The sequence below is a fragment of the Micromonospora sp. NPDC048894 genome (assembly GCF_040649765.1).
Lineage (GTDB): Bacteria > Actinomycetota > Actinomycetes > Mycobacteriales > Micromonosporaceae > Micromonospora > Micromonospora antibiotica.
This window is the reverse complement of record NZ_JBEZFY010000014.1, coordinates 57672-171678: the sequence shown is the minus strand read 5'-3', so window position 1 is coordinate 171678 and position 114007 is coordinate 57672. Positions and strand designations below refer to the sequence as shown.

General features: G+C 70.8%; 103 protein-coding genes and 1 pseudogene (1 of these 104 running past the window's edge). 53 read left to right on the top strand and 51 right to left on the bottom strand.

The genetic code is table 11. The features are described 5' to 3' along the window. The 3 genes and pseudogenes from AB0C22_RS25920 to AB0C22_RS25910 all read left to right on the top strand — a co-directional run. Positions 1-588, top strand: partial view of an HNH endonuclease gene (locus AB0C22_RS25920; RefSeq protein ID WP_357537524.1) — the 3' end only. 765 nt of this gene lie to the left of the window's left edge; only the last 588 of its 1353 coding nucleotides appear in the window; the start codon falls outside the window, past its left edge; the stop codon is at positions 586-588. A 286-nt stretch (positions 589-874) separates the two neighbouring features. Next, positions 875-1198: pseudogene (locus tag AB0C22_RS25915) on the top strand (RICIN domain-containing protein); the annotation flags it as partial. A gap of 307 nt (positions 1199-1505) precedes the next feature. Next, positions 1506-1664 (top strand): hypothetical protein, encoded by a 159-nt coding sequence (locus AB0C22_RS25910; protein ID WP_219463497.1) that lies wholly within the window; start codon positions 1506-1508, stop codon positions 1662-1664. 10 nt (positions 1665-1674) lie between these two features. Here AB0C22_RS25910 and AB0C22_RS25905 read toward each other — a convergent pair whose 3' ends face one another. Continuing rightward, positions 1675-2814, bottom strand: a complete 1140-nt coding sequence (locus tag AB0C22_RS25905) for a substrate-binding domain-containing protein (RefSeq protein ID WP_219463496.1) — start codon at positions 2812-2814, stop codon at positions 1675-1677. 654 nt (positions 2815-3468) lie between these two features. On the opposite strand from AB0C22_RS25905, the gene AB0C22_RS25900 reads away from it, so the two are divergent. The 8 genes from AB0C22_RS25900 (at position 3469) to AB0C22_RS25865 (ending at position 12059) form a co-directional block, all read left to right on the top strand. Then, positions 3469-5469: a DUF2264 domain-containing protein gene (locus AB0C22_RS25900; protein ID WP_357537521.1), complete on the top strand. Its 2001-nt coding sequence runs from the start codon at positions 3469-3471 to the stop codon at positions 5467-5469. Positions 5470-5511: 42 nt separating this feature from the next. Continuing rightward, entirely contained in the window at positions 5512-6816 is a 1305-nt protein-coding gene (locus tag AB0C22_RS25895; RefSeq protein ID WP_357537519.1) for an extracellular solute-binding protein, read from the top strand. 116 nt (positions 6817-6932) lie between these two features. Beyond that, positions 6933-7796: a sugar ABC transporter permease gene (locus AB0C22_RS25890; RefSeq protein WP_308290840.1), complete on the top strand. Its 864-nt coding sequence runs from the start codon at positions 6933-6935 to the stop codon at positions 7794-7796. After that, on the top strand, positions 7796-8692 hold the full coding sequence (locus AB0C22_RS25885; RefSeq protein ID WP_357537517.1) for a carbohydrate ABC transporter permease: 897 nt from the start codon (positions 7796-7798) through the stop codon (positions 8690-8692). Before AB0C22_RS25890 ends, AB0C22_RS25885 begins: the two co-directional genes overlap by 1 nt. Before the next feature lie 5 nt (positions 8693-8697). After that, positions 8698-9375 (top strand): hypothetical protein, encoded by a 678-nt coding sequence (locus AB0C22_RS25880; protein ID WP_357537515.1) that lies wholly within the window; start codon positions 8698-8700, stop codon positions 9373-9375. A gap of 85 nt (positions 9376-9460) precedes the next feature. After that, positions 9461-10645 carry a glycoside hydrolase family 88 protein gene (locus AB0C22_RS25875; RefSeq protein ID WP_357537513.1) on the top strand — a complete coding sequence of 395 codons (1185 nt, stop codon included), beginning with the start codon at positions 9461-9463 and terminating at the stop codon, positions 10643-10645. Between the two features lie 46 nt (positions 10646-10691). After that, positions 10692-11516, top strand: coding sequence for a 5-deoxy-glucuronate isomerase (gene iolB, locus AB0C22_RS25870; protein WP_255598374.1), 825 nt, complete (start codon positions 10692-10694; stop codon positions 11514-11516). Positions 11517-11870: 354 nt separating this feature from the next. Beyond that, positions 11871-12059, top strand: a complete 189-nt coding sequence (locus tag AB0C22_RS25865) for a hypothetical protein (RefSeq protein WP_305072039.1) — start codon at positions 11871-11873, stop codon at positions 12057-12059. A 34-nt stretch (positions 12060-12093) separates the two neighbouring features. On the opposite strand, the gene AB0C22_RS25860 is transcribed toward AB0C22_RS25865, so the two are convergent. Next, positions 12094-12273: a cellulose binding domain-containing protein gene (locus AB0C22_RS25860; protein WP_219463483.1), complete on the bottom strand. Its 180-nt coding sequence runs from the start codon at positions 12271-12273 to the stop codon at positions 12094-12096. Between the two features lie 377 nt (positions 12274-12650). On the opposite strand from AB0C22_RS25860, the gene AB0C22_RS25855 reads away from it, so the two are divergent. Next, positions 12651-13988, top strand: a complete 1338-nt coding sequence (locus AB0C22_RS25855) for a ricin-type beta-trefoil lectin domain protein (protein WP_357537510.1) — start codon at positions 12651-12653, stop codon at positions 13986-13988. A 613-nt stretch (positions 13989-14601) separates the two neighbouring features. Here the strand turns inward: AB0C22_RS25855 and AB0C22_RS25850 are convergent. Next, positions 14602-15732 (bottom strand): LacI family DNA-binding transcriptional regulator, encoded by a 1131-nt coding sequence (locus AB0C22_RS25850; RefSeq protein WP_357537508.1) that lies wholly within the window; start codon positions 15730-15732, stop codon positions 14602-14604. A gap of 564 nt (positions 15733-16296) precedes the next feature. Here AB0C22_RS25850 and AB0C22_RS25845 point away from each other — a divergent pair. From AB0C22_RS25845 to AB0C22_RS25835, 3 genes are all read left to right on the top strand, one after another. After that, positions 16297-19005, top strand: coding sequence for an RICIN domain-containing protein (locus AB0C22_RS25845; protein ID WP_357537506.1), 2709 nt, complete (start codon positions 16297-16299; stop codon positions 19003-19005). 485 nt (positions 19006-19490) lie between these two features. Then, on the top strand, positions 19491-19739 hold the full coding sequence (locus AB0C22_RS25840; protein WP_357537548.1) for a hypothetical protein: 249 nt from the start codon (positions 19491-19493) through the stop codon (positions 19737-19739). 201 nt (positions 19740-19940) lie between these two features. After that, positions 19941-21254, top strand: coding sequence for a hypothetical protein (locus tag AB0C22_RS25835; protein WP_357537504.1), 1314 nt, complete (start codon positions 19941-19943; stop codon positions 21252-21254). Here AB0C22_RS25835 and AB0C22_RS25830 read toward each other — a convergent pair. Then, positions 21226-22248, bottom strand: coding sequence for a hypothetical protein (locus AB0C22_RS25830; protein ID WP_357537503.1), 1023 nt, complete (start codon positions 22246-22248; stop codon positions 21226-21228). The two genes, AB0C22_RS25835 and AB0C22_RS25830, sit on opposite strands and share 29 nt — an antisense overlap. A 176-nt stretch (positions 22249-22424) precedes the next feature. Between AB0C22_RS25830 and AB0C22_RS25825 the strand changes: the two genes are divergently transcribed. Beyond that, positions 22425-23519, top strand: coding sequence for a UDP-galactopyranose mutase (locus AB0C22_RS25825; RefSeq protein ID WP_219463464.1), 1095 nt, complete (start codon positions 22425-22427; stop codon positions 23517-23519). Here the strand turns inward: AB0C22_RS25825 and AB0C22_RS25820 are convergent. Beyond that, positions 23516-24193 (bottom strand): hypothetical protein, encoded by a 678-nt coding sequence (locus AB0C22_RS25820; protein WP_357537500.1) that lies wholly within the window; start codon positions 24191-24193, stop codon positions 23516-23518. The two genes, AB0C22_RS25825 and AB0C22_RS25820, sit on opposite strands and share 4 nt — an antisense overlap. Beyond that, a complete protein-coding gene (locus AB0C22_RS25815) occupies positions 24190-25971 on the bottom strand; it encodes a carbamoyltransferase C-terminal domain-containing protein (protein ID WP_219463461.1) in 1782 nt (593 codons plus the stop codon). The genes AB0C22_RS25820 and AB0C22_RS25815 overlap by 4 nt, the downstream gene beginning before the upstream one ends. A gap of 284 nt (positions 25972-26255) precedes the next feature. Between AB0C22_RS25815 and AB0C22_RS25810 the strand changes: the two genes are divergently transcribed. The 3 genes from AB0C22_RS25810 to AB0C22_RS25800 are packed head-to-tail and all read left to right on the top strand — an operon-like array spanning position 26256 to position 29777. Beyond that, positions 26256-27209, top strand: coding sequence for a glycosyltransferase family 2 protein (locus AB0C22_RS25810; RefSeq protein ID WP_357537498.1), 954 nt, complete (start codon positions 26256-26258; stop codon positions 27207-27209). Next, the gene (locus tag AB0C22_RS25805; protein ID WP_357537496.1) at positions 27206-28405 is read left to right on the top strand and encodes an ATP-grasp domain-containing protein; all 1200 of its coding nucleotides are present in this window, start codon (positions 27206-27208) and stop codon (positions 28403-28405) included. Before AB0C22_RS25810 ends, AB0C22_RS25805 begins: the two co-directional genes overlap by 4 nt. A gap of 19 nt (positions 28406-28424) precedes the next feature. After that, positions 28425-29777 (top strand): hypothetical protein, encoded by a 1353-nt coding sequence (locus tag AB0C22_RS25800; protein WP_357537494.1) that lies wholly within the window; start codon positions 28425-28427, stop codon positions 29775-29777. Between the two features lie 68 nt (positions 29778-29845). Here AB0C22_RS25800 and AB0C22_RS25795 read toward each other — a convergent pair whose 3' ends face one another. From AB0C22_RS25795 to AB0C22_RS25785, 3 genes are all read right to left on the bottom strand, one after another. Further along, complete coding sequence (locus AB0C22_RS25795) at positions 29846-30394, bottom strand: hypothetical protein (RefSeq protein ID WP_357537492.1); 549 nt, start codon at positions 30392-30394, stop codon at positions 29846-29848. A gap of 285 nt (positions 30395-30679) precedes the next feature. Next, positions 30680-31006, bottom strand: coding sequence for a TraR/DksA C4-type zinc finger protein (locus tag AB0C22_RS25790; protein ID WP_208569987.1), 327 nt, complete (start codon positions 31004-31006; stop codon positions 30680-30682). Between the two features lie 82 nt (positions 31007-31088). Further along, on the bottom strand, positions 31089-32063 hold the full coding sequence (locus AB0C22_RS25785) for a methyltransferase (protein WP_357537546.1): 975 nt from the start codon (positions 32061-32063) through the stop codon (positions 31089-31091). A 464-nt stretch (positions 32064-32527) separates the two neighbouring features. Here AB0C22_RS25785 and AB0C22_RS25780 point away from each other — a divergent pair, with 464 nt between their 5' ends. The 4 genes from AB0C22_RS25780 (at position 32528) to AB0C22_RS25765 (ending at position 36986) form a co-directional block, all read left to right on the top strand. Next, the gene (locus AB0C22_RS25780) at positions 32528-33784 is read left to right on the top strand and encodes a replication-associated recombination protein A (RefSeq protein WP_357537544.1); all 1257 of its coding nucleotides are present in this window, start codon (positions 32528-32530) and stop codon (positions 33782-33784) included. A gap of 186 nt (positions 33785-33970) precedes the next feature. Next, positions 33971-34444 (top strand): DUF488 domain-containing protein, encoded by a 474-nt coding sequence (locus AB0C22_RS25775; protein ID WP_308290839.1) that lies wholly within the window; start codon positions 33971-33973, stop codon positions 34442-34444. Continuing rightward, positions 34441-36105: an asparaginase domain-containing protein gene (locus AB0C22_RS25770; protein WP_219463449.1), complete on the top strand. Its 1665-nt coding sequence runs from the start codon at positions 34441-34443 to the stop codon at positions 36103-36105. Before AB0C22_RS25775 ends, AB0C22_RS25770 begins: the two co-directional genes overlap by 4 nt. 29 nt (positions 36106-36134) lie before the next feature. Further along, positions 36135-36986 (top strand): PhzF family phenazine biosynthesis isomerase, encoded by an 852-nt coding sequence (locus AB0C22_RS25765; protein ID WP_307799765.1) that lies wholly within the window; start codon positions 36135-36137, stop codon positions 36984-36986. A gap of 117 nt (positions 36987-37103) precedes the next feature. Here the strand turns inward: AB0C22_RS25765 and AB0C22_RS25760 are convergent, their stop codons facing one another. The 11 genes from AB0C22_RS25760 to AB0C22_RS25710 all read right to left on the bottom strand — a co-directional run bounded on the left by AB0C22_RS25760 (position 37104) and on the right by AB0C22_RS25710 (position 47599). Beyond that, a complete protein-coding gene (locus AB0C22_RS25760; protein ID WP_219463448.1) occupies positions 37104-37514 on the bottom strand; it encodes a VOC family protein in 411 nt (136 codons plus the stop codon). A 9-nt stretch (positions 37515-37523) separates the two neighbouring features. Next, positions 37524-38012, bottom strand: coding sequence for a PhzA/PhzB family protein (locus AB0C22_RS25755; RefSeq protein ID WP_219463446.1), 489 nt, complete (start codon positions 38010-38012; stop codon positions 37524-37526). 32 nt (positions 38013-38044) lie between these two features. Continuing rightward, positions 38045-39880: an asparagine synthase (glutamine-hydrolyzing) gene (asnB, locus tag AB0C22_RS25750; protein WP_219463443.1), complete on the bottom strand. Its 1836-nt coding sequence runs from the start codon at positions 39878-39880 to the stop codon at positions 38045-38047. A 39-nt stretch (positions 39881-39919) separates the two neighbouring features. After that, positions 39920-40537, bottom strand: a complete 618-nt coding sequence (gene phzG, locus AB0C22_RS25745) for a phenazine biosynthesis FMN-dependent oxidase PhzG (RefSeq protein WP_219463441.1) — start codon at positions 40535-40537, stop codon at positions 39920-39922. After that, a complete protein-coding gene (locus AB0C22_RS25740) occupies positions 40534-40881 on the bottom strand; it encodes a hypothetical protein (RefSeq protein WP_219463439.1) in 348 nt (115 codons plus the stop codon). The genes phzG and AB0C22_RS25740 overlap by 4 nt, the downstream gene beginning before the upstream one ends. After that, the gene (locus AB0C22_RS25735; RefSeq protein WP_219463438.1) at positions 40878-42794 is read right to left on the bottom strand and encodes an anthranilate synthase family protein; all 1917 of its coding nucleotides are present in this window, start codon (positions 42792-42794) and stop codon (positions 40878-40880) included. The genes AB0C22_RS25740 and AB0C22_RS25735 overlap by 4 nt, the downstream gene beginning before the upstream one ends. Next, positions 42791-43414: an isochorismatase family protein gene (locus AB0C22_RS25730; protein WP_219463436.1), complete on the bottom strand. Its 624-nt coding sequence runs from the start codon at positions 43412-43414 to the stop codon at positions 42791-42793. Before AB0C22_RS25730 ends, AB0C22_RS25735 begins: the two co-directional genes overlap by 4 nt. After that, positions 43402-44604 carry a 3-deoxy-7-phosphoheptulonate synthase gene (locus AB0C22_RS25725; protein WP_357537487.1) on the bottom strand — a complete coding sequence of 401 codons (1203 nt, stop codon included), beginning with the start codon at positions 44602-44604 and terminating at the stop codon, positions 43402-43404. The genes AB0C22_RS25730 and AB0C22_RS25725 overlap by 13 nt, the downstream gene beginning before the upstream one ends. Before the next feature lie 145 nt (positions 44605-44749). Further along, entirely contained in the window at positions 44750-45388 is a 639-nt protein-coding gene (locus tag AB0C22_RS25720) for a hypothetical protein (RefSeq protein WP_357537485.1), read from the bottom strand. A gap of 547 nt (positions 45389-45935) precedes the next feature. Continuing rightward, on the bottom strand, positions 45936-47183 hold the full coding sequence (locus tag AB0C22_RS25715) for an IS701 family transposase (protein WP_219463427.1): 1248 nt from the start codon (positions 47181-47183) through the stop codon (positions 45936-45938). 62 nt (positions 47184-47245) lie between these two features. Next, positions 47246-47599 carry a RidA family protein gene (locus AB0C22_RS25710; protein WP_219470155.1) on the bottom strand — a complete coding sequence of 118 codons (354 nt, stop codon included), beginning with the start codon at positions 47597-47599 and terminating at the stop codon, positions 47246-47248. Positions 47600-47805: 206 nt separating this feature from the next. Between AB0C22_RS25710 and AB0C22_RS25705 the strand changes: the two genes are divergently transcribed. Next, positions 47806-48822 carry a WYL domain-containing protein gene (locus tag AB0C22_RS25705; RefSeq protein WP_219463425.1) on the top strand — a complete coding sequence of 339 codons (1017 nt, stop codon included), beginning with the start codon at positions 47806-47808 and terminating at the stop codon, positions 48820-48822. A gap of 50 nt (positions 48823-48872) precedes the next feature. On the opposite strand, the gene AB0C22_RS25700 is transcribed toward AB0C22_RS25705, so the two are convergent. Together AB0C22_RS25700 and AB0C22_RS25695 are read right to left on the bottom strand one after the other, a co-directional pair. Further along, positions 48873-49517 carry a hypothetical protein gene (locus AB0C22_RS25700; protein WP_255597646.1) on the bottom strand — a complete coding sequence of 215 codons (645 nt, stop codon included), beginning with the start codon at positions 49515-49517 and terminating at the stop codon, positions 48873-48875. Between the two features lie 356 nt (positions 49518-49873). Then, entirely contained in the window at positions 49874-50353 is a 480-nt protein-coding gene (locus AB0C22_RS25695) for a MarR family transcriptional regulator (protein WP_219463421.1), read from the bottom strand. A gap of 59 nt (positions 50354-50412) precedes the next feature. Here AB0C22_RS25695 and AB0C22_RS25690 point away from each other — a divergent pair, with 59 nt between their 5' ends. The 4 genes from AB0C22_RS25690 (at position 50413) to AB0C22_RS25675 (ending at position 53678) form a co-directional block, all read left to right on the top strand. After that, entirely contained in the window at positions 50413-50904 is a 492-nt protein-coding gene (locus AB0C22_RS25690; RefSeq protein WP_219463419.1) for an SgcJ/EcaC family oxidoreductase, read from the top strand. An 857-nt stretch (positions 50905-51761) separates the two neighbouring features. Further along, a complete protein-coding gene (locus AB0C22_RS25685) occupies positions 51762-52319 on the top strand; it encodes an O-acetyl-ADP-ribose deacetylase (protein WP_219463418.1) in 558 nt (185 codons plus the stop codon). A 228-nt stretch (positions 52320-52547) separates the two neighbouring features. Beyond that, entirely contained in the window at positions 52548-52985 is a 438-nt protein-coding gene (locus tag AB0C22_RS25680) for a hypothetical protein (protein WP_219463416.1), read from the top strand. A gap of 210 nt (positions 52986-53195) precedes the next feature. Then, positions 53196-53678 carry an NUDIX hydrolase gene (locus AB0C22_RS25675; RefSeq protein ID WP_308290835.1) on the top strand — a complete coding sequence of 161 codons (483 nt, stop codon included), beginning with the start codon at positions 53196-53198 and terminating at the stop codon, positions 53676-53678. A 12-nt stretch (positions 53679-53690) separates the two neighbouring features. Here the strand turns inward: AB0C22_RS25675 and AB0C22_RS25670 are convergent, their stop codons facing one another. Beyond that, the gene (locus AB0C22_RS25670) at positions 53691-54218 is read right to left on the bottom strand and encodes a DUF6244 family protein (RefSeq protein WP_219463414.1); all 528 of its coding nucleotides are present in this window, start codon (positions 54216-54218) and stop codon (positions 53691-53693) included. A 185-nt stretch (positions 54219-54403) separates the two neighbouring features. Continuing rightward, positions 54404-55252 carry a helix-turn-helix transcriptional regulator gene (locus AB0C22_RS25665; RefSeq protein ID WP_219463411.1) on the bottom strand — a complete coding sequence of 283 codons (849 nt, stop codon included), beginning with the start codon at positions 55250-55252 and terminating at the stop codon, positions 54404-54406. A 145-nt stretch (positions 55253-55397) separates the two neighbouring features. On the opposite strand from AB0C22_RS25665, the gene AB0C22_RS25660 reads away from it, so the two are divergent. Beyond that, on the top strand, positions 55398-56177 hold the full coding sequence (locus tag AB0C22_RS25660) for an NAD(P)H-dependent oxidoreductase (RefSeq protein WP_219463410.1): 780 nt from the start codon (positions 55398-55400) through the stop codon (positions 56175-56177). Between the two features lie 51 nt (positions 56178-56228). Here the strand turns inward: AB0C22_RS25660 and AB0C22_RS25655 are convergent, their stop codons facing one another. The 3 genes from AB0C22_RS25655 to AB0C22_RS25645 are packed head-to-tail and all read right to left on the bottom strand — an operon-like array spanning position 56229 to position 58875. Then, positions 56229-56888: a response regulator transcription factor gene (locus AB0C22_RS25655; RefSeq protein WP_219463408.1), complete on the bottom strand. Its 660-nt coding sequence runs from the start codon at positions 56886-56888 to the stop codon at positions 56229-56231. Then, positions 56885-58042: a histidine kinase gene (locus tag AB0C22_RS25650; RefSeq protein ID WP_219463406.1), complete on the bottom strand. Its 1158-nt coding sequence runs from the start codon at positions 58040-58042 to the stop codon at positions 56885-56887. Before AB0C22_RS25650 ends, AB0C22_RS25655 begins: the two co-directional genes overlap by 4 nt. Then, positions 58042-58875, bottom strand: a complete 834-nt coding sequence (locus tag AB0C22_RS25645; RefSeq protein WP_219463405.1) for a CPBP family intramembrane glutamic endopeptidase — start codon at positions 58873-58875, stop codon at positions 58042-58044. Before AB0C22_RS25645 ends, AB0C22_RS25650 begins: the two co-directional genes overlap by 1 nt. 422 nt (positions 58876-59297) lie before the next feature. On the opposite strand from AB0C22_RS25645, the gene AB0C22_RS25640 reads away from it, so the two are divergent. The 6 genes from AB0C22_RS25640 (at position 59298) to AB0C22_RS25615 (ending at position 64533) form a co-directional block, all read left to right on the top strand. Further along, positions 59298-60260, top strand: coding sequence for an acyl-CoA dehydrogenase family protein (locus AB0C22_RS25640; RefSeq protein WP_357013413.1), 963 nt, complete (start codon positions 59298-59300; stop codon positions 60258-60260). Further along, positions 60254-60991, top strand: a complete 738-nt coding sequence (locus AB0C22_RS25635) for a PIG-L family deacetylase (RefSeq protein WP_219463400.1) — start codon at positions 60254-60256, stop codon at positions 60989-60991. Before AB0C22_RS25640 ends, AB0C22_RS25635 begins: the two co-directional genes overlap by 7 nt. Then, positions 60988-61614, top strand: coding sequence for an SAM-dependent methyltransferase (locus AB0C22_RS25630; RefSeq protein ID WP_357537478.1), 627 nt, complete (start codon positions 60988-60990; stop codon positions 61612-61614). The genes AB0C22_RS25635 and AB0C22_RS25630 overlap by 4 nt, the downstream gene beginning before the upstream one ends. A 5-nt stretch (positions 61615-61619) precedes the next feature. Further along, a complete protein-coding gene (locus AB0C22_RS25625) occupies positions 61620-62330 on the top strand; it encodes a glycosyltransferase (protein ID WP_357537476.1) in 711 nt (236 codons plus the stop codon). A 144-nt stretch (positions 62331-62474) separates the two neighbouring features. Continuing rightward, complete coding sequence (locus AB0C22_RS25620) at positions 62475-63344, top strand: DUF6745 domain-containing protein (protein WP_357537474.1); 870 nt, start codon at positions 62475-62477, stop codon at positions 63342-63344. A 244-nt stretch (positions 63345-63588) separates the two neighbouring features. Beyond that, positions 63589-64533, top strand: a complete 945-nt coding sequence (locus tag AB0C22_RS25615; RefSeq protein WP_219463393.1) for an aldo/keto reductase — start codon at positions 63589-63591, stop codon at positions 64531-64533. A gap of 88 nt (positions 64534-64621) precedes the next feature. Here AB0C22_RS25615 and AB0C22_RS25610 read toward each other — a convergent pair whose 3' ends face one another. After that, positions 64622-64987: a darcynin family protein gene (locus AB0C22_RS25610; RefSeq protein ID WP_219463392.1), complete on the bottom strand. Its 366-nt coding sequence runs from the start codon at positions 64985-64987 to the stop codon at positions 64622-64624. Continuing rightward, positions 64977-65894 (bottom strand): NAD(P)H-binding protein, encoded by a 918-nt coding sequence (locus AB0C22_RS25605; protein WP_357537471.1) that lies wholly within the window; start codon positions 65892-65894, stop codon positions 64977-64979. The genes AB0C22_RS25610 and AB0C22_RS25605 overlap by 11 nt, the downstream gene beginning before the upstream one ends. Before the next feature lie 109 nt (positions 65895-66003). Here AB0C22_RS25605 and AB0C22_RS25600 point away from each other — a divergent pair, with 109 nt between their 5' ends. Further along, positions 66004-66942, top strand: a complete 939-nt coding sequence (locus AB0C22_RS25600) for a LysR family transcriptional regulator (protein ID WP_357537469.1) — start codon at positions 66004-66006, stop codon at positions 66940-66942. An 80-nt stretch (positions 66943-67022) separates the two neighbouring features. Here AB0C22_RS25600 and AB0C22_RS25595 read toward each other — a convergent pair whose 3' ends face one another. Next, the gene (locus AB0C22_RS25595) at positions 67023-68279 is read right to left on the bottom strand and encodes a PHB depolymerase family esterase (RefSeq protein WP_255597645.1); all 1257 of its coding nucleotides are present in this window, start codon (positions 68277-68279) and stop codon (positions 67023-67025) included. A 428-nt stretch (positions 68280-68707) separates the two neighbouring features. Here AB0C22_RS25595 and AB0C22_RS25590 point away from each other — a divergent pair, with 428 nt between their 5' ends. Together AB0C22_RS25590 and AB0C22_RS25585 are read left to right on the top strand one after the other, a co-directional pair. Next, positions 68708-69001, top strand: a complete 294-nt coding sequence (locus AB0C22_RS25590; protein WP_219463386.1) for a hypothetical protein — start codon at positions 68708-68710, stop codon at positions 68999-69001. Between the two features lie 178 nt (positions 69002-69179). Then, positions 69180-69359, top strand: a complete 180-nt coding sequence (locus AB0C22_RS25585) for a hypothetical protein (protein ID WP_219463384.1) — start codon at positions 69180-69182, stop codon at positions 69357-69359. 253 nt (positions 69360-69612) lie between these two features. Here the strand turns inward: AB0C22_RS25585 and AB0C22_RS25580 are convergent, their stop codons facing one another. Beyond that, positions 69613-70122, bottom strand: a complete 510-nt coding sequence (locus AB0C22_RS25580) for a hypothetical protein (RefSeq protein WP_308290833.1) — start codon at positions 70120-70122, stop codon at positions 69613-69615. A 130-nt stretch (positions 70123-70252) separates the two neighbouring features. Here AB0C22_RS25580 and AB0C22_RS25575 point away from each other — a divergent pair, with 130 nt between their 5' ends. Beyond that, complete coding sequence (locus AB0C22_RS25575) at positions 70253-71752, top strand: alpha/beta fold hydrolase (RefSeq protein WP_357537466.1); 1500 nt, start codon at positions 70253-70255, stop codon at positions 71750-71752. Between the two features lie 90 nt (positions 71753-71842). Here AB0C22_RS25575 and AB0C22_RS25570 read toward each other — a convergent pair whose 3' ends face one another. Continuing rightward, positions 71843-72502: a Type 1 glutamine amidotransferase-like domain-containing protein gene (locus AB0C22_RS25570; RefSeq protein ID WP_219470147.1), complete on the bottom strand. Its 660-nt coding sequence runs from the start codon at positions 72500-72502 to the stop codon at positions 71843-71845. Between the two features lie 306 nt (positions 72503-72808). Here AB0C22_RS25570 and AB0C22_RS25565 point away from each other — a divergent pair, with 306 nt between their 5' ends. After that, on the top strand, positions 72809-74008 hold the full coding sequence (locus tag AB0C22_RS25565; RefSeq protein ID WP_357537464.1) for a pectate lyase: 1200 nt from the start codon (positions 72809-72811) through the stop codon (positions 74006-74008). A 227-nt stretch (positions 74009-74235) separates the two neighbouring features. On the opposite strand, the gene xylB is transcribed toward AB0C22_RS25565, so the two are convergent. Both xylB and AB0C22_RS25555 read right to left on the bottom strand, forming a co-directional pair. Further along, positions 74236-75633, bottom strand: coding sequence for a xylulokinase (gene xylB / locus AB0C22_RS25560; RefSeq protein ID WP_357537462.1), 1398 nt, complete (start codon positions 75631-75633; stop codon positions 74236-74238). A gap of 112 nt (positions 75634-75745) precedes the next feature. Further along, the gene (locus AB0C22_RS25555; RefSeq protein ID WP_357537460.1) at positions 75746-76780 is read right to left on the bottom strand and encodes a WYL domain-containing protein; all 1035 of its coding nucleotides are present in this window, start codon (positions 76778-76780) and stop codon (positions 75746-75748) included. A 9-nt stretch (positions 76781-76789) separates the two neighbouring features. On the opposite strand from AB0C22_RS25555, the gene AB0C22_RS25550 reads away from it, so the two are divergent. The 4 genes from AB0C22_RS25550 (at position 76790) to AB0C22_RS25535 (ending at position 82845) form a co-directional block, all read left to right on the top strand. After that, the gene (locus tag AB0C22_RS25550) at positions 76790-77743 is read left to right on the top strand and encodes an alpha/beta hydrolase (RefSeq protein WP_255597643.1); all 954 of its coding nucleotides are present in this window, start codon (positions 76790-76792) and stop codon (positions 77741-77743) included. 496 nt (positions 77744-78239) lie between these two features. Continuing rightward, positions 78240-79262, top strand: coding sequence for a 3-oxoacyl-ACP synthase III (locus AB0C22_RS25545; RefSeq protein WP_357537457.1), 1023 nt, complete (start codon positions 78240-78242; stop codon positions 79260-79262). Continuing rightward, positions 79259-81841 (top strand): alpha/beta fold hydrolase, encoded by a 2583-nt coding sequence (locus AB0C22_RS25540; protein WP_357537455.1) that lies wholly within the window; start codon positions 79259-79261, stop codon positions 81839-81841. Before AB0C22_RS25545 ends, AB0C22_RS25540 begins: the two co-directional genes overlap by 4 nt. Further along, positions 81838-82845 (top strand): NAD-dependent epimerase/dehydratase family protein, encoded by a 1008-nt coding sequence (locus tag AB0C22_RS25535; RefSeq protein ID WP_357537453.1) that lies wholly within the window; start codon positions 81838-81840, stop codon positions 82843-82845. The genes AB0C22_RS25540 and AB0C22_RS25535 overlap by 4 nt, the downstream gene beginning before the upstream one ends. 67 nt (positions 82846-82912) lie before the next feature. Here AB0C22_RS25535 and AB0C22_RS25530 read toward each other — a convergent pair whose 3' ends face one another. Further along, positions 82913-86128: a BTAD domain-containing putative transcriptional regulator gene (locus AB0C22_RS25530; protein WP_357537451.1), complete on the bottom strand. Its 3216-nt coding sequence runs from the start codon at positions 86126-86128 to the stop codon at positions 82913-82915. A gap of 175 nt (positions 86129-86303) precedes the next feature. Between AB0C22_RS25530 and AB0C22_RS25525 the strand changes: the two genes are divergently transcribed. Further along, positions 86304-87239: a hypothetical protein gene (locus AB0C22_RS25525; protein WP_357537449.1), complete on the top strand. Its 936-nt coding sequence runs from the start codon at positions 86304-86306 to the stop codon at positions 87237-87239. A 142-nt stretch (positions 87240-87381) separates the two neighbouring features. Here AB0C22_RS25525 and AB0C22_RS25520 read toward each other — a convergent pair whose 3' ends face one another. After that, positions 87382-88338 carry a DUF2690 domain-containing protein gene (locus AB0C22_RS25520; RefSeq protein ID WP_357537447.1) on the bottom strand — a complete coding sequence of 319 codons (957 nt, stop codon included), beginning with the start codon at positions 88336-88338 and terminating at the stop codon, positions 87382-87384. Between the two features lie 81 nt (positions 88339-88419). Between AB0C22_RS25520 and AB0C22_RS25515 the strand changes: the two genes are divergently transcribed. Further along, entirely contained in the window at positions 88420-88935 is a 516-nt protein-coding gene (locus AB0C22_RS25515; RefSeq protein ID WP_357537445.1) for a hypothetical protein, read from the top strand. Between the two features lie 159 nt (positions 88936-89094). Further along, positions 89095-89400, top strand: a complete 306-nt coding sequence (locus AB0C22_RS25510) for a hypothetical protein (RefSeq protein ID WP_357537443.1) — start codon at positions 89095-89097, stop codon at positions 89398-89400. A 109-nt stretch (positions 89401-89509) separates the two neighbouring features. Here the strand turns inward: AB0C22_RS25510 and AB0C22_RS25505 are convergent, their stop codons facing one another. The 8 genes from AB0C22_RS25505 to AB0C22_RS25470 form a co-directional block, all read right to left on the bottom strand. Beyond that, positions 89510-90169 carry a hypothetical protein gene (locus AB0C22_RS25505; protein WP_219463352.1) on the bottom strand — a complete coding sequence of 220 codons (660 nt, stop codon included), beginning with the start codon at positions 90167-90169 and terminating at the stop codon, positions 89510-89512. A gap of 472 nt (positions 90170-90641) precedes the next feature. Further along, positions 90642-92042 (bottom strand): GH1 family beta-glucosidase, encoded by a 1401-nt coding sequence (locus AB0C22_RS25500; protein ID WP_357537441.1) that lies wholly within the window; start codon positions 92040-92042, stop codon positions 90642-90644. Beyond that, a complete protein-coding gene (gene yicI / locus AB0C22_RS25495) occupies positions 92039-94279 on the bottom strand; it encodes an alpha-xylosidase (protein WP_357537438.1) in 2241 nt (746 codons plus the stop codon). Before yicI ends, AB0C22_RS25500 begins: the two co-directional genes overlap by 4 nt. Beyond that, positions 94276-95151: a carbohydrate ABC transporter permease gene (locus AB0C22_RS25490; RefSeq protein WP_219463345.1), complete on the bottom strand. Its 876-nt coding sequence runs from the start codon at positions 95149-95151 to the stop codon at positions 94276-94278. Before AB0C22_RS25490 ends, yicI begins: the two co-directional genes overlap by 4 nt. A 1-nt stretch (position 95152) precedes the next feature. Beyond that, on the bottom strand, positions 95153-96130 hold the full coding sequence (locus AB0C22_RS25485) for a sugar ABC transporter permease (RefSeq protein WP_357537436.1): 978 nt from the start codon (positions 96128-96130) through the stop codon (positions 95153-95155). Between the two features lie 67 nt (positions 96131-96197). Then, positions 96198-97502 carry an extracellular solute-binding protein gene (locus AB0C22_RS25480; protein WP_357537434.1) on the bottom strand — a complete coding sequence of 435 codons (1305 nt, stop codon included), beginning with the start codon at positions 97500-97502 and terminating at the stop codon, positions 96198-96200. A gap of 86 nt (positions 97503-97588) precedes the next feature. Then, positions 97589-98617: a LacI family DNA-binding transcriptional regulator gene (locus AB0C22_RS25475; RefSeq protein WP_244252456.1), complete on the bottom strand. Its 1029-nt coding sequence runs from the start codon at positions 98615-98617 to the stop codon at positions 97589-97591. Between the two features lie 283 nt (positions 98618-98900). After that, positions 98901-101069, bottom strand: coding sequence for a UvrD-helicase domain-containing protein (locus tag AB0C22_RS25470; protein ID WP_357537432.1), 2169 nt, complete (start codon positions 101067-101069; stop codon positions 98901-98903). A gap of 448 nt (positions 101070-101517) precedes the next feature. Between AB0C22_RS25470 and AB0C22_RS25465 the strand changes: the two genes are divergently transcribed. Further along, entirely contained in the window at positions 101518-102561 is a 1044-nt protein-coding gene (locus tag AB0C22_RS25465) for an arabinan endo-1,5-alpha-L-arabinosidase (protein WP_357537430.1), read from the top strand. Between the two features lie 32 nt (positions 102562-102593). On the opposite strand, the gene AB0C22_RS25460 is transcribed toward AB0C22_RS25465, so the two are convergent. Further along, positions 102594-103571: a WYL domain-containing protein gene (locus AB0C22_RS25460; protein WP_357537428.1), complete on the bottom strand. Its 978-nt coding sequence runs from the start codon at positions 103569-103571 to the stop codon at positions 102594-102596. Positions 103572-103624: 53 nt separating this feature from the next. Between AB0C22_RS25460 and AB0C22_RS25455 the strand changes: the two genes are divergently transcribed. Then, positions 103625-104308: an alpha/beta hydrolase gene (locus tag AB0C22_RS25455; RefSeq protein WP_357537426.1), complete on the top strand. Its 684-nt coding sequence runs from the start codon at positions 103625-103627 to the stop codon at positions 104306-104308. 224 nt (positions 104309-104532) lie between these two features. Here AB0C22_RS25455 and AB0C22_RS25450 read toward each other — a convergent pair whose 3' ends face one another. Further along, the gene (locus AB0C22_RS25450) at positions 104533-105261 is read right to left on the bottom strand and encodes an alpha/beta hydrolase (protein ID WP_219463333.1); all 729 of its coding nucleotides are present in this window, start codon (positions 105259-105261) and stop codon (positions 104533-104535) included. Positions 105262-105423: 162 nt separating this feature from the next. On the opposite strand from AB0C22_RS25450, the gene AB0C22_RS25445 reads away from it, so the two are divergent. The 4 genes from AB0C22_RS25445 to AB0C22_RS25430 all read left to right on the top strand — a co-directional run bounded on the left by AB0C22_RS25445 (position 105424) and on the right by AB0C22_RS25430 (position 110244). After that, positions 105424-105798 carry a UBP-type zinc finger domain-containing protein gene (locus AB0C22_RS25445; RefSeq protein ID WP_308290829.1) on the top strand — a complete coding sequence of 125 codons (375 nt, stop codon included), beginning with the start codon at positions 105424-105426 and terminating at the stop codon, positions 105796-105798. Positions 105799-105857: 59 nt separating this feature from the next. After that, positions 105858-106370, top strand: a complete 513-nt coding sequence (locus tag AB0C22_RS25440; RefSeq protein ID WP_219463329.1) for a hypothetical protein — start codon at positions 105858-105860, stop codon at positions 106368-106370. Positions 106371-106774: 404 nt separating this feature from the next. Next, positions 106775-108211, top strand: coding sequence for an extracellular solute-binding protein (locus tag AB0C22_RS25435; protein ID WP_357537423.1), 1437 nt, complete (start codon positions 106775-106777; stop codon positions 108209-108211). A gap of 107 nt (positions 108212-108318) precedes the next feature. Next, entirely contained in the window at positions 108319-110244 is a 1926-nt protein-coding gene (locus AB0C22_RS25430) for an ABC transporter permease subunit (RefSeq protein ID WP_357537421.1), read from the top strand. Here the strand turns inward: AB0C22_RS25430 and AB0C22_RS25425 are convergent. From AB0C22_RS25425 to AB0C22_RS25405, 5 genes are read right to left on the bottom strand one after another with little or no spacing between them, the layout of a single operon-like run. Beyond that, a complete protein-coding gene (locus tag AB0C22_RS25425) occupies positions 110219-110686 on the bottom strand; it encodes a hypothetical protein (protein WP_357537419.1) in 468 nt (155 codons plus the stop codon). The two genes, AB0C22_RS25430 and AB0C22_RS25425, sit on opposite strands and share 26 nt — an antisense overlap. Then, on the bottom strand, positions 110683-111897 hold the full coding sequence (locus AB0C22_RS25420; RefSeq protein WP_308290826.1) for a molybdopterin-dependent oxidoreductase: 1215 nt from the start codon (positions 111895-111897) through the stop codon (positions 110683-110685). Before AB0C22_RS25420 ends, AB0C22_RS25425 begins: the two co-directional genes overlap by 4 nt. Then, positions 111894-112535 (bottom strand): class I SAM-dependent methyltransferase, encoded by a 642-nt coding sequence (locus tag AB0C22_RS25415; protein WP_208567568.1) that lies wholly within the window; start codon positions 112533-112535, stop codon positions 111894-111896. Before AB0C22_RS25415 ends, AB0C22_RS25420 begins: the two co-directional genes overlap by 4 nt. After that, positions 112532-113224: a TIGR04282 family arsenosugar biosynthesis glycosyltransferase gene (locus tag AB0C22_RS25410; protein WP_357537416.1), complete on the bottom strand. Its 693-nt coding sequence runs from the start codon at positions 113222-113224 to the stop codon at positions 112532-112534. Before AB0C22_RS25410 ends, AB0C22_RS25415 begins: the two co-directional genes overlap by 4 nt. Further along, entirely contained in the window at positions 113221-113880 is a 660-nt protein-coding gene (locus AB0C22_RS25405; RefSeq protein WP_219463321.1) for a glycosyltransferase family 2 protein, read from the bottom strand. The genes AB0C22_RS25410 and AB0C22_RS25405 overlap by 4 nt, the downstream gene beginning before the upstream one ends. Positions 113881-114007 lie beyond the last annotated feature (127 nt).

Here is a 114007-nt window from a genome sequence, read left to right as displayed (position 1 = left end):
CGCGCCGACGGTGACGGTTCGCAGTGGCGGCTGGAGATACGATGGGAGGTGCCGCTGACCCGTTTCCTGCTCAGACGCGGCGTGGCGGGGACAGACGTATTGGAGAAGGTCGTGCAGGGCGTTCGCGCCGTGCAGCCGGTAGAGGTGGACCGCCTGGTCGAGATTCTGGACGAGGCCCGGGCGCCCGAACCCGAGGGACTGCCGGAGGGCCGCCGTCGCCAGCTGGCGCAAGTGACGGCCCGACAGGGGCAGGCCGACTTCCGTCGCCGGCTCATCGTGGCGTACCAGGGCCGCTGCGCGATCAGCGGTTGCGGCGTGGAGGCAGCGCTGCAGGCCGCGCACATCGAGCCGTACGACGGACCGGCCACCAACCGGGTTTCCAACGGCCTTCTACTCCGAGCAGACCTACACAACCTCTTCGACCAAGGGCTGCTCTGGATCGACGACTCGTACCGGGTCCAGGTTGCGGAAGGGCTCGACCACTACGGCGAGTTCTCCGGGGCCGAACTCCCGCCAACGGCGGATCCCGCGCACCGGCCGGACCAGCGGGCGTTGGCGGCGCACCGCCGCGACCACGGGGTTAAGTGACGACGACCGACCCCGGAGGGGTGCGGTCGACCGTGTGAGCGGGGTTCTGCGGCGGTCGGAATGCGACGGCGGGAGCATCACCCCCTCTCTTGGCATCGGCAGGTTCTGGGCGGCGGGCCCGCAGGGCGTTGCATCCGCGTTTCGGCCCCCCCGTTTACCCCCCGAAAACCCCCGCTCGCGGTCGACAATCAGTGACAATCGACGACTATCGCTTGATGGCGTCAGTGCAGTTCAGTGCCCATCTCTGACAATCAACGACAAAGCTGCGGTCGCTACGGATCGTAACAACGGCACCCAGGTGCAGCTCTGGGACTGCGGCACCGCCATGGGCCAGCGCTTCACCTACACTTCGGGCAGGCAACTGCAGGTGTACGGCAGCAAGTGCCTGGACGCGAACGGCGCGGGTACGAGCAACGGCACGACGGTGATCATCTGGGACTGTAACGGCCAGCCGAACCAGCAGTGGAACGTCAACTCCAACGGCACGATCACCGGACAGCAGTCCGGACTGTGCCTCGACGCGAACGGCGCCGGGACGGCTAACGGCACCAAACTGATCCTGTGGTCCTGCAACGGCGGCTCCAACCAGCGATGGAGTCTGCGTAGCTGACCGCCACCTCTCTCGGGGCCGGACTCGGTCCGGGCCCGAGAGAGGCCCGGGCCCGGCGGGCCTGCGCGGTAACGGGTCCGGGCCCGGCGGGCCAGCCCGGACCGGACAGTTCCTCGGCTCGTCACGGGGAGTGTCCGAGTCGTGGTTCCAGCCGACAGGCACGACGGCGTGTCATCCGACACCGTGAACGTTCGTGGTCACGGCACCAGGCAGGACTTCTCACTACGGCCTGGTACGCCGACGCCCGCACCACCTGCCGCACACGCACCTGACCTGCCCCACTGATCAACGAAACACGGAGGTCGTCGTGGATCTCGATTCCGAAGCCGACGCCGAGCCACCAGGCGTGCTGCCGGTGAGCCGATGGCGCCGGATCGATCTGACCTCTTCAGACTGGCAGACCAGGAGCGTCGGCCAGCATTGCCGTATCGGCCGGGCGGACGGTGACCGGGGGAGCCGAGGATGAGGTGGAGCACCTACGCGGGTGGCGGCGCGGTCGATCCCCGGATCCGCAGTGACGGGCTGATGACGATCCGGTGGGTGGGGCGGTCGGGGTCGACAAGCCGGTCGGCGACGAGACGCACGGCGGCCCGTCCGATCGAGCGTCGAGGCGGTCGGACCGCGGTCAGCGGCGGGCTGAAGAGGCCGGCGACCTCGTCGTCGTACGCCACGATGGAGAGGTCGCCGGGAACGGAGAGGTGCCGTTCCTCGCAGTGCTGTACCAGCGCGATGGCCTCGGCGTCGGCGTGCACCAGCAGCGCCGTCGTCCCGGTCGCCTGACACCGGTCGAGGACGTCGTTGAGTACGGTGTCCCGCTCCGGTGACCGCGCGTCGGGCACCACGGCCACCACCGTCGCGTCCGGGTCGAGGCCGCACTCGGTAGTGGCGTCGAGCCAGCCGCGCCGTACGTGCTGGCTGGTGGGGCTGTTGGCATCGAGCACCAGGCCGACCGTGCGGTGTCCGAGCGAGGTGAGGTGGCGTACCGCCATGGCCGCACCGAGTGCGTGGTCGGTGACCACTGACTCCATGACCGCGTGGTGGCTGCCTACCGTGGCGGTGCGTTCCAGCAGGACGACCGGGATGCCGACCTGGTCGAGCCATTCGATGGTGCGCTCGGCGCTCGGCGCGTCCATGCTCGGCGCGATGATGAGCGCGTCGACGCCCATCCGCTCCACGAGCCGGGCCAGTTGCGGCTGGTCGTCCTCGGTGTCGTAGGAGGAGCCGCGCAGTACCACGCGCATGTCGAGCTCGCGGGCTGCTCCCTCGACGCCGCGGGCCACGTCCGGCCAGTAGTAGTCCAATGAGGGCACGAGCATGCCGAGGGCGCGTCCGACCAGCGGGTCCAGGCCGGCGACTGGTGCCTCGTCTGCTGCCGGGGCGTCGTCCGGCAGGATCAGGGCGACCCCACCGTGGACGCGGCGCACCAGACCCTCGGCGGCCAGCTCCGCGATGTCACGCCGGATGGTGACCGGCGCGGCGCCCAGCGCGTGGGACAGGTCGGAGACGCGCATCGAGCCGTCCCGTTGCAGGGCTGCCAACAGTTGCTGACGGCGGGCGACCTGAAGCGGCCCTCGGGAGCCCTCCGTCGTGGCGACGACAGGACTGTCCTTGGTCATGGGGGACCTCCGGGGAACGCTTGGTGCGGCGGGAGCTCGTGCGGGGTGCGGATGAGCTCGCCGGCCGGGTCGAACGCGGTGACGTCGATCGCGAGCCGGATCAGCTCATCTCCCATCCGTCGAAGAGCATAGGAGTCGTGCTCCGCCGGATCGTCGCGGCGCACGACGCCGCACCCGGCTGCCGACCGTCGCCGAGCCGGCCAGGCGCCGCCCGGCGCGGCGGCCGGGCGCGGCCGCCGCCGAGCCATGACTGGCCGGCCACGGGCAGGTGGCTGTGGGGGCGGCGAGGTCGTCTGGCCCGGGTCGAGGCACCAGGCGTCCTGCGGCGACGCGAACATCCGTCCCGGTGGTTCCGTCCGGTGACCGCGCCGCGCCGCAGTCAGCGGGCCGGCGAAGCGGTCGGCGATGGTCATGACCCCTCGGACGGTAGAGCGGTTATGAACGATGGTGATCGTATCAGATCACTTGGCCGGTCAAAGCAGTATTGTTTCCCTCTTTGATCGGTTGTGTCCGTATCGGTTTGAGGACGGCATTGACTTGCTCTGATGTGAGCGTTTTACTTCGGAAACCCGGTGGATGTCTGCACGTCACATTCATGGGCAACGCCCCGCTCGCCACGTTTCACGGAGACGGCTTGATGCGACAGGACCTCGGATGACGTTCGGGACGGCCGGCCGGCCGACACCGGGGACGAACCCGGCCGCCCCCGCCGCGACCTGGCACCGGGATGACTGGTTGGCCCTCGCCGACCGGATGCTCGCCGCCGTCCGGCCGTTCGCGTCGCCCGGCCACGCCCTCGTCACCTTTCCCGGGCCGGCGGGCGGTTACGGACGGGCCGTCGACGGCCTGGAGGGTTTCGCTCGCACCTTCCTGCTGGCCGGCTTCCGCATCGCGGGTGCCCGGGGAGTGGGCGTGGACGAACTCGTGGACCGGTACACGACCGGCATCGCCGCCGGCACCGACCCGAGCGGTCCGGACCGCTGGGTGCGCCTGGACGAGCACCCCCAGGCGAAGGTGGAGGCCGCCTCCATCGCGTTGGTCCTCGACCTGACCCGTCCGTGGATCTGGGACCGGTTGCCGCCCGTGGTGCGGGAGCGGGTAGTGGACTATCTGCGCCCGGCGGTCGGCGACGACACGTACCCACGGATCAACTGGGTCTGGTTCCGGCTGGTCGTCCAGACGTTCCTGCGTTCGGTCGGCGGGCCGCACTCGCTCGACGAGATGGCCGAGGACCTGCGCACCCATGACGGCTTCGCCCGAGGCGACGGCTGGATGTCCGACGGATCAGACCGCGCCTACGACCACTATGTGGGTTGGGCCCTGCACCTGTACCCGACGCTGTGGGCGCGCATGGCCGGCGCCGCGGGCCTGGCCGAGCAGCGCCGCGAACGGGACCTGGCCGGCCTCGACCGCTTCCTGAGCGATGCGGTCGCGCTCGTGGGCGCCGACGGATCACCGTTGATCCAGGGACGGAGCCTGACCTACCGATTCGCCGCGGCGGCGCCGTTCTGGGTCGGGGCCATCGCCGGCGTGTCCTCGGTCAGCCCCGGTCAGTTGCGCCGCGCGGCCACCCGTATCGTGCGCCACTTCGTCGCCAACGGCGCCGTGGACGAACGCGGCCTGCTCACCCTCGGCTGGCACGGGCCGTGGCCGCGACTGGCGCAGTCGTACTCCGGGCCCGGCTCGCCGTACTGGGCCAGCAAGGGTCTGCTCGGCATCGCGCTGCCCGCCGACCATCCCGTCTGGACGGCCGTCGAGGAGCCGCTCCCGGTCGAGGAGCGGGACTCGGTACGGGCGATACCCGCGCCGGGCTGGCTGGTCTCCGGCACCCGCGCCGACGGGGTCGTCCGTGTCGTCAACCACGGCACCGACCACGCCGTCGAGGGCGCCACCGTCGGAGACTCCCCGCTCTACGCCCGGCTGGGCTACTCCACCGCCACCAGCCCTGTCCTCGACGACAGCGGCTGGGTCAGTCCGCTCGACCAGTCCGTCACCCTCGTCGACGACGCGGGTCGGGTCACCCACCGCGCCGGCATGCGCCTGCTGACCGTGTACGTCGACACCGACGGCGTCGGGGTGGCCGGATCACGTGCCCTCGCCCACTGGGTCGACCCGGATCCCGGTCAACGCGATCACGGCGGCGGCCGCCGGGGCCGGTCCCGACCGGCCGGGCACCTCACGGTGTACTCGCTGGTCCACGGCCCCTGGGAACTCCGGCTGACCCGCGTCGACGACCTCGCCGACGGTGTCGGGGCGGCTGCGCTGCGGCTGCGGATCGGCGGCTGGGCCGTTGCCGGGAACGCGACGGCGACCTTGGGTGACCGGGTGGCGGCCGTGACGGGGGCCGGCCTGACCAGCAGGCTCGACAGCGTTCACGGCGGCGGAACGGCCGGTGCCACCGTTGTTCCGCACGGCGGGCCGCTGGCCGGCGACCTGGTCGTGCCCTGGCTGGACCACCCCGTCCGGCCGGGCGCATGGGTCGTCGCCCTCCTCGAGCTGTCCAGGGCCCCGGCAGCCACGGCCGGGCAGGCGTGCCGGGTCGTGGCCGACGAGGCCGCCCACGGCCTCCACCTGGCCGTCGACTGGCCCGACGGGGTCAGCACGTCGACCCGGCTGGACACGGAACATGCCGGGCCCACCGCGGTGGCCTGGTAGCAGTGCGGGCCCGTCCGGGCCCCTGACCTGAAGGAGAAAGGGATGAAGCGCGCGATACCTGCCGTCATCAGCGCCGCGACGGCCCTGACGCTTGTTCTCGCCGGTTGCGGCGGCGGAGACGAGCCAGTCGACCCCAACGCCCCCGTGACAATCACCCTGGCCGGCTGGAGCCTGTCGTCCACGCCCGAGTTCAAGACGCTCGCCGACGGCTTCAAGGCGACCCACTCGAACGTGACGGTGGAGCTCAAGGAGTACGCCGCAGGCAACGACTACGACACCCAGATGATCACGGACCTGGCCGCCGGCACCGCCCCGGACCTGTACGTGATGAAGAACCTCAAGAACTTCTACACGTACCAGAGCGGTGGTCAGCTGCTGGACGTCTCCGACGCCATCTCCGGTCTCAGCTCGGGCCCGGCGCTCGCGTCGTTCCAGGTGGACGGCAAGGCGTACGCGGTGCCGTACCGGCAGGACTCGTGGGTGCTGTTCTACAACAAGGACCTGTTCGCGAAGGCGAAGGTGGCACCGCCGGACGGCAGCTGGACCTGGGACGACTACACCGACGCGACGAAGCGACTGCACACCGGGCTGAAGGCGGCCGGCTCGAACGCGACCGGCGCGTACCAGCACACCTTCCAGTCCACCGTGCAGGGATTCGCGCTCGCCCAGACCCCCGGCGCGGACCTGCTCTCCGGGGACTTCGGCTACCTGAAGCCGTACTACGAGCGGTCGTTGGACCTGCAGGCGGCCGGCGCGCAGCCGACCTTCGGCACCGCGAAGACCAACAAGCTCACCTACCAGGCGCAGTTCGGCAAGCAGCAGTCGGCGCTGCTGCCGATGGGCACCTGGTACGTGGCGACGCTGCTCAACCAGCGCAAGAGCGGTGACGCCGACACGTTCGGGTGGGGGATCGCCCCGGTGCCGCAGTTCGACAAGTCCACCACCGGCACCTCCGCCACACCTGTCACCTTCGGTGACCCGACCGGCCTGGGGATCAACCCGAAGATCAGCAAGTCGAAGGTCGCCGTGGCCAAGGCATTCCTCCAGTACGCGGCCGGCCCGGATGCCGGCAAGGCGCTGGCCGGGATCGGCATCACCCCGGCCCAGGTCACCGACGCGGTCACCGCGACGCTGTTCGGGTTGGACGGCGTACCGCAGGACGACCTGTCGAAGTTCGCCTATGCCAAGCACACCATCAAGCCGGAGAACCCGGTCTCGAAACACACCGCCGGTCTGCAGAACCTCCTCAACGAGACGCACTCGGCGATCCTGTCCAACAGCAAGGGCGTCGATGCGGCGCTGAGCGAGGCGCAGACCCGCGCCAAGAACGAGGTCCTCAACCAGTGAACTCACGGCGGGCCCGGCGCGGCTGAATTGCCTGCCGGACCCGCCGCCACGTCGAACGCCCCCGGAGAATCCCTATGGCAACACTGCCGCGCACGCGACCCAGGAACCGGCGTCTGGTGTGGCACAACACGGTCGCCGGTTGGTCGTTCATCCTGCCCAACTTCGTCGGCTTCGCCGTGCTGACCCTCCTACCCGTCGCGGTGCTGTTCTACGTGGCCTTCACCAGCTGGAACGTCTTCGGGGTGGCCGAGTGGACCGGCACCGCCAACTTCCGGCGGATGTGGGGCGACGCGAGCTTCTGGACCGCGCTGCGTAACACCGTCTACTACACGGTCTTCCACATCCCGCTGACCCTCGCGGCCGCACTCGGGCTGGCGCTGCTGCTCAATCGCAGACTGCGCGGCGTGCGGTTCTTCCGTACCGTCGCCTTCTTCCCCTACGTCACCTCGATCGTGGCGATCGCGATCGTGTGGAACCAACTGTTCAGTCCGGAGTACGGGCCGGTCAACGCGCTCCTGCGCGCCGTGGGGGTGGACGACCCGCCGGGCTGGACCACGTCGTCGACCTGGTCGATGCCGGCGGTCATCATCGTCGGCACCTGGCGCTACATGGGCTACTACATGCTGCTGTTCCTGGCCGGCCTACAGACCATTCCGGCCCAGCTCTACGAGGCGGCCGAGACCGACGGCGCCACAGCGTGGCAGCGGTTCGTGCACGTGACCCTCCCCGGCCTGCGACACACCACCTTTTTCGTCACCGTGCTGATCACCATCGAGAGTTTCAAGGTCTTCGACCTCATTCTCGTGATGACCGGCGGCGGGCCCGGCCAGTCGACACTGGTGCTCTCGCAGTACATCTACCAGAAGGGCTTCGAGGAGAACCAGTTCGGCTACGCCTCGGCGGTCTCCATCGTCCTGTTCGCCATCTGCTTCGGCATCACGGTCATCCAGTTCATGGTCAACAAGCGGAGGAACAGCTGATGACCGCGACCGACCTCTCCGTGCCCGCACCGGCCGTCGCCGCGCCCGGCCACCGCGGGACACCCACCCGACGTGTCAGGCTCCGGGGTTGGCGGCTCGTGGGGTACGTGACCCTCGTGCTCGCGGCGGTCGGGCTGCTGCTGCCGTTCTACTGGATGGTGGCGGCGTCGTTGAAGACCAACAACGACGTCTTCACCATCCCGATCACCTGGCTGCCCGATCCCGTGGTGTGGCGGAACTACCTCGACATCTGGCAGCGCTCGGACATGACGACGTGGCTGTGGAACACCCTGCTGCTGTCGGTGCTCGTCACCGTCCTGCAGGTGCTCACCGGCAGCTTCGCCGCCTACGGCTTCGCCCGGGTCCGCTTCCCCGGCCGCAACCTGCTTTTCCTGGCGTACGTGGGAACGATCGCGGTGCCCTGGCAGTCGTACATGATCCCGCAGTTCATCCTCATGTCGAAGCTGCACCTGTCGAACACCCTGTGGTCGATCGTCGCGCTACAGGCGTTCGGCGCGTTCGGCGTGTTCCTGATGAAGCAGTTCTACGAGACCATCCCCGAGGAACTCAGCGAGTCGGCGCGGGTCGACGGGCTCAGCGAGTTCGGCATCTACCGACGGATCATGCTGCCGTTGTCCCGGCCGGCGCTCGCCAGCCTGGCCCTGCTGACGTTCGTGACCACCTGGAACGACTACCTCGGCCCGCTGATCTACCTGCGCAGTCCGGAGCTGCGCACCATCCAGTTGGGGCTGAACACCTTCATCTCTCAGTACAACGCCGAGTACGCGCTCATCATGACCGGCTCCGTGCTGTCCGTGCTACCCGTCGCGGTCATCTTCCTGCTCGGCCAACGCCACTTCATCGAGGGCATCGCCACGACCGGACTGAAGGGGTGAGGTCCATGCGGCCACGCCACCACACCATCACCGCCGTCTTCGACGGGGTCCACGTCGCGCTCGTCACCAACCTGCTGCTGGTGCTCGGTTGCCTGCCCCTGGTGACCCTCGCGTTCACCACCGACGCGGCGCGCTCCTGGCCGCTCTACGCGCTGACCGCCCCGCTCTGCGCGCCCGGGCTCTGTGCGGTCTTCGCGGTCATGTCCGCCTACTCCGCAGGCGACTCCGGCGGCGTGCTGCGCACCTACGGCCGTGCCTGGCGAGCCACCGCCCGGCCGGCGATGCTCTGGACGGCGGTAGCCATGGCCGCCCTGGTGGTGCTCGCCGTGGACGCCCGCGCCGCGTGGGGCCACCGGGTCGGGGCACTCGCCCTGCCGGTACTGGCGACCCTGATCGTCCTCACCGTCGCGACCACGCTGCTCGGGTTGGTGACCGTCGCCGAGCGACCCACCGCGCCGCTGCGCGACGTGGCCAGTGCCTGCGGATATCTGGCGGTGCGCCGGTGGTACCTCACCGTCGCGTCTCTGCTCGTGCTTGCGCTGCTCGTCCAGCTCCTAGCGGCCCGGCCCGCGATCGCGCTCGGCCTCGCCGCCGCGCCGCTGCTCTACGTCGTCTGGGCCAACAGCCGCTTCACCCTGCGGGCCGTCCTCGAGCCGTCGACGGCCGCAGCCCAGCGCACCTGACCACCACGTTCCGGCCAGCGAGCGGGGGACGTCGATGACACACCTGCCCGGCCCCGGACCGGACCCACGAGGGAGAACAGCATCCATGACGGCAACCAACGTCCGTCCCCACTCCGACGCCGAGGCTCTGGCGGCTGCGGTGGCCGCCGCGGTACGCACCGTCGACGCGAACATCGTCACCTTCGGCGACCGGTATCCCGCGGACACCACCGACGCCGACCGCTACCCGCTCCGGCCACCGAGCGCCGGCCAGCCCGAGGGCGCCAACGTCGGGTGGACCACCAGCTTCTGGCCCGGCATGCTCTGGCTGGCGCACGACCTGACCGGTGACGACCGTCACCTGCGGGCCGCGGTGTCCCACGTGGACAGCTTCGTGTCCCGAATGAACCACGGTGTCGACCTGGACACCCACGACCTCGGATTCCTCTACACCCTCGCCTGCGTCAACCCGGCCCGCCGTACCGGCGACCCGCAGGCCCGGGACGCGGCTCTCGCCGCCGCCGACCACCTGATGACCCGCGTGCTCGAACCCGCCGGTATCATCCAGGCCTGGGGCGACCTCGATGATCCGCGCCAACGCGGCCGTACCATCATCGACAGCCTCATGAACACGCCACTGCTCTTCTGGGCCGGCCACACCACCGGCGACGACCGCTACGCCGCGGCCGCCCGCCGGCACACCGCCCAACTGCGCCGGCACATCCTGCGCCCGGACGGCACCACCTTCCACACCTTCTACTGGGACCCGGACAGCGGTGTCCCGCTGCGGGGCGAGACCGAACAGGGCCACGCCGACCACTCCTGCTGGGCCCGTGGGCAGGCCTGGGGCATCTACGGGTTCAGCCTCAACCACCGGCACATCGGCGATCCCGCGCTGCTCGCCGCCGCGAGCGCCTGCGCCGACCGGTTCCTCGCCCACCTGCCAGCCGACCACGTCGCGTACTGGGACCTGGAGTTCGGCGACGGCAGCGGCCAGGAACGGGACAGTTCCGCCGCGGCCATCGCCGTCTGCGGCCTGCTCGAACTCGCGGACAACCTCACCGACCCGGCCAGCGCCGGCCGGTACCGCACAGCCGCCGCCGAGATCCTGCGTTCGCTCATCGACCACTACTCCACCGGCGGCCATCCGGGCTCGAACGCGCTGATCCTGCACGGCGTCTACGACAAACCCAAGGGCGTCGGCGTCGACGAGGGAACCCTGTGGGGCGACTACTTCTACCTGGAAGCCCTCACCCGCGCCACGATCCCCGGCTGGACCAGCCCCTGGTGACCGCCGCGACGGACCCGTACTGCCCCGCCTCCTCCGAAAGGTGACCATGGACTACCGCTACCACTGCTCCATCCCCGCCGCCGACGGCCGGAACACGCTGCCCTTCAATCCCTGCCGGCTGCTGGACTTCACCCTGCTGCGGCTGTCGGCCGGCGAGTCCTGGACCGGCGAGTCCGGTGATCGGGAGATCCTGGCCGTCATTCTCGGCGGCACCGCCGACTTCACCGTCGCCGGCCACCACTTCCCGCAGGTCGGCCAGCGTCCGGACGTCTTCTCCGGCAAGCCGCACTCCGTCTACCTCCCGGCTGGCTCCTCGATCACCGTCGAGGCCGTCACCGCCGTGGAGATCGCCCTGCCCAGCGCACCCAGTGAGCTGGCCACCGAGCCCTACGTCATCGCGCCGGAGCAGGTCGCGACCGGCCGCTGGGGAGCCGCCAACTTCGGCCGCACCTACCACCAGATCCTCACCGAGATCGCCCAACCGGACCTGCCCGCCCGCCGGCTCATCGTCGGCGAGACCTACACGCCCTCGGGCAACTGGAGCACCTACCCGCCGCACCGGCACCGGGTCGACGACCTTCCCGCCGAGGCCGCACACGAGGAGATGTACTACTACCGCGTCAACCCGGTTGACGGGTTCGGCATCAGCCGGGTCTACACCGACGACGGGTACGAGGAAAACGCCACCATCCGCGAGCATCTGATGCAGATGATGCCCGAGGGCTACCACACCGTGGTCAGCGCGCCCGGCTACACGACCTACTTCCTGTGGTTTCTGGCCGGCACACAACGCACCCAGGGTGCCCGCGAGGACGCCGATCTCGCCTGGGTGGGCCAGACCGTGCCGACCCTGCGCAGCCTGGGTCTGTAGCGACGGCCCTGAACACCCTGTTCACCTCGACGGCCTGGTCGCGACGGTCACCCGCGACAACCGTGGGATGGACCAGGCCACCGCGACCAGGCCGGCGCTGACCTCGCCCGACGCCGCCCCCGGGCCGAGTCGCCACCTCTGTCCGTGGGCGACGAACCTTGGGCCCCTGACCGCCCAGGACCGGGAGCGGTGCCGAGGAGCCCCGTTGCGGTGTGGGGACATCCGTCCTAGCACCGGATTCCTCAAGGACGGCAAGGCCCCGGAGCGTGCGGCCCGGCAGTACTCCGGCACCCTCGGAAGGTCGCCAACTGCCAGATCGACCAGATCCGACGACGGGCGGCATCGTAGCTGGTCGTGGACCAGCGATACCGGCCGAAGTGGATGATGGCCCTGGAGATGCTCGACGAGCTGGCCGGGTGGGGTCTACGTCCGCCGCAAGCAGCAGTTCGGGGGTACGGCGTGATCACCCGTACCCCCGGCATCCTGACCGGCCGTGCGCAGGACGGACACCGGGGCACGCGGGCATTCCTGAGATCCGTGTGATGGGCGCACCACCCGGCGCACCCTGATCGGCGTGCTATGGCGTCGTGACGGTCAGCGGGGGCGTGGCCGGTGCGCCGTTGACGAGGAATCCGAACGTGGTCGAGGCGTTGGCGGCCAGCGAACCGTTGTGCGCGGCATTGCGCACCGTCACCGACGAACCGCTGGTGCTCAGCGTGCCGTTCCACAGTTGGCTGATCGTGGCCCCTGCGGCCATGGTCCACCGCACGGTCCACCCGTGCGGTGGTGTGGTCCAGGGCGATGGTGCGGCGGCCGGCGGCGGTCATGGGTGGGCCGACGGTGACGGTCTGGCCGTAAGCGATGCGTTGCTGGTTGATGGCCCACAGCAGCAGGGACTTGACGAACGTCGTACGTCATACGAATATAGGCATCGATATATACCTGCCCGCGTCCCGTCCGGAGGGCTGAGATGACACCGGGCCGGTCGACGTCTGCGGCCGCCGCTTCGACCGCCGTCCGTGTTGACGTCGGCGCTTCGGTGACGCCTTCACGTCCAGCCGGGTGTGGCTCAAGTAGCGGTCGCCGGCTTGACACCCGAGCCGGACGGCAGCTTCCCCGTAAGGAGTCGACTCTGTGTCACCTCGTAAACGCTCGGCCCCCTGGATAGGGGCGATCCTGGCCGCCCTGGTCCTGGTCACCGTCGGCGCGTACGTCCTCACCGACGCCCCACCGGCCTCGGCGGCCACCACTGCCGGCTGCGGTAAGGCCCCGGGACTGAACAGCGGCACCCACACCATCCAGAGCGGCGGCAAGAGCCGCAGCTTCATCCTTCGGCTCCCCGACAGCTACGACAACACCTACCCGCACCGGCTGGCCTTCGGCTACCACTGGCTGGGTGGCACCGCGAGTGCCGTCGCCTCGGGCGGAACCGACGGCTACGCCTGGGCCTACTACGGCATGCTGTCGCAGTCGAACAACACCACGATCTTCGTCGCCCCCCAGGGCATCAACAACGGCTGGGCCAACACCAACGGCGAGGACGTCACCTTCACCGACGACATGATCCGCGTGATCGAGAACGCGCTCTGCGTCGACACCACGCAACGCTTCTCGGTCGGGTTCAGCTACGGCGGCGCGATGAGCTACTCGTTGGCGTGTTCGCGGCCGACGGTGTTCCGCGCGGTCGCGGCCATCGCCGCCCCCGGCGAGATCAGTGGTTGCAGCGGTGGGACCCAGCCCGTGGCGTACCTGGGAATTCACGGCATCAACGACAACATTCAAAGCGGCCGGTCACTACGCGACAGGTGGCTCAGAAACAACGGTTGCGCTGCGCAGAACGCCCCCGAGCCCGCGCGGGGCAGCCTGACCCACATCATCACCACCTACTCGTGTCGGGCCGGCTACCCGGTGGCCTGGGCCCCGTTCGACGGCGGCCACCAGCAGGGCCCGGTGGACGGATGTGCCGGCTGTGAGAGCGGCGCGCGAAGCTGGGTCAAGCCTGAGGTGTGGCGGTTCTTCACCCAGTTCGGGTCGACCCCGCCGCCGACCACCACGCCGCCGACCACGCCGCCGGCCGGCCAGGCGAACGTGATGATCGCGGGCGGCCAGTCGAGCCGTTGCATCGACGTCGCCAACTCCAGCACGAGCAACGGCGCCCGGGTGCAGCTGTGGGACTGCCACGGCAACAGCAACCAGCGCTGGACCCACACCGCCAACCGAACCCTGACCGTCTACGGCAACAAGTGCCTGGACGCCAGCGGATCGGGCACCAGCAACGGCACCGTCGTCCAGATCTGGGACTGCAACGGCGGCGCGAACCAGCAGTGGAACCGGAACAGCAACGGGACCATCACCTCCGTCCAGTCGGGACTCTGCCTGGACGCCGTCGGCAACGGCACCGCCAACGGGACGCAACTCAACCTGTGGGCGTGCCACGGAGGCGGCAACCAGCAATGGGCTACCCGTAGCTGACGGTCCGACAACCCCGTACCACCATGGCACGGCGGTGAGGCGGGGTGGCGGCCAGTTCCTTCGGCCGCCACCCCGCCGGGCCGGGATTACAACTGTTCTTCGCCCTGCACCTTGGAAACAGGCGAGCGTCGATCCGCTTGTCCCAGAAGAGATTGGACTGGGCATCGGCGCGGACTGCCCGCTCATGGTCGCGGTCATCCGCCTCGGACCACGGAACCCCGGCAAACAACTCGACGACACCGTCACCCTTCTGGGCGCGGACTGGAACTCTGCGGTGTCGACTCCCACTACGACCCCGAACCCGACTGGTCAGCCTGTCCCCGGGCGGATGATGCAACTCAGCGGATTTTACGACGCCGCACCCACACTCTGCGTGTCCTGGAAGCCCGGCGGACACCATGGCGGCTGCCAGGCGCGAGGACCTCCTGGGGGCGATGTGGCCATGGTGAACTCCCATCAAAAGGGCGGGGGCCGGCGCGCTGGGCAACGGGGTGCTGGGACAGGAGGGGTATCGAGAGAGGTGCGCGTCCGCGCGGGTGCTTCCGCCGCTCGTCAGCGACGGCCGGTGCGGGCCTCGGGTGACGTGCCCCGTGGGTGGACGGATCGACGCTGATCAGGGCTGGGTGGAGGGGACTTCGCTGCCGGCGGGCTGATCATGCGGGCCACCGTGGGCATGGGGGGTCGCTCGGCGGCCGCGTACCGGGATCGGTCGGGGCGGTGGTGGTGCCGTCGAGGCGCGGACGACGAGCTCGACCGGTTGGTCGGCCGCCGGTGGAAGCTCGACGTCCGGTTTCTCGATGACGTTTACCAGCCGAGCGAGGCCCTGCTGCGCGACCTCGTCGAATGGCTGCCGCAGGGTGGTGAGCGGGGGAGTGACGTAGGCGGCGACCGGGATGTCGTCGAACCCGACGACGCTGATGTCCTCGGGCACCCGGCGCCCGGCCTCGAGCTGCGCGCGGATGAGACCGATCGCCATGTCGTCGTTCGCGGCGAACACCGCGGTCACGGTGCCGTCGCCGACCAGTTCCCGGCCCGCCGCGTAGCCGGACGCGGCCGACCAGTCGCCCTCGACGACCGGCGGCTCGTCCGCGCCGCAGGCTCGCAACGCCTCGCGCCAGCCGGCGAGACGGTCCCGTGCCGAATACCACCGCTGCGGGCCGGCCAGGTGATGGACGGTCGCGTGCCCCAACTCCAGCAGGTGCTCGGTCGCGGCTCGCGCGAGCCGGCCCGCGCCGACCCTGGCGGTCACCACCTGCGGCGCGGTGAAGGTGGGCGGCGCGCCGAGGACCAGGACCGGCACGTCCACGCTGATGAGGCCGACGCCCTCGTCGATCGGCTCGGAGATGACGACGCCGTCCACGCCCTGGTCCAGCAGCGATGCCAGGGCGCTCGCGATGCCGCCCGGGTCGCCCTCGATCGTGGTGGCCACCCGCAGCGTGTAGCCCACCTTCCGGACCGCCCGCTCGATGCCGATGAGCCACGATGCCGGCCCGTACAAGGCGCTGCCGAGCGTCACCACGCCGATCGACCGGGTCCGCCCGGAGGCCAGCGCCCGGGCCGCCTGGTTGCGCCGGTAGCCGAGCTCCTCGGCGGCGTCCAGGACCCGCCGGCGCACGTCGGCTGAGACATACGGCTCGTCGTTGAGGACCCGGGACACCGTCTTCTGGGAGACGCCGGCCAGCCGCGCGACGTCCACGCTGCGCGGCGTCGGAGGGCTTCCACCCGGCCTTGCCAGTCGCGTCATGGCACCTCCCATCGCCGGCCATAGTTATGTATGATTGCGCTGTCATGTCTGCGCAGTCATACACTCGCCATCAAGATCCCGTAGCCCGCCTGTGATGCTGGCGAGGCACGTTCCTTGCCAACACTCTAATCCCAGTTTCGAATCGAACAGGCCGGGCCGGGGTGCCCGCCGACTTCTCCGAGGACCGCAGTGCTGTCCACGCCTTCGACGTGTCACGCGGCCTGGCATCGGAGAGTCGAATCGATTCGCCATTCGTCGACGCCGCATCGGTGAGCTGGCGACACGGAATGCCTGATCGCGATGCCCTAGCGCTCCGGAAGGGGCGTACTCACCGGCGGTTGTTTGAAGTCTGCGAGGCGCAGGGAGCAGGAAGTAACCGTCGTGAAACCTTGACTTCACGCTCGATAGGTCCATTAATACATATCTATGTATCCGGGCCGTAGCCACCCTTCCCGGGGTGGTCGGCGACGCCGGCAGATTCGTCGAATCGATTCGAGTTTCGGCCTTGAGGCTGCGCCCTGAACCGGTGTTGCGGAGCTGGCGGATGAGTCACAGGAGGTTGCCGTGCATCGTACGAAAGCCCATTGGGGTGGCCGATTGTCGGCGTCGGCCAGAGGGCTTGCCGCGACCGTGGCGCTCGGCCTGACCCTGATGCTGGGCGGGCTGCCCCTGGCGACCCCCCGGTCGGCCCTGGCCGCGCCGGGCGCGATGGGGGCTGTGGCCGCCGCCGGTGTTGACGGTGTGGCAGCCGGGAACGCCGCGATCGCCTCGGTCGACCTAAGCGGGACCTGGGGCTTCACGCCCGCGGGCCGGGCGGCGACCACGATCGCGGTGCCCGGTGGCGGCTGGTACAAACAGGGCTTCACCACCGTGAACGAGGCGGTGTACTCGCGCAGCATCACCGTGCCGGACTCGGGGCAGCCCCAGTCGACCTGGATCGAGTTCGGCGCGGTCAACCACCAGGCGACACTGTCGGTCGACGGCCGCGTGGTCGCCACCCAGACGACGGCGTTCACCCCGTCGAACTTCGACATCAGCGCCTACGCGGCGCCCGGCACCACCCACACGATCACGGTGAACGTGAAGGGCCGCGGCGCGTTGAAGGCATCCAACGGCCGGTACCTGGTGCCCGACGCCGCCACGTGGTCCGAGGCGGTACCGCAGGGGATCTTCGGGTCCGCGTTCCTGCGGGTCTACCCGGCGGTATACGTCAGCGACACATTCGTGCGTACGTCGGTGGCGAACAAGACACTGACCTACGACGTGACGGTGCGCAACACGTCGGGCAGTTCCCGGTCGGTGACGTTGACCGGGTCGCTGTCGTCCAAGAACGGAACGGCTTTCAGCTACCCGGAACTGCCCAGCCGTACGGTCACCGTGGCGGCCCGCTCGACCGTGACAGTGCCCGTCGGGCCGGTCGCGTGGAACCTCGACAGCACCTCGTACTGGTGGCCCAACGTGCCGTACCGGTCGGGGTACCGGGCGCAGCTGCACGGGCTGGCGGTGCATGCCGTCGCCGACGACGGCCGGACGAGCGACGCCGAGTACCGGTTCGGGTTCCGGGAGGCCACCCAGAACGGTGACTACTACTACCTCAACGGCGTGCGCGTCAACTTCCGCGGCGACAACCTCCAGGGTGCCGACTACGACCGGATCAACAACGGCGGCAAGGGCGACGCGTACCACACCCTGCCCGGCTTCCTGCCCCCGTCGTCCGGCAACGGCGGTTGGCCGCAGGCGGTGGACAACTACCAGCGGCTGAACTACAACGTGGTGCGCATCCACCAGGAGCCCGGGAGCCCGTACATGTTGGATGTCGCCGACGAGATGGGCCTGATGATCATCGACGAGGTCGCGATTCGCGGCTCCCAATCCTCGCAGGAGTGGAAGGAGTCCGTCGGGCACGACAACATGGTCAACCACGCCCGTGCGCTGGTCCTGCGCGACCGCAACCACCCCGCGATCATCCGCTGGAGTCAGAACAACGAGCCGAACCAAAGTGGCCAGGATTCCGAACAGTTCGAGAAGGAGCTGTACGCGGCGATGAATGGCGCCGACGGAACCCGGCCGATCATCGCCGAGGTGGGCGTCGGCGGGAATGTCAGCCTGTATCCCGGGATGACGTACGCCAACTTCGCGGTGATCCCGCACTACGTCGATGGCTTCGGCAGGTACGGGGAGGGCCTGATCACCGTGAATGGGCGGCCCGACGGCGAGGGCGAGTACATCTGGCCGGCATGCAACAACAAGCAGGGCTTCGAGTGGTTCGCCACGGCAACCCTGGCCAAGCGCGGCAAGGGCGCCACCGACCTGCGTCCGTACACGCTGCTGTCGGCCTGGGCCAGCGTCGTACCCGGCGTGCGGAGCACCGACTTCACCCCGGAGGAGGGTGGTCACCCCATCTACGGCGCGGACAACCTGCCCGACCCGTGGAGCAACCCGCAGATCCAGCGCGTGCAGGCGGCGTTCAACCCGGTGGCCGCTGTCGACCTCCCCTACTGGTCCGCCTCCGGCAATTCGGACTCGAACGGCAGCTTCCCGCTGCCGCAGGCGGTACCCGGCTACGCCCGCAACGCCACGGTCACCCGCAACATCACCGTGTTCAACGACGACTTCGTCGACACCTCGGTGGGCTTCACCTGGACGGCGCGGCTCGACAGCCCGACCGGTGCGGTCGTCGCGTCCGGCAGCACGACCCTGACCGTCCCGCTCGGCTCACGGGTCACCCAACCGGTGTCCTTCACCACCCCCGCCACCGGCAGCCGCGTGTACCTGCAACTGTCGACCACGAAGTCCGGCAGCACCGTCTTCACCGACGCGGTCGAGTACTTCAACCTCAGCGGAGGCAGCGGAACCGGACCCACTCCCGGCACCTACCGCATCGTCAACCGCAACAGCGGCAAGCCCCTCGCCATCGCCGGCAACTCCACCGCCGACGGCGCCAAGACCGTCCAGCAGAGCGGCACCCCCACCTGGACGATCGGCACCACGCAGGACGCCTACACCCTGCGCTACACCGCCTCCGGAAAGGTGCTCGACGTCAACGGCGGCAGCACCACGCAGGGCCTGCAACTGCAGCAGTGGTCGGCCAACGGCGGCACCAACCAGATGTGGTACCTGCGGCCCACCGGTGACGGCTACTACACCATCGTCAGCCGCAACAGCGGACTGGCAGCCGACGTCTCTGGCGCCTCGACCAGCGACGGAGCGCAAGTCGTGCAGTGGACCGCCAACGGCGGGACCAACCAACAGTGGCAGTTCGTACCCGCCTGACAGAGCACAGAGGTGGATGCCAAGCCCGACTGCCGGTAACGGGCTGCTGATTGTCGCGCCGGCTCGGGTGCACGTTTTGTGCGCCCGAGCCGGTCGCGATCCGATCGTGGTGGGACACGAGCTACCGATCCGGACAGACGCCAGCCTGGTCCGCTCGCTACCCGTACGTGGGCCAGGCCCGGGCCCAGGGCGTCGCGGCTCAGTGCATGGACCAGATCACGCTGCACAGCACTTGAACCGAACCCGCCCCCCGCGGGCTTCCGGCTGCTACGACACCGCCGCACTCAGCCCCGACGGGACACTACTGGCCGCCGGCGGACGCGACGGCGCGATGGACCCCGGGGACATTCGTCGCCCGGCGCGACCGAAGCGGATAGGACCGACGGTCACCGGGGCGACCGCACTCATCCCCAACGGTGGCCTTCAGCGCGGTCGGATCACTCCTGGCCGTCGCCGGTGACGACAGGACCACCCATCTGTGGCGGGTGTCCGACCCAGCCCACCCGATGGCGCTGCCCCGCCCGTTGCGCGGGCCGACCAGCCACGTGTACTGGGTGAACTTTCACCCATCCGGCAGCCTGATCACCGCCGCCAGCACCGACGGCACCATCCGACTGTGGGAGACCGACCCGCAACGGGCCGCCGAAGCGATCGGCTCCACCATGGGAGAACCCATCACCCGAGCTGAATGGGAGCAGTACCTGTCCAGCATCCCGTACCACCCACCCTGCTGACCGGGCCCTGCTCTCCACCGCAGGATCGTGCTCCGGGCCAGCCCGAGCAGGGGAGAGAAGCGGTTCATCACCGCGGTGACCTCGATGAACCGCGTCGTCGTCCGGTCCCGACTCGGGTACCGGGGGGTCGGATCGGGCACCTGACGCCCGAGCGGCGACCCGCTACGGTGGCGTGGTGCCTACCGACATCCATGGGCCCCGATGAGCGGGGGCCTCGCCGTCGCCGTACGCGAGCTGCGGCACCTGCCGGCGGTCTGGCGGGCACCGCACCGTGCCCCCGAACGTACCCGCGCACTGGCGCTGGAGGGTGTCAACGCGCTGCTGCGACACTGTCGTGAGCGGGTGCCGGCCTTCGCCGACTATCCGACCGGGCCACTGGCGAGCCTGGACGAGCTGGCCGGGCTGCCCATCCTGACCAAACGCGCCGTGCTCGACGCGGGCGCGGAGTCCTTTCACACCCGGGGACTCGCCGCCGGGGCCTACCGGACGGACGTCACCAGCGGTACCACCGGAACGCGGCTGCACATCCGCCACGACGTCGATGCGTACGGCTATCACGGCGCGACCGTACTGCGGCGCTTCCTGCTGTCGGGCTACCGTCCGTGGTGGCGGATCGCGCACATCAAGCCGTTCCCCCGGCCGGTGCGCTGGTTCCAGCGACTGGGCCTGTTCCCGCGGGTGGTGGTGCCGGCCGGCCAGTCCGACGCGGCGATGGCACGGGCGGTCCTCGCCGTCCGACCCCAACTGATCATGGGCTATCCGGTGGTCCTGCGGGGTCTGCTGCGCGCCCTCGACCCCGGTGACCTGGCCCGGCTACGACGCGGTCTCAAGCTGGTGATGACCGACTCGGAGCTGTTGACCGACGAGGTCGCCGCGCTGTTCACCGAGCGGTTCGGGGTGCCGGTGTACGACGAGTACTCGGCGTACGAGGTGCTGACGGTGTCGAGTGGCTGCGCGGCGGGCAGGATGCACGTCGACGAGGACCGGGTGTGGCTGGAGATAGTGGACGAGGCGGGCACGCCGGTCCCCGAGGGGGTCACCGGTTCGGTGGTGGTGACGCACTTCCGTGAGCGCGCCATGCCGTTGCCGCGCTACCAGTTGGGTGACCGGGCGTACGTCCTGCCGGCGGGTTGCCCGTGCGGTAGCCGGTTCCGCCGGATGCGGCTGGTCGACGGGCGCACCAACGACTTCGTCACGCTGCCCGGCGGCCGACGCGTGTACAGCGGCGTCTTCCTCGCGTTGGCGATGCACACGCCCGGCGTGGCGGAGTGCATGATCCGGCAGGACGAGGCCGGCCAGGTCACGGTGCACCTGGTGCCCGAGGCTCCCGGCGAGGCGGCCTTCGCCGCCGCGTGCGTCGCGTTCGAGCAGGCCCTGGGCGAGGCGGTGGACGCCCCCGTCGTACCGCGGTTCGTGCGGGCGGAGCGGATCGCGCTGACACCGGGCGGCAAGGGCCGCTTCGTCGAGTCGGCCTACCGGCCGGGGGTCACCGGGCCCCGCGCGGAAAGGGGATGAGCACGGCCCACTGGCGGATCATCTCGTGGCCGAGACGGCGCTTCTCCACGAGGCTGCCCTGACCACTGAGGAAGCCACGGCGGCCGGTGTCGATGCACCAGCGGGCCAGTTCGAGGTTGTTGTGGTACCACAGGTCCCGACGGCCGCCCTCGGCCACCGAGAACGCGCCCCAGCCGGCCGAGAGCGGCAGATCCGGGTGGTCGAAGATCACGTTGAGGGCGATGAGCCGGTCGCCGTCGCGGTAGCCGTTGAGGTGGACGCCGGGCGTGGTGAGCTGTGCGGCGGCCATGGCCGGGGACATGAACCGTTTGGGCAGCCACCACCTGTCGTGGTGGCGGTTCACGACGCTCGCGATCAGCTCGCACAGCTGTGCCGGCTGGACCGGGACCGGCTCCCCCCGCAGCGTGCTCGCCACGTGCAGGTCCGACGCGGCGACCCCGGCCAGGATCCGGCGCAGGTCGTAGCGTCGGCCCCGGCCCAGCGACCGCAGGTAGTCCTCCAGCGAGGCGAACCGGTTGGGGAACCACGCGATGGGGCCGCCCTCCCGGACGATCGCCGGTCGGGTCAGCAGCGCGGGCAGGGACTCGGCGGACACCTGACGGAACATCAGGCCGCGTACCCGCCCGCCGTGGGCCTCCCGCAGCGCGGAGCGGAGCGCGCCGATGGTGTCGGTCAGCGCGGCCCCGTCGGCCCCGGCGGCGAGCGTGACGCCCGGCAGTGCGCTGGAGGAGAGGCTGTCGACGTCGACGATTCCGGCCAACGGGACCGTGGAGCGGCCCGTCCGTGGCCCGTGGAAGCGACCGGTGACCAGCCCGACGACGTCGGATCCATACCGGACCGTTGCGGCGATGACCGGCCGTCGGCTCGCCGCCGCCCGGACGAGCGGCCAGGACCACGCCGCCATCAGGTGTTCCTTGGCCATGAAGGCGTCCCAGCCCGCAGGGGCGTCGGCTACGTGGGGATCGTGCAGCGTGACCGTGAGCCCGTCGTTCATCCCCGACCCGCCTTCATATCCGCCGACCATACCGTCCGTCGGCCAGAACTTCCGGTGCCGTCTCGTGCGCGGCACGGCCGGGCCCGACCAGGCGGTGGCATGGCGGCCGGCCTGGCGGCGGCGGGCGCGTGAGGGTGTGGACCCCGGATAAGCGCGCGACCCACTACCATCCGGCGATGGGTTGCGTGCGGGTGATCGGGGCGGGGCTGGCCGGCGCGACCGTCGCTCATCTCCTGCACGTGGCGGGCCGTGCCGTCGAGGTCGTCGAAGGCGATCCCACCTGGGGCGGCCAGCTCCGCACGGCCTCGGCCGCGGGCATTCTCTACGAGCCGGCCGGCGCGCACATCTTCCACACCGCCGACGCCGAGGTGTGGCGGCTGGTGACGGGTCTGGTCCGCTTCCTGCCGTACCGGCACACCGTGCGCACCGAGGCGTTCGACCGCGAACTGAGCTGGCCGCCCCAGTTGTCGGAGCTGCGTACCCTGCCCCGGTGGCCGCAGATCGCGCGCGAGTTGGCCGCCCGCCCCGCCCGGCCCGACCCCGCCAACTTCGAGTCCTGGTCGGTGGGTCTGTTGGGGGAGACGCTGTACCGCGAGCTGATCGAGGGGTATACCCGCAAGCAGTGGGGCGAGGATCCCCGGAACCTCTCGGCCGGGTGGGCACCCAAGCGTATCGAGCTGCGCGACGACGGTTACACCGATCTGTTCCGTGACCCTCACCAGGGCTGGCCGGAGGGTGGCTACCCGCGGCTGGTCGACGCGCTGCTGCGGGACGTACCGGTGGTCATGGGCCGTCGGGTCACCGTCGACGACTGGGACGAGGTGTGCGCGGGCGCGGACGCGGTCGTGGTCACCTGCGCACTCGACGAGTTCTTCGCCGAGCACCTGGGACGGCTGCCCTGGCGTGGGGTACGGCTGGTCAACCACTACCTGCCGGGGGTGGAGCACGCGCTGACGTGCGGGGTGGTGAACACCCCGAGCCCGCTCAAGCCGCACACCCGGGCCATCGAGACGAAGTGGATGAGCGGCCAGACCGGGCCGGGCACCGTGGTCAGCTACGAGTATCCGGGTGCGCCCGCGCGCCACTACCCGATCGACGACGTGCAGGGGGCCAACCGGGCACTGGCCCGCCGCTACCTTGAGGAGCTGGCGGGTTTGCCCGGCCCGCCCCGCTACGTGGCCGGACGACTGGCCACGTACACCTACATCGACATGGACCAGGTCGTCCGTCAGGCGCTCAACACCGCCCGCCGGATCCTCGGCGAGGTCTAGGGCGCGGCGAGCGGGCGTTCGGCCGGGGTGGGTGTCGCCGCCCAGCCGTCGAAGCGGGCCGCCCACCGGTCCAGCGGCAGCGCCAGGATCACCGCCGCGAGCAGCAGGTGGACCGCGCAGAACACGATCGCGACCGTCGCGGTGGGCGGACCACCGACGAACACCGTGATGTGTGACGCCCAGTGCAGCACCCGTGGTCTCGGGCCGTCCCAGTCGTTGGTGTAGTAGAACGACAGGTCGTTGAGGCCGGAGATCAGGACCAGGATCGCGGCCAGGCCCGCCCGCAGCACCCGGCCCGCCGACGCACCACCGAGCCGGTACGCGAAGAGCACGGCGAGCACCGTGAACGCGTTCAGGAAGATCGTCCACTGGTACAACCGGGGAAACGCCGCGTCCTGGTCGGCGGCTTCGGCGTAGCCGAAGATGTGGTCGACGTTGAGGGTGTCCACCACTGCCATGTAGCCGACGAACAGCACCCCCAGCAGTGCCAGGCCGAGCCCCGGGCGCTGGGGGAAGTAGGCGACCGCGAGCACCGCGCACAGCAGCGGCGCGGTCTTGAGCAGCACCTCGCCCAGGTGGTCGATGGTGCGGTCCGGCGGCAGCACCAGCATGATCAGCGCAGCGAGGCCGCCGCCCACCGTCGCCGGCAGCAGCCACCACCAGCGGCGGATCACTTCTGGGTCCAGAAGGGGCCGAGGGCCAGGGCGTCCATACCGGTACGCAGGTAGCACCGCACGGCGTCGGCCGGCGTCCGCACGATCGGCTCCTCGTTGTCGTTGAACGACGTGTTGACCACCATCGGCACTCCGGTGAGTTCGTCGAACCGGGTGATGAGCCGGTGGTAGAGCGGGTTGTCGGTGGCCGAGACGGTCTGCACACGGGCCGTCCCGTCGACGTGGGTGATTGCCGGCACCCGCTCGCGTTGGTGCTCCAGGACGTCGAAGACCAGCAGCATCACCGGTGACGGGTAGTCGGAGGCGAAGTACTCCCCGGAGCGCTCGGCCAGGCAGGAGGGCGCGAACGGCCGGAACGGCTCACGGTGCTTGACCTTCTCGTTGAGCCGGTCCTTGGTGTCCCTGCCGCGCGGGTCGGCCAGGATCGACCGGTTGCCCAGCGCCCGCGGCCCGCACTCCATGCGCCCCTGGAACCAGCCGACGATTTTGCTGTCGGCCAGGGCCCGCGCGGTCGTCTCGGTGATGTCGTCGGTGCGCTCGTAGGGCAGACCCGCATCCGCCAGCGCCTTCTCCATCTCCGCCTCGGTGTACTGAGCCCCGAGGAAGATGTAGCCGCCGGTGGGCCGGGGCTGGCCGAGGCTCGCGCCGACCTGCAACGCCGCGCCGAGTGCCGAACCGTCGTCGGCCGCGGCGGGCTGGGCGAAGAAGTCCTCGAACGGGGTCTCCAGCAGGATCCGCCCGTTCATGACGCTGTTGAGCGCCACCCCGCCTGCGGTGACCAGGCGGGTCTCACCGGTGTGCCGCTGTAGCCAGCGGGCGACGTGCAGGCCCGCCTCCTCCAGGGTGGTCTGTAGGCCGTACGCGATGTCGGCGTAGTACTGGGGCACCTCGTCACGGCTACGCGGGCGCGGTGGGCCGAAGCGTTCCAGGAACTTGGCCGACATCTGGTGCTTGCCCGTGGCGTGGTGGCGGAACCAGCTCAGATCGAGCTCGTAGTGCCCGTCGGGCAGCAGCCGGACCAGTTCCCGCATCGCCTCGACGTGGGTCGGCTCGCCGTAGGCGGCCAGCCCCATCACCTTTCCCTCGTCGCGGGTGGGGTGAAAGCCGAGGTAGCTGGTGACGCAGGCGTACAGGGCGCCCAGTGAGTGCGGGAAGCGCACCCGGCGCACGTCGCGGATCCGGTCGCCCTCGCCGACGGCGAGGTAGGTCGACGTGCCGTCGCTGCCGATGCCGTCCCAGGTGATGATCGCCGCGTGGTCCCACGGCGACAGGAGGTACCCGCTGGCCGCGTGGGACAGGTGGTGGTCGACCAGGTGCACCTTGAAGCGCACCGGCCCGGTGTGGCCGACCGCCTCGCACAGGATCTTCTTCATCGTGTACGACCGGCGCAGGTGCAGCAGGAGCGCGCCGCCGACGTGGTAGTCGTCGGAGTGCGACTGCACGCCTCCGGAACGGATCGTGGCGGCGATCCCCGACGCCTTGCCGCCGTAGCTGCCCGCGTCGTTGCGCAGTACCGCAAGCGTCGCCGGCAGGTGCGTGACGAAGTGCTTGAGCGCGTGTGTGACCTCCTTGCGGGCCTGCCAGAAGTAGGCGACGTGGTCCACCTCGGCCAGGGTGATGCCGGCCGTCGCCAGGCACTCGCGGATGGCCCGCGCCGGGAACGTCCCGTCGTGCTTCACGCGGGAGACCCGCTCCTCCTCCACGAAGGCCACGATGCGGCCGTCGTGCACCAGCCCGGCTGCCGAGTCGTGATGCTGGTTGATGCCCAGCACGTACATGCGATTCTCCGATCCCCATCGACTGGATGCTTGAGCTTGCCGCGTAACGGCGGCTTCGACAACATTTGCCGGGCTGTCATTTTCCTATTCGGAGGGCATATCTACTGAGATACCTGAATTCGGGCAGGGGGTATGGGGAATCGAAGCATACCGCTATTGTGGGGGTCGTTTGCGTGCCGGCTTCACCTGTGCCGGTGCCACTGGTGGCGCGACGATGTGCCGGAAAGGCGGCCGTATTGCCGGGTATCGACCAAGGCGGCGACGGGTTCGCTCTGACCGTCGTCGTGCCATGTCTGAACGAGGCGGACAATATCGACGCCCTCCACGGGGAAATTGTCGCCGAGTTGTCCGGATACGCCGGCCTGGAGATCCTGTTCATCGACGACGGCAGCACCGACACCACCCTGGACCGGTTCCGTGCACTGGCGGAAAAGGACCATGCGGTGTCCTACCTCTCCTTCACCCGCAACTTCGGGCTGGAGGCGGCGTTCTCGGCGGGCTACCGCTATGCCCGCCACCCCTGGATCCTGCACCTGGACGCCGACCTCCAGTTTCCGCCCGCCGAGGCGCACAAGCTCATCGAACGGGCCCGCGAGGGCTACGACGCGGTATTCGGCATCCGGGTGGACCGGCAGGACCGCCTGCTGCGCAGGGCCGCGTCCGGGCTGCACGATCTGATCGCCCGGCGGCTGCTGCGCATCGAGATCCCCGCCGGTGGCACCAGCTTCCGGCTGCTGCGCACCGACGTCGCCCGCCGGGTCGTGGACCTGCGCCTGGCCACGCCCTACTTCATGGCGACCCTGCCCCGGCTGACCGGTGCCTGGACGACCGTCCCCACCGCGCACCGCGCCCGTCGCAGCGGCGAGGCCAAGGTGACCGTACGCGGTCTGGCGCGGCACGCCGTGGAGTTGTTCATGTCCCACTCTCCGCGCCCGGTCGTCGCGGCCGGGCAGGTCAGCCTCGCCGCCGCCGCACTGGCGCTGACCGGCGCGCTCTGCGCCCTGCTGCCCGGCCGCCTGCCCGCCGCGGCGGCCCTGCTCGGGCTGGCGCTGGCCGCCGGCCTGGCCAGCCTGGCGGTCGTCGCCCGGTACCTGCTGCACATCGCCCGGCCGCCGGGCCGGTTGCCGCAGTTCCTGATCCGCGAGGCCAACATCCCGACCGCCGCCGAGGACACGCTCGCGCCGCCCCCGGCGTGGTCGGCCCGCGCACCGCTACCCCTGCCGGAACACGCGGCATGAGAACCCTGGCCGTGCTCGGCGGCGCGGACGGGGCCATCACCACCCTCGCCACGGCGGCGCGTCTCGGACTGCACACCATCTGCATCGACGCGCGTACCGACGCCCCCGCGATCTCCTACGCCGCGGAGTTCCTCAATCTGAGCACCCGTGACGTGCCAGTGGTCGCCGCCGCGCTCGCCGCGCGCGACGACCTCGCCGGCGTCGTCTCTCCCGCCAGTGACGTCAACCTGCCCGCCCAGTACCAGTTGTCGGAGCTGCTCGGCCTCCCCAACGGGCTCTCCCCGCAGGCGCTGCGCGCCTCCGTCGACAAGGGATACTTCCGCGAGGTCTGCGACCGGCTGGGCCAACCCGGACCCAGGTTCGTGCAGGACAGGCCCGAGGCCGTGGTGAGCGGGTGCGGGGACCTGCGCTACCCGGTGATCGTGAAACCGACCGACTCCAGCGGCGGACGCGGCATCAGCCTGTGCGCGTCACCCGCCGAGGTGCCCGCCGCCGTGGACGCCGCCTCCGCGTACTCCGCCGCGGGCATCGTGATCGTCGAGGAGTTCCTCGACGGCGAGCACTACGCGGTGGAGGCCGTGGTCGCCGACGGCGAGATCGTGCTCTTCGGGCTCGGCGCACGCACCCTCACCGAGCCGCCGCACTTCGTCACCCTCGAACACGTCATGCCCGGAGCGGACGCGGACCTCGTCGCCCGCTGCCGGGCCACCACCGAGGAGATCGTCGCCGCGCTCGGCTACCGGTGGGGGTCGCTCAACGCCGACCTGCTCGTCGACCGCGACAACCGGGTGATCGTCATCGAACTGGGGGCACGCCTGGGCGGCAACGGGTCGGCCGAGCTGCTCGGTCTCGTGCACGGCGTCGACGTCACCGCCGCGTACGTGGCGATGGCCGTCGGCGAGCGGCCCGACCTGACCCCCGGTCCGCCGGCCTGCGCGGCGATGCGGGTGCTGCGCGCCGCCCAGCCGGGCAAGCTGGTCGCCGTCCGTGGCGACGACACGGTACGGGCACTGCCCGGCCTGGTCGACTTCATCCTCGCGGTGCGTCCGGGCGACCACGTCGAGCCGTACCACCGGGCGGGCGCGAAGCTCGGCTACCTGCTGGCGACCGCCCCCGACCACGACCGGCTGCGCGCCACCCTGGCCGCCGTCGACGACCACCTGCGGTTCGACGTACAGCCGCAAGAGCGGCCGTGAGCGGTCCCGACCCGGTCGCATGAGGACAACCGTCCCGGCCGCCCTGCCCCGGCCGCGCGTCGTGGTGGTCCTCCTGGCCGGACGCGGCGCGTACCGGCTCGCCGTGTACGCCGCGGGACTGATCCTGCTGGCCGTGTGGGGTCCGGACGAGTTCGCCGCGTACGCGGGACCTGTCGGCGCGCTCGCCTGGTACACCGTGGCGGTGTCCAGCGGACCGGAGAAGGCCGCGCTGACCCTGATCGCGCGGCCCGGCGGCGCACACCTGCACCGGCTGATGCGCGCGATCGCCGCCACCGGGCTCGCCGTGCCGCTGGCCGGATGGCTCCTGCTGGTCGTGGCCGGCGCGGGGGACACGGCGGTCCGCTACGCCGCCGCGGCCACCGCCGCCGGCGGGATCGGCTGCGCCACGGTCCTCGTCGCACTGTACCGGCTACGGGGTGCCCCGCTGGTCGACGGCGCGGCGTACCTCGCCGTCGCGGCGGCGTACGCGGTCGCGGTCACGCTGGCGTTGGCCGGAGCAGGCGCCACCCAGGTCCTCACCGCGCTGGCCGCCGCCGGTATCGCGGTGAACGTCGCGCTGCTCGTCGGCCTCGTCCGCGGCGACCGGAGCACGCCCGCGCCCCCCGGGGAAACGCCCGGTCCCGGAGCAGATGCGGACACCGGACGGGAGCCGGCGACGGAGCACCTGGACCCAGCCCCGCACGGCGGTACGGCACGACGTGCCGACTCGGCTGCAGGTCACGGGGACGCGGTCGCCCCCGACGTACCGGCACTGCCACGCCGGGTCGCGCTGCGCGCCGCGGCGCTACTCGGAGTCGCCGAACTGCTGGGCACGGCCGGCGCGTCGGCCCTGTACGCCGCCCTGGCCGCCCTGGGGGACGCCGCCGAGATCAGCCTCTTCTACGTGCTGGCAGTGGTCACGTCGGTGGTGTCCACCGGGTGGGGCTACCTGCTGCGCCTCGTCCAACCCACCGTCGCGGACCGGTACGAACGGGCCGGCGAGCTGGCCGGCTGGCGGGCCGCCCGACGGACACTCGGCGCGACCATGGCGTTCGGGCTGCCCGCAGCGGTAGCGCTGACCGCCGCCTTCACCGCCGGGGCGGGACCGGACCTGGTCTATCCGGCGATCGCCGTGGAGATCGTGCTGTTCGGCGCGAACGCCGTGGCGGCGCTGCTCCTGGAGGTCAGCGGCGCGCGGGGTCGACGCTGGTCGGCGCAGGCGGCGGTGGCGCAGTTCGCCGTCGTCGCCGGGGCCGGTTGGCTGCTCGTGCCGGTCACGGGCGCCCTCGGCGGTGTCGCCGCGCTGGTCGCCGGTGAGCTGGTCCGGGCGGCCCTGCTGTGGCTCGCCGCCGGCCGGGCGGTCAGGAGGTGAGGACCGGGTGGTCACGGGCTCCACTGTCCGGCGGGCCGCCGCCGGTACCGGCGGCGGCCCGGACCGGGTCAGCTGGGAACGTCCACCCGGCACCACACCTCGGCGTCCGCCAGGAACGCGCTGGATGATGTCGTCGGCTCGTGGGTCACCTGTGGTGACCCCGCCACGGCGACCCCGTCGACGGTCAGCCGCCCTTCGGCGCACGGCACGTACACGGTGGAGAGCAGGTTCGGGGTGCCGCCGAGGTCGAACTCGGGCACCCGGATCAGCCGCCGGTCGAGCGGCTCGTCGATCTCCACGACGACATCGGCCGCCTGTGCGCGGACACCCCGGGCCAGGTCGTAGTCGAGACGGACTGCGGTGTGCGTCACCGCCGGTGTGCCCCACGGCAGGCCCGCGACCTCCGGAAAATGCCTGGTGAACTCGTCGGTCAGCCACTGGCCGAGTTCCGGTCGTGGGGTCAGGATCCGGACCTCGCCCGCCTGCCACACCACGATCGCATGCCCCGGGCCCCGTTCGGACCAGTCCACCCGCCACACCGACGCGAACGCGGTGCGCTCGCCGGCGGCGTCGAACAGGGTGAGTCCGGGGTTGGCACCGATCAGGCGTACCGACATCGTCATCCCTACCCCGCCACGAACCCGTCCGGACCGTGAACCTATCAGTGCTACCCGGGCGTGGGAACGAAGCCGGGACGGCGGATGACCCGACACTGAGGCGCAGTGCCTCCCGCACCGCAAGGGCCGTCGCCGCGGTGGGTGGGCCGGAGAGGCATCCTCGTCGGGCGGTCGTCGCTGGCATCCTGTATCGACTCCCGGAGTGTGCGGGCGGCCGACACCGTCCACCGCGACACCCCCGGCTACGAAAGCGGGAAGATTGGGGCACTCGCCCGCCTCACCGTCCTACGCACACGAGATGCAGTGGCGGGCGAACGGCCGCACGGCGAGTCGTTCCGCACCGATCGGTTGCTGGCAGCGCTCGCAGCGCCCGTAGGTCTCCGCCTCCAGCCTGAGCAGGGCGTCGTCGACCTCGGCGATCCGCGCCCGCGTCGCGGCGAGCAGCGCGATCAGCTGGGCGCGTTCGAAGCCGACGGTGGCACCCTCGGGATCGTGTTCGTCGTCGGCGTTCGAATCCCGCGATGCCGTGAACAGCGCCTCCAGATCCCGCGCCAGCGTCGCTGCCTCGGACTCCGCACCCGCCCGTAACCGCAGCAGCTCCTCCCGGATCATCGTCACAGTTTAGTACCGGAGGGGCACACCAGCGGCTGATCCCGTTGGCCGGAGCGGCCGCTCCCGGCCATCGACGGCCCGGTCAGGATGCCTGGCGGGGTGCGGCGACGACGGCGACGTGCTCCATCGGGAGCGCGCCGGTCCGCTCGACGTCCAATCCGGCGCGGCCGAGTAGCTCGGTGACGTGGTGGAGGCTCCGGTGCGCCCCGCCGGTGATCATCAGCAGGTGCAGATCCCACAGGGCCGGCAGCACGGACGGGTCCTCGTCGACGACGAAGCGGTCGAGGACCAGCAGCCGCGCCGTCGGGCCGGACATCGCCCGGCGACAGTTGTCGAAGGCCTGGACGACCGCGTCGTCGTCCCAACCGGCCAGCGCGCGGGACAGGATGTAGACGTCGCCGCCCGTCGGCACGCTGGTGAACATGTCGCCGCCGACGAGGGTGACCCGGTGGAGCCCGACGGTGGCGGCCAGGTGTTCGCCGGCCCTGGGCATCATGTGCTCGCGGTCGAACAGCACGCCCTTGGCGTCGGGTGTGGCCGCGAGGAGCGTGGAGAGCAGCTGCCCGCCGCCACCACCGACGTCCACGATGGTCTTGCCGCCGGTGAAGTCGAAGGCGGCCGGCACCTCATGGAAGAACATGTTGCCGGCGTTCATGGTGGCCTGGAACCGGCGGGCGGTGTCCGGGTCCCCGCTCAGGTAGTCGTAGAAGGAGCTGCCGTAGGCGGCCTCGAAGCCGGAGTTGACCGTGCCGATCGCGCGATGGGCGTGCCCCCACGCGGCGTAGTACTCCTCGCCGTGCAGCAGGCACATGTCGCGCATCGACGGTGAGTCGGAACGCAGCGCCTCGCTGATCGAGGTGCTGCGGTAGCCGCTCGTCTCGCTACCGTTGAACACGCGCATCGCCACCATGAGTCGCATGAGACGACGTATCCCCGCTGCGGAAGCGCCGCTTGCCGCGGCCAGTTCGTCGCTGGTGGTCCGGCCGGCGGCGACGTGATCCGGTAATCCGAGCTTGACCGCGGTGTAGAGAGCCTGTGCCTTCCACCCGCCGGTCATGACATCGACAATGTCCCGAGTGGCCTGTAGGTCGATTGCCATTCTTCCTCCGCCCGCACTGCCCTTCGCGACGACGGTGGCAACCGTACCCCGTAGGGAACTGCCGAGGAAGGGCTTTGGTGTCACGGACGCGCTCCGTTCGGCCAATGACCGGAGTGCGACAAAATTGATGTACAACAACGGTGGTTCCCGGCGTGCGTCGTGGCGAACCGCCGTTGTTGTATTGACGGGTTGCTCGCGGACGACGGGTTAGGGTGCGCACGACATACCCAGCTCACCGAAGGGGAGGGCCACCAAGCGTGTCCCAGCAGAGCACCGTCACAACGGATGGCCGAGACGACGGAACGGACGACAGCGTCGAGACCCTGTTCGAATTGCCCGCACCGTCCTTCACCACCCCGCGCGCCGACCCACGGCCGCAGCCGGGTGCGGCGGCACCGGACGCCGGCCCGCTGGCGACCCGGATGCGACCCCGCACGATCGACGAGATCGTCGGTCAGGCTCACCTGCTGCGTCCCGGTGCCCCGTTACGCCGACTGCTCGAGGGCGCAGGCGCGGCCTCGGTGCTGCTCTACGGCCCGCCCGGCACCGGAAAGACCACGATCGCCCGGCTGCTGGCCACCGCCGGCACCCGCCAGTTCGTCGCCCTCTCGGCGCTGTCCAGCGGCGTCAAGGAGGTGCGCGACGTGATGGTCGAGGCCCGCCGCCGGCTCGACCGGCAGCACCGGCAGACCGTGCTGTTCATCGACGAGGTGCACCGCTTCTCCAAGACGCAGCAGGACGCGCTGCTCGGTGCGGTCGAGGACCGGCTGGTGCTGCTGGTCGCCGCCACCACCGAGAACCCGTCGTTCTCGGTGGTGGCCCCGCTGCTGTCGCGCCTGCTGGTGCTGCAACTGCGCTCGTTGGGCGACACCGACGTCCGTGACCTGCTGCGTCGCGCCGCAGCGGATCCACGGGGCCTCGGCGGCGCGGTCACGCTGTCGGCCGAGGCCGAAGCCGCGCTGGTGCGGCTGGCCGCCGGTGACGCCCGCAGCGCGCTGACCGCGTTGGAGGCCGCCGCCGACGGGGTGCTGGCGACCGATGGCACCGAGATCGACGTGCCGGCCGTGGAACGGGCCGTCGCGGAGACGACCGTGCGATACGACCGGCAGGGCGACCAGCACTACGACGTCATCAGCGCCTTCATCAAGTCGATCCGTGGTTCGGACCCCGACGCCGCGTTGCACTATCTGGCCCGGATGCTGGTGGCCGGGGAGGACCCGCGGTTCGTCGCGCGGCGGCTCATCGTGCACGCCAGCGAGGACGTCGGTCTGGCCGATCCCACGGCCCTGCACGCGGCCGTCGCCGCGGCGCAGGCGGTGCAGTTGATCGGCATGCCCGAGGCGCGTCTCGCGCTGACGCAGGCCACTCTGCACCTCGCGATGGCGCCGAAGTCCAACGCGGTGATCGAGAGCATCGACGCGGCGATGTCGGACGTGCGCAGGGGTGCCGTGGACGACGTCCCCGCCCACCTGCGCTATGGGCGCTACAAGGGTGCCGCGGAACTCGGCAACGCGATCGGTTACCGCTATCCGCACAAGGTTCCGGACGGGGTGCTGGAACAGCAGTATCCGCCGGACGGTCTGGTGGGAAAGAACTACTACCACCCGAGTCGGCACGGTGGTGAGCGCACCCTTCGTGATCGACTCGCAGACCTCCGGCGCGTGATTCGTGGCGGCTGACACATAACACAGTGGACGGTCGATGCAAAAGAGTCGGGCGGGTGGTCGGATCGGCATTTTCGGTATGGCATTCGAACCGCTGTGTCGAGGGTCTCCAAGGGTAGTGTCGGGTGGGTCGACCAAGTATCAGGATGCGGATTGTGCGGCACCGCCATACGAGGGACCGGGATGCCAATGCATAGATTGGTGACAATCGGAGTCTACGATTTCGATCTCGAATCATTCCTGCTACGCCTGCGCGCCGCGGACGTCAGGCTGCTGTTCGACGTGCGCCAGCGCCGCGGGGTCCGGGGGCCCGACTACGCCTGGGCGAACGCGCGCCGGCTGCAGGAGGCCCTCGCCGGTGCGGGCATCGCCTACGAGCACCACCGCGAGTTGGCCCCGACCACCGAACACCGCCATCTGCAGTACGCCGAGGACGACCGCCAGGGCGTCGGTAAGCGGTCCCGCCGGGAGTTGGCTGCCGAGTACGTGCGCCGCTACACCGCCGAGGTCCTCGACCTCGCCGACCTGGTGCCGCTGCTCGCGGCGCTACCGACGCGGGGGCGGGCGGCGCTGTTCTGCGTCGAGCGCGATGCGGTGGCCTGTCACCGGTCGCTGATCGCCCGGCGGCTCACCGAGCAGCACGACGTGTCGGTCGAGCATTTGACCCCGGCATGACCGGCCTGACCCCGACGGGCGGGACCCGGCCCCGGATCGCGGTGTTCGCCGGGCCGACGGCGACCATCCTGAACACCCCCGACCTGGTCACGTCGAACAAGGCCCGGATCCGGCACGGCCTCGCACCCCGGCCGGGCCGGTTCGACGCACTGCGTCCGCAGCGGCTGGCGGCGCCGGTCACGGCGTACGTCGAGGCGTACAGCGCGCATCCACTCGAACGCGACGCGGCACACCTGTACGCGCCGCCGGACGGCTGGCTCGACACCGACGGCGCGTTCCACACCGCGCAGCCGGCCGGCGACGCCACCCCGGTGTTCGTCGTGGAGCTGCACCCCGACGACGGGCTGTACCCCCTGCCATACCTGGCGCGGCAGCGTGACGGTTCAGCGTGGGAGCAGGCCGCGACCACGCCGTACGCGCCACCGGAGGCGGCCCGGCAGACGTTCTACCCGGACGCTAGCCGCCTCTACGAGGAGATCGAACGGTTCGGGCTGGGCGATCACGGCACACCTGTCGAGTTCGGTTCGATCGCCGACTTCGACTTCTTCCGCGCGGCCCCGTCGGGTGGCTACACCACCGGTCCGGACGGGGAGCGGCTCGGCCGTGACTTCTTCGTCTACTACCCCTACCACCTGCAGAGTGAGCCGCACCTGGGTGACCTCGCCGGGGCGACCAACCAGGTCCAGGCCGTCCTCGCCGCGGGTGAGCACGACGGCGTGCAGTGGCTCGAGGGCAGCCCGACCGTGGACGAGACCCTCTACTGGCTCGGCCTGCTGATCGACACGACGGTTCCCCTCGTCGGCCACGCCGCCCAGCGGCGGCACCACTCGCTGAGCGCCGACGGCGACCGCAACGTGGTGGACGGAGTGAAGTACATCGCCTCCGGTGTCGCCCTCGACGCGCAGGGTGTCGACCGGGTCGGCGCCTGCGTGATCGTCGACGAACTCGTCTACACCGCCCGCGACGTGACCAAGGTCGACGCTCGACCGGGCGGATACGAAGTCACCGGCGGCCACGGGGGAATCGTCGCCGACCTGGGCGGGTACGGCCCCCCGCAGCTCACCTACCTGCCGACGCGTCGGCAGACCGCGCGCTCGCAGCTGCGCCTCACCGTGCTGCCGAAGGAGGTGAACGGCGTCGCCGGCTCGTTGGAGTCGGGCGTCACCCTGCTCGGTGTCGCGACGAGGGACGGGGACGGGCTGATCCCGGACGCCATGCCCAGGGTGACGATCACCAAGTACAGCCGCTACGCGGCGGAACCGGGCGGCGATCCCCGGGTGGGCGACGAGGTGGAGATCCTGGCCCGGATCCGGGCCAATCTCGCCGCCGCCCCGCTCGCCGGTTTCGTCTGCGAGGGCATGTCGCCGTTCGGGATGGCGGACCCGGCGAAGAACTCGGCGCTCGGGGTGGCCATCTTCGCGGGGATGCCGGTGGTTCGCACCGGCCGTGGCAACACCGGTGGCATGGCGTACCGGACGGATCCGACGTTCATCGTCGGCAACAACCTGACCGCGACCAAGGCCCGGTTGCTGCTGATGGCTGCCCTGCTCAAGTACGGCGCGTTGCCGCCGGCCGCGGACCCGTTCCGGCCCACCCACGCCGAGCGTGCGGTGACCGAGCAGGCGGTCGCCCGCTACCAGGCGTTGTTCGACACGCATTGACCTCGACGATCCCCGGCTGGAGAGAACCTGTGGGCACCTACGAGTACGTGGTGGCGGACGTCTTCACGGAGACGGCGTTGGAGGGCAACCCGGTCGCGGTCTTCCTGGACGCGGCAGCCCTGTCCGCCGAGCGGATGCAGCAGATCGCGAACGAGATGCACCTGTCGGAGACCGTCTTCGTGCTGCCTCCGCGCCGGGACGGTGACGTGCGGGTCCGCATCTTCACCCCCGTCAACGAGCTGCCGTTCGCCGGGCACCCGACCCTGGGCACGGCGATCGTACTCAGCGAGTTGAAGCCGGTCGGGGAGATCCGGATGGAGACGGCCATGGGCACGGTGACGTTCGACATCGAGCGGTCCACCCGGGACGGGCGCGGCTCGGCGAGTTCGTGGCAGCCCATCCCCACCTGGGGGCGCTACGACCGGGCCGAGGAGTTGCTCGCCGGGCTGGGTGTCCCCGCCACCGACGCCGTCCTGCCGGTGGAGGTCTACGACAACGGGCCGAGGCATGTGTTCGTCGGTCTGCCGGGCGTACCCGAGTTGTCCGCGCTGGAGCCCGACCAGCGGGTCCTGGCCCGGCTGCCCGACATGGCCGCCAACTGCTTCGCGGGTTCCGACACGCAGTGGCGGCTGCGCATGTTCTCGCCCGCCTACGGCGTCGTCGAGGACGCCGCCACCGGTTCGGCGGCCGGGTCGTTGGCGGTGCATCTGGCGCGACACGGCCTGATCCCCTTCGGTGAGTGGATCGAGGTCCTGCAGGGCGTCGAGATCGGTCGCCCGTCGACGATGCGGGCCCGGGCCACCGGTGCACCGGACCGGATCGAAACGGTCCAGGTCTCCGGGTCCGCGGTCGTGGTGGCCCGCGCGACGCTTTACACGTGAGCCCCGGGCGGTCCCGCCGACGTGCGGTACGCCGGCAGACCGAGGTGGGCCCGCCCGCTGACAGCGGGCGGGCCCACCTCGGGGGGCTAGCGTGCCGGATCCGCCAGGTGTGGCCGGTCAGCCCTTCGGCCGGGTGATGTTGACCATCCAGAAGATCCCGAACTGGTCGATGAACGAGCCGGCCTCGTCGCCCCACACCTGTGTGTTGAGCGGCATCGTCACCGTGCCCCCGACCGACAGCCGCTGGAAGTAGCCGCGCAACGCGGGATCGTCGCCGCCGAGATAGAGGGCGACGTTGTTGCCCGGGTGGAACGGCACCCGCTCGGGGACGTCCCAGGCCATCAGGGTGAAACCGTCCGGGGTGGTGAGCACCGCGTGCATGATCTTGTCGGCGGCCATCACGTCGGACGCGCCGTACTCGGTGAACGTGCCGATCTCCAACTCACCGCCGAGGATCTCACGGTAGAACTCCAGTGCCTCCCGGGCGTTGCCGTTGAAGGCGATGTACGGATTGAGCCGAGCGGTCATCTGCTGCTCCTAGGTGGGGATTCCGCCGCGGTCGATCGTCGGCACCTCGATGCCCAGCGCCCGGAGCTGCTGGAACGGGTTCATGAATTCCCGCTGGCGGCGGATCTTTCCATCGTCCAACTCGAACGAGTGGATGAAGTGGTTGCGGTAGTGCCCGGGCGGGTACGCCGGGTAGAGGATCTGACCCTCGCCGTCGCACTCGACCCAGAACCGGTTCGGGTCCTGCGTCTCGAAGATCTCGACGTTCGTCCACTCCCAGTCGGGGAACATCCGCAGCGACCACTCCCCGTGCGCCCGGAGCAGTTCGTGGCCCTGAGAGGCGACCGGCTGGCCGGTGTCGGTGGTCCACAGGCCGGCGCTGCCGTCCTCGGTGAACAGCAGGTAGCGGGTCAGCCGGTTCTCGCCCTTGCGGCTCATGTAGTCGGTGACGGTCGCGCGGTTGCGGGCCCGCAGGTCCACCTGGTCGGTGAACCCCGGAAGCTGGGTCTCGGTCGTCAACGGAAGTCCCTTCTCAGCCGGTGGCGGTCAGGTCAGAACCGAAGCTCGGGGCGGTAGATGTCCAGCCAGGTGCTCAGGTCGAGCACCCGCTCCATGCCGTTGCGGATCTCGATCGGCAGGGCGCCCGACTCACGGGTGATGCCCTCCAGGTAGGCGCGGTCGACCAGGTTGAACACCGGGTCGTCGGTGGCGAGCAGGTCCCTGCACTGCTGCAACAGGGCGCTCGTGTACATCGGGTCGAGCGTGGCCGGATACGGGGCCTTCACCCGGTCGAGAACCGAACGGGGGAGCAGGTCGGCGGTCGCGGCCCGCAGCAGGCTCTTCTCCCGCCCGTCGAACGTCTTCATCGACCACGGGGTGTTGTAGACGTACTCGACCAGCCGGTGGTCGCAGAACGGCACCCGGACCTCCAGACCGACGGCCATGCTGACCCGGTCCTTGCGTTCGAGCAGCATCCGGACGAAGCGGGTCAGGTGCAGGTGGCACATCTCGCGCATCCGGAACTCGTGGTCGCTCTCGCCGTCGACCCGCTCGATCTCGGTGAGCGCCTCGGCGTACCGGTCCCGGATGTAGCTGGGCAGGTCGAGGGCGGCCGTGATGTCGGCGTTGAACCGGTCCGACACCTGGGCCTTCGCGCCGCTGACGAACACCGCCATCCAGGGGAACGTCGCCGCGGCCTGGGCCTCCGGTTGGAAGAACCACCGGTAGCCGCCGAAGACCTCGTCGGCGGACTCCCCGGACAGGGCCACCGTGGAGTGCTGACGGATCGCCTGGAACAGCAGGTACAGCGAGGTGTCCATGTCGCCGAGGCTGAGCGGACTGTCCCGGGCGGTGATCACCGCCCGTCGGACCGCGGGGTCGGCGATGTCCCGGTGGTCGAGGACCACCGACTCGTGCAGCGAGCCGACGTGCGCGCCCACCTCCCGCGCGTACGGGGCGTCGGTGGTGGCGCGCAGCTCGTCGGCGACGAAGTCGTCCTCGCGTCCGGTGAAGTCCACCGCGAAGCTGCGCACCTTCTCACCGCGTTCGCCGAGCTTGGCGGCGGCGAGGGCGGTGATCGCGCTGGAGTCGAGCCCGCCGGACAGCAGGGTGCAGCGCGGCACGTCGGAGACCAGTTGGCGTTCCACCACGTCCCTGAGCAACGAGCGGACGTTGGTGATGGTGGTCGGCAGGTCGTCGGTGTGCGGGCGGCTCGGCAGCGTCCAGTAGCGGTGCTCGCGCAGCCCGGCACGGTCGACGGTGACGACCCCGCCGGGCAGCACCTCGTTCATCCCGCACCAGACGGCGCTGCCGGGCGTCTGGGTGAAGCTGACCAGTTCCCGGATCCCCGCCAGGTCGACGGCACGTTCGGCCAGCGGGTTGGCGAGGATCGCCTTGGGCTCGGAACCGAAGAGCACCCCGTCGTCGGTGCGGTAGTAGTAGAGCGGCTTGACGCCGAGCCGGTCCCGGATCAGCACCAGCTTCTCGACCCGGGAGTCCCACACGGCGAAGGCGTACATGCCGTTGAGCCGTTCGGCGACCGCCTCGCCCCATTCCAGGTAGCCGTGCAGCACCACCTCGGTGTCGCTGCGGGTCCGGAAGCGGTGACCGCGGCGTCGCAGTTCGCCGCGCAGCTCCCCGAAGTTGTACGCCTCGCCGCTGTAGGTGATCGTCACCGTGCCGTCGTCGGTCTGCACCGCCATCGGCTGGGTGCCGCCGTCGACGTCGATCACGGCGAGCCTGCGGTGACCGAGCCCGGCGTGCCGGTCCAGCTGGACACCGGATGCGTCCGGACCCCGGCAGGCCATGGTCGCCGTCATCGCGTCCAGGTCGGCCTGGTGTCGCGTGAGATCCCGATCGTACGAGACCCAGCCTGCAATTCCACACATCTCGTCTACCTGTTCCTCTCGAGCGAACTGTCCGGGTGGTCAGGGTTGAAGGCGACCGGACCGCCACCCGGTGCCGTCGCGGTCGAAGCGCAGCCGACGGTGCAACCGGCCCGGGTCGGACTCCCAGAACTCGACCGAATCCGGCTCCAGCAGGTAGGCCAGCCAGGCATCCGGGCGGGGCAACGGCAGGCCCCCGTCGCCGAGCCGCCGCGCCTGCTCGCGCAACGCCTCCTCGTCGGTGAGGGGTGCGCTCTGCTGCGACGCCACCGACATCGGGTGGGTGGCGACCGGCCGGGCCGTCCACAGGGCGTCGGCCTCGTCGGCTCCCAGCGGGCCGGTCGGCCCGCTGACGACCACCTGGCGGGCCACCTCCCGCCAGTAGAGGACACCCGACGCCCAACGGTTCGCCGCCAACTCCCGGCCCTTGCGACTGCCGGAGTGGGTGGCGAACAGCAGTCCGCTGTCGCGCACGGCGAGGACCTGCACCATCCGGGTCGACGGGCGACCGTCGGCGTCGGCGGTCGCCAGCGCCAGCGCGCCGGGCTCGCGGACGGCGTCCGCCCGCGCCGCGTCCAGCCAGCTCCGCAGCAGCCCCATCGGCTCGTCGGGCGGGGTGGCGAAGACATCGACGCCCAGCTGCTGTGCCGACGTACTCACGACGGGTTCCGGACCGGTCCGAATGCCAGCCCACGGTCGTCGGACGGGCCGGCGTGCAGCCCTTCCACGATGGCCTCCACCTCGGTCATCATCCGCACGGTGGGCGGGTATCCGATCAGCTCGGTGGCCCGGTTCGGCGGCAGCGGCGCGGTCAGGTCGGCGGTGGCGTCCCACAGCATGACCGCGCCCCAGCGGTTGGTCTCCCGGTCGGAGATCCAGAACTTGAGCCGCATTCCGTGCACCCGCTCCCACGGCTGCACGCCCTCCTCGCGCAGGTAGTGGCGCAGTGAGTCGATGGTCTGGGTGGACCCGGCGAGGTCCCACCAGGAGACGGCGGCCTTCATGCGTTCATGACCTCCTCGATGTGTGTCAGCGATGCCAGCAGGTCGCCCAGCACGCGTTCGCCGTCCTGGGTGAGGACCGACTCCGGGTGGAACTGCACCGAGCTGAAGTGGGCTCCGCGTAGGGCGTGCACCTCACCGGTGGTGGGGTCGTGGCTGACGCGCACCTCGCCCGCCCTGGGACTGTGGAACTGCTCCATCCGCGCGTACGCGACGAAGGAGTTGTAGAAGCCGACCCGTGCCGGGGTGCCGAACAGCTCGATCTCACGTTGGACGCCCTGGTTGGGGATGTCCCGCCGCCGTAGCGGCAGGCCGAGGTGCCGGCACAGCAGCTGGTGGCTCAGGCACACCGCCAGGAACGGGGTACGCCGGGCGAGGAGCTGGTCGATCGCCTCGGTGAGGTGGCTCATCCGTGGATCGGCGGTGTCGCGCGGGTCACCCGGGCCGGGGCCGAGGACGACGAGGTCGTGGGCGTCGAACCCGGGGCGGGTGTCGGCCCGGGCCACCTGCACCGCCAGGCCGAGTGCCCGTAGCTGGTGGGCCAGCATCGCGCTGAAGGCGTCCTCGGCATCGACGATCAGGGCTCGGCGGCCGGCCAGGGCGGGCTGCGGCCGCCTGCGGGTCTGCGCGTCGCTGAGCCAGAAGCTCGCGATCGCCGTGTTGCGGCGGTCGAGCGCCTGTCGGATCAGTGGGTGCCCGTCGAGGCGTTCGCCGATGCCCAACGCGGAGAGCACCCCGGCGGCCTTGGCGTGGGTCTCGGCGACCTCGGCGTCGGGATCGGAGTGCCGGACGAGCGTGGCACCGACACCGACCTCGACGCGGGCGCTGTCGTCGGTCTGCGAGGGACGGATGTCGGCGGTGCGGATCATGATGGCGGCGTCCATGGTCCGTGCGCCACCGGCGTCCCGGCCGATCAGGGCCGCGATGCCGCCGTAGTAGCCGCGGCCGTGCGGTTCGTAGCGGGCGATCACCCGGAAGGCGTTCTCCAACGGGCTGCCCGTCACGGTCGGGGCGAACATGGTCTCCCGGAGGATGTCGCGGGGGTCCAGGCTGCTGGGGCCCTCGATGTTGTACTCGGTGTGCGCGAGCCAGGCCATCTGCCGCAGGAACGGGCCGACCACCCGGCCCCCGCTGTCGCACACCCGGGCCATCATCTTGAGTTCCTCGTCGAGGACCATGTACAGCTCGTCGGTCTCCTTGCCGTCGGTGAGGAAGTCGAGAACCTCCGCCAGGACCGGTCCGGTCCTCGGGTAGCGGTAGGTCCCGCTGATCGGGGTCATCGCCGCCACGCCGCCACGCAGGCTGACGTGCCGTTCCGGGGTGGCGCCCACGAACGTCCGGGTGCCGGTGTGCACGAGGAAGGTCCAGTAGGCGCCGGTCTCCCGGGCGAGCAGCCGGCGGAACAGGCTCAGCGCCGTGCGCGGGGAGTACCCCGTGACGGTGGTGACGTACGACCGCTTGATGACGAAGTTCGCGCCGGCACCGGTGCTGATCTCGTTGGCGAGTACCGCACGTACCGTGTCGGCGTAGCTGCCGTCATCGGTGTCGAAGCCGCCGTTGGTGAGGCTGATCGGGTCGTCCGGGAGGTGTTCGAACGCTTCAGCCCTGGTCATCGAGCCCTGTTCGGTCACCGACAGAGTGATCAGCGGTGACCCGTCCATGACGGCGGTGAATCCCCGCTCGGTGATCTGCTGGTGGGGCACCAGCACCAGCGTCTCGTGTAGCGTCTCGTCGCCCGGCCCGGCCTGGTGGATCGGGGCGTCGGGGAGTGGGACGTCGGCGAGCCGCGCGACGGTGCTGATCCGGCCGGACAGGATCTCCACCCGGTCGCCGCCCACCGACTCGGGGCGGTGCAGCAGGGCGAATGCCTCCCGGCCGGGATCGACTAGCTGTCGGAGCAGGCGGGCCGCGTTCACGGGAAGACCTCCTCCGTGGTGGTGACCACCGCGCAACGCGTGGCCGCATAGTCGAGCGTCAACTGGTGGTGGTCGGCGGAGAAGTCACCGATGGCGTCGGCGACGAGGAAGGGCTGGATGTCGTTGGTGAACGCGTCGAGGGCGGTGGCCAGCACTCCGACGTGCCCGTAGACCCCGCAGACGATGAGCTGGTCGCGACCCTGCCGGCGTAGCCGGGTCAGCAGGTCCGAACGGTGGAACGCGCTGTAGCGCCACTTGGTGAGCACGTGGTCCGCCGGTCCGGGCGCGAGTTCGGTGACGATCTCCCGGTCGCCGGGTTGCCCGCTCATCCCGGGACCCCAGATGTCCTTGAGCAGGCCGCGCTCCTGCTCGGTCATGCCTCCGGGCTGGGCCGTGTAATAGGTCGGCACGCGGAGTTCGCCGCACCGCTGGCGTAACCGGACGCAGTTGCGGACCAGCGCCCCGCGTACCGACGGGTCGAACGGGCCGAGGAAGTAACGCTGCATGTCGTGGACGAGCAGCGCTGCCCGGCTGGCATCGGGAGTCCACTGCGCGATGCTGACGGGCAGGTCGCCCGTGGTCGGAAGCGGGTAGGCGGCGATCGGTGTCAGGCCCGGCACGGTTTCTCCTCAGCCCGGTTCGTCAGGGGTGACGTCCGCCAGGCGGAGACCACGGTCTGCGCCTGGCGGGGATTGAGCCGCGGGTCGCAGAGCGAGGTGTACCGCAGGCGGGCCGGCTCGCTGCTGTGCCCGTCGTCAAGGCACTCGGTCACGTCGTCGGGGGTCGTCTCGAGGTGTACGCCGCCCGCGACCCCACCTTCGGCGTGTACCGCGATCTGGAACGCGGTGACCTCCCGGAGGATGGTCGACAGGATGCGCGTCTTACGTCCGGTGGCTGCGGTGACGGTGTTGCCGTGCAGGGGATCGACCAGCCAGACCACCGGGTGCCCGGCCGCGCGTACGGCCCGCACGAGCGGCGGTAGCCGGTCGGCGACCACGTCGGCGCCCAGTCGGGCGATCAGGGTGAGGCGTCCCGGTTCCCGTAGCGGATCGAGCCGTGCGCACAGCGCGAGCAGGTCGACGACCGTCATCGTCGGCCCGACCTTGCACGCGACCGGGTTCACCACCTGGGCGAGGAGGGCGACGTGGGCACCGTGGAGCTGCCGGGTCCGCTCACCGATCCACGGCCAGTGGGTGGAGGTGAGCGCGACCCGGCCGGCGCGGTCACGGCGCAGCATCGGCACCTCGTAGTCGAGCAGCAGTGCCTCGTGGCTGGTCCAGACGGGCGCCCCGGCGGCACGGACGGTCCCGAGTTCGCTGAGGGTCCGTCTCGCCGACCGGTATCCCGCGAGCAGCCGCTGCGGGTCGGGCCGGCGTGCCGGGCGGGTCGCCGCAGGATCGTTGACCAGGTGGCCGCGGTAGACGGGCAGGTCGACGCCGTCGACCTGTTCGGTGGGCCTCGACCGTGGCTTGGCGTACTGGCCGGCGATGCGGCCCACCCGGACGACGGGTCGGCCGGTGGCGGCGCTCATGGTGGCGGCGAGGGCGTCGAGCAGGTCCACCTTGCGCCTGACGTGTTCCGCGGTGCATTCCGCAGGGTCCTCGGCACAGTCACCGGCCTGCAGTACCTGGGCGTGCCCGGCGGCGACGTCGGCGAGTGAACTCTGGAACGTGGGAAGTGACTCCGCCTCGATGAGTGGAGGAAGGCTCGCCAGGACGTCGCGGATTTGCGCGACCTGCGCCGGGTCTTCCCATTCAGGTTGCTGCTCGGCGGCCTCGACCGGTGGAACATCGAGTGAGATGGCGTTCACACTCTCTCCCAACCTCGGACATCTCGGCATTCGCTGGTTACTTCGGGTGTGGCCCGTAGCCGATTAGGCTGGCTAATCGGCTACGGGCTCACTTACCGACGTGCGGTGGAGTGCGTGAGGGGGACGTGGTCAGTGGATGGGCAGATCAGCTGTGCGGCGGGTAGGGATTGTCCTGGATGTAGAGCCAGGTGCCGTTCAGTTGCTGGCGGACGATGTCGCAAAAGTTCCCCGAGAAGCTCACCCGGGTGCCGTCGGGCCCGTCCTGTTCGAGTGTGTAGGTGCCCATCACGGACGCTGAACGGCCAATCACCTTGTTTCCGACGCGTGTTCCGCCGGCCTCCACGATCTGGAGCGGGCTGACCTGGAGGATCGGGTCTGATTCGAACCACTCGACGTAGAATGCGCGAATGGCGGCATGCCCGCGAATGACCGATCCGTCCCAGTCGATGATGGCTGCCTCGCGCTCCTGAAGCGCGACGATCCCGTCCACGTCCTTCGCCACGATCCGCTGACCGAGGAGGTTGATCAGCTCGGCGGGGCTCTGGGCGCCGGCCTGGAGGGCGGCGGTGTTGGTGGCGGGGGTCGGTACGGCGGTGGTGGTCGGCGCGACGAATCCGGGCACGCGGGCATGCGCCCGGTGGTCGATGGAGTGATTCGCGTGTGTCTGCTGGGGATTGTTCGTGTCGGTTTGGCCATAGGCGGAGTTGGCCCCGAAGAGCGTGCCGGCGGCCAGCAGGATGCCGCCGGCGGCGACAATGGGTATCGTGCGCTTGATTTCGTGCATGACTGTCTCCCCCTAATTGGAAGTGGTTACTAGGGTTTGAGTCGCTCATCTGACCGTCATTTACGGGCGCGTTTCATGGTCCCCGGTTTGTCGTTCCGGCGGCCTGATGGCATTGATACAACAGCCCGCATCTGGCTCTGTCAAGACACATTAAGCTCGGGCGGCGACAATATTTCAACATCATGAATCGCTTGGTGGGACGTTGTGCTGCTGACTCGTGCTTACTACCAGCCAAAACGCGAACCCTCGATTTTCTCCTTCCGGAAGGATGCCCCCAAAACGCGCCGGCCGAAGTTGGCGACTACAGTTGCGGATCTTGGACTCGTGGTGGCCTCACGGCGTTTTGCGAATTCCGTCGCGCAGGTGATGTCACGTGTCGTGAACCGGGCATAAATACCGGATGACGACAGCCGGGCTGGAACTCAAATGAGAGTGATGGTCCGATTCGGACGGTGCCGCCGGTGTGCTGCCACGGCCTGGATCCCCGCCCCTGCCACCGCCCGAGGGGCCGACCGGTACCCGGCCGGCCCCGCCCTCACGACGTCCGCTAGTGCCCCGAGCCGCTGCGCAGTGGGTGGCTCGCTGCCCCGGTGCCCACCCCCGGGCGGCAGGCCGCGACCTGCCGGGGCTTGCGGACGGCGGTGCGGGCATCGGGTGCCGTTGTGTGCTGCACCGTGCGGAACGCGTGGGCGAGCATGCACGTGGTGATCGTGTGGTGCCAGGCGGTCCAGGTGCGCACCTGGTACTGGTCGAGACCGATCAGTTCGTCGCCGGGTTGCTCCGGCTGTCCCGCGCGGTGTCGCCGCTCCGCCGCACCGATCAGGACGGACGCGGGTGTGCGGCGGCGCGCGTGGGCCACGAAGTAGGCGACATCGTGCGGGTTGTCGACCGACCGCCGTACCATGAGCGACTGGGCGAACCCGCGGGTGGGGACCTCGCCACCGACCAGCAGGCTGCCGCCGAGCCCGACGAGCGCCCAGTCGTGCGTGCGTCCAGTCGCCCGTTCGGTCCGGCGGTGCCAGTAACTGTCGGCGATGTGGCCGAGGATCTGTTCGGGGCCGGTCGTGGTGGACGACCTGGTCGCACCGACCCTGATCAGGGGTAGCGTCGCCGGCACGGCCGCGATGTACGGCAGGGCGCGCTGCACGCACCAGTCCCGGACCTGCGGATGTTGGGCGTATCCGTCGTCGAGGCTGACCCAGCTGAACGGCACCGCCGCATCCACTGCCTCCGCCAGCAGCTCGACGGCCTGCTCCGGCCGAGAGGCGTACGCGACGTCGGCGGGAATGCCCGCCTTCCTGCGGCGCACCGAGTCGGCGATCCAGGTACGCGGCAGGTGCAGCCGATGCCCGACGTACGCCGTCCCGGCGGGCGCGGCGTACGCCAGCATGACCGCGACCTGGCAGTTCTCGATGCGGTTGGTGAGCGTGCAGTGCTGCGGTCCCACCCCGACGGACTTGTCACCCCGCTTGATCACCTGGGCGTCGCGGATGACGAGCATGGCGTCCGGGTCACCCAGGTGCTCGATGACGTACGAGCGGACCTCGGCCTCCAGGGCGTCGGCGCTCCACGCGCCCCGCGACAACAGCGCCTGCATTCGGCCCGGGTGGCTGTGCCCGGCCCGTTCGGACAAGGACCAGCAGTTCTTCTTCGGCAGGTCCGACAGCAGCCCTTCGACCAGGTCGTGGAAGACGACGCGGGGCTCGGGGCGGGCGAACACGTGCCCGACACGGTCCGTCAGTTGTCGCAGTCGCGACGCCCAGCCGGGGGGCAGGCTCTTGGCCACCAGGGTCACCCAATCTGCCAGCTGCCCGCGCCGGACGAACCGGCACGAGCAGCGAGCGTGGCGAGGTCGGCTCAGGCGACGGCGGTGCCCTCGAGCTCGACCAGCTGGCCGGGGATCGCCAGGCGCGTCACCCCGAGCATCGTCGTGGTCGGCGCGACACCCGCAGACCCCAGTCGCCCGGCGAGCACGCCGTAGTGGGGGAACAGTTGGTCGACGTCGGTGGTGTAGACGTTCAAGCGGATGAGGTTCGCCAGGGTCATGCCCGCTTCCTTCAGCACGGCCTCCAGGTTGTCGACGCACAGCGCGAGCTGCGCGGCGATGTCGCCATCGTGCTCGGGCTTGCCCTCCGGGCTCATCGACGTCTGCCCCGAGACGTACAGCGTCCGGGTCTGACCAGAAACGATCTCACCCTGGTTGAAGCCCATCTCGAGGGACCAGTTCACCGGGTTGACCGCGATACGCTCTGCTGCCACAGTTACTCCTTAGACTCAATTGAGGACGAGCTCGGTCGAGGACGTGTTCGTCCCGCCGCCCGAACAGGCGGCATGTCGAGCTCCTGCCGACGAGTGTCACAAGTAATCACGACACCCTGTGTCAGGTATTCCGGGCGGTCCGTGGCTAGAGTTGTCCCGTGCGCGCCGATCGGCTTGTCTCGCTGATGCTGCTCCTCCGCCAGCGTGGTCAGCTGACCGTCGACACCTTGGCGCGGGAACTCGAGGTCTCCACGCGTACGGTGCTGCGCGACGTCGAAGCGCTGTCCGCCGCCGGCGTGCCCGTCTACACCGAGCGCGGCCGCCACGGAGGCGTCGCTCTGCTACCCGGCTTTCGTGCCGAGCTCACCGGCCTCAACCACGACGAGACGCTGGCCCTGGTGACCGCTGCCTCCGCCCGGGGTGAACAGGTCTTCGGTCTCGGTGCCGCCCTCTCCTCGGCCATCCGCAAGGTCGTGGACGCGCTGCCCGACGGCCACCAGGTCACCGTCAGCGACGCGGCCCAACGACTACTCGTGGAGCCGGAGACCGATCTGCTATCCCGCCGGCAGGCTGCCCGAGACGTCCCTGACAGCACCATGTTGACTGTGCGGCGTGCCGTGGTCGCCGGTAACCGGCTGCGAATCCACTACGCGGCCCGTGACCAGAGCCCACTGTGGCGCACTGTCGACCCGGTAGGCCTGGTAACCGTCCGCGACCGGATGTATCTGCTCGCGACCCGCAACGGCGAAGACCGCACCTACCGGTTGTCCCGGATGCTGGCCGCCGAGGAACTTGACGAACGGGCGCAGCGCACCGATCACATCGATCTCGACTTACTCTGGAAGCAGCGGTGCGCGCAGTTCCTGTCCGCCGACCACATCTCGGTGTCGGTCAGGGTCGCCCCGATGTGGCGTGAGGAACTACTGGCCAGTGCCGTGGCCGTTCGGGCCGAAGAGCCCGACACGGACGGCTGGCTGCGCCTCAACGTCACCTTCGAGAACCTGCGGCATGCCATCTGGGCCGTATGGCAACTCGGCGCCGATGCGGAGGCACTCTCCCCGCCCTCCCTCCGGGCCGCTCTGGGCTGCCGGGCGGCGACGATCGCCGGCCTCTATGACAACTCCCGGGACGCCCATCGTCACGCGAGTGCTGCCCCGTCCCCGGGCGACCGGTGACAGTACGGGTTTGAGTGGGCCTGGCAGTGCTCGCAGGTCGGTCTTCGGGGTCAGATCTCGCCGTCGTCGAGTCGGCGCAGCGTGCCGTCCGGCATCATGCGGTGACGCCGTGGCGGTTCCATCCTCTGCAGGATTCGTTCCATCAGGTCGTCGCGTTCCGCCTGTTCCCGGCCGGTTGGGTCGGCGACGTGGAAGCCGTGCAGGGGAACATCGAACGGGTCGATGTCGTCCGGGTCGGGTCGGCCCTCGAGGATGAAGCCGAAGAACGCGCGTAGGGCCTGCTCGCCCAGTTCCAACGGGTGGAAGGCAAGAGGGTACGGCTCCTCGGAGAGCACGGGCTCGACGGGGTGTTCGCCCGCCCAATATGGCATTTCGAAGTCGTAGGGCTCGCCGATGTTCTCCCCGATGCCGGCGACCGGCGAGATGCTCAGCGAGCGGAGAAGTTCGCCGTTCTCCCACACCGCGAAGCACAGCGAGTCGGAGACCGAGTGCATGCCGTGCATGATGATCCGCCGGCCCTCCGCGGCGCGCAGCAGCCAGGCAGGTATCTGTGATGGGAGAGCACAGACGAGCCGGCGGTCGCAGAACAGCTCGGCACCAGCCAGGACGGTCGCATAACTGGTGTCGTCCGGCGGACAACTGTGGTCACCGAGCGAACCGTCACCGATCGGTGTCACCTCGGAGCCGGGATGCATCCCGCGCACAAGGTCGATGACCTCCGCTGGGCGCGACCGGACCGCTCCCCGCAGAGCAGGGCGCAGACCACCCTCGGTGAAAGCGAGCAGTGCGGTACGCGCACCCATCGGTCGTCCGCTCCCAGTGCCAAATGATCACTGCAGACTACACCCCACTTTCGCCCCGGTGAGGCGGCTACAGGCCGTCCACGCTCAACGCCACGCAGCGGTATCCGCTTCCCGACAAGACCAGGGATTCTCTTGATTGGCCGACTGCGACGTTGCGTGACGCGCGGTCAGCGGCATGTCCGTGCGTCGATTCGATGTGCGGCGGGTGAGCGATCTCCGGTGGGGTTCGCCGGGCTGCCAGGAGGTTGTTACGTCGGGTACAGCCGGGTCTGTGTGCTCGCGATCCGCGCTGTCTGCTCTTCCTGGACATGACGGGCCACGCGTAGGAAGTCGAGGATGGTGGCGAGTTGCTCGGACGTGTATCGGCCTAGCGCCTCGGAACCCGCGACGCCGACCGGCGCGTAGATCTGGCGTTCGGCGCCACGGGCGGCATCGGTGGCCGCGACGAGGACCCGCCGCCTGTTGTGCGGGTCCGCGATCCGGTCGGCGAGTCCGGCGCGCTGGAGGCGGTCGATGACCGTGGTCGTGGCGGCCGGGCTGAGGCTCAGCGCATTGCTCAGCTCTCCGGCCGACAGCGGCTTGTCGCCCTCCAGTAGCAGGTCGAGTGCCCGCAGATCCGTGCGGTTGATCTCCAGCGCGGCGGCTGCGGCCTCGTCGAACGCGTCGATGCTCTGCTGCAGCAGCCGCAGATGCGTGGCTACGAGACCAATCAACTCACGTTTCGACATTCGAACCTTTCTGCTATCGTAATCTTCGACGACTTGATCCTACCCGATAGGGAGCACCCATGAACGTCGACGACCGCGCGATTCGCGCCTTGTTCGACCGCCTCATGAAGGCATGGACAGACAACGACGCGGTCGCCTACGCGGACTGCTTCACCGAAGACTCCGACTACGTCTCCTACGACGGCACCCGCGCAGTCGGCCGCGTACCGATGCAAGAAGCCCACGACCGGCTCTTCCGTGGCGTGCTTGCCGGATCCGCGCTCGTCGGTGGCATCGAATCGATCCGCTACGTCAGCCCGGACGTCGCGGTGATCCACGGCACCGCATCGGTCCTGATGCCCTGGCGATCGACGCTGCCCAAGCGGCGACTGTCCCGGCAGACTCTGGTCGCCATCCGTGCCCAGGACGGCTGGCGGTTCACTGCACTGCACAACGGCCGCGTCAGGCCGATCACTATCCCCGCCCCCGACTCCACGCCCTCCCGCATGGCCCAGGCCATGGGGAGGCTGGCTCGCGGCCTCGGCGTCGGCCGCCGCGTCACGACGACCTGAACGGCAGCCCTCCCGGAGCGGATCGCGGGCGTCGCGGACTGCATGGGTAACACAGAGCGTGACGACCCTGCAGGCGCGCGATCAGCTCACCGAAGAGTTGCGGACCTCCGCGCAGCGGTCGTAGTTGTCAGCGTCGACTGCCGGCCCAGCAGCCCGAACGGCGGGCGCAGGATCCGCCGACCGAAGCGGGGGTTACGGTGGATAACTAACAATCTGACGATGAGGCTGCAAATGATCAATGTCCAGGAGCTCGCGCGACGGCTGAGTACTCTCGGAGCTGATGCGTTCACCAGCGATGACGTCGTGGACCTGGCGACTGCGGCCGATGTTCGCATCAGCGCAGACGTCGAGATCGACGCCACTCTGGCGCAGCGCTTGCTCGACCAGATCTCGCCCACCCTGCCGGTCACCGGGGCCCAGCTCGCGGCGTCGCAATGGCCGCCGCCGCAGTCCTCCCGTCCTGCAGCGCCTCCGGTGTCGTTCTCCAGCCCTGGTGCCGTCGACGGACCGGCTGATCAGCCGACCCGACGCCGCAGTTCTGGGTCTAAGGGTGGAGGTCGGCGACCCGGCTCCCGACGAACTGGCAGGTGAAACCGCAGTCCCAGCTTCTTCAACGACCGCCAGACCGCTCGCCGCAGCCGTCGACTACGACGCGAGCTGCGAACCCCACTCTCGCCGCCATCATCGGCTGAACTTCGTCCCCCTGTCCGGCTCCGTACGCCCCGGGCAGGCTCGACGCACGATGATCCCGGTAAGCATGCGGATCGCGGCATGTGCGCGTATGCGACCTGGAGTGCGGGTGATCGACGGGGGTTTGTCGGCGGCACGGGGTATGCGGATGGTTCATGATGGTGGCCATGGAGATCGAGTTCGTCACGGGGGATCTCACCGCGGAGCGGGTGGATGCGATCGTCAATGCGGCGAATTCGTCGTTGCTGGGTGGTGGCGGGGTGGACGGTGCGATCCACCGTAGGGGTGGCCCGGCGATCCTGGACGAATGCCGCGCGTTGCGGGCCAGCCGGTTCGGCCGGGGACTGCCGGTCGGGCGGGCCGTGGCGACGACTGCGGGCCGCCTTCCGGCCCGCTGGGTCATCCACACCGTCGGGCCGGTATGGAGCGCCACCGAGGACCGATCGGCATTGCTGCGTGACTGCTACCGCAACTCGCTGATCATCGCGGCCGAGCTCGGCGCGACGTCGGTGGCGTTCCCGCTGATCTCGTCTGGCGTGTACCGGTGGCCTAAGGAGGACGCTGTCGTCCAGGCGTTGACCGGATTGCAGACGGCACCGCCGGCCGTCGAGCGCGTACGACTTGTCCTTTTCGATGATGACACCCGGCAGGCCGCCGAGCGAGTCGGGCGGACGCCTGGCGGTCCGTTCACCCCGCCGCCGCATCACGATTCTGCAAGGGACTGACTCGGGCCGTCGGCCAGCGTCATTATGAGGGCGTGTGACAAAGGTGGCCGGGACTCTGGCCCGGTCGTCTTTTCAGGTGCTCTCGGATTCCCAGTGGTCGTTGTTCGAGGGGATGCTCCTGCAACCAACGGGCCGCCCGGGTCGGAGGGGAACGGCCGGCGACGTATGATCGCGGTGGTGGTGAAGCGTCAGCCCGAGATCCCGGCGCCGGTGTGAGGAGGGGTCAGGATGTTCGGTTGGAAGAAGAAGCTCGACGATGCGATGGCGCAGCTCAGGCCCGACCTGAGTCGGGAATCGCTGGGCGTCGGGCCCGATTTCCCGGGCGTCGCCCCGAACCCGCTCCTGAGCGGTGACGCACGGAAGCGCAATGCGGAATTGCGTACGGGGGTGCTTGCGCTCGGCGTTCTCGTCGACTGGCGGGAGGTGAACAGCAACCCTCGCGTGGTCCTGATGTTCGACGTGGAGACCGCCGAGGGCATCTCGTTCCGCGGTATCGCCGACGAAGACCTCACGATCACCGAGCTCACCCGACTCGCCCCGGGGCAGACGTTGCCCGTGCGCTACCGGCCGGCCGTCATGGACCACTACGTCGCCCTTGCCCGGGACGCGGACCCAGCCCGTGTGCAGCAACTCTCCGACGAGATCGCGAGCCGTAAGCGGACCTGACCCGAAGCCTGATCCGCCACTGCATCCTCCTCGGACAACAGCACGCTCCGTCACCACCGAGTGTGCGGCAGGCCCGTTATCTGTGCAGTTCCGGATTGACGAATGGCTGGCCCGCGGGACACGGGCCAGCCATGTCGATGGTTCCTCGTCAGCCGTCCAGGACGGTCGAAGGTGACATGCCGGGGCCGCCGGCGCGGGTAGCCTGCGAAGGTGAGCACACCATCCGGCGACTACACGGCGACGCTTCCCCGTAAGCGGATGGGCGCGGCAGTTCTGATCACCGACGCTGCCGGGCGGGCGTTGCTGGTCGAGCCCGTCTACAAGGACTACTGGGAGATCGTCGGCGGGTGCGTCGACGCGGACGAGTCTCCTCGGCAGGCGGCGGCCCGTGAGGTGGAGGAGGAGCTGGGCAGGTCGGTGGTGCCTGGTCGGCTGCTGGTGACCGATTGGGTGCCCCCTCGGCCGGACCGCACCGAGGGCATGATGTTCGTCTACGACGGCGGCACCCTCGATGAGGCCGGCGCGGCCGACATCCTCCTGCCACCGGACGAGCTGCGCAGTTGGGCCTGGTGCACCGAGGAGCAGATCCGGGAGCGCATGCCGGAGCTGCTGGCACGCCGGGTCGTCGCGGCGCTGCGGGCCAAGGCCGAGGGCACCATGCTCGACCTGGAGAACGGCTTCCGCGCGCACTGACCTCCAGCCCCGTCAGTTTCCCGCTGATCCCACCCGCTGTGCCTCGGCGATCGCCGCCTCGGTGGCCTGTCGTGCACCGTTGGTGCGGGCGACGACCTGCATCAGGACCTGCTTGATGCCGTCGAGGGCCTGTAGCAGCGGTCCGGGTTGGCCGCCCTGGAGGATCGTGGTGACGAGCTGCTGTGTCTCCCCGATCTGGGTGATGACGCCGCCCGCCGCGTCGCGGGCGGCGCCGATGGCGCTCTGCACGGGCGTCAGTGCGGCGACCGTCTCCTGCGGGGTGGCCTGTTGGGGTACGGCGGCGGCGGCTTTCGTCGCCTCACCGATCGATCCTCCCAGCCGTCCCAGGGTGCCCTGGACGTCGGTGATCGCGGTGCGTATCCGGGCGACGCCTGCGGCGACGGCGAGGAAGCCGGCGCTCGTGGCACGTAATGCCACCTCCTGCGCCTGCCGGTCGGCAGCGGCCGTCAACCCCTGCGCCCGCTCGACTCCGGCCATCAGGGCGCGGAGCTCACCAGTGATCTTCTCAACCTGTGACACGAAGGCAGCATCCCCAATCGATGACGGCGGACGGGTGCGTTTGACGCTACCGAAGGCACTGCCAGCTCACCAGAGCCAGCAGCGGTAGCGGTACCGCGTCACGACGAACTGTGCGTCCCAGCGCATGTTCAGCTGGGCGACAATTGGCCCAGCGACGCGTGCCCGGTGGCAGATGGGCGCACGGCTCATGACGAGTTGGTGACCCGCAGTCCTTTCCCCGGGGTGTTCCCGCCGTCGTTGAGTGAGGCCAGCAGGCGCAGCCCGTCTTCGGCGGGGCTTTCCGGTGGCGCCGACAGGACTATCAGTTCGATGCCCGATTCATCCGGCAGGGCGAAGTTCTCCTGATGCAGTTCGAGCAGTCCGACCAGGGGATGCCGGTAGGCCTTGCGTCCGTGCGTGCGGGCGCGTACGTCGGCACGGGCCCAGAGACGGCGGAAGCGCTCGCTGCCCACCGACAGTTCGCCGATGAGCGAGGCCAGGCGGGGATCATCGGGGTATCTGCCGGCGGCCAGGCGAAGGTGCCCGACCACGTCGAGCGTGCATTTCTCCCATTCTGCATAGAGGCCACGTTCGGCCTCTTCGAGGAAGATGTGCCGGGCGGTGTTCAGGCCCGTCGTGTTTCGGCCGTAGAGAAGTCCGGCGAGGCGATTGCCGGCGACCACGTCCATCCGGTGGTCCATGATCAGGGCCGGGGCGTCGATGATCAGGTCGAGTACCCGTAGCAGGTCCGCCCGGGGGCGACTGCTGGGTGACCTGGTGCGACGGCGGCGTTGCCGGGCCAGCCGGTGCAGGTGACCGCGTTCGGTCTCGTCGAGTCCGAGGACGCGGGCGAGCGCGTCGAGGACCTGTTCCGAGGGTTGGGTGGCGCGGCCCTGCTCCAGGCGTACGTAGTAGTCGACGCTGACCCCGGACAGATGAGCGACCTCTTCGCGACGCAAACCCTCGACGCGACGCCGGCTGTCGGTCGGGATGCCGGCGACGGACGGGTCGACCCGGGAGCGCCGGATACGCAGGAAGCCCGCGAGATCGTCCATGGCCTCCAGTATCGCTCGGGTGACCCGTGTGCGGGTGGTCCTGCCGGTACCAGGAAGTCCGGTCCGACGGAACTCGCGCCCCTGAACGGGGGCGGTCCCGGCCGTCGAGTATCGGTGGCGACCCACGTCGTCGAAGGGATCAGCCATGAAGACGCTCATCGTGTACGCCCATCCGGAGCCGCGTTCGCTGAACGGCTCACTGAAGGATGTCGCGGTGTCCACTCTTGAGGCCGCCGGTCACGAGGTGCGGGTGAGTGACCTGTACGCGATGAACTGGAAGGCCGTCGTGGACGCAGCCGACTTCGGCGGGTACGCCACGAGCCCGCTGCGGGTGATACCGAGTTCGGGTGGGGCGTACGACGCCGGCGCACTCACCCCCGATGTGACGGCCGAGCAGGAGAAGCTGCTCTGGGCTGACACGGTGATCTTCCAGTTCCCGTTGTGGTGGTACACGATGCCGGCCATCCTCAAGGGCTGGGTGGACCGGGTGTTCTCTTTCCACTTCGCCTACGGCGTGGGCGTGCACGACGAGACCCGCTACGGCGAGCGTTACGGCGAGGGAATCCTGCTCGGGCGGCGGGCGATCCTCTCGGTGACCGTGGGCGGCCCACAGTCGCACTACACCGATCGCGGGATCAACGGCCCCATCGGGGATCTGCTGTTCCCGATCCACCACGGGATCCTCTACTACCCGGGCATGGAGGTGCTGCCGCCATTCGTGTTGTATGACGCCGTCAGGATGTCCGACGGAGAATTCGAGGACGTGACGAAAAGGTGGAAGCAACGATTGCTGACGCTGGAGACGACGGCGCCCATCGCGTTCCGGCGGCAGAACTCCGGTGACTACGAGATTCCGTCACTACGATTGAAGGAGGGCCTGGAGGCTCCTGGGCGCGGGGGTTTCAACCTGCATGTGCGAGATTGACGGCGGGCCTGCGCCCCCTGTCTCGTCGAGAGGACCAACCTCCCGGGGCGTTCAGGTCACCAGCCCGGTCCGGTACGCGTACACCACCGCCTGCACCCGGTCGCGTAGGTCGAGTTTGGTGAGAATGCGCGACACGTACGTCTTGACGGTCTCCTGACTGATCACCAGCCGGGCCGCTATCTCGCTGTTGGACAGGCCGTCGGCGATCAGGCGCAGCACCTCCAACTCGCGCCGGGTCAGGCCCGTGTCGTCCGGGGTGCCCTCGGCGGGTCGGATGCGTGCGGCGTACCGGCCGACGAGTTGCCGGGTCACCTCGGGTGCCAGCAGTGCGGCCCCGCTGGCGACGGTGCGGATGCCGTGCAGCAGCTGCGCTGGCGGCGCGTCCTTGAGCAGGAAGCCGCTCGCTCCGGCGCGCAGCGCCTCATAGACGTACTCGTCGAGGTTGAACGTCGTCACCACGAGCACCTTGACCGGGTTGGCTGTCCCGCTGCCGGCCAGTAGGCGGGTCGCCGCGATGCCGTCGAGGACCGGCATCCGCACGTCCATCACCACCACGTCCGGGTGCAGCCGGCCGGCGAGGTCGACCGCCTCACGCCCGTTGCCGCACTCGCCCACCACCGCCAGGTCGGGTTGAGCGCCGATGATCGTCGCGAAGCCGGTACGGATCAGCGCCTGGTCGTCGCAGACCAGCACCCGGATCGGCGCGGTCACGACGCGTCACCGGTGGGGATGCGGGCCCGGACGACGAATCCGTCGTCGTCCCGGCGTTGCGCGCTGAACTCGCCGCCGAGCACGGTGACGCGTTCGCGCAGCCCGGTCAGGCCGCGTCCACTCCCACCCGGGCCTGCGGGGTGCGTACCCGGGCCGTCGGTGTCGATCTCCACCGTGATCTCCCTCTTCCCGTGGCGGACGTGCACGGCGGTGCGGCTGCCGTGGGCGTACTTCAGGGCGTTCGTCAGCGCCTCCTGCACGACCCGGTAGGCGGCGGCCTCCGCGCCGCCGACGGTCCCGGCGGGGCTGCCCTCCTGGGTGAACTCCACCGGCTGCCCGGCCTGCCGGGTCTGCTCGACCAGAGCGTGCAACGCGCCGACGGACGGCACCCGCGGGTCGCCGTGGTGGTCGGGGTTGAGCAGGTCGAGCAGGATCCGCAGGTCGGTGATGGCCCGCCGGCCGGTGTCGCTGATGGCGGTGAGGGTGGTGTCGAGACGGTCCGGGGCAGCCGTCAGGTAGCGCGCCGCCTCGGCCTGCACGACCATCGCCGTCACGTGGTGGGTCACGATGTCGTGCAGTTCACCGGCGATGCGGGCGCGTTCGGTGGCGCGGGCGGCCACCGCGGCCACCCGGCGGCGCTCGGCCTCGGCGGCCCGGCTCTGCCGCAGCCAGGCCCCGACCCCCCAGGCGAGGGTCGACGCCAGGTAGAACGTGAGGAAACCACCCACGCCCTCCGTCGACCCCTGCCGGTGCAGGGCGACGGCCAGGGCGACGTACGCGGCGGAGCCCACCACCAGGGTGGTACGCCGACGACGTTGCAGGTGGACGCCGGCGCTCAGCAACGCCACGGCCAGCGCGGTGCCCGCGACCGAGTGGTAGGCGCGTACCTGGTCGATGGCGAAACCGACGGACACCAGGGCGAGGCAGATCCCGGGCCATCGCCGCCGGACGGCCAGCGGGAGGCACTCCAGGGCGATCGCCACCACGGCCAGCGCGTCGAACGGGCGGCCGGGCAGGTCGCCGAGTTGCGTGCTGCGGTCCTGCAACACCGGCAGCGGCGCGCAGGCGAGAGCGATCAGCAGCGCCAGCGGGAGGTCCCGGACCGTGACGGGCCAGCGCCGCCACCGGTCCGCAAGCGTCCGCAGGTCGACCATCAGGAGACGGTAACGTCTGCCGCCGGCGCGTCGACCGGGCGGCGACGCGGCACGATACGACCCCTGCGGTGGGCCAGCCCCAGGAACACCACGGTCAGCACCAGCCCCGCCAGCACCGTGCCGAGGCTGGCCTCCGGGCCGAAGTCGCCGCCGCTGAGCAGCGTCGGGCCCGACATGGTGGCGTCCAGCAGCCCCGTCGACTCGCCGTTTCCGGAGACCACGACGCTGAAGATCCCCGCGGCGGCGAAGTTCCACCCGAAGTGCAGCCCGATCGGCACCCACAGGGTGCGGGTGGCGGCGTAGCAGGCGGCGAGCATGAAACCCGCCTCGATGGTGACGGCGGTCGCGCCCCACAGGTCGGCGTCGGGGTTGGCCAGGTGGATCAGGCCGAACAGCACCCCGGTCACCAGCAGCGACAGCCAGGTACCGAGGCGTTCCTCGACGAGGCGGAACAGCAGGCCCCGGAAGAGCACCTCCTCGGTCACGGCCGCGGCCGCCATGAACCCGAACAACCCCACCGCGCCGGTCACCGAGCCCACACCGTGCACGTGGTAGCCGCCCAGCAGGGCGATGACGACGATGACGGCGGTGAACATGGCGCACCCGGTCAACGTCCCCCGGGCGATCCGGGTGCCGGCGCCAGCCCGGGCCAGTTCCGTGACGTCCCGTCGTTCGGTACGGCGCACCACCCACCCGTACACGAGGAGCGTGGCCACGGCGGTCGCCGTACCGAGGAGCAGGGTGAGCCAGGGGTCGTCCTGCACCGCCGCGACGGCCCGGCTGCCGACGGCACCGGCAGCGACGACAGCCAGGACCTGCTTCAACACACGCATGATGGGGTTCCTCTGCAGGGTGCGCGGCCGGAGTGCCACGGTCACCTGGAACGCTAGGGATTCGCGGGCCGGGAATCGTCACCATGCGGTGGACACCTGCGGGTAGCTCGCACGGGGGACGAGGGTGGTGCCGTACGGGCCCGGGCCGCCGGCGCGCGACGGTCATCTCCCCGATCAGGTCCGGTGTCAGGTCCGCGCGCCGGGCGACGCCGCGGGTGTCACCTGCGGCGGTGTGGGCCAGGCCATGTTTCGCCCCGGGGGAGAGGGGCATCTTGCGGCGGCGACCTACACAGGCCGCACGTCGCCCGAACGGGGAGGTACACGATGACGCTCGGCCGTCCGGAGCCGTTGCCCGTGGTCGACCGCGCATCAGGCCGGGGTGGGCTGCGGTCCGGCCGACCGCCCCGGGCAGTGGGGACCGGATGCTGACCGCCGGCGGCGAGGACCCGGGGACGGCGTTCCGGTCGGCCGTGCACGCCGGGCTTCTCGACCTGCCGTCACCCGGCGGTGGACGCACGCGTGAACGCTTCCTGCGCTTCGTCGAACTCGGCCGCGCCGACCTGACGTTGGCCCGGCTGGGGGAGGGGCACGCCGACGCCCTGGCGATCCTCGCCGAGCTCGACGCGTCGGTCGATCCCGGGTGGCGTCGCGAGCCGTGGGGCGTCTGGGCGGCAGCACCGGCTTCGGTCACCGCGACCCGGGACGGCGACCGGTGGCGGTTGACCGGTCACCGGCCGTGGTGCTCCGGGGCGGGTCTACTGTCCCGGGCCCTGGTCACCGCGACCGCCGACGACGGCGTCCGGCTGTTCGTGATCGAGGTCGACGCCGCCGGGGTCACCCCGGTGGCCGACACGTGGCCCGCCGTCGGCATGGCCGCCAGCGACAGCCGTACCGTCAGCTTCGACGGCGTGACCGCCCTGCCCGTCGGCGGGCCCGGCAGCTACACCGCGCGGCCGGGTTTCTGGCACGGCGGGCTGGGGGTCGCGGCGTGCTGGTACGGCGGTGCGGTCGGGGTCGCCGACACCCTGCACGACGCGGCGCGGCACCGCCGCCTCAGCCCGCACGCCATGGCGCACCTCGGGGCGGTCGACGCGGCCCTGACCGCCGCCCGAGCGGTCCTGCTCGCCGCCGCCGACGAGGTCGACGCGAAGCCCACCGGGGACGCGGACCGGTTGGCGCACCAGGTGCGCGCCACCGTCGAGGTGACCGCCACCACCGTCGTCGACCGGGTCGGCCGGGCGCTGGGGGCGGGCCCGTTGTGTCAGGACGCCCACCACGCCCGACGGGTCGCCGACCTGACGGTGTACCTGCGGCAGAGCCACGCGGAGGCGGACCTGGCCCACCTCGGTGAACTGGTGGCGGCGGTCGGGGACCCCGGATGGTGAGGCCGATCGTCGACGCGGGCACCGACGAGGGCACCTGGCATGCCTGGCCGGCACCTGCCGGATGGCCCGTACTGGCGTTGGCCGACCGGTCGCCGACGGTGCCGCCGCTGGTCGTCGCCCCCCATCCCGACGACGAGGTGCTCGGTGTGGGTGGCCTGGTCGCGATGCTCGCCGGCGGTGTCGAGATCGCGGTCGTCACCGACGGCGAGGCCTCACATCCGGAATCCACGGTGCACTCGCGGGCGGCGCTGGCCGCGATCCGGCGGGCCGAGACGGTCACGGCCTGCGGGCTGCTCGGGGTCGCCCCCGCCGTCATCGAGCATCTCGGGCATCCCGACGGCGGTGTCGACGAAGCGGCGCTCACCGACGCGTTGACCACCCGGCTGGTGCCGGGCCGATGGTGTGTCACGACGTGGCGCGGCGACGGACACCCCGACCACGAGGCGGTCGGGCGGGCGGCTGCGGTCGCCTGCCGGCGTACGGGTGCGACGCTGCTGGAGTTCCCGGTGTGGATGTGGCACTGGGCTGGGCCGGACCATCCCGACGTGCCGTGGCACCGGGCACGCCGGCTCGACCTGACCGACGCGGCCAGATCAGCCAAGCGGGAAGCGGTCGACGCCTTCCGGAGCCAGGTGCTGCCGCTCGGGCCGGCACCCGCCGACGCCGCGATCCTGCCCCCGCACGTTCTCGCCCGCTTCGCGCGGCCCTACGAAACGGTGTTCGTGCCATGACCCCACCCGGCACCCCGGCCGAGTACTTCGACGGCATGTACGCCGGGGCGGAGGACCCGTGGGGTTTCGCCACCCGCTGGTACGACCAGCGTAAGCACGACGTGACGGTGGCCTGTCTGCCGCGTCGGCGTTACCGGTCGGCATTCGAACCGGGGTGTTCGACAGGCATGCTCACCCGCCGCCTCGCCCAGCGGTGCGACCGGCTGCTGGCGGTCGACATCGCCGCCGCGCCGGTGGCGAGCGCCCAGGAGCGGCTGGCGGACCAGCCGCACGTACGGGTGGAGCGGATGCGCGTTCCCGACGAGTGGCCGGCCGTGCCGGACGACCGTTTCGACCTGGTCGTGCTCTCCGAGTTGGGTTACTACTTCGACGACGCCGGGTTGGATCGGCTGGTGGCCCGGACGGTGGACTCGCTCGCCCCCGGCGGCACGCTCGTGGCGGTGCACTGGCGGCCGGCGGTGGCCGAGCACGCCCGTGGTGGCGACGACGTGCACCGGCTGCTCGGCGGCGTGGCCGGTCTGGCGCGGACGGCCCGGCACGAGGAGGCCGACTTCCTCCTCGACGTGTTCCTCCGGGTGCCGCCGCCGGCCCGGTCCGTCGCACAGACCGACGGTCTGTGGTGAACCGGATGGCGGTCGTGGTGCCCGCCCACGACGAGCAGGTGTCGTTGCCCGGCTGTCTGACCTCCGTCCTCGACTCGCTGCGTCACCTGCCGGTGCGCTCGGAGGTGATCGTGGTGGCCGACGACTGCCGGGACGCCACGGCCGCCGTCGCCGAACGTCTCGGCGTCGTCGTGCTGACGGTGCGGGCCCGTAACGTCGGCCGGGCCCGCGCCGCCGGCATGGCGTACGCGCTGCGCAACGGTCCGCAGGGGTTGTGGCTCGCCACCACCGACGCGGACAGCCGGGTGCCCCGGCGGTGGGGCGGCTGGCAGTTGGGTCACGCCCGCGCCGGCACCGACCTGCTCGTCGGGACCGTACGGGTCAGCGACTGGGCGCCGCGCTGCACGCAGCTCCGCGAACGCTTCGAGGACCGGTACCGGCAGGGGTTGACCGGCACCGGTCACCGGCACGTCCACGGTGCGAACCTGGGCTGCGCCGCCACCGCGTACGAGCGGCTGGGTGGATTCGCCGACCTACGCCACGGCGAGGACCACGACCTGGTCGAGCGTGGTCGTCGCCAGGCCATGCGGGTCGTCACCGACGTCGCCTGTGCGGTACGGACCAGCGCCCGCCGCCACGGTCGGGCCCCGCACGGCTTCGCCGGCTACCTCGACGCCCTCGAAACCGACCTGCGGCCGCCGACGGTGGAGCCTGAGCGGACGCCGTGCAGCGGGTGAACCGGGGAGGTGGCGAAGCCTTTGCGCCGGCGGCGTGCGGCGGGTGAACCGGGGAGGTGGCGAAATGCCTTTGCACCGGCGGCGCGCGGCGGGCGATAGTCGTCGCATGATCTCGTACCGGAAGGGCGGCGACGCCCTGGCGCGGTGAGCGCCCCCGCGCGGCGCGACGTCGCCGCGAAGACCCCGCAGGCCGCTGTCCGCAGCGACCCGCACGACCTGTGGCAGCGGGCGACCCGGATCCGCCAGGAATGGCTCGATCACGCCCTGTCCACGCAGCCGGCTGACCGGGCGACCGCCGAGCGGTCCCTGACCGCCCTCTACGCCCGGGCAGCACGGCCGCGACCTCGGTTCGTCTGGGTCGAATCGCCGGCCGCGGCACGCCCCCTGGTCACCGGCTGGCCCACCCTCGACCAGCTCTACGAACAGGTCCGGGACCCCCGGCCCCGCCGGACCCCACCGCTGGCCAGCGACCTCGCCATGATCGCCTCCCGGCTGCGGGGCGCACTGGGCGCGGGCGTCACCCACCCCGACCCGGAACTGTCCCCCGGGCGTACGGGCAGGACCAGGCAGCCCTGGCCCGAACTGGCACCGTCGCGTGCGCTCGACAGCGGTGTCCCCTTGGCGGTCGTGTTGCACCAGGGCATCCGTACGGCGTTGCACCGCAGCCTCGCGCACGGGTTCTACCTGCCCGTGCGCGCGGCGCTCGCCGGCGGGGCTGCGGTTCCGGTGTGCTGGTACGGGCAGCAGGACGCGTCCTGGATCGCCTACTACGACGTGCTGCGTCGTCTCGGCCTGGCCGGCTACGGCCCGGACGAGACCGAACACGTCGACGCCTGGGCCGACCTCGCCCGCTCCTGCGGCTGGTGGTGGCCCGGCGAGGACGTCTGCGTCGTGGTGGACCGCCCCCGGGAGGTACGCACCGAGCCGGTCGTCGCCACGGTGCACGACCAGATCCGGTTGCTGCCTCGCGGTGTGTGCTACCGCGACGGCTGGCAACCACTCCTGAGCAGGTGAGGTGAGCCGACCGCCGGCCGGGACAGGCAGTCCACGGTCCCGGCCGGGCCGGTCCGACGCCCTGCTGCTCATGATCTCCGCTGCCGGTCGGAAGCGGACCGGCCGGCGGGTTCGACGGATGAGACCCACGGCGGTCCGTGTGGCGGGAACACCGGGACGGGGCAGCTGCCGACCGGCCTCCCCGGCAGGCAGGCGGGGCGAAGGGCTTGACCTGGAGCGCGCTCCAGGTGGCAGGGTCGACACCATGGCAGGCGACAGGACAGCGGCCCGGCTGGTGCTGGGGACGATGAACTACGGCACGACGGTGGACCAGGATCGCGCCTTCGCGCTGCTGGACAGGTTCGTGGAGGCGGGCGGGGAGTGGCTCGACACCGCCAACTGCTACGCGTTCTGGTCCGATCCGACAGGTCTCGGCGGGGCCAGTGAGCGGGTGATCGGGGCGTGGTTGCGGGCCCGGCCGGGCGGGCGGGCCCGGGTGCGGATCGCGACGAAGGTCCGGTACGACCCGCTGGTGGCGCACCGCTGGCCCGAGTCCGCCGAGGGACTGTCGGCCGGGGCGGTCGCGGCGGGCGTCGCCGGTAGCCTGTCGCGGTTGGGCGTCGACACGGTCGACCTGCTGTGGGCACACGGCGAGGACCGCACCGTGCCGCTCGCCGAGACCGTCGCTGCCTTCGGCGCGCTCGTCAGCAGGGGGACCGTGCACCGGGTCGGGGCGGCGAACCACGCGTCGTGGCGCGTCGAGCAGGCCCGTGCCCTGTCCCGCAACCAGGGGGTGGCCCCGTGGTCGGCGCTGCAACTGCGGCACTCGCTGGCACAACCCCGACCCGGGGCGGCGTTGCCCGACCAGGGTCACAAACTCCTCGCCGCCGACGACCTCGACTACGCGCACACCGAGGGCCTGGACGTGTGGGCCTACACCCCGTTGATCAACGGCGGCTACGTACGCCCCGACAAACCTCTCCCCGAGGCGTACGACCACCCGGGGACGAGCCGGGTCCTCGGTGTGCTCGACGAGATCACCGTCGAGACGGGGGCGACGCGCAACCAGGTGGTGCTCGCCTGGCTGCTGCGGCAGGGCATCCGGCCCATCGTCGGCGTGAGCAGCCTCGCGCAGCTCGACGAGGCTGTCGACGCGGTGGACGTGCCGCTGGACGACGGCCAGCTGGCCCGGCTGGCCGCCGCCCGCTGAACAGCAACGGGAGGTATCGGGTGGATCGTCGTCCGCCGAGCCGGTGCCGCCGTCGGGCGACGGCGGCACCGGCCGTTGCGGCGGCGCGTCAGGTGCTGACGGTGGCCAGCGGCTTCAGGCCGTAGGTGTGGGCGTAGCCGTTCTCGGTGCCCACGAGCAGGTCGACGACCTCGAAGTAGCGGTCCCAGAAGGGGGTCTCGCGCAAGGCGTCGATCAGCAGCCGGTAGGCGTCGTGGTCGTCCGCCTCCCAGACCCAGATGTCGGTGACCCGCGCCGAGTAGAACTCCGTGTCGTAGAAGCGCGAGCGGACACCACGGGTGCGGGCCTCGATGACGGGCAGGACGTGGGTGGTGAAGGCCTCGACGCGTTCGGCCACGGTCATCGCGAGCCACTCGGGAGTGGTTTTGACGAGCATGAAAGCGGTGACGGGCGGCCCGGTTCGGTCAGCGGGCATCGGCGGCCTCCTGGGCGGTGCGGACGGCGGGCCGGAGCGTCCGGGCGCACCACTGCGCGAACGCGGTGGCCGGCCCCGCCTGCGGTGAGCGGGCGACGCCCGAGTCCAGGCCCGCGTCCTTGGCGCGTTTCATGTCGACCATGGCCTCGACGAACGCCTCGTTGAGGCCGTAACCGAGCATGGTGGAGCGCAGGTCGTCGAGCGACTGACGCCGGTAGCGGACCGGACGGCCCAGTTCCCCGGTCATGATGCGGGCCAGGTCGTCGGGCGAGAGGTCCTGCGGGCCGAGCACCGGGACGTCGCCCACACCGGTCCAGGAGCGGTCCAGCAGCAGCCCGGCCGCGGCGGCGGCGATGTCGGCGACGGCCACCATGGGGGCGCGACGGTCCGGGGCGACGGTGTCGGTGAAGACGCCGTCGTCGCGGATCGCGTCGACCTCCTCCAGCAGGTTCTCGAAGAAGGACGGGCAGGCCAGGGCGCGGTAGGCGACGCCGGAGCCGGCGATCAGGTCGTCCATGGCCAGGGAGGCGGTGACCAGCCCGGCCCGGGCGGCCTGCGGGGTGCCACGGCCGAGCGCCGAGACGCCGACGACGTGCCCGACGCCGTGCTCGGCGAAAGCCCGCGCGGCCGGGCGGGTGAAGCCGCTGTAGGCGTCGTCGGGCGGGACGGAAGCGTCCGGGGGCACCAGCCAGAACACGGCGTCCGCCCCGGCGAAGGCACGCTCGACGGTCGCGGCGTCGCCGTGCGAGCCGACGACCACCTCGACCCGGCCACGGACGCCCTCGGGTAGCCGGGCCGGATCCCGGACGACGACCCGCAACTCCTCACGGCCGGCGGGCGCGGCCTCGATCAGCAGCGACAGCAGGTGCCGCCCGATGTTCCCGGTGGGACCGGTAATGACGATCATGAAACCTCGATTGTCGGAACGGCAGGACTCAGCCATAGTGCGGACCGGCGCCGCATTGCCACAATGGGAACTTCAGCATCCAATCATTGCCCGAAGTGGAACAATTGCAGTGAGCAGCCCCGCCCCGAACCTCGATGCCAACCTCGCCGTCGCCCTCGACGCCCTGCTGACCGAGCAGAGCGTCACTCGCGCCGCCGCGCGGCTACAGACCTCCCCCGCGGCGATGAGCCGTACCCTGGCCCGGTTGCGCCGGGTGCTCCGGGATCCACTCCTGGTCCGGGCCGGACAGCGGATGGTGCCCACACCGCGCGCCGAGGCGCTGCGCGCCGAGGCCGCCGCGGTGGTACGCCAGCTGGAGGCGTTGCTCGCCCCGAGCGGCGGAATCGATCCCGCGGCACTGCGGCGCACCTTCACCGTCCAGTCCGCGGACCTGGTCGGTGCCGCAGTCGCGCCCGGGCTGCTCCGGTTCGCCCGACAGCGGGCACCTGGCGTTTCGCTGCGGGTGCTGGCCGAGGAGTGGGAGGCGGGCCCCGCGCTGCGGGACGGACGGATCGACCTGGAAATCGGGGCCATCGACCATGTCGACCCGGAGACCCACGTCGAAGAACTCGTCACCCTGCGGATGGCGGCCGGAGTCAGGGCCGGGCACCCACTCACCGAGGGAACTCTGACGGCCGCCCGGCTCGCAAAGGCCGAGCACGTGGCGGTCAGCCGTCGCGGACGCTTCAACGGACCGCTGGACACGGCCCTGGCCGAGCAGGGGCTCAGCCGGCGGGTCAGCGCCGTCCTGCCCGGACACCTGGCCGCGATGATGCTGGCCGCAGCCGAGGACGTGGTCTGCCTGGTGCCGACCGCGCTGCCGGGTGAACCTCCGTCACGGCTCAGCGACGCGGCACACACGCTGGGGCTGCGCCTGTTGGACATTCCGCTGCCGCTGCCACCGCTGACGATCGGCATGGCCTGGCACCCACGGCACAGCGTCGACGGTGCCCACCGGTGGCTGCGTGCCGCCGTGCGTCACGTGCTCCGTCCCGCCCGAGCGGAATAGGACCTGCGCGTCCCCGGCCGCGCACACGTGCCCGTCGGGGCGGGCCGCGCCGCTGGGGGAGCACTCGCGGATGCGGCCGATCACCGGCGGCGACGGGACATCCACTGCCAGAGGTGGGTGCCGTCGACGCTCGGGTCGTTGCGGGCCACGTAGATCCAGGAGAAGTGGCCGGGGAACTGGTAGCCGTTCCAGACGACGCGGTCGTACAGGGTGATCAGCGATCCCGGGATGAGGTCGTGGGCGTGGACCGTGTTGGTCACGGGCGGCACGGTGTCGTCGTCGCGCGAGGTGACCAGCCAGGTCGGGGTGTCGATCGCCGCCAGCTCCGCGTCGGTGACCAGCGGCGGGCCCGCCGCGCCGAGCGGCTCGACGACGCCGCAGACCGGCACCGACGCGGCGAACAGGTCGGGGTAGGCGACCGTCATCTTCAGGGCCATGTAGCCGCCGTTGCTGCAACCCGCCACGTAGATCCGGTCGGGGTCGACGCGCCTGCGGCGGACGAGGTCGTCGACGATCTCGCGGATCAGCGGGGCGAACCGGGGGCCGTCCTCCATCCAGTAGGAGGTGCTCTGCGGAGCGACCACGTACGCGTCGGAGAAGATCCGTTGCGCCTGCGGGGTGGCGAAGCCCAACGCCCCCCGGTTGGCACGCAGCGTGGTCTCGTTGTCGTAGTAGCCGTCGGGCAGGGAGGCGCCCTCGCCGGCCCCGTGCAGCCAGAGGATCAGCGGCAGCCGGCCATGGCGGGGTGGACGCTGCGGGGAGTACAGCCGGTACTTCATGCCCGAGCCCGACACGTGGTGGCTGAAGGCGTCCACCTCGGGGTTCGACAGTCGCCCCTGCACGAAGCTGGTGATGGTGAGCGGTGGGCCGTGACGCCGGACGAGCGGGGTGTTCTGCGTGATGGTGTAGACGAGGTCCAGCCGGACGTTACGGGCCCTGCTCAGGATGTAGCCGAGGGTGCCGCCGCCGAGTTGGCCTTCGGCGTGGCTCAGTTCCAGCACGATGTTCCCGTGCCGGTCGAGCCGGGCCGCGGTCACCGTGCGGTCCAGGTCGTACTCGCTGAAGATCAGGTCGCCGGGAGCGATCGGGACGGGGCTGGTGGCCTTGGCGTGCACGGTGAACGTGCCGGGGTGGAGCCCGGCGGGATCGATCGGCCCGAGCCGGGCGGTGTCGAGGGTGACGGAGGTGACCTGTTCGCCGCCGTCGAGCGTCGTCGCGTCGAGGGTGAAGCTCACGCTCGTGGAGCGGTGGCCGTGGGCGTGGGCGGCCCCGGGCAGCGCGAGGCCGATGGCCGTGCCGGCGCCCCCGGCCAGGACGGTGCGGCGAGTGACCGACATGGACATGCGACCCCCGACAACTACGTAGACACCTGTCGATAGAGGGTCAACGTAGCGCCGGGAAGATCGGCTGGCAACCGGTGTGCGGTGGTCCCACCACTCACTCCGCCCGCAACGGCACGTCCGCGAGCACCTGCCAGCGGGCACCGGGCACCCGGCCCGCCTCGAACCGGCCGCCGAGCAGCTGCACCCGTTCCCGCATGCCGACCAGGCCGTAGCCGCCGCCCCCGCCGCAGCACCGCCGCTGCGCCGGCGAAGCCGACGACCCGGGCGAAGGCCACCTCGGACCTGTCCGGACTCCGGATCACGGTCGTCAAGGCCGGCAAGAGCGTCCTGATCGACGTCGCCGGCGACGGGGTGGACCGCTTCCTACAGGCGGGCCAGGGTGGGTCGACTTCACCGGGACCGACCGGACGGACTCCACCGCGATGGCCCTCTACCCGGCGGCGGTGGCGGCGAAGAACCGGGTGGTCATCAAGCCGCCGTTCTGGAACGAGGAGGTCGGCGGCGGGTACTGCGTCGCGGACACCGCCGGTGCGGCGTTGAAGTTGGAGAACTGCCGCGACGGGAAGACGTCGCAGGTCTGGCAGGTCGTCCTGGCAGGTGACTCCGGCCTGTTCGAACTGCACGGGGCCTACGGCGTCATCGGCGTCACGAACGGCCGCATCACGGCCTCCGGAGACGGCGATATCGGACTGCAGGTCCTGCCGTACGCCCCGTGACAGCGCCCGGCCGGTCGGCCTCCTCGTCGACGCCGACCACCCGGACCGCCGCGCCCGACCATCGCGTGTCCGCACCGTCTCCGCCCGCACCACATCGGATCATTCCCGGCACCGGACGACCTGACTGTCCGCGACAACAGTCCGGTGCCGCGCAACGCCTAGCAGAGAGAAGCAGAACATGGGATTTACGGCATACCTCGCGCTGTTCGCCGTGGCCGCGTCAGTAGTCGTCTTCGTCGTGACCCGCAGGCGCCGGAGTCTCGCTGCCGCCTTGGGACTGTCGGCGCTCACCTTCCTGGGCATCGCCGTCGCCTCGATCCTGTGGGTGCAGCTGGCTGTCAGCGGCATGGACGGCTGACCGCGCACCACTGTTGCGGGCAGGCACGAGCGGAGCGGCAGGGGATGCCCGTCCGCTCCGCGTGCCTGATCGCCCCACCGGGGCCGCGACGAGTCAGGTCGGGCTACCAGCCCGAACGAGTGCTGCTCCTACCGGACACCGCGCGAACGGTGCTGGTACCTGCCCTGGTCGTCCGGCCGGCCGTTGTCCTGAGGAAGGTCTTCGCCCGACCAGGAGATGACCATGGCCGACACGGTCGGACCCTGTGGAGGGCCTACTCTCCGTCCTCCGGGTAGGGCACCGACCGCTCCCACGCCGCTTCGAACTCGTCACGGCTGATCTCCATCCGCACGTACCGGGGGTCCCGGAGGTCCCGGGGCGGGTTGAGCAGGTCGTCAGCCAGCCGGAACACGCCCTCCGTCGACACCTCCACCTCCCGCCGGCGACGCCCGTCCGGGCCGACCTCCACGAGGAAGACGGCGCCGTCCTCGTCGTCGCGCAGATACACCCGCTCCCGCCCGGCAAGCACCCCGTACCCGGGCAGCGATCGGTGCGCGGCGCGCTGGTCCCACAGGTCCGCCAGGGAAGTCCCCGACAGCGCGTCCAGGTGCAGCTCCTCCTCCACGGAGGGGCCCAGCTCGCGAATGCTCGCCTCGTCGGTGATCACTTCGACCTCGGCGACGTTGTCCACGATGTCCTCGGCAGAGGCGGCCCACACCCACCACCACATGCCACCCATGCCGTAGTCATGGCACACCAGATACCGCTTCTTCCCCGCGTCCACCGGACGATGGTGCCACGGCGCGACGGAGCGTCAGCCGCGGCCAGGTTTCGGGTACTCGACTCTCCGGGTGTGGCCGGGTGAACCGGCACGTTGCGGTGTGGAGGCGTGCGTCCTAGCGTGTGCGACACAGATGAATAGGCGTCGATGGTTGGAGGCGTGGATGCGGGCGGTGGTCGCTGTCGTTGTCGTTGTCGCCAGCCTCACCATGGCCGTCGCTCCGGCCGGAGCGGCCCTGGCCGGGACGGCCAGCGGGGCGACCCTCGCGTGGCGGGCGTGCCCCGGTGTCGATGACACGCGCCTGCGCTGTGCCACCGTCGAGGTGCCGCTCGACCATGCGCGGCCGGCCGGCCCCAGGATCGACATCATGATCTCCCGGCTGGCCGCGACCGACCCGGCGCTGCGCCGCGGTGTACTGGTCACCACGGGTGGCGGACCGGGTGGTGCCGGTGTGCCCGAGCCGCTGAACCTCGCCGCCGTCGTCGATCCGGCGGTGCTCGCCCGGTACGACATCGTCGGGTTCGACATGCGCTTCGTCGAACGCAGCACCCCGATCACCTGCGGCCAGCCGGAGGAGGAACCGGGCGGCTACTGGGTGCGCATCGCGACGTACCAGTCCCTGGAGGACACCGCCGTCGAGGCCCGTGAGTACGCCCGTGCCTGCGCCCGGCACGCCGGTTGGGCGTTGCCGTTCGCCACGACCGCGCAGGCCGCCCGCGACATGGACGCCATCCGGGCAGTCCTCGGCGAGCGGAAGCTGTCCTTCCTCGGGGGGTCGTACGCGGCGATGCTCGGCGTCGCGTACGGCACGCTCTTCCCGCACCGGGCGGACCGGTTCGTGCTGGACAGCCCGGTCGACCTCGACCTTGCCTGGCGGCCCTACGAGCTGGAACGGCTCCCGGCCTTCGAGGACAACTACGCCGCCTTCACCGGGTATCTCGCCGACAACGACGCGACGTTCGGGCTCGGTGGCACGCCGACCGAGGTCGCGCAAACCCTGAGCGGGGCTTTCGCCGAGGCGGCGCTCGACCCGATCGTGGCCGGGGACCACGCGTGGACCGCCGGCGAACTCGGCTCCCTGACGGTCATCGCGACGTACTTCGAGCAGTTCTGGCCGGTGGTCGCGACCGACCTGGCCGCCATCCTCGCCCACATCCCGCCGCCGATCCCCCTCGACCCGCGGCCGGCCCCCCTGCCCGGGACCCCGGGCGTGCCGGCGGACAACCACACCGCGGTCAACATGGCGTTCCGCTGCGGCGACGACGCGTGGCCCCGTGACCTGGCGACCTACCGCCGCGACCTGAACCGACTCGGCACCCGCCATCCGGTCTTCGGTCCGTCGATCGCCAACGTCAACCCCTGCGCCTTCTGGCCGGTCAGCCGGGACAACACACCGCCGCTGGTCGGCAACCGGGCACCGGCGGCACTCGTCGTCGCCGCACTGCGCGACGCCTCGGTGCCGCCGGCCAACTCGATCGCGACCGCCCGGGCCATCACCGGCTCCCGGCTGGTCACTGTGGACAAGCAGACCCATGTGCCGCTGCTCAGCGGCCAGGCCAACGCCTGCCTGACCGGCACCGTCACCGCCTACCTGGTGCACGGGCAGCTGCCGAGGCACGACACGGCCTGCTGACGGCGCCTTGCCGGGTCGTCGCGGCGTGTTCGGCTGCGGTACGTGGCGGAGCGAGCGGGTGCTCCGCCAGGCGACCGCCGTTGGCCGTAGCTACGAGGGGAACCGCCGCCACTGCCCCTCGGAGACGACCTCGACGACGCCGTCGGTCACCGTGATGGCCGTCTGATCGTCGATGGCGTACGCCGGACCCGCGATCTCGGCCGCCCATCTCTCGGCATCAGCCATGGTGTTGTCGGGCTCAAGACCCAGGTGCGGGAAGATCGAGAAGTCGACGACTCCCAGTGTGCGGTCGTCGGGTGCGGACTGCCACGCGACGAATTCCGCGCCGATCCGGGGGGTCAGCACCATGCTCCCCGCACTCAGCCCCACCCAGACGGTGTCCGGCAGTGACGGCAGGAGGTCCGCCAGCCCGGAGTGCCGCATCCAGTGGCACAGGTATGCCGCATCGCCGCCGGCCACGAGGATGACGTCGGCGTCCCGCACCCAGGGAACCCACCGCTGCCCGCCGATGCTGGGCAACGCCGTCAGCTCCAGGACACCCAGCGACTCCCAGCCCAGGCCGCACATGGGCAGCGGCGTCTGACCGGTGATGAAACGCCAGGCCGAGGCTGGCCCGGACACGGGGTTGCCGTACAGCGCCGTGGGGATGCAGAGGGCACTGGAGGCGGCGATCGGTTTGCCCAGTAGGTCGACCAGCGCCTCGTGGATACTCCCGTTCGTGACCCCTGCGGACGTGAGGAGGAGCCGCACGCGTGCCTCCTGTCCGTAGCGCTCGCGACTGCCCGCCATGATAGTTGCGCACCATCGGTCGGTGCCCGCAGACGGGTCCGTCCGGAGCAATTTACCGACGCCATTGTCAGTCCTGGGATTTGCAGCGCCCTTGCGGCGATCGGACGCGTCGCTGACCCGGCCCGACGGCCTCGGTGCACCGTACCGGTTCTTTCGCGACGAACCGGACGAGTCAGGTGTGACCCTTGCCTCATCATCGACTGGTCTCTATCTTTGATGGAAAGCGCTTTCCCAAACCAGGTGCTCCCGCTCGAAAGGTGAGATCAGATGAGACGCAAAGTCGCCTCGCGGTGGCTGGCCGGCAGCGCCACCGTGGTCGCAGGCGCCGTCGTCGCGCTGGCGCTACAGATTCCCAGCGCCTCGGCCGCCACGAACCTGAGCCTCGGCGCCGGCGCCGACGGCTCCAGCAAGGCCAGCGGTACCAGCTACGGCAACGTCATCGACGGCAACACCGGCACCTACTGGTCGCCGAGCGGATCGACCGGCACGATCTCGGTCAAGTGGGGCAGCGCCACCACGGTGTCCTCGGCCGTCATCGTGCTGGCCTCGGGCGGCGGCTCGATCAGCGGCTGGCAGCTCAAGAACAACGACACGGGCGCCGTCCTGGCCAGCGGCAGCAGCGCCCCGAGCACCGTCAACTTCTCCTCGACGTCGCTGAAGAAGATCTCCTTCGTCATCACCGGCGCGTCCGGCACCCCGCGGATCGCCGAGTTCGAGACGTACGCAAGCGGCGGGTCGACCCCGACCTCCGGTCCCACCAGCAGTCCGACGTCCGGCCCGACCAGCAATCCGGGCACGCCGACCGGAGCGTGGCCGTCGTCGGCCGGCTCGGTCAGCATCTCCGGCACGGTCAACGTCTCAGGCACGTTCGACGGCGGGATGAAGACCCACTGCTGCATCGGTGACGGTGGGCAGGGCGAGTCGCAGGACCCGATGTTCAAGATCGCCAACGGTGGCACGCTGCAGAACGTCATCCTCGGTTCGCCGGCCGGCGACGGCGTGCACTGCGAAGGCACCTGCACCCTGCGCAACGTGTGGTGGAACGACATCGGTGAGGACGCCGCCACCTTCAAGCAGACCAACGGCGGCACCTCGTACATCATCGGTGGCGGTGCGCGCAGCGGCAGCGACAAGACCTTCCAGCACAACGGCAACGGCACGGTCAACATCTCCGGCTTCTACCTCAAGGGGTCCGGCAAGCTGTACCGCGGCTGCGGCAACTGCACCACCTCGTACACCCGCCACGTGCGTATCGACAACGTCCTGGTCGACGACATCGACATGCTCGCCGGCATCAACAGCAACTGGAACGACACCGCCACGATCACCCGCGTGGTCGTGATCGGCTCGGCCACCATCTGCGGCAAGTACAAGGGTGTGCCCAAGGGCAGCGAACCCAGCTACCTCGGTGAGGGCTGGAACGACGCCAACTGCAAGGTCAACAGGAGTGACGTCACCTTCCGGTAGTCACCCCGGACGAGGTCCTGCGCAGCGGGGCATCCGCGCCAGACGGGTGCTCCGCTGCGCTGCGGCCGGGCGGACGAATGCTGGGCACCGGGTCCGGCTGGCGCGTCGCCCGCGTCGGGGGCGTACCGGAGAACGCGTACGCCACCGCGACGGTCGTCGGCGGTGACCGCCCGGAACGGACCCGGGCGCATCGCCGTCAGCGCCCGACCCGCTCCGCGCCGCCGGGGTCACGTCAGCAGCGGTAGCGCCCGTTGGCGGACGTCGACGTAGCGCTCGTAGACCCCGGGGGTGCCGTCGGCGGTGGCCTCCTCGGCCTCCACCGGCCACGGCGGCGGCTCGACGTCGCCGGACAGCGCCCAGGCGGCCTGCCGCGCCGCGCCGAGCGCCACGTATTCGGCGGGGCGCGGCACGCTCACCGGCGCACCGAACAACGCCGGTGCGACCGCCCGCACCGCGCGGGACCGCGCCGCACCGCCGATCAGCAACACCCGGTCGACCGGGACGTCCTGGGCGCGCAGCGCGTGGAGGGCGTCGGCGATGCCGCCGAGCATGCCCTCCACCGCGGCCCGCGCCAGGTTCGCCGCCGACGCGTTCGCCCGGGTCAGGCCGGCGAGCAGGCCGCGCGCGTCGGGCAGATCGGGGGTGCGTTCCCCGTCCAGGTACGGCAGCAGGGTCAACCCGCCCGCGCCGGGTTGCGCCGCGAGCGCCAGGTCGTCCAACTCCGCCAGTGACCGGCCCAGCAGGTCGGCGACCGTGACCAGCACCCGGGCCGCGTTGAGCGTGCAGACCAGCGGCAGGAACCGGCCGGTCGCGTCGGCGTACCCGGCCACCAGCCCGCTGGCGTCGGCGGTCGGTACGTCGCTGCGCCCGTACACGCACCCCGAGGTGCCCAGCGAGACCACCACGTCACCCGGCCGCAGGTCGACGCCGAGCGCCCCGCCCATGGTGTCGCCGGTGCCGGCCGAGAGCAGCGCCCCGGAGGCGGTCTCCCCGACCACCTCGGCCGGCCCGGCCACCCGGGGGAGTGCCACGTCCCGACCGAACGCGAGCCGCACCAGGTCCTGCCGGTACGCGCCGACGGCCGGTGACCAGTAGCCGGTGCCGGACGCCTCACCCCGGTCGGTCGTCGGCTCCCCGCCGTCGGCGCGCAGCCGGTGGGTGAGCCAGTCGTGGGGTAGCAGCACCATGCTGGTGCGGTCCGCCAGCTCGGGCTCGGCGCGGGAGAACCAGCGCAGCTTGGTGACCGTGAAGCTGGCCACCGGCACCAGCCCGACGGCGTCGGCCCATGCCTTCGGGCCGCCGAACTCGGTGGTCAGGTCGACGGCGGCACGCGCCGAGCGGGTGTCGTTCCACAGGATGGCGGGGCGCAGCACCTCGCCCGCGTCGTCGAGGCAGACCATGCCCTGCTGTTGTCCGGCGACGCCGATCGCGGCGACTCCGTCCAGCAGGCCGGCGCTGGCCTGCTCGTACGCGGCCCACCACGACCGTGGGTCGATCTCGGTGCCGTCGGGGTGTGGGGCGCGGCCCGCGCGGAGCACCTCGCCGGTCTCGGCGTCGCAGACCACGACCTTGGTCGACTGGGTCGACGAATCGACCCCGGCGACGAGGGTCCTCGCGTCACCCATGGCGATGCCTCCGTAGCTCGGGACCCGACCCTACGTCCAGCACCCGGATTAGTTCAATGGCTATGCAAAATTCGGCGTCGCCTTGACCGTGGAGCACCGTCGACGACGTTGCTCATCGCCGTGGCGTCCGAGGCGCGTGCCGCTGCGAGCCGTACCGCTCGACGAGCACGGTGCCGATCGCGGCCAGCTGGTCCCGCACCCCCGGCGGGCCGGTCACCTCGAGGTAGTCGACCAGCCCGGCAAGCTCGCCGGCGAGGATCCTCTCGTCGTTGCCGCGGATCACGACCTCGATACGGCCGTCGGTGGTGGAGCCTCCCACGTCGAGTCGAGCGCCGAACCCCATCCGGAGCACGCCTACCGCGTGGGGCGTGCACGTCGCGTGGGCCTCGACCGGTGTCCGCCGGCGCTCGACCTCGTCGGCGATCTCGCGCCAGCTCTCGGCGAGGTCGAAGTCCTCGGGTCGGTGCACGGGATCGGTGGTCGGGGCGACGGAGGACACGCGGTCGATCCGGAAGGTCCGCCGGCCGGTCCCGGTGGTGGCGACGAGGTACCACGACGGACCCTTGGCGACGATGCCCAGCGGGTGGACGGTCCGCTCGGTGCCGGTGCGTTCCCGGTCGACGTAGCCGAGCCGGACCTGGACGCCGCGGATCACCGCGTCCTGGAGTTCGCCGAGGAAACGCGGCGGTCGGGCCTCGACCGGGCTCGACCCCCACCGTTGCGGGTCCATGACGAGTGACGACGACGCCGCTTCGGCCTGCGCCCGGAACGGCTCCGGCAGGGCGTGGGCGAGTTTGCGCAGCGCCGCCTTCACCGTCGGCGTGACCGCCGAGGCCGGGCCGGCGACCAGGAACAGGGCGCGGGCCTCACCCGCGGTCAACCCGGACAGGTCGGTGCGGGCGCCGCCCACCAGGCGCCAGCCGCCGCCCCGGCCCTGCACGGAATACACCGGTACGCCGGCCATGCCCAGGGCGTCGAGGTCGCGGCGGGCGGTGCGCTCGGAGATCTCCAGCTCCCGGGCGACCTCCGCCGCGGTCACCTGTTCGCGCTGTTGCAGCAGGAGGAGGATGGCCACCAACCGGTCGGCTCGCACCCGGACGACACTGCCACGGAAACCGGTCAGGAGGTGACCGGTTTCGGTCGGCATGATGCCGGCATGACAACCGATTTTCCCGAGCCCACCCGCATCGCGGTCAACGGTGTGGAACTCGAAGTCTTCGAAGCCGGCCGGCACAACGCAGGTAGTCCCATCGTGCTCTGTCACGGCTGGCCGGAGCACGCCTTCTCCTGGCGTCATCAGGTGCCGGCCCTGGCAGCGGCGGGCTACCACGTGATCGTCCCCAACCAACGGGGCTACGGCAACTCGTCCCGTCCCGCCGACGTGACGGACTACGACATCGCCCAGCTGTCCGGTGACCTCGTCGCCCTCCTCGATCACTACGGCTACGCCGACGCCACCTTCGTCGGCCACGACTGGGGCGCATTCGTCGTCTGGGGCCTGACCCTGCTGCACCCGCACCGGGTCAACGGCGTGGTGGCGCTGAGCGTGCCCTACCAGGAGCGCGGAGAGGTGCCGTGGATCGAGGCTATGGAGGCCGTGCTCGGCCCCGACTTCTACTTCGTGCACTTCAACCGGCAGCCGGGCGTCGCGGACGCCGTGTTCGAGGAGAACCCGTTCCGGTTCCTGCGGAACCTGTACCGGAAGAACGTGCCCCCCGCAGAGCCCCAGCCGGGCAACGCCCTGATCAACCTCGCCAGGGCGGAAACCCCGCCCGGTGAGCCCGTCATGAGCGACGACGAGCTGGCCGTCTTCGTCTCCGCCTTCGAGTCGGCAGGGTTCACGGGCGGAATCAACTGGTACCGGAACCTGGACCGCAACTGGCGGCTGCTGGCAGCTGCGGACCCGATCATCCGACAGCCCACCCTCATGATCTACGGCGACCGTGACCCGGTCGCCAGGGCGGAGAGGTTGACGGCATTCGTGCCGAACGTGGACGTGGTCGGTCTGGACTGCGGTCACTGGATCCAACAGGAGAAACCGCAGGAGACGACCGGGACGATCCTGGCGTGGCTGGACCAGCGGGCTGCCGCACCGGCGTACGCCCCGTAGGTGGGCATTGCCGCCGATCGAGCTGATGTCGATCACGCGACCTCCGCCGTGCAGGAGCGCGGGCGGGAGCGCCTGGGTGACGGCCCCGCCGGGCAAGTTCGCGGGCGGTTGCGGCACCCATACCGGTGTAATCGGCGATCAGCTGCTGATGCCCAAAATGTCCCTTATGCGACACCCTGTCGTCAAGATTGCGACAGGGTGTCGCTAAATTGTCTCGGCAGGCTGTGACGTGAGGGCATGGATCCGCGCTGTGTCCGGGGTCTCGCTGACGATGGAGACGCCGTCCAGAGTCGACTTCGCGATTGGTCGGACGGTCCGCACGGCGACGTAGCGCAGCAGCCGTGGAATCACCTAGTCCGCCGGCAGACCGAACCGGTGTCCTGGATGCGTGTGGTCCGGTGGGTGACGTTCACCGCGATACCGATCGGCCGTTGGTGATTGGTGGAACCGGGCGGATAGCTTCGAGCTCTCAAGGTGGGCGACGGGCGGAGGATGGATGACGCGGGGCAACGCTGAGTATCGCTACACGAACACGGCGATAATGTCGGTGGCGGCTGTGGAAGCTCCGGTCGTCGTCACCTCTGATCAGTTCGACGAGCAGCTGAGCGAGACCTTCCGGCGGCTGAGGCTGCGCCCACGGATGCTTCAGCGGATCGCCGGCGTCCAGGAGCGGCGCTGGTGGCCGGAGGGTTTCGGGTTTGCCGACGCGGCGGCGACTGCCGGGGCGAAGGCGCTGTCGGAGGCGGGTGTCGACGCGCATGACGTCGGCCTGTTGATCAACACGTCCGTGTCTCGAGCGCATCTGGAGCCATCGACGGCGGTGGCGATCCACCACGCCCTGGACCTGCCGCCGTCGGCCTTGAACTTCGACATCGCCAATGCCTGCCTCGGGTTCGTCAACGGGATCCAGGTCGCTGCCAACATGATCGACGCCGGACAGATCCGGTACGCGCTGATCGTGGCGGGCGAGAGTGCCCGCGAGGCGCAACAGGCGACGATCGAGCGGTTACGCCGGTCCGACTCCACCCGCGACGACGTCCGGGAGCAGTTCGCCACGTTGACCCTCGGGTCAGGCGCCGCCGCGATGGTGCTGGCCGCCGCCGACGCCCACCAGGAGGGGCACCGCCTGGTCGGCGGGGTGAGTCGGGCGGCCACGCAACACCACACGCTGTGTGTCGGGGACAGCACGCGGATGCGTACCGACGCGAAGGGTCTGCTCGACGCGGGGGTGGACCTCGCGGCGGCGGCCTGGGCGCGCGCCGGGGCGTGGGACTGGCAGAACATGGACCTCTACGTCATGCACCAGGTCTCGGCGGCGCACACGCACGGCGTCGTCAGCCGGCTCGGCCTCGACCCTCGGAAGGTTCCCGAGACGTTCCCGTTGTGGGGAAACGTCGGCCCGGCGTCGCTGCCGCTGACCCTGGCTCACCACGCCGGATCGCTCAACTCAGGTGACCGGGTGCTGTGTATGGGGGTCGGCTCCGGCCTGAACACGTGTGCCCTGGAGATCGTGTGGTGAGCAATCGAGACACCGTGTCGCCGCTCGGGCTGTCGGGACTGGATAGTGCCTGGTCCCGGTGGGTCACCGCGGCAGACAGTCAGGGCGTGCAGCGCACCTGGCATGTGCTGGACACCGCTGCCGAGGACGCGGCCGGTCCGGTCCGACCCGTGGGGACCATCCTGTGCGTGCACGGCAATCCGACCTGGTCGTACCTGTGGCGACACCTGTTGGCCCGGTTCGGGCGGGTTGACGCACCGCCGTGGCGGGTGGTCGCCGTGGACCACCTGGACATGGGGTTCTCCGAGCGCACCGGCACCGTACGTGGGCTGGCGCAGCGGATCGACGACCTCACCACGGTCACCGACGCGCTGGGACTGACCGGGCCGGTGGTCACGGTCGGGCACGACTGGGGCGGGTCCATCTCGTTGGGTTGGGCACTGCGGCACCGTGATCAGCTACGTGGTGTCGTGTTGACCAACACCGCGGTGCACCAGCCGAGTGGGTCGCCGGCGCCCACGCTGATCCGCCTGGCCCGGCTGCCCGGCGTGTTGCCGGCGGTGACCGTGCGGACCCCGACGTTCCTGCAGGCCACCCTCGCCCTGGCGAACCCGTGGCTGCCGGAGCCGGTGCGAGAGGGCTACCTCGCTCCGTACCGTGGGGCGGACCGGCGGGCGGCGATCGGCGGCTTCGTCGCGGACATCCCGCTCGGATCAGACCATTCGAGCTGGCAGGCGCTGCAAGACGTCGCACAGGGTCTGCACACGCTGGCGGAGATCCCGACACTGCTGTTGTGGGGGCCGCGTGACCCGGTCTTCGGCGACGTGCATCTCCGGGACCTGCGGAACCGGCTGCCGCATGCGCGGTTGCACCGGTTCGAAGGCGCCGGTCACCTGCTCCCCGAGGATGCTGATGTCGCCGGTGCGGTGGCTCGGTGGCTGGTTGAACTGGACCGCCGGCCCGCCGACCCGACTCCGGCATCTGCACCGGCACCGGCGGTGCCATGGCGTCCGCTGTGGGCGGCGTTGGCAGAGCGCGCCGAGGACCGGTCGGTCGCCCTGGTGGAGCTGGCGAACAACGGCCGGCAGGTCAGCTGGTCCCTGTTGTGGCAGCGGATCCGGGAGATCGGGGCCGGGTTGTCGGCCTCCGGAGTGCGCCGCGGTGATCGGGTGGCACTACTCGTACCGCCCGGCGCCGACCTGACCGCCGCCGTCTACGCGTGTCTTCGCATCGGTGCGGTGATCGTGGTGGTCGATCCGGGTCTGGGACTGGCCGGCATGAGTCGGGCCCTGCGCAGCGCGGACCCCGCGCACCTGGTCGCCGTCGGCCGGGGCCTCGCCGTCGCGCGGGCCATGGGCTGGCCCGGACGGCGTATCGGAGCCGGGCCGGGCGCCGCCGCGTTGGGGGCGTTGACCCTGGGTGGGCTTGCCCGCCTCGGCGCCGACGTCCGGGAACTTCCGGCCCCCCCACAACCGGACGACGACGCGGCCGTGCTGTTCACCTCCGGTTCCACCGGGCCGGCGAAGGGTGTGGTCTACACCCATCGCCAACTCGCCGCGATGCGTGACGCGCTGTTCGATCTCGGGGTGGACACCGACGCCGGGATCGTGGCGGCTTTCGCGCCGTTCGCACTGTTCGGGCCGGCTCTCGGTGCCCCTTCGGCGATCCCGGACATGAGGGTCACCGCACCAGGGACGTTGACCGCCACCGCTCTCGCCGAGGCGACAGCGGCGGTCGACGGCTCGGCGGTGTTCGCGTCACCGGCCGCGCTACGCAACGTGGTCGACACCGGCGACGTGTTGGACGATCGTCACCGCGCCGCGTTGCAGGGGGTGACATTGCTGCTCAGCGCGGGCGCGCCGGTGCCCGCCGCACTGCTCACCCAGACGCGGGTGCTGATGCCCAAGGCGCAGCCGCACACCCCCTACGGAATGACCGAGGTTCTCCCGGTCACCGACGTCACCCTCGACGAGATCGTCGACGCCGGGCCGGGCGACGGTGTCTGCGTCGGCCGGCCGTTGCCCGGTGTCCAGGTGGCGATCGCGGCCCTGGACACGACCGGCACGCCTGCCGAGCAACCCGGTTGCGCTCCTGGGCGCACCGGCGAGATCCTGGTCAGGGCCGCGCATGTCAAGGACCGATACGACGGGCTCTGGCTGACCGAGCGGGACAGCTCCCGCAATCCCGGATGGCACCGCACGGGCGACGTAGGCTACCTGGATTCCGACGGCCGACTGTGGGTGCAGGGTCGGCTTGCCCACGTCCTGGTCACGTCCGACGGCGTGCTCACTCCGGTCGGGACCGAACAGCGAATCGAGTCGTTGCCGCAGATCGCGCGGGCCGCAGTGGTCGGTGTGGGACCGCCCGGGGTGGCAAAGGTCGTGGTCATCGCGGAAACCCTGCCCGGGAGCCGCCGTGCCCGAATGGCCAGCCGTGACCTGGCCGCCGCGGTACGCGCCGCAGCCGCGACACCGGTCGCGGCCGTGTTGGTGGTCCCGGCCCTGCCCACGGACATCCGCCACAACTCGAAGATCGACCGTACCCGGCTGCGGCACTGGGCGGAACGAGTGCTCGCCGGCGGGGGGTTGCGCCGCCCGTGAAGATCCTCGTCACCGGTGCCAGCGGCATGCTCGGCGGCGCCACCGCCGCGGCTGCGCGGATGCGCGGCGACCACGTCCGCGTCCTGCAGCGTCGGCCCACCGGCCTGGTCGGGGTCGACGAGCACCGCGGCGACATCACCGATCCGGAAGCGGTACGCGCGGCCACCGAAGGAGTCGACGCCGTGGTCCATCTGGCCGCGAAGGTGTCGATGACCGGGCCGTGGCAACACTTCGCGCACACCAACATCGGTGGTACGGCCACCCTGCTCGCCGCCGCCCGGGCAGCCGGCGTGACGCGATTCGTGCACGTGTCCTCGCCGTCGGTGGCCCACCACGGCACCGGCCTGGCCGGCGTCGGCGCCGGTGCCGCCGACCCGGACCGTGCCCGGGGCCACTACGCCCGGAGCAAGGCTTCGGCGGAGTTGCTCGCGCTGGCCGCCGACTCGCCCGACTTCGCCGTGGTGGCGATCCGCCCCCACCTGGTCTGGGGGCCGGGCGACACCCAGTTGGTGGGTCGGATCGTCGAGCGGGCCCGGGGCAACCGGCTGGCACTGGTCGGCCGGGGAACCGCCCTGATCGACACGACGTACGTCAGTAACGCCGCCGACGCCCTCGTCGCCGCGATCGACCGGGCCCCCGAGGTCGGCGTACACGGACAGGCCTTTGTCGTGACGAACGGTGAGCCGCGGACGGTGCACGAGCTCGTCGACCGGATCTGCGTCGCCGCCGGTACGGCGTCACCGAGGCTTCGGGTGCCGGTGGCCGTGGCAAAGGCCGGCGGCGCCGTGGTGGAGCGGCTGTGGTCGGCGCTTCGGCGCACCGAGGAACCGCCCATGACCCGGTTCCTGGCCGAGCAGTTGTCCACCGCCCACTGGTTCGACCAACGCCGAACCCGAGAGGCACTGGGCTGGTCACCGCAGGTGACGCTTGAGGAAGGCTTCGTTCGGCTGGCCATGGCGTACCGGAGCACGGTCCCCGCCCCCGCAGCCACTGGCGGGGACTGAGCGCGGCACCGCCGACCACGCCGGTGGCGACACCGCGCATGCCGGGACCGCTCCGCTCGTGGTGCCGTCACTTGTCGTAGTCATAGTCATGCTTGTTGTGCACTGGTGCCGGCCTGCTTCCTCGTGGTGGGGTCGCTGGCGCTTGACGGGTGGCCTGCGTGCGGTGCCCGGGCAGGGACTCCGACGCGAGAAGGGCGAGTAGCTTCTCGATTCGTTCGGTGCCCGGCTGGTGGCCGGTCAGGGTGTGCGACTGGGCCGCCAGCCCGGCGCTGCGCCGGGCGGCGACCACGTCACCGGCCGAGTACTCGGCTGCGGCGCGGGCGGCGAGCGCCCGGCCTTCGAGCAGCAGATAGCCGCACTGCCGCGTGATGGACAGCGCCGCATGGCACCAGGAGGGTGCCGCAGGCTCGTCGATTTCGGCGAGGCTGACGGTGATGTCGGCCTCGATGTACCGATCCGCGGTGGTGCGCGCAGTTCGCAGGGCATCCAACAGGGTGCCGGGTTTCCGCTCGACGACGCCCAGGATGTGGAGAGCGAGCGCTTCGACCCGGGGCTCGACCGGTGCGCGCGCCATGTCGAGTGCCTGCCGGGCGAGGCTGGCCGCGTGCGGATGGTCGCCACGGTCGCAGTGGACCCGAGCCAGCGCACACAGGGTGGTGGCACGGCCCCGGCTGCCCGTCTGCTCATGGAGTTCCAGCGCCTCGGTCAGTGTCCGTAGTGCATCGTCGGACCGGCCGAGAAGGTGGTAGACGACGCCCAGGTTGCTCAGGATGAGGGCCCGGCTGGAGGTCGCCCCACCCTGGTGTGCCAGGGTGAGCGCCGCGTGGTGATGGTCTGCGGCCTCGCGGAGCCGTCCGAGGTCGGCGCAGACCAGTCCGAGGTTGTTGTGGTTGACGGCGACGCCTGCGGTCCGGCCGTTGCGCCGGTTGAACTCCAGCGCCCGCTCCATGACCCGTAGGGCTTCACCCGGCTGGCCGGTCATCCGGAAGACCGGGCCCAGGTTGCCCAGCGCGGCCGCCTCGCCGTCGCGCCACCCTGAACGGTTCGCGGCGAGCAGCGCCAGCTGGTAGTCGTCGATGGCCTCGGGGAACCGTTCCAGCCGCCAGTGCAGGGCGGCGAGACTCAGCCGGGCCGCCGCCTCGGCCTGCTCGTGCCGGTCGGCCCGGGCCGCGGAAAGACCGATCCTCGCGACCTCGGACCATTGCGTGGTGTGCATCCCCAGCCACAGGTAGCCGCGTAGCGCGTCCGCCAGCGACCAGGCGAAGGTGTGCAGTTCCTGGTGCGCGGCATGGCGTGTCACGGCGACGAGGTTGTGCCGGTGCGCGTCGAGCCAGGCGAGAGCGTCGACATGGGCGGCGAATCGCATCGGTGGACCGGCGGGCGCGGGTAGCTGCGTGGGTACGCGCAACACCTGTGGATACAGCCGGTCGGCTGCGGCGTACACGCTGAAGAGGTACCAGGACAGCAGGTCGACGAGTCTGTCCCGGTTGTCCTCGACCGCCGCCAGCTCGGTCACGTACCGGCCGAGCAGGTCGTGGGTGCCGAAGTGGCCCGGCGTGCGCTCCTGCGCCAAGTGCGCGTCGGCGATCCGGGCGAGCATGTCCGCCGCCTCGCCGGTATCGCACCGCAGCATCGCGGCGGCCGACTCCGCTGTCACGTCGCAGCCGGGCACCAGGCCGAACAGCCGGAAGAGCCGCTGGAGTCGCGGTGGCAGAGTCCGGTAGGAAACGGCGAACGCCGAACGCACCGCGACCTGCTCGTCGTCACGGACGGTCAGCACGGTCAGCGGATCGCCCGCGCGAAGCCGCGCCAGGTACCCGCTGACCATCTCGTGCGGGCGGGCGTGCAGGTCTGCTGCGGCGATGCGCAGGGCCAGCGGCAGGTGTGCGCAGTCACGGGCCAGTTCCGCGAGAGCGTCCCGCTGCTCGACGACCCGTTCCGCGCCGATGACGCGGGTCAACAGTTCGGTGGCCTCCTGCGGCGCGAGCACGTCCAACGACAGCCGCTGCGCGTCGTGCCGGGCGGCCAGCCCACCGAGGCGATCACGGCTGGTCACGATCACCAGGCAGCCGGCGCCGCCGGGCAACAGCGGCCGTACGTGCGCGGTGTCGCGGGCGTTGTCCAGCAGGATCAGCATCCGCCGGTCGGCGAGCACGCTGCGGTAGAGATCCGTCGCCTCGTCGACGTCGTCCGGCACCCGGGCGGGCGGCACGCCGAGCGCGCGAAGGCAGCGCGACACCGCGTCCAGCGGTGCTGTCGCCGCGCCGGGCGAGTAACCGCGCAGGTCCAGGAAGAGCTGCCCGTCGCCGAAGAGTGGCCGTACCTGGTGCGCCCACCGGACCGCCAGCGCCGTCTTGCCCACCCCGGCCGTCCCGATGATCGCGACGACCGCCAGGGCGCCGCTTTCCCGGGCCTGGTCCAGCATCGTGTCCATCGCGGCGAGGGCGTCGCCGCGACCGGTGAAGGTGGACAGGCCGGCGGGCAGTTGGGCGGGACGCGGAGCGGATCCGGGTTCCCGGACCGGTGGTGCGGGTCTGTTCGGCGGAAACTGTTGCCGCAGCACCCGTACGTGGGCCTCCGCGAGCAGCGCTCCCGGCTCGATGCCCAGCTCGTCGGCGAGGAGGCGGCGGATCCGCTCGAACACCCGCAGCGCCTCGGCCCGGTGTCCCGATCCGGCCAGTGCCGTCATCAGCCGCACGGCGAGGCCCTCGTGCCACGGGTTCCCGGTGACCAGCTCGCGCAACGGCGCCACCACGGCGGCGTGTCGACCGAGTGCGAACTCGGCGTCGAACAGGTCCTCGGACGCGGCAAGCCGCTTGTCGTGCAGGGCGGCGGCGGCGGCCGGCACGAAAGCGCCGGACGCACCGGCGAGTGCCGGGCCACGCCACAGCGCCAACGCCTGCCGCAACAGGATGGTGGCCCGCTCGTGCTCGCCGGAGTCGGCATACCGACGGGCAGCTTCGGTCAGCCCGGAGAAGACCACCACGTCCAGGTCGTCGCCGGCCAACTCAAGGCGGTATCCGCCAGAATCGGAATAGATCGTCTCGGGTATCCCGGCCGCACGGGTCAGTTGTCGCAACCGGGAGACACAGACCTGGACCTGTGCTCGTGCGCGGGTGGGGAGAGCTCCTCCCCACAGCGCCTCGGTCAGCTGCTCCGCCGACACCACCACGTTGGCATTGAGCAACAGAAACGCCAGCACAGCGCGTTGTTGGGGGCGTCCCAGCGGCACTCGCCCGCCCCGCACCACGGCCTCGACCGGGCCGAGCAAGCGCCATGTCATCCAGCCCCCACATTGATGTATCGAACTTGATTCTATGTGTCGCCTTCAGGGCGGCTATCGGATGGCTAGCCGATGGCAAGCCGGGCCGCGCAGCCTGATGGAGCCGGGCGGACGGTCCGGAACATGGGGTAAAGGAGCTTCAATGAGACGAAGAATCCGCGCGGCTCTCCTCGCGGTGACGACACTCAGCATGGTCGTCGCGTCGGTCGGGGTCGCGCAGGCCGACGATTCGTCGCAGTCGTCGCAGCCAGCGCAGTCGTCACTGCGCGACGCACGGGCCGCCGCAGCCGCGTCGGGCGGGCTGAGCCACGCCGCGAAGGGCGGGATCGGCATCGCCGCGACGTGGTTCACCGGCACCCTCGCCGCCGGCGGCACACAGGGCTGGACCTGGACCAACGCCCCGGCCGACGCCGCCTACGTGGTCGGCTACAACCCGGTCGGCGCGACCACCTCGGCCACGTGCCAGTTCGAGACGATCAACAGCCGGTACGTCCAACTGCCCAGTGGGGAGCGGCAGTACCAGTTCACCCTCAAGAACGTCGGCTCGATCGCCTGTGGTGCGACGGTGCAACTCACGGCGGTGACCAGTACGTTCCTCGGCTCGACCGGCGGCGTCAGCCCGGGTGGCACCCAGACGAGCCTGTGGAACGTCCCCTGGAACACCATCTGGGTGCCCGCTCTGAACCCGAGCGGCGCCACGGGTTCGGCGGCCTGTCAGTTCCAGGTGTCGCGCATCTGGACCGTGCAGCCGGGCAGCTCGCTGCGGCAGATCTGGGTGGAGGCCAAGAACGTAGGGAGCATCACCTGCCAGGCCGACATCCGGCTCGGCTCCACGACCATCGGCTCGCAGTTCTCCATGGCGACCGTGGGCCCCGGCAGCACCTGGTCCACGACGTGGAACAACGCCAATCCCGTCACCTCGGCCTACGTGGTCGGTCCGTCGCCCCAGGGCAGCTTCCCCACCTACTGCCAGTTCGAGGTCACGCGCCTGGTCTACATCCAGCGCATCAACAGTGACGGATCCTCTCAGCGTCAGCTCGCGATGTGGTTCAAGAACCTCAGCACACTGTCCTGCGGAGGGACCGCCTACCTGCAGACCATCGCTGCCTGATTCCGCACCCGTCCCCGCGGTCACCGCGCGACAACCACCGTTGTCGCGCGGTGGCCGCGCCCTTCTCGCCGCCACCCCTGGCCGGGACCCGGACATCAGATCATCACCGGGTGGACGAGCGGCGGTTCGGCGGCCGTCGACGTCAGACACAGATCGGTTCTGCGGCGGCGGAGCGGTCGTCACGAGTGACGACGGCTCCGATCGCGCAGAGCCGGTCGGTGGGGTCGGCGCGGACGATCAGGGTGGTGAAGGCCGACTTCACATCGGGTTCCACGGCTTCCTGGCGGGTATCCCCGTGCGGGTCGGACCTGCGGTAGATGGCGACCTCGACGTGGTTGCCCAGCGGGCTGTCGTCTGCTCGGGTGATTCGGGCCCACGCGGCCCGACACCTGACCGAGAACACGATCTCCAGCAGGAACTCCGGGTTCTTGTTCGTGCTCGTCGCGACCTTCGCGTCGTCCAGGCACGGCGTGTCCAGCGGGTTGTCACCGGTCGCTGCCGATGCGGAGGTCGGCTTCGTTGTCGGTGCGGTGACCGGCTCAGGCGTCGAGACACGGTGTACGACGAACCCGGTCACGACATTGGTGATCAGCAGTGTGACCGCGACCGCTGCCCACCATCGCCATCGAGGTTGTCCAGGTGGTCGACTGGTGAACTCCGCAGCGTTCTGCTCGCCGGGTGGCGTGACCAGCGCCGTACGACGAGCCACCCACCGTTCGATTTCCGCGTGGTCGACGCCGAGGGCGGTCAGGTAGCCGCGTACCGCCAACTCGGAGGGCAGCGCTTCGAGTTTCGCGACCTTGTGCAGGGTGCTCTTACTGACCCGTACACCGTTCATTCTGGCGCGGTGGACCATCGCGTCCCATGTCGGCGGCACCTCACGGTCGTCGCGCAGCCTGCGTAGGTCACCCACGAAACGGTCAACCGAGTCGCCCCGGTCCTGCCGATCCGACTCCTGCTTCACCACACCCCCGCCCGCGACGGATTCGCCACCGCCTGACCAGTGTGGCGTAATCGCGATCCATTCCTCCATCTCCCTGGTGGATGGACGACTGAACGGGTGCAGTTCGGGGTGTCCGGGACGTACCGCCGGCGGCAACTCGCTCGCATGGTGGCGTCGCCTCGGACATCCCACGATCCGCCGCTGCGGCGCGGATCATATTCGGTGAGGAGAAGCCCGATGAGTACAACGTCCACGGTGCAACGACCCCGTCGATTCGGCAGAGCCCTGCTTGCGGCTGTCACCGCGATCCTGGCCGCCGGCACGATCATTCTCACGGGCGCGGCTCCGGCGCAGGCGACGGACTCCGGTGGTGACGGCAGCCCCACCGGTTGCTCGCAGACCAGCACCGTCGCCACCGTGCCCATCCACGGTTCGCGGGGCCCTCTCGCGGGCAAGGCGATCGGGGAACTTCAGCTGCGTTGGTCGTGGTCCTGCCACGGAAACTGGTCGCGGGTCGTCCTGTACGGCGGAATGTACTCGAACCCGGTGACCGTGGAACAGGTCGTCGAATCGGAGGGCCGCGGGGCGAGCGCGTACGACCCCAATCTGTTAACGGGCGCCGGTGGAACAAGTGCCTGGTCACCGTATATTCGGCTGGCGAACTCGCAGAGCACGGCGTGCGTGCAGGCGTGGCTGTCATCGGACTTCGGCACGCTCAACTACCACACCAACGGTGCGCGCTTCTGCGTCTGACGTCGTGAGCCTTCGACCCGGTGTCCGTCACTGCGCATGCGGGTGGCACGCCGGGTCGAAGGCTGTCGGATGGGCCCGTCGATCTGATCCACCTTCGACGTGCAGTCCGGTCCGCGCCGGATGCGCGCGCCGGGCCGGTCGACCCACGATGATGGTTACGTGAAGGAGATCTACTCCGACGACGGCGATCCGGCGGCGGACCCCGGGGCCGTGCCCGGTCTGCGCCCCGTAACCGACGGGGCGACCGACGCCACGTCCCGCACGCTCGAGGTCGACGGGGAGACCTTCGTTCTCCGCTCGAACGGTCTCGGCGGCACCGACTACGCCTGGCTCAGCGGGCCGAACCCTGGCTACGGCTTCGGCGTGGGCCCGACGGCGGACCTGTCGGCTGACGAGCACACCAAGAACATCCGTGACTTCCTGGACACCGTCGACCCGAGCACCGGATACCCGGCAGACGACTGAGCAGCGGGACGGTCGACGTTCCAGCTCGCGACGCGGGCAGACGATGTCCTAGGATGCTTTACGGTGGGTGGCGGGCCTCGCTGCACTCAGGGTGTCACCACCCCGCCCGTCACGTGGGGCCGCTGCCGGCCGGCGCCGGGTGCGGTGGCAGACCCAGGTTCCGCACCCGGAAGACTGTGGCATTGAGCCACATCAGTGGCTGGATCAGCAGGTCGACGCCGATCAGAAAGCAGAGCGTCCCCACTCCGGCCGGCCCGCCCATCAGCCACCCGGTTGCGAGCAGGGTCAGTTCGAGTGCGCCCTTGGCCAGCCAGAACGGCCACCGCCAGCGCTGCACCATGGCGATCGCGAGAAGGTCCATCGCCCGGATGCCGAACCCGCTCATGATGATCAGCGCCGAACCGTACGCACAGCATGCGGTGCCGGCGGCGAGCAACGTCGCCGCGGGTGCCGGGGCGAGGCGGACCGGGTCGAGGATCAGCAGCCCGTCGATGGCGCTGCCGCAGAGGAAGAACGTCAGCATGGGGGAGAGCACCGGTCGGCGACGGGTCCACACGGCGACGATGGACACGCAGGTGACCGCGACGGCGGCCTGGGCGATACCGATCGTCCCGGGTACGTGGCGCAGCAGGCCGAGCGCGAACGTGTCGAGCGGATCCGTGCCGAGGTGCGAGACGATGAAGAAATACGCGCCCAGCGAAAAGAAGAAGCAGCCGATGAGATAGGGGAAGGCTTTGTCGACGGCAGGGCGAACGGGGGCGGCAGGCATCCAGGTCTCCGATTGTCGGGGGCCGTCTGCCTGATGGGGCGGTTCGTGACGTCGGGAGCAGGCGTCCGGCACGTCGGGAGTGCGCGCATCCAGGTGGCGGTGGCCCCTGCCGGAGCCGGCACGCAGCTGTCGCGCGCTGATCGGTCGAGCATGGTCGCGGTGGGCGATAACGTCGGAGCGTGTTCGCGTGGTCCGAATTCTGCCGCACGGGTCAGCTTGATCGCCATCAATGTCTAAGTCGTATTCGACCGCGCGGGACGCCGGATGAGCCCGTGTTCGGCCGCCCCTGGCGCTCACCCCTGGTGACCAGCGTGGTCGCCAGGGGTGAGAGATGCATCACACAGGGTTCGTGGCCACCGTGAGCTCGGCACCGTCGCACGGCGAAGGGCCGGCGCGGCGACCCCCTGACGCCGCGCCGGCCGGGTGCGGGCCCGACGGTGCCCGACCGACCGTTGGTCGGCCCGCCCGCGACCTACCCGTCCAGGTGTCCGGTGGTGGCCAGCCGGTGGTACCAGTGGGCGCTGTCCTTCCAGAGGCGTTCCTGGGTGTCGTAGTCGACGCGGATGATGCCGAAGCGGCGGTCGTAGCCGTAGCCCCACTCGAAGTTGTCCAGCAGCGACCAGACGAAGTAACCCCGCACGTCCACGCCCTGCGCGCGGGCGTCGGCCACCGCGCCGATGTGCCGGCGCAGGTAGTCGATGCGCCGGTCGTCGTGGACCCGCCCGTCCGCCGCGACCACGTCGTCGAACGCCGCGCCGTTCTCGGTGATCATCAACGGTTGACCTGGGTAGTCGTGCCGCAGCCGCAGCAGCAGCTCGGTGAAGGCCGGCGGGTCGATGTTCCACCCCATCGCCGTGTACGGGCCGGGCTGCGGCAGGAAATCGACGTCCTCGGCACCCACCCACGGCGAGTGGGTCGACGCGCCGTGCCCGTCGGCATCGGAGCGGGCCGAGTGTCCGTCCCAGGCGCGGACCAGGGTGCTGGAGTAGTAGTTGACCCCGAGCACGTCCAACGGCACCGCGATCAGCTTCTCGTCGCCGGAGCGCACGAACGACCAGTCGGTGACGGCGGCGGTGTCGGCCAGCAGGTCGGCCGGGTACGCCCCGTCCAGCATCGGACCGAGGAACGCCCGGTTCGCCAACGCGTCGATCCGCCGGACCGCGTCGCGGTCGGCATCCGACCCGGACGCGCCCCGCACGACGTGCAGGTTGAGCGTCACCGACAGCTCGGCGCTCGGCACCAGCTCCCGCACCACCCGCCCGGCCAGGCCGTGCGCGAGGTTGAGGTGGTGCACCGCCGCCAGCGCCGCCGCCGGTTCGGTGCGACCGGGCGCGTGCACGCCGGAGCCGTACCCCAGGTAGGCCGAGCACCACGGTTCGTTGAGCGTGGTCCAGGTGTGCACCCGGTCGCCGAGCGCGCCGACGATCCCCGAGGCGTACTCCTCGAAGCGCAGCGCCGTGTCCCGCGCCGGCCACCCGCCGGCGTCCTCCAGCTCCTGCGGCAGGTCCCAGTGGTACATGGTGGCGACCGGCCGGATGCCGCGCTCCAACAGGCCGTCGACCAGCCGCGCGTAGAAGTCCAGGCCGGCGGGGTTGAACCGGCCGGAACCGCCCGGCTGCACCCGGGGCCAGGAGATCGAGAAACGGTACGCGGACAACCCCAGCCCGGCGATGTGGTCGAGATCCTGCGGCCACCGGTGGTAGTGGTCGGCGGCCACGTCGCCGGTGTCGCCGTTCAACGTACGCCCGGGGGTGTGGCTGTAGGTGTCCCAGATGGACCGCCCCCGGCCGTCCTCGGTGGCCGCGCCCTCGATCTGGTACGCCGCCGTGGCCGACCCCCAGACGAAGCTCTCCGGGAAGTTGCGTGCCGTCATCGTCCCGCCCTCTCCGCGCCGACCACCACGCAGTGGTACGCCGACGATTCGCCCGCCACCAGCTCGGCGGTGGCCACCCCGTCACGGAAACCCACCTCGAACTGCGCACCCGGGCCCCCGTCGGGCGACGGGATGCGCACCCGGTGCCGCTGCCCCTCGGCCGGCGCGTAGAGCCGCAGCTGCACCCCGTCGGCCCAGTCGTAGTCGGGCCGGTCGCAGCGCGCCCCGAACCCGATGACCGCGCCGGGGCGGGCGAGCACCGGCAGACTGTCGTACTCGTGTTTCTCGGTCACCCACGCCGGGCCGGTGAGCTGCGCGCCGGTGACCAGGTGGGTCCACGTGCCGGCGGGTACGTAGAAGGTGACCTGCCCGTCGGCGCTGAGCACCGGTGCGACCAGCACGTCCGGGCCGAGCATGTACTGCCGGTCGAGGTGCGCCACGGCCGGATCGTCCGGGAACTCCACGATCATCGGGCGCATCATCGGGATGCCGTCGCGGTGCGCCTCCTCGGCCGTCGCCGCCAGGTACGGCATGAGGCCGAGCTTGAGCCGCGTGAAGTGGCGCAGCACCTCCACGGCCTCCTCGTCGTACGCCCACGGCACCCGGTACGAGCCGGAGCCGTGCAACCGCGAGTGCGACGACAGCAGGCCGAACGCGATCCACCGCTTGAACACCGCCGGGTCGGGGGTGCCCTCGAAGCCGCCGATGTCGTGACTCCAGTAGCCGAAGCCGGACGACGCCAGGGACAGCCCGCCGCGCAGCGACTCGGCCATCGCGACGAACGTCGACTCGCAGTCGCCGCCCCAGTGCACCGGGAACTGCTGGCCGCCGGTGGTGGCGGAGCGGGCGAACACCACCGCCTCACCCTCGCCGCGTTCGGTCTCCAGCAGCTCGAAGACCGCCCGGTTGTAGAGGTAGGAGTAGTAGTTGTGCATGCGCTGCGGGTCCGACCCGTCGTGCCACACCACGTCGGTCGGGATGCGCTCGCCGAAGTCGGTCTTGAAGCAGTCGACGCCCATGTCCAGCAGCGACTTGAGCTTGCCGGTGAACCAGGCCACCGCGTCGGGGTTGGTGAAGTCGACGAGCGCCATGCCGGCCTGCCACTTGTCCCACTGCCACACCGACCCGTCCGGGTTGCGTACCAGGTAACCGGCCTCGCGGCCCTCCTCGAACAGGTACGACCGCTGCGCGATGTACGGGTTGATCCACACACAGACCTTCAGGCCCCGCTCGTGCAGCCGGCGCAGCATCCCCTCCGGGTCGGGGAAGGTCGCCGGGTCCCACACGAAGTCGACCCAGTGGAACTGGCGCATCCAGAAGCAGTCGAAATGGAACACCGACAGCGGCAGGTCCCGTTCGGCCATCCCGTCGACGAACTCGGTCACCGTCTTCTCGTCGTACGACGTGGTGAACGAGGTGGACAGCCACAGCCCGTACGACCAGGCGGGCACCCGGGCGGGTCGGCCGGTCAGCGCCGTGTAGCGGCGCAGCACGTCCTTCGGGGTGGGCCCGTCGATGACGTGGTAGGTGAGCGACTGGCCTTCGACGCTGAACTGGGTCTGCGCGACGACTTCCGAACCGACCTCGAACGACACGTGCTCCGGGTGGTCCACGAACACCCCGTAGCCGGCGCTGCTGAGATAGAACGGCACGTTCTTGTACGCCTGCTCGCTGGCGGTGCCGCCGTCGGCGTTCCAGATGTCGACCGTCTGACCGTTCTTCACGAACGGGCCGAACCGTTCGCCCAACCCGTACACCGTCTCGCCGACGCCGAGCGCGAGGCGTTCGTGCACGTACCGGCGGCCCTCGCTGTCGGTGGCGATGCCGACGCTGCGTGCGGTGGACGCGGTGACCAGCCGGTCGCCGTGCCGGAACTCGACCCGCCAGCCGTCGACCAGCGCGACCCGGACGGTCAGCTCTCCGGTGGTCAGCGACGCGCTGAGTCCGGTGATGTCGACGGTGACCGGGTGGGTGTGGTCGGTGCTGACCCCGAAGTGGGGTTCGCGGGGCAGCCCGCCGCTGTGGTGGCCGATGGTGACCCCGACGACGCCGGGCGCGGGGGAGAAGAAGCGGACGGTGACGACGGGCCGGTTCAGTGTGTCGCCCCGGCCGTTGATCTGCCCGGACGGGGCGAAGACGGTGAAGCCGCGCTCGTCCGGCTCGACCGATTCGACCGTGCCGGGGCGCAGCACGCTGACCCCCGGACGCAGTTGCCAGTACCCGTCGGTGAACTTCACTTCTCGGCTCCTGCCGTGATGCCGCGCGCGAGGGTGCGCTGGAAGATGAGGAAGAACAGGATGGCCGGCACCAGGCTGATCAGCGCACCGGCGTTGGTCGTCGGGGCGTCCATCAGCCGGTCGCCCTGCAACGATGCGAGGGCGACCGGGATGGTCTGGGTCTGGTTGTCGATCAACATGACCAGCGGGATGAGGAACTCGTTCCAGGTCCAGATGAAGAAGAAGATGAGCAGGACGGCGAGGGTGGGCCGCAGGTTGGGAAAGACCACCCGCCACAGCACCGTCCACTTCCCGGCGCCGTCGAGCGCCGCGGCCTCCAGCAGCGCCCGGGGGAACGTGCCCAGCACCGAGGCGAGCAGGTACGTGCCGAACGCGCTCTGGATGACGGTGAAGATGATGATCACCGACAGTCGGGTGTTGTAGAGGCCGATCTCCTTGGCGACGTAGTACAGCGGATAGATCAACGCCTCCTGGGGCAGCATGTTGGCCAGCAGGAACAGCCCGACGATCCACAGCCGGCCGCGGACCCGGCCGATGCCCAGGGCGTACGCGTTGAGCAGCGACACGACGACGCCGAACACCGCCACCGAACCGGCGATGAGCGTCGAGTTCCACAGCTTGAGCGGGAAGTTCACCGCGGACCAGTACGTCCGCAGGCCCTGGGTGTAGAACTCCGTCGGCCAGCTCAACGGGCCGCCCGACGAGTAGTCGCCGGGCGACTTGAACGCGTTGAGCAGCATGAACGCGAACGGCACCAGCATGACCAGCGCGCCGACGGTGACGCCGGCGAGCACCACCCAGCGGCTGAGGCCCCGGTGGTGCCGGTCGCGCACCTTCGGGCGGAGGGGGACCTTGGTGATCGTCACGGTCATCTCAGATCCCCCGGTCCCGGCGTTCGCTGCGGGCCTGCACCCCGATGAAGACCACGGCCACCACCACGATTATCACGGTGAGCACGGTGGAGATCGCCGAGCCGTATCCGACCTGGAGCTTCTTGAAGAACGTGTAGTAGGCGAAGTACGACGGCACGTTGGTGGCGTTCTCCGGGCCGCCCCGGGTCAGCGCGTAGATCGGCCCGAACACCTTCAGAGCGGCGATGGTGCAGGTCAGGGCGACCACGAAGGTCTCCGGCCGGATCTGCGCCAGGGTGATCGCCCGGAACCGGTGCAGCCAGTTCGCCCCGTCGACCTCGGCCGCCTCGTACAGCTCCGGGTCGACCCGCTGCAACGCCGCCATGAACACGACCACCGGGTAGCCGATCTGCACCCAGATCATCACCGCCATCACCGCCGGCAGCGCGGTGTCCGGGTCGCCCAACCAGTCGTGGCGCAGCGCCCCGAGACCGATCGCGTCGAGCGTGCTGTTGAACGCGCCGTCGGGGCGCAGGATCCAGCCCCAGACGATGCCGGCGACCACCACGGGCAGCACCTGCGGCAGATAGAACGCGGCCCGCAACGCCGCCGCCGTCCGGGGCCGGAACCGCCGCCCGACGACGTCGAAGAGCACCGAGGCGAGCAGCAGCCCGACCAGGGTCGGCACCACCACCATCGCGACGATCATCGCCACGGTGTTGCGGAACGACGCCCAGAACACCTCGTCGTGCAGCAACCGCTGGTAGTTGTCCAGCCCGACGAAGGTGGGGTCGCCGACGCCTGACCACCGGGTCAGCGACAGGTAGCCGGTACCGACCAGTGGCACGCCGATGACCAGGATGAACAGCACCGCTCCGGGGAGCAGGTAGAGCCAGTACGCCGCGTCTCGGCCACGCGGTCGACGGCGGGACGCAGGCGTGGGGGTGGGGGTGGGGGTCGCCGCCGGTGGTGTGCCGGCGACGGTGTCGGGGACTGCCATGCAGGATCCTTCCCGGCGGGGCGGGCGGGCGTGCCGGTCGTACCGGGCACGCCCGCCGCTCGCCGTGTCACTTGCCGGTGATCTCCTTGACGCCGTCGGCGTACGGCTTGGCGATCGTGTCGAGCACCTGGTCGGGGGACTTGGATCCGTTGATCAGCGCCTGGAACCCGCCGACCAGCACGTCGTAGTAGCCGGGCACCGGCCAGTCCGGGTAGAAGGCCAGGCCGTCCTGCTTGCTGACCGTGTTGAAGTCCTCGATCAGCTTGCGGTCCTTCGGGTCGGTGATCTTCGCGGGGTCACCGGCCACCGGGATGCCGCCGTTGTTGCCGATCAGGTCCTGTACCTCAGGGCGCAGGGTGATGTCGATGAAGTCGTACGCCAGGCTCTTGGCCTTGCTGTTGGTCGGGACGACCCAGATGTTGCCGGACGAGCCGGCGTTGAGGGTGTTGCCCGGGAACAGGAAGGTGTCCCAGTTGGCCTTCATCTCGGCCTTGAACCGGCCGTACCACCAGCTGCCCGAGACGATCATCGGGGTCTTGCCCGCGATGAAGGCGGTGCCCATGTCCTCGGCCTTGAGGCTCGACGAGTCCTTGGCGACGTAGCCCTTGCGCACCCAGTCGGCGAAGGTGTCCGCACCGTACTTCAGCGGGTCGGCGCGGAAGTCGACCGGGTTCTTGTAGAGCTGGTAGTTGTCGACGAACTGCCGGTCGGCCTTTGCCAGGGCCAACTGGTAGAACAGCTGCCCGGCCGGGTATTCCGCGCCGGCCATGCCCAGCGGGGTGATGCCCTTGCCGACGAAGGTGTCCATCGCGGCGGTCAGCTCCGCCATGGTGGTGGGCACCGTGACGCCGTTACGGTCGAACAGGTCCTTGTTGTAGTAGACCGTGACGTACTCCCCGTAGTTCGGCACGCCGAACCAGTTGCCCGAGCCCATCACGCCCTTGTCGCTGTACCGCGCGGTGGTCTGGAGGCTGGGGCTGAGCTTGCCGGCCCAACCGCGCTTCTCGGCCTCGCCGCTGAGGTCGGTGAGCAGTCCCTGCGACGACAGCAGGCCGGCCGTCGCGTTGCCCTTGTTGTACTCCATGATGTCCGGACCCTCGGACGAGTTGATGATCATGCCGGCGTTCTGCTGGATCTGCTCGAACGCCTTGCGCTCGAAGCGCACCTCGACGCCCGGGTGTTCGGTCTTGAAGATCTCGATGGCCTTGTCCCAGCCGACCCCCATCGCGCTGTTCTCGCCCTCGTAGTGCCAGAGCTTGAGGGTCTTGGCCCCGCTGTCGTCACCGCTGTCGTCGCCCCCGCAGGCGGCCACGGTGGTCGTCGCGGTCGCCGCCAGGGCGATCGCGGCGACGATCCGGCGGAATCGCTGCATTGCTATCCTCCTCGTTGAGTATCGAGCCCGGTACTTCACTGGGTCCGTCGTCGCGTTGCCGCGCGGCGACGGGCCGTTTTACCTGGTCAACCCCCATCGGGGTGACGGCTTCGTGGTGCTGCGGTCGATCCCCGGATCTCCAGCGCGCACGGCAGCAACTGCTGGTGGCGCTCGTCACCGGCCCCGTCCAGGTGGCGCACCAGGGCCTCGACCGCGATCCGGCCCAGCGCCGAACCGGGTGACGTCATCGCGGTCAGCGCCGGGGTGGCCAGCTCGGCGACCTGCGGCGAGGTGACCATCGAGACGACCGACACGTCGTCGGGCACGGCCAGCCCCCGCCCGGTCAGCTCGCCGAGGATGCCGAAGACCGCCGTCTCGTTCATCGCCAGCACGGCCGTCAGGCCCGGCGTCCGTGTGATGGCGGCGGCCAACGCGGCCCGGCCACCGGCGGCGCTGTCCTGCGCCGGGATCATGACCGGTTCCAGGCCGTGGCCGGTCATCGCCGTGACGAAGGCGTCCCGGGTCCGCAGCGCCGGCCCGTAACCGCTGGCCAGGGTCTCGGCCGAGTGGTTGACGTAGACGATCTGCCGGTGCCCCAGGCCGACCAGGTACGCCACGGCCTCCCGTACGGTCTGCTCGAAGTCGATGTCGACGTAGGAGAGCCCGGCGGTGTCCCCGGTGCGCCCGATCAGCACCAGCGGCACCCCGGCCTGCTGGAGCGCGCCGACCCGCTCGTCGGCGAGCTGCACCTCCATCAGCACGACGCCGTCGAACATCCGCTGGCTGGCCAGCCGACGCAGCCCGTCGAGGTCGCCGCCCCCGCCGACGGGTGACAGCACCAGGTGGTAGCCGACGGCGCTGGCCGCCGCGGCGGCCCCGGTGACGAACGCCGTCTCGGTCGCCCCGAGGCCGCGCTCGTCCATCGGCAGCAGCAGGCCCAGGATCCGGCTGCGTCGACTGGCCAGACCCCGGGCCATGGCGTTGGGCTGGTAGTCGAGCTGGGCCATGGCGGCGAGCACCTTGGCCCGGGTGCCCTGGGAGATCGGCCGGGCTCCGGTGAGCACGTAGGAGACGGTGCTGACCGAGACCTGCGCCAGGCGGGCGACGTCCTGCATGGTGGCCACCGCGCACCTCCTCCGGGCAGGCAGGGAACCGTGTTCGCCGGCTCGTCGAAGCGGTTCGACGAAGCGGTTCGACAGACGCTAGACCCGGTGTTACGGCGACGTCAATAGCCGATGTCGGAAGCGGTCAGCTCGGCACTTCCCGCCTGTGTCGCCCGCCCGGTGGTCGGCCGCGTCCTCCCGCGTCGACGCCGGGTGGCCTGGGACGGTGCCCCGGCCACCCGGCGCCGGCGGTGACCGGACGCCGGCGCAGCGGCGGCACACCCGCAAAGTTCCGCTACCCGAGAACCAGCTGTCCCAGTTCCTGGGTGCATCGGGTGAGCGCGACGTAGAGGGCGTTCCAGCCGCGCGGCCCGGCGGCGATGCCCTGGGGATCGACGAGGAGCGCCGCATCCCATTCCAGACCCTTGGACTGCACCGCGGTGAGCACCGGGACGTCAGCCAGTACGGCGTGGAGTTCGGCGATGCGGTCGGCGGGGGCGATGACGCCCACCGTGCCGCCGTGCCACCGCTGCTGCAACTGTCGCACCGCCCGGGCGGCGGTGTCGGCAAGCTCCGCAGGGGCGACCGTGCGGACCCAGGGGTCGATGCCGCAGGAACGCACCGCCCGGGGCGGGGAGTTGTGGCTACCGGCCCGCCTCAGGACGGGCCCGGTGAGGTCCATGACCTCGCGCGGGGTGCGGTAACAGATGGTCAGCTCCGCAGCGGTCCACCGCTGTCCGAAAGCCGCCTGCACCGCCTGTGCCCAGGTGGTGTGCCGGTGCGCCGCCTCCGTCTGATCGATGTCGCCGACCGCCGTGACGGAACGGCTGGGACAACGCCGCAGCACCATCTGCCACTGCATCTCGGACAGCTCCTGCGCCTCGTCGATGACGACGTGGCCGTACACCCAGCCGCGCTGCCGGCGAGCGTGGTCGGCGACGAACTCGCCCTGCGGCGGCGGGGCTTCGATCTCGCCCAGCAGGTCGGCGACCGCGTCGAGCAGGGGGATGTCGCTCGAAGCCCACGGCGCGGGCTCCGTCGCGACGGCGGTGATCTCCGCCGCGGACAACTGGGGGGCGAAGCGGGCGAGCAGGGCGCGGTCGGTCACCAGACCCCTCAACAGGTCTTCGGCGTCGAGGGTGGGCCACCATGCCTCGACGAACCGGGCGATGCTCGCGTTCTCCGCGATACGACCACGGAGGGCGTCGATCTCTTCCTCGGAGAGCAGCCCGTCGACGTCACTGCCGGTGGGCCCACCGGCGGACCGGTGGTCGTGCTGCATGCTCCGGTCGACGCGGGCGAGGATGTCCTCGAAGCCCTCGTCCATCGCGTTCACCAGCGCCTCGCGTTGATCGACGACGGCTTCGGTCAGGAGGTGGTGCAGCTGCTCGGCGCACGCCTCGCGGGCCCGGTGATAGGGGCGTCCCCGCACCGAGGCGAGCATCTGGGCGACCGTCCCGGCGGGGATGGCGTAGAACTCGCCCTCCCAGCGCAGCGTCAACTCGCGGGGGCGCGGGAACAGCGAGCCGACGTAGTTCTCGAGCGCGGCCTGCCAGAGGGCACGGCCCTTGATCTCGGCGAGGGTCCGGCTCTCGTCGCGGCCCACGCGGATGTCGGGCAGCAGGGTGTCGCAGGTCGCCGAGACGACGGCGGTCTCACCGAGGGCGGGCAGCACCTGGGCGATGTACTGGAGGAACCGCGGCGAGGGACCGAGGACCAGGACCGCCTGGTCGGCCATTGCCGAGTGGGCGAACAGCAGGTAGGCGACGCGGTGCAGGGCCACCACGGTCTTGCCGGTGCCGGGACCGCCCTGCACGATCAGCGGGCCGGTCGCCTCCGCCCGGATGATGTCGTCCTGTTCGCGTTGCAGCGTGGAGATCGCCGCCGACATGTGACCGGTGCGCCGCTGGTCCAGGGCGGCCAGCAGCGCCCCCTCACCGACGAGTTCCGCTGTCATGGTCCCGTCCAGCGGCTCGTCGTCCACCCCGACGACCACCGGTCCCGTCGTGCGGATGTGCCGCCGTCGTGCCTGCCCCTGCGGGTCGACAGCGGTCGCGGTGTAGAACGGCCGGGCCGCGGGAGCGCGCCAGTCCAGCAGCAGCGGCTCACCGTCCTCGTCGTCGTTGCGCAGGCCGACCCGGCCGACGTGCCGCACGGTGCCGTCAAGACCGTCGAGGCGGCCGAAGACCAACCGTTCCTGCGCTCGCCGCAACTGCTCGTACTGCTGGCGGAGCATGCGCAGCCGCGCCCGTTCCAACACGTCCAGGGCAGCTGAGGAAAGCTCGGCCTGTAGGTGGTCGACAAGACCGTCGCGCCGCGCCACGGCCGAGTCGAGGAACTCCTGCTCCTCGGCGACTGCGGCTCGGCGCGCGGCCTCCGCTGCGGGGGAGGTTGGTGCTCCACTGCGGGTAATTGCCGTGGTGACGTCAGCGATGCCATTGCCCAGAGCAGATTTCCGACGCATTCGCAGATCCTCGGACTGGTTCTTCTCCTGCCACCCGACCGGCCGCAGGTATTTCGGCGACAAGCATAGGGTCGCGGTCTCGTCGGCGTGCCGTGAAATCGGCGGCGGAGACAAGCGTCTCAATACCTCACAGTTTCTTGCCGATTGTGGCCTCATCCCATCTGGACGGGTCGTGCCGCCCCTTTCGCGGGCGGGTGCCGGTGGCGGGATCCCTGCGTGGGTGGTCGTCGACGACGTGGTGCGGGCCCGCCGGGCCGGCCCGGCGCGACCCCCTCGGCGTCGGCTGTCGAGGAGGGGCGACCGACGGGGGCCGGCGGCCACAGGCGTTGACATGCTTCGATGCCTGCGTTAACTTCTGGGAAAACACGAATGCAATGATCTCGACATTTTTGTCGACGTCCCGCCGCGTCGGCATCACGCTGCCCGACGCCCGACCCAGGGAACTGTCGTGACCACTTCGCTCGCCTCCGTGCAGAATCCGTCCACCCTCCGCCGACTGGCGTTGATCTCCCTGTCGGTCGTGCTGGTGGTCGCCGGCATCGTTCAGGGATCGCCGTCGGCGTCGACGGCCGCACCGAGGGTCGCGGCGACGCCCACCACGCCGCCCGGGTCCTACCCTGGCCCGGGTCGGGTGACCGGGGACGTCGGGGTGCACGACCCGACGGTCGTGATCCGCCCCGGTGGTGGTTACCTGCTGGCGCACACCGGTGACAACATCGCGCTGAAGACCTCCGGTGATCGGGTCGCGTTCCGTAACGCGGGTGTGGTGTTCCCCGGCGGTGCGCCGTGGACGACGACGTACACCGGGGGCAGTCGTAATCTGTGGGCGCCGGATCTGTCCTACCGTGACGGTCGGTACTGGTTGTACTACTCGGCCTCGACGTTCGGGTCGAACCGGTCGGGGATCTTCCTTGCCACGAGCACCACCGGGGCGTCGGGCAGTTGGACCAACCAGGGTCTGGTGATCGAGTCCCGGACGTCGGACGACTTCAACGCCATCGATCCCAATCTGGTGGTCGACGCTTCCGGCAGGTGGTGGTTGAGCTTCGGGTCGTTCTGGTCCGGTATCAAGATGGTGTCGTTGAATCCGGTGACCGGGAAACGCGCCGACACGACCGTGCGGAGCATCGCGGGCCGTAACGGGGGTGCCATCGAGGCGCCGGTGATCGTGCGGCACGGCGCCTACTACTACCTGTGGGTGTCGTTCGACAGGTGCTGTCAGGGGGCGGCGAGCACCTACCGGGTCATGGTGGGCAGGTCGACCTCGGTCACCGGCCCGTACGTCGACCGGAACGGGGCGGCGATGACCGCCGGTGGCGGCACCCAGGTCCTTGCCGGGCACGGCAGCATCCACGGGCCCGGCCACCAGGCGGTGTTCACCGACACCGACGCCGAAGTCCTCGTCTACCACTACTACGCCGACAACGGCACCTCACTGCTCGGCGTCAACCTGCTCGGCTACGACAACACCGGCTGGCCGTTCGTCTACTGACGGCGACCGCGATCCGACGGTGCGACCCCCGGTCAGGATGGCGACGGTCGGGGGCCGTCGTCCAGCGCGGCGGTGAGGCGGGCGGCGACCGCGGCCACGGCGGCCCGCAGTTCGGGACCCTCCTCGACGGTGAAGCCGAACGGGACGGCGGCCAGCCACTCCTGGGCGTACATCCGGGTGTTGGTCGTGCTGCCGGTCAGGACGCACCGGTCGCCGGCAGGCTCCAGGCGGCCCATCGTCGGCCGGACCCACGGTGCCACCCGCTCGTAGGGCTCGTGGAACACCACCCGGGTCGGGTACTTCCACCCGGAACCCAGGTGCGCCTCCAGGGTGGCCACGGGGTCGAGGTCGTCGGGCGGGGTGAACCGTTGCGGCAGGTGCCGCACGGCCCGGATCCGGTCGATGCGGTACGTGCGGATCGCGCCCGCCCGGTGCGAGTGGCACAGCAGGTACCAGCGGCCGAAGCGCACCACCACCGCCCACGGGTCGACCACGGCCTCCCAGGACTCGCCGCCTTCGGTCGTGTAGGTGAAGGCCACCTGGTGGTGGTCGGCCACGGCCGCCACCAGCGTGCTCGTCGTGGTGGGATCGGCGTGCGCCGACCGTCGGTCGGAGGCGGCTGCCGCGTACGCCCGCAGTGCCGCCGCCTGCCGTCCGACGCTGTCGGGCAGCGCCCGGATGAGTTTGCTGAGCGCGGACCCGACCAGGCCGTCGGCGTCGATCGCGGCAGGTTGCCCGTCGAGAACGGCCATGACCAGGCCGATGACCTGCTCCTGGGTGAAGACGACGGCCGGCAGCCGGGCGCCCCGGCCGAGGCGGTAGCCGCCGTAGGGCCCCCGGGCGGACTCGACCGGGATGCCCGCCTCGCGGAGGATCCTGACATAGCGGCGCGCGGCGCGTTCGGTCACGCCGAGACCGGCGGCCAGCTCCTCGGCGGTCGTGCCCGGGCGGTCCCGCAGGATGTCGAGCGTCCGCAGGGCACGGGCGGTGGGGCTGACGGCACTCTCCACCCACCGGACGGTACCGGAAGTGGAACGTCCGGAATCGACGCTACGTTGTCGTCATGACTGATAAACAGATCGTGCTCGTCGGCGGCCTGTGGCTCGACGCCTCGGCGTGGGACGGCGTCGTCGCCGAGTTGACCCGGGTGGGGCGACACGCGGTGGCGGTGGACCTGCCGGGCCAGGGCGACGGGAACACGGCGGCGACGCTCGACGACCAGGTTGCCGCGGTCCTGGCCGTCGTGGACGCGGCACCGGCCGGGTCGGTGGTGGTGGGGCACTCGGCCTCCTGCGCCCTGGCCTGGTTGATCGCCGACGCGCGGCCCTCGACGGTCGCCCGGGTCGTGCTGATCGGCGGTTTCCCGCAGGCCGACGGGGACCTGTACGCCGACTTCTTCCCGATCGAGGACGGGGCGATGCCGTTCCCCGGCTGGGCGCCCTTCGAGGGCGCGGACGCGGCCGACCTCGACGAACGGGCGCGGGCGGAATTCCTGGCCACCGCCATCCCGGTGCCCGAGGGCGTCGCCCGGGGGACAGTCCGGCTGACCGATGCGCGGCGCTTCGACGTGCCTGTCGTCCTGGTGTGCCCCGAGTTCACCCCGGAGCAGGCCCAGGCGATGCTCGACGGGGGTGACCTGCCCGAACTCGCCAAGGCCCGGAAGGTCGACCTGGTCGACATCGACTCCGGGCACTGGCCGATGCTGAGCAGGCCGGTCGAGTTGGCCCGCATCCTGGCCGACCTCTGACGGACCCGGCAACAGGTCGACGACTCCGATCTCGGCGACGACGACACGGCGGTACCGGGCGACGGTGAACGGGGGCGCACCGGCACGGTCGGGGACGTGCCTCGGGGCAGCGGCGGCTACCTCGCCCGTGGTGGTGAGGTAGCCGTGCCGTGCCTCCCGGGCCGGGCGTGACCGGGCGGAGTGCGGTGGCCGGGGGCGGATCACGGTTTTCCGGCCGGGCCCGGCTAGCGGGTCGCGTCGGCGGCCTCCCGGATGAGATCGGCCAGCATGGCGGCCTCCGGGATGGCCACCGTGTGCGAACCTCCGGGAATCTCCACCGTCCGCCGGGAGCCCGCCCGTTCGGCCATGAACCGGTGGGCCGCGACCGGGATGTTGAGATCCTCGCTGCCGAAGAGGAACCAGGACGGCAGCGACTGCCAGGCGGGCTCGCCGGAGGGCTCACCCAGGGCCGCCTCGGTGATCGGCCGCTGGGTCACCGCCATCACGGCGGCCTGCGCCGTCGTCGAGTCGGCGGCGAACTGCTGGTGGTAGCGGTCCTGCCGGATGTAGAGGTCGGTCGCCCCGCCCGGGAGCGTGACGGGGGCCAGCGTCTCACCCAGGGAGCTGCCGGGGAACCGACCGGCCAGGTCGGCGGCGCTCTCGCCGGCGAGGGGGGCGAAGGCCCCGACGTAGACCAGCGCGGTCACGCCGGCACCCGCCGCCGGCACGTTCGAGATCACCATTCCGCCGTACGAGTGGCCGACGAGGACGACCGGCCCGTCGATCCCGGTGAGCACCGCGCGTAGGTGGTCGGCGTCGTGCCGGACGCCGCGCAGCGGGTTGGCCACGGCCACCGCGGGGTAGCCGTCGTCGCGCAGTGCGGTGATCACCCCGGCCCAACTCGCCGATTCGGCGAAGGCGCCGTGGACGAGGACGACCGTCGGCCGGCCGGGCTGTGCGGTGGTGAGGGACATCGTCGGGTTCCTCCGGATAGTGGGCCGGGTGCCGGCTTCATTCTCGGACCACGGGCGTACCCCGGCGTGCGTCGAGCGACCGGCTCACCCGGCCGGGTAACCGGGGTGAGGCGCCGACGGATGAGTCCGGGTACCGTAGCGGCGAGTCGAGAGGAACACGCCGTGGCCGATCAGCCCAAGCTCCTCGCCGCGACCGCGGTGGGTGTCACTACGACGGTGCCGCCGAGCGGCCCGGGTTGCGTCGAGTGTGAGTCCTCCGGTGGGTGGTGGTTCCACCTGCGCCGCTGCGCGTCCTGCGGCCAGGTCGGCTGCTGCGACTCCTCGCCGGGCCAGCATGCGACGGCGCACGCGGCCGCGACGGGGCATCCGGTGGTACGCAGTTTCGAACCCGGCGAGTCGTGGTTCTGGGACTACTCCGACGATCAGTTCTATGCCGCGGGTCCGGAGCTGGCCGGGCCGCAATCGCGCCCGCTCGACCAGCCCGCCCCCGGCCCCGAGGGTCGGGTGCCGGAGGACTGGAAGCGCCGGCTGCACTGACTGTGCGCATGCCGGGGTCGGCGGGTTTGGCGCTCCGGCCCGCCGGGCAGCACACCGCAATGGCCACCGCCGATGAGCCTGCTGTCACCGAGTTCCGCCGTTCCCGGGGTCGTGAGGTCGGTTTCCTGGCCACCGCGCTCCCTGCGCTGGCGGTGGTGCAGGCGGTCGTCAACCTGGCCTCCGGCGACCCGTGGTGGGACGGGCTGTGGCTGCCGCTGACGTGGTTTCTGCTCCTCGGGTTCTCCCGGGGGGTGGTCCGTCCGCCGTCTGCCGGTCACCAGCCGCGGCTGCCCCTGCGGCTCACCGCGGACCACCTCCAGGTGGCGGGTCCGGGTGAGCGCACCCTGGCCATCGAGTGGTCGAACGTCGCGCGTGCCGAGATCAGCGGACGGTGGTACCCGGTCCTGGTGATCGAGCCGGCCGACCCGGACCGGACCCGCCCCCCGCTCGCCCGGTGGGAGTGGGCGACGTACGGGCAGAGCCGGCCGTACGAGATCCGGCTCCCGCTGGTCTACCTGAGCCCCGGCCGTGACCAGCTGCGGCGCGAACTGGCCCGCCGCCTTCCCGCCTGACGTTCCGACGTCACCGGCCGACCATCGTGCGGCTCACCAGCGTCAATGGCTCGGGCCTGAGCCCCGGAGTGTGTTCTCGGTTAGCAATATTGGTGAAGATGAATTGCGTGGACGGTCTCCCGAATTGCGTTCAAGCCTAGGCGCGACTTTCCGAAATGTGTAGAGTGAGCGCAGCGCCGCCCCGGTCGCCGTTCCGCCGCCCGGGGCACGAACAGCTCGGGGCAGGCCGGGGAGGGCCCGCCGGTGGCGGGGCGACTTTCCCGATGACTGTGCGGGCAGGAGCGGGCTGAGGCCATCCGATCAGGCAACCGTCCTCGGGTGCGTGCTGTGCGGGCGTCCACACAGGACAGTTTTGCCCCTGGCCTCTCCCGGTGGGTCCCGGTGAGGCGAGACGGAGGAGACGGATGTCCATCGAGGACAGTGCGTTACGGTCCCGGCGCGGCTTTCTGGGAATGGGGGTGGGGCTGCTCGGTGCGGCCGGCCTGGCCGCCTGCGGAGGCACCGCACCGTCGACGCCCAGGGCGCAGGCCGAGGTCCCGAAGGAACTCGTCGACGCCGCGGTGGCGCTGAAGGGCTCCTCGCTGGGGATGCTGTCGCAGAAGCTGTACTCGGAGGCGGCGAACGCGGCACTCGACGCCTCGATCAGGAAGTTCGCCGACACCACCGGCACCAAGATCGGCAACAGCCTGGTCCAGGCGGACGCGGGCGACGTGGTTGCCAAGATCCACGCTGAGGTCCAGGGTGGTGTGGCGCGCGACCTCGCGTTCATGACCGACTCGCGGTTCGTCGCCCAGTTCCAGGCGCTCGGCGACCTGGAGGACGTGACGGACGTCGTCCAGGCGCTGACGGCGACGTACGGCGAACCCACCGCCGAATCCAAGAACTTCTGCGTCTTCGACGGCAGGTGGTTCGCCATCCCCTACCACTTCATCGGGATCGGGTCGTTCCTGCGCAAGGACTGGATGCGCGACGAGGGCATCACCCCCAGGGACGTCTACACCTGGGAGGAGCTGCGGGACCTGTGCCTGGCGATCTCCGACCCCGGCAAGCGGCGGTTCGGCTGGGGCATGACCGTGAACCGCTCCGGTGACGCCAACGGCATGATCGAGGCGCTGATCAACTCCTACGGCGGGGCGATCGCCTCCAACGACGGCCGGAAGGTCACCTTCGACTCTCCCGAGACGGTGCAGGCGGTGACCTTCCTCGCCGACATCTACACCAACCCCCGCTACAAGCCGATGCTGCCGCCGGGAGTGGCCGCCTGGACCGACTCCAGCAACAACGAGAACTGGCTCGCCGGCATCCTCGGCTACACCCGCAACCAGTTCAGCGTCTACGCGGACTCCAAGACCAAGAAGAACCCCGTCTACGACAACACCCACGTCTTCGCCGACTGCACCGGGCCGGCCACCGACAAGTCCCTGCTGCTCGGCCAGTCCCAGGGCTTCGTCATCTTCAAGGGCGCCAAGAACGCCGCCCTGGCCAAGCTCCTGACGCAGTACCTGGTCACCGCGCCCGCCCTCGTGGGGGTGGCGAAGGAAGCGCCCGGTCTGGCGTTGCCGGCATGGGAGAAGGTCTGGGACGCCGACCCGTTCTTCACCAGCGGCGACCCGGCCTTCCCCATCATGCGCAAGATCACCCAACAGCAGCTGCCGCTGTCGACCAAGAACGGCCTCAACTTCCCGCAGAAGGCCAGCGCGGGGCAGCAGGCCGCCGTCGGCGCCTACGTCCTCACCGACATGATGCAGCAGGTCATCCAGGGCACGCCGCCCGCGCAGGCCGTGCAGGCCGCGCACACCAAGATGGTGCAGATCTTCACCCAGCAGGGGCTGCCGCAGTGACGTCGGTCCGCCCGGCGTCCGCCCCGGCGTCTCGGGGATCCTCGCCGCCGGAATCCCGATTCCGCATCGCGACCCGACGCCGGCTGGGCCGCGACTGGCGACTGGCGGTGCTGTTCCTGGCACCCACCGCCGTGCTGGTCGGCGGCCTCGTGCTCGTGCCGATCGCCTGGTCGGTCGTGACCAGCACGACGGAACGGCACGGGCAGCAGAGCGTGTTCGTCGGTCTGGCCAACTACCTCGCCCTGGCCGACGACGAGCAGTTCCACACGGGCGTGGTGAACTCGTTCGTCTTCACCGCGTACGCCGAGGTGTTCAAGGCGGTGCTGGGGCTGGCCGCGGCCCTGCTGCTGCACCACCGACGGCGGGGACGGGCCGTGCTGGCCGGGCTGCTCCTGCTGCCGTGGGTGGTGCCGACGGTGGTCACCGCGTTCAGTTGGCGCTCGCTGCTCGACCCGATCTTCGGCAGCGTCAACCTGCTGCTCACCGAGTCGGGGATCGGGCCGCTGCTGGTCAGCGCGTACCTGGTCGACAGTTGGCCGGCGGGCTGGCTGTCCGAGCCGTCCCTGGCCATGCCGTCGGTGATCGGAGTCAACGTGTGGAAGGGGGTGCCGTTCTTCACCGTCGCCTTCCTCGCCGGATTGAAGGCCATCCCCACCGACCTGTACGAGGCGGCGACCGTCGACGGCGCCTCGCCGTGGCGGCGGTTCGTCCACGTGACGCTGCCCGGACTGCGCCACGTGATCACCGTGACGGTCACCCTGTCGTCGATCTGGACGTTCAACAACTTCGACCTCATCTGGCTGCTGACCCAGGGCGGCCCGGGCGACGCGACGGCACCGTACGTGCTGGTCGCGTACTCGAAGGCGATCCTGCAACTGCAGTACGGCGCGGGAGCGGCGGTCACCCTCGTCATGCTGCCGGTCATCGGCTCGCTGGTGTTCGTGCTGGTCCGGCTGTTACGCCGGGACTCGGGCGTGGCGCCGCCCCGACGTGCCCGCAAGCCCCGGCCGGACCGCTCGGCCCGCGCCACCCGTACGGTCCGCACCGCACTGCCGTGGGTCGTCGCGGTGGTCACCGCCGCCCTGCTGGCCTGGGCGTCACCGCACATCTTCTGGAAGGCGGCCGTCGTCCTCGGGGTCTTCCTGCTGGTCGCGGCGGTGGTCGGCCGGGTGGTCTCGGCCCTCGGGGCCCGGGGGCGTCGCCGGGCGTCGTCGCTGGTGTCGGGGCTGGCGTCCTGGGTCGCCCTGGCCGGGCTGCTCCTGTTCGTCCTGGCCCCGCTCTACTGGATCGTCGTCACGGCCTTCAAGTCCGACGGCCAGATCGTCATGCACGACCGCGACCTGTGGCCGACGCCGTGGAGCCTGCAACAGTTCACCGACCTCTTCGCCACCAAGCCGTTCGGCCGCTGGTACCTCAACACGGTGCTGGTGTCCGTGGCGTCCACCGTGGTCGCGCTGGTCTGCGCCGCCCTCGCCGGCTACGCCCTGGCCCGGCTGCGGTTCCGGGGGGCGCAGGGCTTCACCGTCACGGTGCTGGTGACCTACGTGATGCCGGGCGCGCTGCTGTTCATCCCGCTCTACCAACTGCTCATCGGGGTGCGGCTCACCGACTCGCTGTGGTCGCTGGTCGTGACCTACCCGACCTTCACCCTGCCGTTCGCCACCTGGCTGCTGGCCGGGTACTTCGCGTCGATCCCCGTCGAGTTGGAGGAGGCCGCGCTGGTCGACGGCTGCACCCGGTTCCAGGCGTTCCTGCGGGTGATGCTGCCCCTGGCCAAGCCGGGACTGCTGGCGGTCGCGTTGTTCACCCTGACCAACGCCTGGAACGAGTTCCTCTTCGCCTTCGTGTTCATCACCAAGGACGAGTACAAGACCCTCCCGGTGGGGATGCAGTCGATGATCACCGGGGACGTCGTGCCGCAGGGGCAGCTCGCCGCCGCGTCGCTGCTGGTCAGCATCCCCGTGGTGATCATGTACGCCTTCGGGCAGCGCTTCCTGACCGAGGGGCTCACCGCCGGGGCGGTGAAGGGCTGACCGGCCCGTCCGGCGCGGCCGGCCCGTCCGGGGCCGGTCGCCGGGAGCGCCGCCGGTCGGCCGCCCAGCAGGTCAGCAGTGTCGCGACGGCGATCAGCAGCAGGACGACCGCGAGGTTACGGCCGTAGGGCAGCGGCAGCACCGACGGGTCGTCCGGCGGCCGGCCGACACCGAGGACGAGCGGAAACGCCACGACGGTGACCGTGGCGGCGCTGATCACGCCGGCCCGCACCACCGGCCGGTGACGTTCCGGGACCCACCGGGCGAGCAGCGCGCCGACGCCCAGCAGCCCGGCCATCCAGACGAGGTCGTGCCCGGCCAACACCCCGGCCAGGAAGAGCAGCACCCCGGCCGGCCGCAGGTCGGGGTCGGCGAGCGCGCCCACCACGGCGTACCCGATCAGCAGGGTGCCGACCGCGACGAGCGCCACCCGGGTCCTCACGACGCCTCCCGGACGGTGAGCCGACCGACCCACTTGGTCTGCAACACACCGGGCCGGTTCGGGGCGATCAACCGGGCCGGGTAGCCGTGGTCGGGGTGCAGGGGTGCCCCACCCAACCGCAGCGCGATCAGCGTCAACGGGTCACGCACGTGCGCCGCCCCGACGGTCGATGTGCGGTAGCGGCCGGCCGTCTCCAACGACTCGACGAGCACCGTCGCCCGGTCCGGGTCGACGCCCACCAACGCGACCAGGTCCCGCAGTCGTACGCCGGTCCACCGCCCGGTGGCGCTCCACCCCTCCACACAGGCGATCGGCAGCTCGGCGGTGTGCTGCGGCAGGGCGCGCAGCGCGGCGAGGTCCAGCTCGGTGCGCCGGAGGGGACCCTCGACCACCAGCCGGTACGCCGGGTCGAGCGCCTGGGCGCGTACCCCGGCACGGTCGGCGGTCCGGTTGACCGGCAGCCCCTGCGGCCCGACGTCCGGTCGACGGGGAGCGAGCACCGCCAGGGCGGACAGCGGCCGGACGGTCTGCCCGACCGTGGTCAGGGTGACCAGCCCGGCCGCGGCGGCGACCCCACCGAGCAGCCCGCGTCGGCTGAGCCGCTCCCGCGCAGACTCGGCGGTGGTCGGGCCGAGCGCAGCGCGTACCGCAGGCAACTGCACGCCGACGTGCACCAGCAGCGCACCGACCGACAACCACGCCACCCGGTAGTGCCCGGCGGTGAAGAAGAACGGCATCGGCGCGTACCAGCGGGCGACGTTGAGGACGCCGCCGATCACCTGGAACAGCGCCGCCGCGACCAGCACGGCGACGCTGGCGCGTTCGAGCGCGTGGGCGAGCGACCGGACCGGCGGCCAGCGGAACAGGTGGTGGTAGACCGACCACAGCTTGGCCCCGAGCAGCGGCACCGTGGCCAGACCGGTCGCCACGTGCAGGCCCTGGGTGAACCGGTAGAGGCCCACCGGGCGGGACGGCCACCACAACCAGCCGGGCGGGTGCTGGATCAGGTGACTGAGCAGCCCGGTGAGGAAGCAGACGGCGAACGCCACCCCGAGCGCGACGCCGAGCTGGCTGGTCAACCGGGTCGACCGTAACGGGGACGGGAAACCGTCAGGCCGCAGCGGCCCGCGCCGCAGCGCCCCGGGCGGGGCCGGCAGGGGTGCCGACCACCGTCGGGCGAGCCGCCGCAGCGCGGTCGGCCGGCCGGTCACCGGGGGGTGAGGGTGGCGAACCACCGGCCCGCCTCCGTCCAGGTGTCGTGCACCCGCAGCGCGGTGCCCCCGGCCAGTACGGAAAGGTCGTCGAGGGGTACGCAGGCCCACGGTAGCGGGCTGCCGACACCACCCGGGGTCTGCACCATGGCCGTGCCGGACCAGGCCGGTGTGCCGGGCGGCGCGAACTCGGCGTGCAGGTGGCCGTCGGCCGCCAGCAGCCGACGACACCGCCGCAGCAGCCGGTACGGGTCACCGCCGATGCCGACGTTGCCGTCGGCCAGCAGCAGGTGCGGCCAACGCCCGGCACCCGGCACCGGGCCGAAGACGTCGCGTTGCAGCGCGACGGCACCGCGTTCCCGGGCCAGCCGGACGGCGGTGGCGCTGACGTCGATGCCGAGCGCCGGCTGCCCGGCGTCGATCAGCGCGCCGGTGAGCCGCCCGGGGCCGCAACCGACGTCGAGGGTGGGTCCGGTGCAGCGCCGCAGCAGGGTCGCGTCCCCGGCGATGGCGTCCCGGCACCAGCCGGCCGGGTCGAACCGGTGCACACCACCGCTCGGGTGCCGGGCGGTGAACGCGGCGGGGACACCCGACGCGGCCCGGTCGAACACGGCGTCGAAGAGAGCCACCGCGTTCACCGGACGACCGCCGTGGGGGACGGCACGTCGCGGGCGACGGCCACGGTGAACCGGCTGCCCGGCGGGCACACCGCGGCCACCGCGTGGGCGTCGGCGGCGGTGTCCACGTCCCGCAGCCGGGGCAGCAGATGGACCCGCAGACCGAGGCGGCGCAACGCGGCCAGGGTGAGCTGTCCGGTGTCCGCCTCGGAGGTGGGCACCGCACGCAGGACCGAGGCGTGGCCGGGCTCGCGTAGTCCCAGCGTCCACCAGCCGCCGTCGTCGGCCGAACCGAGCACCGCGTCCGGCCCGTCCGGCCGGCGCAGCAGGTCCAGTGCGTCGTCGAGGTGGGCGGCGGTGAGCTGCGGGGTGTCCATGCCGATCAGCAGGGTGGCCGTGCCTGCCGTGCGGGTGTCGGCGAACGCGTGGGCGAGGCGGTCGCCGAGCGGGCCGCCCCGTTGGGCGAGTCTCCTCCAGCCCTCGGGGGCCGGATGGTCGCCGTCGACGACCAGGACCCGGGTGGCGGCCGTGGCCGTGGCGACGGTGTCGAGGGTGTCGGCCAACGCCGCCGCGGCGACCCGGGCGGCCTGGACCGGAGTGCAGGGCGGGCAGAGCCGGGTCTTGACCCGGCCGGGCTCCGGGGTCTTGGCCAGCACCAGCACCTGCGGTGCGCGGGACCCGGGAACGTGCGGCTGTCGGGGGACGTTCACCGGGCCAGCACCGCGCTCATGTCGCGGACGGCGCGGGCGGTGCCGAGCACCGTGCCGGTCACCTTCGACCGGGTCCCAGCCGCCCTCGGGTGGTAGTCGACGTCGACCTCGACCACCCGCCAGCCGGCCCGACCGGCCGAGATCAGCAGCTCCAACGGGTAACCGAAACGGCGGTCACGCAGCCCCAACGCCAGCAGGTCGGCCCGGCGGACGGCCCGGATCGGCCCGATGTCGTGGACGTCGAGGCCGGTGGTCCGGCGCAGCCGGTGGGCCAGCAGGGCGTTGGCGACCCGGGCGTGCAGGGGCCACACCCCGCGCGCGGTGGGGCGTCGCCGGCCGGTGCCCAACTCCGCCTCGCCGGCCCGGACGGGATCGGCCAGCCGGGGCAGCTGCGCCGGATCGAACGACCCGTCGGCGTCCAGCACACACACCACCCCGTCGACCGGGTCGGCCGCCAGGACCCCGGCGTGCACGGCGGCACCGTACCCGGGTTCGGTCACGCTGATCACCTCGACGCCGCAGGCGCGGGCCACCGCCGCCGAGCCGTCGGTCGAGCCGTTGTCCACCACGATCGGCCGGTAGCCGGCCGGCATCCGGGCCAGCAGGTCGGGCAGGGCCGGGGCCTCGTTGCGGCAGGGAAGAACCACGTCGGTCATGCTGCGGACGCTAGGACACGATCCGGCCGGAAGTTCTTACCTGCTGATGACGGAATCCGGGGCACCCGCGACCCGCGCACGGAGTTCTTACGAACCGCTGACGGGCGGTCGCGGTCGGGGCACGGCG

What these genes read in the sequence shown, in the direction of transcription:
- AB0C22_RS25790 (WP_208569987.1), bottom strand. Translation starts at nt 31,006, where the DNA reads ATGATCCGGGAGGAGCTGCTGCGGTTACGGGCGGGTGCGGAGTCCGAG.
- AB0C22_RS25635 (WP_219463400.1), top strand. Translation starts at nt 60,254, where the DNA reads ATGGTGAGGCCGATCGTCGACGCGGGCACCGACGAGGGCACCTGGCAT.
- AB0C22_RS25405 (WP_219463321.1), bottom strand. Translation starts at nt 113,880, where the DNA reads ATGACCGACGTGGTTCTTCCCTGCCGCAACGAGGCCCCGGCCCTGCCC.
- AB0C22_RS25645 (WP_219463405.1), bottom strand. Translation starts at nt 58,875, where the DNA reads ATGCGTGTGTTGAAGCAGGTCCTGGCTGTCGTCGCTGCCGGTGCCGTC.
- AB0C22_RS25585 (WP_219463384.1), top strand. Translation starts at nt 69,180, where the DNA reads ATGGGATTTACGGCATACCTCGCGCTGTTCGCCGTGGCCGCGTCAGTA.
- AB0C22_RS25575 (WP_357537466.1), top strand. Translation starts at nt 70,253, where the DNA reads ATGAATAGGCGTCGATGGTTGGAGGCGTGGATGCGGGCGGTGGTCGCT.
- AB0C22_RS25880 (WP_357537515.1), top strand. Translation starts at nt 8,698, where the DNA reads ATGCGGCCACGCCACCACACCATCACCGCCGTCTTCGACGGGGTCCAC.
- AB0C22_RS25895 (WP_357537519.1), top strand. Translation starts at nt 5,512, where the DNA reads ATGAAGCGCGCGATACCTGCCGTCATCAGCGCCGCGACGGCCCTGACG.
- AB0C22_RS25800 (WP_357537494.1), top strand. Translation starts at nt 28,425, where the DNA reads ATGAGGACAACCGTCCCGGCCGCCCTGCCCCGGCCGCGCGTCGTGGTG.
- AB0C22_RS25785 (WP_357537546.1), bottom strand. Translation starts at nt 32,063, where the DNA reads ATGACCGGCGGGTGGAAGGCACAGGCTCTCTACACCGCGGTCAAGCTC.
- AB0C22_RS25450 (WP_219463333.1), bottom strand. Translation starts at nt 105,261, where the DNA reads ATGTCCCTCACCACCGCACAGCCCGGCCGGCCGACGGTCGTCCTCGTC.
- AB0C22_RS25615 (WP_219463393.1), top strand. Translation starts at nt 63,589, where the DNA reads ATGGCAGGCGACAGGACAGCGGCCCGGCTGGTGCTGGGGACGATGAAC.
- AB0C22_RS25490 (WP_219463345.1), bottom strand. Translation starts at nt 95,151, where the DNA reads ATGACCGTGACGATCACCAAGGTCCCCCTCCGCCCGAAGGTGCGCGAC.
- AB0C22_RS25850 (WP_357537508.1), bottom strand. Translation starts at nt 15,732, where the DNA reads ATGACGCGACTGGCAAGGCCGGGTGGAAGCCCTCCGACGCCGCGCAGC.
- AB0C22_RS25900 (WP_357537521.1), top strand. Translation starts at nt 3,469, where the DNA reads ATGACGTTCGGGACGGCCGGCCGGCCGACACCGGGGACGAACCCGGCC.
- AB0C22_RS25500 (WP_357537441.1), bottom strand. Translation starts at nt 92,042, where the DNA reads ATGACGGCACGCAACTTCCCGGAGAGCTTCGTCTGGGGGTCGGCCACG.
- AB0C22_RS25605 (WP_357537471.1), bottom strand. Translation starts at nt 65,894, where the DNA reads ATGATCGTCATTACCGGTCCCACCGGGAACATCGGGCGGCACCTGCTG.
- AB0C22_RS25720 (WP_357537485.1), bottom strand. Translation starts at nt 45,388, where the DNA reads ATGCACGAAATCAAGCGCACGATACCCATTGTCGCCGCCGGCGGCATC.
- AB0C22_RS25545 (WP_357537457.1), top strand. Translation starts at nt 78,240, where the DNA reads ATGACGCGGGGCAACGCTGAGTATCGCTACACGAACACGGCGATAATG.
- AB0C22_RS25685 (WP_219463418.1), top strand. Translation starts at nt 51,762, where the DNA reads ATGGAGATCGAGTTCGTCACGGGGGATCTCACCGCGGAGCGGGTGGAT.
- AB0C22_RS25665 (WP_219463411.1), bottom strand. Translation starts at nt 55,252, where the DNA reads ATGGACGATCTCGCGGGCTTCCTGCGTATCCGGCGCTCCCGGGTCGAC.
- AB0C22_RS25440 (WP_219463329.1), top strand. Translation starts at nt 105,858, where the DNA reads ATGGCCACCGCCGATGAGCCTGCTGTCACCGAGTTCCGCCGTTCCCGG.
- AB0C22_RS25660 (WP_219463410.1), top strand. Translation starts at nt 55,398, where the DNA reads ATGAAGACGCTCATCGTGTACGCCCATCCGGAGCCGCGTTCGCTGAAC.
- AB0C22_RS25640 (WP_357013413.1), top strand. Translation starts at nt 59,298, where the DNA reads ATGCTGACCGCCGGCGGCGAGGACCCGGGGACGGCGTTCCGGTCGGCC.
- AB0C22_RS25595 (WP_255597645.1), bottom strand. Translation starts at nt 68,279, where the DNA reads ATGTCGGTCACTCGCCGCACCGTCCTGGCCGGGGGCGCCGGCACGGCC.
- AB0C22_RS25710 (WP_219470155.1), bottom strand. Translation starts at nt 47,599, where the DNA reads ATGGGCTTCAACCAGGGTGAGATCGTTTCTGGTCAGACCCGGACGCTG.
- AB0C22_RS25590 (WP_219463386.1), top strand. Translation starts at nt 68,708, where the DNA reads ATGGCCCTCTACCCGGCGGCGGTGGCGGCGAAGAACCGGGTGGTCATC.
- AB0C22_RS25770 (WP_219463449.1), top strand. Translation starts at nt 34,441, where the DNA reads ATGACCGGCCTGACCCCGACGGGCGGGACCCGGCCCCGGATCGCGGTG.
- AB0C22_RS25680 (WP_219463416.1), top strand. Translation starts at nt 52,548, where the DNA reads ATGTTCGGTTGGAAGAAGAAGCTCGACGATGCGATGGCGCAGCTCAGG.
- iolB (WP_255598374.1), top strand. Translation starts at nt 10,692, where the DNA reads ATGGACTACCGCTACCACTGCTCCATCCCCGCCGCCGACGGCCGGAAC.
- AB0C22_RS25530 (WP_357537451.1), bottom strand. Translation starts at nt 86,128, where the DNA reads ATGACATGGCGCTTGCTCGGCCCGGTCGAGGCCGTGGTGCGGGGCGGG.
- AB0C22_RS25760 (WP_219463448.1), bottom strand. Translation starts at nt 37,514, where the DNA reads ATGACCGCTCGGCTCAATCCGTACATCGCCTTCAACGGCAACGCCCGG.
- AB0C22_RS25555 (WP_357537460.1), bottom strand. Translation starts at nt 76,780, where the DNA reads ATGCCGACCGAAACCGGTCACCTCCTGACCGGTTTCCGTGGCAGTGTC.
- AB0C22_RS25630 (WP_357537478.1), top strand. Translation starts at nt 60,988, where the DNA reads ATGACCCCACCCGGCACCCCGGCCGAGTACTTCGACGGCATGTACGCC.
- AB0C22_RS25795 (WP_357537492.1), bottom strand. Translation starts at nt 30,394, where the DNA reads ATGTCGGTACGCCTGATCGGTGCCAACCCCGGACTCACCCTGTTCGAC.
- AB0C22_RS25885 (WP_357537517.1), top strand. Translation starts at nt 7,796, where the DNA reads ATGACCGCGACCGACCTCTCCGTGCCCGCACCGGCCGTCGCCGCGCCC.
- AB0C22_RS25455 (WP_357537426.1), top strand. Translation starts at nt 103,625, where the DNA reads ATGACTGATAAACAGATCGTGCTCGTCGGCGGCCTGTGGCTCGACGCC.
- AB0C22_RS25610 (WP_219463392.1), bottom strand. Translation starts at nt 64,987, where the DNA reads ATGCCCGCTGACCGAACCGGGCCGCCCGTCACCGCTTTCATGCTCGTC.
- AB0C22_RS25515 (WP_357537445.1), top strand. Translation starts at nt 88,420, where the DNA reads ATGAGTACAACGTCCACGGTGCAACGACCCCGTCGATTCGGCAGAGCC.
- AB0C22_RS25700 (WP_255597646.1), bottom strand. Translation starts at nt 49,517, where the DNA reads ATGCATCCCGGCTCCGAGGTGACACCGATCGGTGACGGTTCGCTCGGT.
- AB0C22_RS25835 (WP_357537504.1), top strand. Translation starts at nt 19,941, where the DNA reads ATGAGCGGGGGCCTCGCCGTCGCCGTACGCGAGCTGCGGCACCTGCCG.
- AB0C22_RS25740 (WP_219463439.1), bottom strand. Translation starts at nt 40,881, where the DNA reads ATGAAGGCCGCCGTCTCCTGGTGGGACCTCGCCGGGTCCACCCAGACC.
- AB0C22_RS25475 (WP_244252456.1), bottom strand. Translation starts at nt 98,617, where the DNA reads ATGCAGGACGTCGCCCGCCTGGCGCAGGTCTCGGTCAGCACCGTCTCC.
- AB0C22_RS25435 (WP_357537423.1), top strand. Translation starts at nt 106,775, where the DNA reads ATGTCCATCGAGGACAGTGCGTTACGGTCCCGGCGCGGCTTTCTGGGA.
- AB0C22_RS25690 (WP_219463419.1), top strand. Translation starts at nt 50,413, where the DNA reads ATGAACGTCGACGACCGCGCGATTCGCGCCTTGTTCGACCGCCTCATG.
- AB0C22_RS25650 (WP_219463406.1), bottom strand. Translation starts at nt 58,042, where the DNA reads ATGGTCGACCTGCGGACGCTTGCGGACCGGTGGCGGCGCTGGCCCGTC.
- asnB (WP_219463443.1), bottom strand. Translation starts at nt 39,880, where the DNA reads ATGTGTGGAATTGCAGGCTGGGTCTCGTACGATCGGGATCTCACGCGA.
- AB0C22_RS25485 (WP_357537436.1), bottom strand. Translation starts at nt 96,130, where the DNA reads ATGGCAGTCCCCGACACCGTCGCCGGCACACCACCGGCGGCGACCCCC.
- AB0C22_RS25905 (WP_219463496.1), bottom strand. Translation starts at nt 2,814, where the DNA reads ATGACCAAGGACAGTCCTGTCGTCGCCACGACGGAGGGCTCCCGAGGG.
- xylB (WP_357537462.1), bottom strand. Translation starts at nt 75,633, where the DNA reads ATGGGTGACGCGAGGACCCTCGTCGCCGGGGTCGATTCGTCGACCCAG.
- AB0C22_RS25695 (WP_219463421.1), bottom strand. Translation starts at nt 50,353, where the DNA reads ATGTCGAAACGTGAGTTGATTGGTCTCGTAGCCACGCATCTGCGGCTG.
- AB0C22_RS25815 (WP_219463461.1), bottom strand. Translation starts at nt 25,971, where the DNA reads ATGTACGTGCTGGGCATCAACCAGCATCACGACTCGGCAGCCGGGCTG.
- AB0C22_RS25875 (WP_357537513.1), top strand. Translation starts at nt 9,461, where the DNA reads ATGACGGCAACCAACGTCCGTCCCCACTCCGACGCCGAGGCTCTGGCG.
- AB0C22_RS25480 (WP_357537434.1), bottom strand. Translation starts at nt 97,502, where the DNA reads ATGCAGCGATTCCGCCGGATCGTCGCCGCGATCGCCCTGGCGGCGACC.
- AB0C22_RS25805 (WP_357537496.1), top strand. Translation starts at nt 27,206, where the DNA reads ATGAGAACCCTGGCCGTGCTCGGCGGCGCGGACGGGGCCATCACCACC.
- AB0C22_RS25470 (WP_357537432.1), bottom strand. Translation starts at nt 101,069, where the DNA reads ATGCGTCGGAAATCTGCTCTGGGCAATGGCATCGCTGACGTCACCACG.
- AB0C22_RS25505 (WP_219463352.1), bottom strand. Translation starts at nt 90,169, where the DNA reads ATGCCTGCCGCCCCCGTTCGCCCTGCCGTCGACAAAGCCTTCCCCTAT.
- AB0C22_RS25550 (WP_255597643.1), top strand. Translation starts at nt 76,790, where the DNA reads ATGACAACCGATTTTCCCGAGCCCACCCGCATCGCGGTCAACGGTGTG.
- AB0C22_RS25565 (WP_357537464.1), top strand. Translation starts at nt 72,809, where the DNA reads ATGAGACGCAAAGTCGCCTCGCGGTGGCTGGCCGGCAGCGCCACCGTG.
- AB0C22_RS25830 (WP_357537503.1), bottom strand. Translation starts at nt 22,248, where the DNA reads ATGAACGACGGGCTCACGGTCACGCTGCACGATCCCCACGTAGCCGAC.
- AB0C22_RS25860 (WP_219463483.1), bottom strand. Translation starts at nt 12,273, where the DNA reads ATGGCCGCAGGGGCCACGATCAGCCAACTGTGGAACGGCACGCTGAGC.
- AB0C22_RS25780 (WP_357537544.1), top strand. Translation starts at nt 32,528, where the DNA reads ATGCGACCCCGCACGATCGACGAGATCGTCGGTCAGGCTCACCTGCTG.
- AB0C22_RS25625 (WP_357537476.1), top strand. Translation starts at nt 61,620, where the DNA reads ATGGCGGTCGTGGTGCCCGCCCACGACGAGCAGGTGTCGTTGCCCGGC.
- AB0C22_RS25825 (WP_219463464.1), top strand. Translation starts at nt 22,425, where the DNA reads ATGGGTTGCGTGCGGGTGATCGGGGCGGGGCTGGCCGGCGCGACCGTC.